At 52.0% G+C, this 114958-nt stretch carries 110 protein-coding genes, 1 tRNA gene, 1 pseudogene and 1 other annotated feature (1 of these 113 cut by a window edge); of the genes and pseudogenes, 68 read left to right on the plus strand and 44 right to left on the minus strand.

All coding sequences use genetic code 11. The annotated features are described in order from the left end of the window. The 5 genes from dnaA (at position 1) to yidA (ending at position 7048) form a co-directional block, all read left to right on the plus strand. A complete protein-coding gene (dnaA, locus tag IB222_RS00005) occupies positions 1 to 1404 on the plus strand; it encodes a chromosomal replication initiator protein DnaA (protein ID WP_003827078.1) in 1404 nt (467 codons plus the stop codon). Positions 1405 to 1408: 4 nt separating this feature from the next. Further along, on the plus strand, positions 1409 to 2509 hold the full coding sequence (gene dnaN / locus IB222_RS00010) for a DNA polymerase III subunit beta (RefSeq protein WP_003023863.1): 1101 nt from the start codon (positions 1409 to 1411) through the stop codon (positions 2507 to 2509). Then, on the plus strand, positions 2509 to 3582 hold the full coding sequence (gene recF / locus IB222_RS00015) for a DNA replication/repair protein RecF (RefSeq protein ID WP_126317187.1): 1074 nt from the start codon (positions 2509 to 2511) through the stop codon (positions 3580 to 3582). The genes dnaN and recF overlap by 1 nt, the downstream gene beginning before the upstream one ends. A gap of 28 nt (positions 3583 to 3610) precedes the next feature. Next, positions 3611 to 6025, plus strand: coding sequence for a DNA topoisomerase (ATP-hydrolyzing) subunit B (gyrB, locus tag IB222_RS00020; protein ID WP_148361298.1), 2415 nt, complete (start codon positions 3611 to 3613; stop codon positions 6023 to 6025). A 210-nt stretch (positions 6026 to 6235) separates the two neighbouring features. Further along, on the plus strand, positions 6236 to 7048 hold the full coding sequence (gene yidA / locus IB222_RS00025) for a sugar-phosphatase (RefSeq protein WP_149384352.1): 813 nt from the start codon (positions 6236 to 6238) through the stop codon (positions 7046 to 7048). Between the two features lie 4 nt (positions 7049 to 7052). Here yidA and cbrA read toward each other — a convergent pair. Further along, positions 7053 to 8160 (minus strand): annotated as a pseudogene (gene cbrA, locus IB222_RS00030) (colicin M resistance lipid reductase CbrA). Between the two features lie 99 nt (positions 8161 to 8259). Here cbrA and IB222_RS00035 point away from each other — a divergent pair. After that, positions 8260 to 9486, plus strand: a complete 1227-nt coding sequence (locus IB222_RS00035; protein WP_149384353.1) for a DUF3748 domain-containing protein — start codon at positions 8260 to 8262, stop codon at positions 9484 to 9486. A 1-nt stretch (position 9487) separates the two neighbouring features. Here the strand turns inward: IB222_RS00035 and IB222_RS00040 are convergent, their stop codons facing one another. Then, the gene (locus IB222_RS00040; RefSeq protein WP_164084788.1) at positions 9488 to 9820 is read right to left on the minus strand and encodes a YceK/YidQ family lipoprotein; all 333 of its coding nucleotides are present in this window, start codon (positions 9818 to 9820) and stop codon (positions 9488 to 9490) included. Positions 9821 to 10058: 238 nt separating this feature from the next. Next, positions 10059 to 10130: a sequence feature (ROSE (Repression Of Heat Shock gene Expression) occurs in the 5'-region of heat shock genes and acts as an RNA thermometer to modulate expression.), on the plus strand. Here IB222_RS00040 and ibpA point away from each other — a divergent pair. From ibpA to IB222_RS00070, 6 genes are all read left to right on the plus strand, one after another. Next, positions 10124 to 10537 carry a small heat shock chaperone IbpA gene (gene ibpA, locus IB222_RS00045; RefSeq protein ID WP_003023882.1) on the plus strand — a complete coding sequence of 138 codons (414 nt, stop codon included), beginning with the start codon at positions 10124 to 10126 and terminating at the stop codon, positions 10535 to 10537. Its footprint overlaps the feature before it by 7 nt. Positions 10538 to 10629: 92 nt before the next feature. Continuing rightward, positions 10630 to 11058 (plus strand): small heat shock chaperone IbpB, encoded by a 429-nt coding sequence (gene ibpB, locus IB222_RS00050; protein ID WP_003827096.1) that lies wholly within the window; start codon positions 10630 to 10632, stop codon positions 11056 to 11058. Positions 11059 to 11181: 123 nt separating this feature from the next. Beyond that, entirely contained in the window at positions 11182 to 12843 is a 1662-nt protein-coding gene (locus IB222_RS00055) for a putative transporter (protein ID WP_003827099.1), read from the plus strand. 185 nt (positions 12844 to 13028) lie between these two features. Further along, positions 13029 to 13376, plus strand: coding sequence for a YidH family protein (locus IB222_RS00060; RefSeq protein ID WP_003023888.1), 348 nt, complete (start codon positions 13029 to 13031; stop codon positions 13374 to 13376). Then, a complete protein-coding gene (locus IB222_RS00065; RefSeq protein ID WP_003827101.1) occupies positions 13366 to 13728 on the plus strand; it encodes a DUF202 domain-containing protein in 363 nt (120 codons plus the stop codon). The genes IB222_RS00060 and IB222_RS00065 overlap by 11 nt, the downstream gene beginning before the upstream one ends. Positions 13729 to 13742: 14 nt before the next feature. Further along, a complete protein-coding gene (locus IB222_RS00070) occupies positions 13743 to 14255 on the plus strand; it encodes a radical SAM protein (RefSeq protein WP_003827104.1) in 513 nt (170 codons plus the stop codon). Between the two features lie 12 nt (positions 14256 to 14267). Here the strand turns inward: IB222_RS00070 and dsdA are convergent, their stop codons facing one another. Together dsdA and dsdX are read right to left on the minus strand one after the other, a co-directional pair. Then, positions 14268 to 15590 (minus strand): D-serine ammonia-lyase, encoded by a 1323-nt coding sequence (dsdA, locus tag IB222_RS00075; RefSeq protein WP_149384354.1) that lies wholly within the window; start codon positions 15588 to 15590, stop codon positions 14268 to 14270. A gap of 16 nt (positions 15591 to 15606) precedes the next feature. Beyond that, positions 15607 to 16944: a D-serine transporter DsdX gene (gene dsdX, locus IB222_RS00080; protein WP_003827107.1), complete on the minus strand. Its 1338-nt coding sequence runs from the start codon at positions 16942 to 16944 to the stop codon at positions 15607 to 15609. A gap of 229 nt (positions 16945 to 17173) precedes the next feature. Between dsdX and dsdC the strand changes: the two genes are divergently transcribed. Both dsdC and IB222_RS00090 read left to right on the plus strand, forming a co-directional pair. Further along, positions 17174 to 18100, plus strand: a complete 927-nt coding sequence (gene dsdC, locus IB222_RS00085) for a DNA-binding transcriptional regulator DsdC (protein ID WP_003827110.1) — start codon at positions 17174 to 17176, stop codon at positions 18098 to 18100. A gap of 78 nt (positions 18101 to 18178) precedes the next feature. After that, entirely contained in the window at positions 18179 to 19261 is a 1083-nt protein-coding gene (locus IB222_RS00090) for a cellulase family glycosylhydrolase (protein ID WP_148361300.1), read from the plus strand. On the opposite strand, the gene emrD is transcribed toward IB222_RS00090, so the two are convergent. From emrD to tisB, 3 genes are all read right to left on the minus strand, one after another. Next, positions 19188 to 20372 (minus strand): multidrug efflux MFS transporter EmrD, encoded by a 1185-nt coding sequence (gene emrD / locus IB222_RS00095; protein WP_032934162.1) that lies wholly within the window; start codon positions 20370 to 20372, stop codon positions 19188 to 19190. The two genes, IB222_RS00090 and emrD, sit on opposite strands and share 74 nt — an antisense overlap. A 191-nt stretch (positions 20373 to 20563) precedes the next feature. Continuing rightward, positions 20564 to 21397, minus strand: coding sequence for a DMT family transporter (locus IB222_RS00100; RefSeq protein WP_020996046.1), 834 nt, complete (start codon positions 21395 to 21397; stop codon positions 20564 to 20566). A gap of 123 nt (positions 21398 to 21520) precedes the next feature. Then, entirely contained in the window at positions 21521 to 21610 is a 90-nt protein-coding gene (tisB, locus tag IB222_RS00105; RefSeq protein WP_003023909.1) for a type I toxin-antitoxin system toxin TisB, read from the minus strand. Positions 21611 to 22131: 521 nt separating this feature from the next. Here tisB and ivbL point away from each other — a divergent pair. From ivbL to ilvN, 3 genes are all read left to right on the plus strand, one after another. Next, positions 22132 to 22230 (plus strand): ilvB operon leader peptide IvbL, encoded by a 99-nt coding sequence (gene ivbL, locus IB222_RS00110; protein ID WP_003827118.1) that lies wholly within the window; start codon positions 22132 to 22134, stop codon positions 22228 to 22230. 107 nt (positions 22231 to 22337) lie between these two features. Then, positions 22338 to 24026 (plus strand): acetolactate synthase large subunit, encoded by a 1689-nt coding sequence (gene ilvB / locus IB222_RS00115; protein ID WP_149384355.1) that lies wholly within the window; start codon positions 22338 to 22340, stop codon positions 24024 to 24026. A 3-nt stretch (positions 24027 to 24029) separates the two neighbouring features. After that, on the plus strand, positions 24030 to 24320 hold the full coding sequence (ilvN, locus tag IB222_RS00120) for an acetolactate synthase small subunit (protein WP_003023914.1): 291 nt from the start codon (positions 24030 to 24032) through the stop codon (positions 24318 to 24320). A gap of 1 nt (position 24321) precedes the next feature. Here the strand turns inward: ilvN and IB222_RS00125 are convergent, their stop codons facing one another. Further along, entirely contained in the window at positions 24322 to 25107 is a 786-nt protein-coding gene (locus IB222_RS00125; RefSeq protein ID WP_060682991.1) for a DeoR family transcriptional regulator, read from the minus strand. A gap of 324 nt (positions 25108 to 25431) precedes the next feature. On the opposite strand from IB222_RS00125, the gene rbsK reads away from it, so the two are divergent. From rbsK to nepI, 9 genes are all read left to right on the plus strand, one after another. Further along, entirely contained in the window at positions 25432 to 26352 is a 921-nt protein-coding gene (gene rbsK, locus IB222_RS00130) for a ribokinase (RefSeq protein ID WP_003827124.1), read from the plus strand. 27 nt (positions 26353 to 26379) lie between these two features. After that, positions 26380 to 27696 (plus strand): L-fucose:H+ symporter permease, encoded by a 1317-nt coding sequence (gene fucP, locus IB222_RS00135; protein ID WP_003827126.1) that lies wholly within the window; start codon positions 26380 to 26382, stop codon positions 27694 to 27696. An 11-nt stretch (positions 27697 to 27707) separates the two neighbouring features. Next, complete coding sequence (locus tag IB222_RS00140; RefSeq protein WP_149384356.1) at positions 27708 to 28721, plus strand: aldose 1-epimerase family protein; 1014 nt, start codon at positions 27708 to 27710, stop codon at positions 28719 to 28721. 153 nt (positions 28722 to 28874) lie between these two features. Next, entirely contained in the window at positions 28875 to 29468 is a 594-nt protein-coding gene (gene uhpA / locus IB222_RS00145; RefSeq protein WP_126317196.1) for a transcriptional regulator UhpA, read from the plus strand. Beyond that, on the plus strand, positions 29465 to 30967 hold the full coding sequence (uhpB, locus tag IB222_RS00150) for a signal transduction histidine-protein kinase/phosphatase UhpB (protein ID WP_149384357.1): 1503 nt from the start codon (positions 29465 to 29467) through the stop codon (positions 30965 to 30967). The genes uhpA and uhpB overlap by 4 nt, the downstream gene beginning before the upstream one ends. A gap of 9 nt (positions 30968 to 30976) precedes the next feature. Next, entirely contained in the window at positions 30977 to 32305 is a 1329-nt protein-coding gene (locus IB222_RS00155; RefSeq protein WP_149384358.1) for an MFS transporter, read from the plus strand. Positions 32306 to 32447: 142 nt separating this feature from the next. Next, positions 32448 to 33839, plus strand: coding sequence for a hexose-6-phosphate:phosphate antiporter (gene uhpT, locus IB222_RS00160; RefSeq protein ID WP_149384359.1), 1392 nt, complete (start codon positions 32448 to 32450; stop codon positions 33837 to 33839). Between the two features lie 149 nt (positions 33840 to 33988). Continuing rightward, positions 33989 to 34441 (plus strand): DUF1198 family protein, encoded by a 453-nt coding sequence (locus tag IB222_RS00165; protein ID WP_003827141.1) that lies wholly within the window; start codon positions 33989 to 33991, stop codon positions 34439 to 34441. Positions 34442 to 34611: 170 nt separating this feature from the next. Continuing rightward, complete coding sequence (nepI, locus tag IB222_RS00170; protein ID WP_003827145.1) at positions 34612 to 35805, plus strand: purine ribonucleoside efflux pump NepI; 1194 nt, start codon at positions 34612 to 34614, stop codon at positions 35803 to 35805. Between the two features lie 46 nt (positions 35806 to 35851). Here the strand turns inward: nepI and IB222_RS00175 are convergent, their stop codons facing one another. Then, entirely contained in the window at positions 35852 to 37234 is a 1383-nt protein-coding gene (locus tag IB222_RS00175; protein WP_149384360.1) for a glycoside hydrolase family 1 protein, read from the minus strand. Between the two features lie 94 nt (positions 37235 to 37328). Continuing rightward, positions 37329 to 37622, minus strand: a complete 294-nt coding sequence (locus IB222_RS00180; protein WP_003827149.1) for a YicS family protein — start codon at positions 37620 to 37622, stop codon at positions 37329 to 37331. 130 nt (positions 37623 to 37752) lie between these two features. Here IB222_RS00180 and IB222_RS00185 point away from each other — a divergent pair, with 130 nt between their 5' ends. The 10 genes from IB222_RS00185 to nlpA all read left to right on the plus strand — a co-directional run bounded on the left by IB222_RS00185 (position 37753) and on the right by nlpA (position 47644). After that, the gene (locus IB222_RS00185; RefSeq protein ID WP_003827152.1) at positions 37753 to 38169 is read left to right on the plus strand and encodes a GNAT family N-acetyltransferase; all 417 of its coding nucleotides are present in this window, start codon (positions 37753 to 37755) and stop codon (positions 38167 to 38169) included. 90 nt (positions 38170 to 38259) lie between these two features. Next, the gene (gene dagR, locus IB222_RS00190) at positions 38260 to 41058 is read left to right on the plus strand and encodes a transcriptional regulator DagR (RefSeq protein ID WP_148361303.1); all 2799 of its coding nucleotides are present in this window, start codon (positions 38260 to 38262) and stop codon (positions 41056 to 41058) included. A 120-nt stretch (positions 41059 to 41178) separates the two neighbouring features. Next, positions 41179 to 41604 (plus strand): PTS sugar transporter subunit IIA, encoded by a 426-nt coding sequence (locus IB222_RS00195; RefSeq protein ID WP_003827155.1) that lies wholly within the window; start codon positions 41179 to 41181, stop codon positions 41602 to 41604. A 12-nt stretch (positions 41605 to 41616) separates the two neighbouring features. Continuing rightward, positions 41617 to 42102 (plus strand): PTS system mannose/fructose/N-acetylgalactosamine-transporter subunit IIB, encoded by a 486-nt coding sequence (locus IB222_RS00200; protein ID WP_148361304.1) that lies wholly within the window; start codon positions 41617 to 41619, stop codon positions 42100 to 42102. 25 nt (positions 42103 to 42127) lie between these two features. Then, positions 42128 to 42877 carry a PTS sugar transporter subunit IIC gene (locus IB222_RS00205; protein WP_003023960.1) on the plus strand — a complete coding sequence of 250 codons (750 nt, stop codon included), beginning with the start codon at positions 42128 to 42130 and terminating at the stop codon, positions 42875 to 42877. Further along, positions 42874 to 43734: a PTS system mannose/fructose/sorbose family transporter subunit IID gene (locus tag IB222_RS00210; RefSeq protein WP_005121522.1), complete on the plus strand. Its 861-nt coding sequence runs from the start codon at positions 42874 to 42876 to the stop codon at positions 43732 to 43734. The genes IB222_RS00205 and IB222_RS00210 overlap by 4 nt, the downstream gene beginning before the upstream one ends. A 3-nt stretch (positions 43735 to 43737) precedes the next feature. Continuing rightward, the gene (dgaE, locus tag IB222_RS00215; protein WP_148361305.1) at positions 43738 to 44847 is read left to right on the plus strand and encodes a D-glucosaminate-6-phosphate ammonia lyase; all 1110 of its coding nucleotides are present in this window, start codon (positions 43738 to 43740) and stop codon (positions 44845 to 44847) included. Then, positions 44834 to 45577 carry a 2-dehydro-3-deoxy-phosphogluconate aldolase gene (locus IB222_RS00220; RefSeq protein ID WP_148361306.1) on the plus strand — a complete coding sequence of 248 codons (744 nt, stop codon included), beginning with the start codon at positions 44834 to 44836 and terminating at the stop codon, positions 45575 to 45577. The genes dgaE and IB222_RS00220 overlap by 14 nt, the downstream gene beginning before the upstream one ends. Before the next feature lie 210 nt (positions 45578 to 45787). After that, positions 45788 to 46702, plus strand: coding sequence for an Rpn family recombination-promoting nuclease/putative transposase (locus tag IB222_RS00225; RefSeq protein WP_149384361.1), 915 nt, complete (start codon positions 45788 to 45790; stop codon positions 46700 to 46702). Between the two features lie 123 nt (positions 46703 to 46825). Continuing rightward, positions 46826 to 47644, plus strand: a complete 819-nt coding sequence (nlpA, locus tag IB222_RS00230; RefSeq protein WP_032945419.1) for a lipoprotein NlpA — start codon at positions 46826 to 46828, stop codon at positions 47642 to 47644. A gap of 28 nt (positions 47645 to 47672) precedes the next feature. Here nlpA and IB222_RS00235 read toward each other — a convergent pair whose 3' ends face one another. Beyond that, the gene (locus IB222_RS00235) at positions 47673 to 48575 is read right to left on the minus strand and encodes a carboxylate/amino acid/amine transporter (RefSeq protein WP_003827166.1); all 903 of its coding nucleotides are present in this window, start codon (positions 48573 to 48575) and stop codon (positions 47673 to 47675) included. 25 nt (positions 48576 to 48600) lie between these two features. Then, positions 48601 to 49545, minus strand: coding sequence for a LysR substrate-binding domain-containing protein (locus IB222_RS00240; protein ID WP_149384428.1), 945 nt, complete (start codon positions 49543 to 49545; stop codon positions 48601 to 48603). A 146-nt stretch (positions 49546 to 49691) separates the two neighbouring features. On the opposite strand from IB222_RS00240, the gene IB222_RS00245 reads away from it, so the two are divergent. Next, the gene (locus IB222_RS00245) at positions 49692 to 50468 is read left to right on the plus strand and encodes an SDR family oxidoreductase (protein ID WP_149384362.1); all 777 of its coding nucleotides are present in this window, start codon (positions 49692 to 49694) and stop codon (positions 50466 to 50468) included. Positions 50469 to 50538: 70 nt separating this feature from the next. Here the strand turns inward: IB222_RS00245 and IB222_RS00250 are convergent, their stop codons facing one another. From IB222_RS00250 to IB222_RS00260, 3 genes are all read right to left on the minus strand, one after another. Next, a complete protein-coding gene (locus tag IB222_RS00250) occupies positions 50539 to 51219 on the minus strand; it encodes a hydrolase (protein WP_003827172.1) in 681 nt (226 codons plus the stop codon). A gap of 500 nt (positions 51220 to 51719) precedes the next feature. Then, complete coding sequence (locus IB222_RS00255; RefSeq protein WP_231133702.1) at positions 51720 to 52010, minus strand: putative quinol monooxygenase; 291 nt, start codon at positions 52008 to 52010, stop codon at positions 51720 to 51722. A 16-nt stretch (positions 52011 to 52026) separates the two neighbouring features. Continuing rightward, positions 52027 to 53034: a zinc-binding alcohol dehydrogenase family protein gene (locus IB222_RS00260; RefSeq protein ID WP_149384363.1), complete on the minus strand. Its 1008-nt coding sequence runs from the start codon at positions 53032 to 53034 to the stop codon at positions 52027 to 52029. Positions 53035 to 53138: 104 nt separating this feature from the next. On the opposite strand from IB222_RS00260, the gene IB222_RS00265 reads away from it, so the two are divergent. After that, on the plus strand, positions 53139 to 54041 hold the full coding sequence (locus IB222_RS00265; protein WP_048215260.1) for a LysR family transcriptional regulator: 903 nt from the start codon (positions 53139 to 53141) through the stop codon (positions 54039 to 54041). A 36-nt stretch (positions 54042 to 54077) separates the two neighbouring features. On the opposite strand, the gene IB222_RS00270 is transcribed toward IB222_RS00265, so the two are convergent. From IB222_RS00270 to IB222_RS00280, 3 genes are all read right to left on the minus strand, one after another. Continuing rightward, entirely contained in the window at positions 54078 to 55574 is a 1497-nt protein-coding gene (locus IB222_RS00270; RefSeq protein ID WP_126317209.1) for a C69 family dipeptidase, read from the minus strand. Positions 55575 to 55916: 342 nt separating this feature from the next. Then, the gene (locus IB222_RS00275) at positions 55917 to 56381 is read right to left on the minus strand and encodes a hypothetical protein (RefSeq protein WP_149384364.1); all 465 of its coding nucleotides are present in this window, start codon (positions 56379 to 56381) and stop codon (positions 55917 to 55919) included. Beyond that, the gene (locus IB222_RS00280) at positions 56378 to 57151 is read right to left on the minus strand and encodes a transcriptional regulator (RefSeq protein WP_149384429.1); all 774 of its coding nucleotides are present in this window, start codon (positions 57149 to 57151) and stop codon (positions 56378 to 56380) included. The genes IB222_RS00275 and IB222_RS00280 overlap by 4 nt, the downstream gene beginning before the upstream one ends. Positions 57152 to 57728: 577 nt before the next feature. Here IB222_RS00280 and IB222_RS00285 point away from each other — a divergent pair. Continuing rightward, positions 57729 to 58346: a helix-turn-helix transcriptional regulator gene (locus IB222_RS00285; protein WP_003827187.1), complete on the plus strand. Its 618-nt coding sequence runs from the start codon at positions 57729 to 57731 to the stop codon at positions 58344 to 58346. A gap of 75 nt (positions 58347 to 58421) precedes the next feature. Then, positions 58422 to 61202, plus strand: a complete 2781-nt coding sequence (gene misL / locus IB222_RS00290) for an intestinal colonization autotransporter adhesin MisL (protein WP_149384365.1) — start codon at positions 58422 to 58424, stop codon at positions 61200 to 61202. 115 nt (positions 61203 to 61317) lie between these two features. Here the strand turns inward: misL and IB222_RS00295 are convergent, their stop codons facing one another. Both IB222_RS00295 and IB222_RS00300 read right to left on the minus strand, forming a co-directional pair. Further along, a complete protein-coding gene (locus tag IB222_RS00295; RefSeq protein ID WP_057066445.1) occupies positions 61318 to 61692 on the minus strand; it encodes a Rap1a/Tai family immunity protein in 375 nt (124 codons plus the stop codon). Next, positions 61682 to 61825, minus strand: a complete 144-nt coding sequence (locus IB222_RS00300) for a hypothetical protein (RefSeq protein ID WP_188055337.1) — start codon at positions 61823 to 61825, stop codon at positions 61682 to 61684. The genes IB222_RS00295 and IB222_RS00300 overlap by 11 nt, the downstream gene beginning before the upstream one ends. Before the next feature lie 201 nt (positions 61826 to 62026). Between IB222_RS00300 and IB222_RS00305 the strand changes: the two genes are divergently transcribed. After that, on the plus strand, positions 62027 to 62380 hold the full coding sequence (locus IB222_RS00305; protein ID WP_149384366.1) for a hypothetical protein: 354 nt from the start codon (positions 62027 to 62029) through the stop codon (positions 62378 to 62380). 87 nt (positions 62381 to 62467) lie between these two features. On the opposite strand, the gene IB222_RS00310 is transcribed toward IB222_RS00305, so the two are convergent. Further along, positions 62468 to 62758: a SymE family type I addiction module toxin gene (locus IB222_RS00310; protein ID WP_136391337.1), complete on the minus strand. Its 291-nt coding sequence runs from the start codon at positions 62756 to 62758 to the stop codon at positions 62468 to 62470. A gap of 126 nt (positions 62759 to 62884) precedes the next feature. On the opposite strand from IB222_RS00310, the gene IB222_RS00315 reads away from it, so the two are divergent. After that, positions 62885 to 63076 carry a toxin-antitoxin system HicB family antitoxin gene (locus IB222_RS00315; RefSeq protein WP_085049118.1) on the plus strand — a complete coding sequence of 64 codons (192 nt, stop codon included), beginning with the start codon at positions 62885 to 62887 and terminating at the stop codon, positions 63074 to 63076. Here IB222_RS00315 and IB222_RS00320 read toward each other — a convergent pair. Both IB222_RS00320 and IB222_RS00325 read right to left on the minus strand, forming a co-directional pair. Further along, positions 63073 to 63699, minus strand: coding sequence for a DUF6680 family protein (locus IB222_RS00320; protein ID WP_149384367.1), 627 nt, complete (start codon positions 63697 to 63699; stop codon positions 63073 to 63075). The genes IB222_RS00315 and IB222_RS00320 overlap by 4 nt on opposite strands. Before the next feature lie 83 nt (positions 63700 to 63782). Beyond that, positions 63783 to 63877, minus strand: a tRNA-Sec gene (locus IB222_RS00325). Between the two features lie 290 nt (positions 63878 to 64167). Here IB222_RS00325 and IB222_RS00330 point away from each other — a divergent pair. From IB222_RS00330 to IB222_RS00370, 9 genes are all read left to right on the plus strand, one after another. Continuing rightward, entirely contained in the window at positions 64168 to 65550 is a 1383-nt protein-coding gene (locus tag IB222_RS00330; protein WP_149384368.1) for a glycoside-pentoside-hexuronide family transporter, read from the plus strand. 10 nt (positions 65551 to 65560) lie between these two features. Beyond that, the gene (yicI, locus tag IB222_RS00335; protein WP_126956518.1) at positions 65561 to 67879 is read left to right on the plus strand and encodes an alpha-xylosidase; all 2319 of its coding nucleotides are present in this window, start codon (positions 65561 to 65563) and stop codon (positions 67877 to 67879) included. A 534-nt stretch (positions 67880 to 68413) separates the two neighbouring features. Continuing rightward, the gene (locus IB222_RS00340) at positions 68414 to 69967 is read left to right on the plus strand and encodes a PRD domain-containing protein (protein ID WP_149384369.1); all 1554 of its coding nucleotides are present in this window, start codon (positions 68414 to 68416) and stop codon (positions 69965 to 69967) included. 26 nt (positions 69968 to 69993) lie between these two features. Further along, positions 69994 to 70464, plus strand: coding sequence for a fructose PTS transporter subunit IIA (locus IB222_RS00345; RefSeq protein WP_063941167.1), 471 nt, complete (start codon positions 69994 to 69996; stop codon positions 70462 to 70464). 19 nt (positions 70465 to 70483) lie between these two features. Continuing rightward, positions 70484 to 70804, plus strand: coding sequence for a PTS fructose transporter subunit IIB (locus IB222_RS00350; RefSeq protein ID WP_003827230.1), 321 nt, complete (start codon positions 70484 to 70486; stop codon positions 70802 to 70804). 26 nt (positions 70805 to 70830) lie between these two features. Continuing rightward, a complete protein-coding gene (locus IB222_RS00355) occupies positions 70831 to 71922 on the plus strand; it encodes a PTS fructose transporter subunit IIC (RefSeq protein ID WP_003827232.1) in 1092 nt (363 codons plus the stop codon). 11 nt (positions 71923 to 71933) lie between these two features. Continuing rightward, entirely contained in the window at positions 71934 to 72785 is an 852-nt protein-coding gene (locus tag IB222_RS00360) for a class II fructose-bisphosphate aldolase (protein ID WP_003827234.1), read from the plus strand. 80 nt (positions 72786 to 72865) lie between these two features. Continuing rightward, on the plus strand, positions 72866 to 73726 hold the full coding sequence (locus IB222_RS00365; protein ID WP_003827236.1) for a ketose-bisphosphate aldolase: 861 nt from the start codon (positions 72866 to 72868) through the stop codon (positions 73724 to 73726). Between the two features lie 49 nt (positions 73727 to 73775). After that, complete coding sequence (locus IB222_RS00370) at positions 73776 to 74453, plus strand: D-lyxose/D-mannose family sugar isomerase (RefSeq protein ID WP_003827238.1); 678 nt, start codon at positions 73776 to 73778, stop codon at positions 74451 to 74453. A gap of 42 nt (positions 74454 to 74495) precedes the next feature. On the opposite strand, the gene IB222_RS00375 is transcribed toward IB222_RS00370, so the two are convergent. Further along, complete coding sequence (locus IB222_RS00375; protein WP_148361316.1) at positions 74496 to 76205, minus strand: AsmA family protein; 1710 nt, start codon at positions 76203 to 76205, stop codon at positions 74496 to 74498. Between the two features lie 121 nt (positions 76206 to 76326). Further along, the gene (gene xanP / locus IB222_RS00380; RefSeq protein ID WP_003024026.1) at positions 76327 to 77718 is read right to left on the minus strand and encodes a xanthine/proton symporter XanP; all 1392 of its coding nucleotides are present in this window, start codon (positions 77716 to 77718) and stop codon (positions 76327 to 76329) included. A 225-nt stretch (positions 77719 to 77943) separates the two neighbouring features. On the opposite strand from xanP, the gene gltS reads away from it, so the two are divergent. After that, complete coding sequence (gene gltS / locus IB222_RS00385; protein ID WP_003024029.1) at positions 77944 to 79149, plus strand: sodium/glutamate symporter; 1206 nt, start codon at positions 77944 to 77946, stop codon at positions 79147 to 79149. A 42-nt stretch (positions 79150 to 79191) separates the two neighbouring features. Here gltS and recG read toward each other — a convergent pair whose 3' ends face one another. Genes recG through gmk form a run of 5 tightly spaced genes read right to left on the minus strand, consistent with a single transcriptional unit; the run spans position 79192 to position 85059 of the window. Then, positions 79192 to 81273 (minus strand): ATP-dependent DNA helicase RecG, encoded by a 2082-nt coding sequence (recG, locus tag IB222_RS00390; protein ID WP_003827244.1) that lies wholly within the window; start codon positions 81271 to 81273, stop codon positions 79192 to 79194. 5 nt (positions 81274 to 81278) lie between these two features. After that, complete coding sequence (gene trmH, locus IB222_RS00395) at positions 81279 to 81968, minus strand: tRNA (guanosine(18)-2'-O)-methyltransferase TrmH (protein ID WP_063941164.1); 690 nt, start codon at positions 81966 to 81968, stop codon at positions 81279 to 81281. A gap of 4 nt (positions 81969 to 81972) precedes the next feature. Then, positions 81973 to 84087 (minus strand): bifunctional GTP diphosphokinase/guanosine-3',5'-bis pyrophosphate 3'-pyrophosphohydrolase, encoded by a 2115-nt coding sequence (spoT, locus tag IB222_RS00400; RefSeq protein WP_003024038.1) that lies wholly within the window; start codon positions 84085 to 84087, stop codon positions 81973 to 81975. An 18-nt stretch (positions 84088 to 84105) separates the two neighbouring features. Continuing rightward, positions 84106 to 84381 carry a DNA-directed RNA polymerase subunit omega gene (gene rpoZ / locus IB222_RS00405; protein WP_000135058.1) on the minus strand — a complete coding sequence of 92 codons (276 nt, stop codon included), beginning with the start codon at positions 84379 to 84381 and terminating at the stop codon, positions 84106 to 84108. A 54-nt stretch (positions 84382 to 84435) separates the two neighbouring features. Further along, the gene (gmk, locus tag IB222_RS00410) at positions 84436 to 85059 is read right to left on the minus strand and encodes a guanylate kinase (RefSeq protein ID WP_003024042.1); all 624 of its coding nucleotides are present in this window, start codon (positions 85057 to 85059) and stop codon (positions 84436 to 84438) included. Between the two features lie 261 nt (positions 85060 to 85320). On the opposite strand from gmk, the gene ligB reads away from it, so the two are divergent. After that, positions 85321 to 87000, plus strand: a complete 1680-nt coding sequence (gene ligB / locus IB222_RS00415) for an NAD-dependent DNA ligase LigB (protein ID WP_148361317.1) — start codon at positions 85321 to 85323, stop codon at positions 86998 to 87000. On the opposite strand, the gene IB222_RS00420 is transcribed toward ligB, so the two are convergent. Next, a complete protein-coding gene (locus IB222_RS00420) occupies positions 86997 to 87614 on the minus strand; it encodes a trimeric intracellular cation channel family protein (protein ID WP_003024049.1) in 618 nt (205 codons plus the stop codon). The genes ligB and IB222_RS00420 overlap by 4 nt on opposite strands. A gap of 259 nt (positions 87615 to 87873) precedes the next feature. Then, positions 87874 to 88737: a YicC/YloC family endoribonuclease gene (locus IB222_RS00425; protein ID WP_003024052.1), complete on the minus strand. Its 864-nt coding sequence runs from the start codon at positions 88735 to 88737 to the stop codon at positions 87874 to 87876. A 125-nt stretch (positions 88738 to 88862) separates the two neighbouring features. On the opposite strand from IB222_RS00425, the gene rph reads away from it, so the two are divergent. Together rph and pyrE are read left to right on the plus strand one after the other, a co-directional pair. Beyond that, on the plus strand, positions 88863 to 89579 hold the full coding sequence (rph, locus tag IB222_RS00430) for a ribonuclease PH (protein WP_003024054.1): 717 nt from the start codon (positions 88863 to 88865) through the stop codon (positions 89577 to 89579). 65 nt (positions 89580 to 89644) lie between these two features. Then, entirely contained in the window at positions 89645 to 90286 is a 642-nt protein-coding gene (pyrE, locus tag IB222_RS00435; RefSeq protein WP_003837602.1) for an orotate phosphoribosyltransferase, read from the plus strand. Between the two features lie 66 nt (positions 90287 to 90352). On the opposite strand, the gene slmA is transcribed toward pyrE, so the two are convergent. The 3 genes from slmA to coaBC all read right to left on the minus strand — a co-directional run bounded on the left by slmA (position 90353) and on the right by coaBC (position 92722). Continuing rightward, positions 90353 to 90949 (minus strand): nucleoid occlusion factor SlmA, encoded by a 597-nt coding sequence (gene slmA / locus IB222_RS00440; RefSeq protein WP_003827257.1) that lies wholly within the window; start codon positions 90947 to 90949, stop codon positions 90353 to 90355. A 116-nt stretch (positions 90950 to 91065) separates the two neighbouring features. Continuing rightward, positions 91066 to 91524 carry a dUTP diphosphatase gene (dut, locus tag IB222_RS00445; protein ID WP_003827259.1) on the minus strand — a complete coding sequence of 153 codons (459 nt, stop codon included), beginning with the start codon at positions 91522 to 91524 and terminating at the stop codon, positions 91066 to 91068. Continuing rightward, a complete protein-coding gene (coaBC, locus tag IB222_RS00450) occupies positions 91502 to 92722 on the minus strand; it encodes a bifunctional phosphopantothenoylcysteine decarboxylase/phosphopantothenate--cysteine ligase CoaBC (protein ID WP_148362649.1) in 1221 nt (406 codons plus the stop codon). Before coaBC ends, dut begins: the two co-directional genes overlap by 23 nt. A gap of 171 nt (positions 92723 to 92893) precedes the next feature. Here coaBC and radC point away from each other — a divergent pair, with 171 nt between their 5' ends. The 4 genes from radC to mutM all read left to right on the plus strand — a co-directional run bounded on the left by radC (position 92894) and on the right by mutM (position 95168). Continuing rightward, positions 92894 to 93559, plus strand: a complete 666-nt coding sequence (radC, locus tag IB222_RS00455) for a DNA repair protein RadC (RefSeq protein ID WP_063941160.1) — start codon at positions 92894 to 92896, stop codon at positions 93557 to 93559. Positions 93560 to 93835: 276 nt separating this feature from the next. Beyond that, positions 93836 to 94072, plus strand: a complete 237-nt coding sequence (gene rpmB / locus IB222_RS00460; RefSeq protein ID WP_003024071.1) for a 50S ribosomal protein L28 — start codon at positions 93836 to 93838, stop codon at positions 94070 to 94072. Positions 94073 to 94092: 20 nt separating this feature from the next. Next, entirely contained in the window at positions 94093 to 94260 is a 168-nt protein-coding gene (rpmG, locus tag IB222_RS00465) for a 50S ribosomal protein L33 (protein ID WP_003024094.1), read from the plus strand. A gap of 98 nt (positions 94261 to 94358) precedes the next feature. Further along, entirely contained in the window at positions 94359 to 95168 is an 810-nt protein-coding gene (mutM, locus tag IB222_RS00470; RefSeq protein ID WP_003827288.1) for a bifunctional DNA-formamidopyrimidine glycosylase/DNA-(apurinic or apyrimidinic site) lyase, read from the plus strand. Positions 95169 to 95206: 38 nt separating this feature from the next. Here the strand turns inward: mutM and coaD are convergent, their stop codons facing one another. Together coaD and waaA are read right to left on the minus strand one after the other, a co-directional pair. Beyond that, positions 95207 to 95686 carry a pantetheine-phosphate adenylyltransferase gene (coaD, locus tag IB222_RS00475; RefSeq protein WP_003024099.1) on the minus strand — a complete coding sequence of 160 codons (480 nt, stop codon included), beginning with the start codon at positions 95684 to 95686 and terminating at the stop codon, positions 95207 to 95209. 8 nt (positions 95687 to 95694) lie between these two features. Continuing rightward, on the minus strand, positions 95695 to 96972 hold the full coding sequence (waaA, locus tag IB222_RS00480) for a lipid IV(A) 3-deoxy-D-manno-octulosonic acid transferase (protein WP_003827291.1): 1278 nt from the start codon (positions 96970 to 96972) through the stop codon (positions 95695 to 95697). A 408-nt stretch (positions 96973 to 97380) separates the two neighbouring features. Here waaA and rfaQ point away from each other — a divergent pair, with 408 nt between their 5' ends. From rfaQ to IB222_RS00510, 6 genes are all read left to right on the plus strand, one after another. Continuing rightward, positions 97381 to 98448, plus strand: coding sequence for a lipopolysaccharide core heptosyltransferase RfaQ (gene rfaQ, locus IB222_RS00485; protein ID WP_149280794.1), 1068 nt, complete (start codon positions 97381 to 97383; stop codon positions 98446 to 98448). Further along, complete coding sequence (locus IB222_RS00490; RefSeq protein WP_126317225.1) at positions 98445 to 99569, plus strand: glycosyltransferase family 4 protein; 1125 nt, start codon at positions 98445 to 98447, stop codon at positions 99567 to 99569. Before rfaQ ends, IB222_RS00490 begins: the two co-directional genes overlap by 4 nt. Next, entirely contained in the window at positions 99562 to 100362 is an 801-nt protein-coding gene (rfaP, locus tag IB222_RS00495) for a lipopolysaccharide core heptose(I) kinase RfaP (protein WP_148361320.1), read from the plus strand. The genes IB222_RS00490 and rfaP overlap by 8 nt, the downstream gene beginning before the upstream one ends. A 121-nt stretch (positions 100363 to 100483) precedes the next feature. After that, positions 100484 to 101869, plus strand: coding sequence for an O-antigen ligase family protein (locus IB222_RS00500; protein WP_148361321.1), 1386 nt, complete (start codon positions 100484 to 100486; stop codon positions 101867 to 101869). Beyond that, positions 101866 to 102903 (plus strand): glycosyltransferase family 9 protein, encoded by a 1038-nt coding sequence (locus IB222_RS00505; RefSeq protein ID WP_003827303.1) that lies wholly within the window; start codon positions 101866 to 101868, stop codon positions 102901 to 102903. Before IB222_RS00500 ends, IB222_RS00505 begins: the two co-directional genes overlap by 4 nt. Before the next feature lie 71 nt (positions 102904 to 102974). Then, positions 102975 to 104078, plus strand: a complete 1104-nt coding sequence (locus IB222_RS00510; RefSeq protein ID WP_003827305.1) for a glycosyltransferase family 9 protein — start codon at positions 102975 to 102977, stop codon at positions 104076 to 104078. Positions 104079 to 104141: 63 nt separating this feature from the next. On the opposite strand, the gene rfaC is transcribed toward IB222_RS00510, so the two are convergent. Genes rfaC through rfaD form a run of 3 tightly spaced genes read right to left on the minus strand, consistent with a single transcriptional unit; the run spans position 104142 to position 107089 of the window. Then, entirely contained in the window at positions 104142 to 105104 is a 963-nt protein-coding gene (rfaC, locus tag IB222_RS00515) for a lipopolysaccharide heptosyltransferase RfaC (RefSeq protein WP_149384371.1), read from the minus strand. 3 nt (positions 105105 to 105107) lie between these two features. After that, positions 105108 to 106154, minus strand: a complete 1047-nt coding sequence (rfaF, locus tag IB222_RS00520; protein ID WP_148361323.1) for an ADP-heptose--LPS heptosyltransferase RfaF — start codon at positions 106152 to 106154, stop codon at positions 105108 to 105110. Between the two features lie 2 nt (positions 106155 to 106156). Then, the gene (gene rfaD, locus IB222_RS00525; protein WP_003827312.1) at positions 106157 to 107089 is read right to left on the minus strand and encodes an ADP-glyceromanno-heptose 6-epimerase; all 933 of its coding nucleotides are present in this window, start codon (positions 107087 to 107089) and stop codon (positions 106157 to 106159) included. 214 nt (positions 107090 to 107303) lie between these two features. Between rfaD and kbl the strand changes: the two genes are divergently transcribed. Further along, positions 107304 to 108500, plus strand: coding sequence for a glycine C-acetyltransferase (gene kbl / locus IB222_RS00530; protein ID WP_149384372.1), 1197 nt, complete (start codon positions 107304 to 107306; stop codon positions 108498 to 108500). A 9-nt stretch (positions 108501 to 108509) separates the two neighbouring features. Continuing rightward, entirely contained in the window at positions 108510 to 109535 is a 1026-nt protein-coding gene (tdh, locus tag IB222_RS00535; RefSeq protein WP_003024132.1) for an L-threonine 3-dehydrogenase, read from the plus strand. A gap of 52 nt (positions 109536 to 109587) precedes the next feature. Here tdh and IB222_RS00540 read toward each other — a convergent pair whose 3' ends face one another. Further along, the gene (locus IB222_RS00540; protein ID WP_003827317.1) at positions 109588 to 110274 is read right to left on the minus strand and encodes a lipopolysaccharide core heptose(II) kinase RfaY; all 687 of its coding nucleotides are present in this window, start codon (positions 110272 to 110274) and stop codon (positions 109588 to 109590) included. A gap of 484 nt (positions 110275 to 110758) precedes the next feature. On the opposite strand from IB222_RS00540, the gene IB222_RS00545 reads away from it, so the two are divergent. After that, entirely contained in the window at positions 110759 to 111793 is a 1035-nt protein-coding gene (locus tag IB222_RS00545; RefSeq protein WP_003827319.1) for a glycosyltransferase, read from the plus strand. On the opposite strand, the gene IB222_RS00550 is transcribed toward IB222_RS00545, so the two are convergent. The 3 genes in view from IB222_RS00550 to gpmM are tightly spaced (at most 33 nt apart) and all read right to left on the minus strand, a layout consistent with a single transcriptional unit that may run on beyond the window. Continuing rightward, on the minus strand, positions 111794 to 112729 hold the full coding sequence (locus IB222_RS00550) for a divergent polysaccharide deacetylase family protein (protein ID WP_003024138.1): 936 nt from the start codon (positions 112727 to 112729) through the stop codon (positions 111794 to 111796). 3 nt (positions 112730 to 112732) lie between these two features. Next, positions 112733 to 113992 carry a murein hydrolase activator EnvC gene (gene envC / locus IB222_RS00555; RefSeq protein WP_231504629.1) on the minus strand — a complete coding sequence of 420 codons (1260 nt, stop codon included), beginning with the start codon at positions 113990 to 113992 and terminating at the stop codon, positions 112733 to 112735. Positions 113993 to 114025: 33 nt separating this feature from the next. Further along, on the minus strand, positions 114026 to 114958 hold the 3' portion of the coding sequence (gene gpmM, locus IB222_RS00560) for a 2,3-bisphosphoglycerate-independent phosphoglycerate mutase (RefSeq protein WP_149384373.1). Its footprint extends 612 nt past the window's final position; only the last 933 of its 1545 coding nucleotides appear in the window; its start codon lies beyond the right edge, outside the window; the stop codon is at positions 114026 to 114028.

Below are 114958 nucleotides of genomic sequence, written 5' to 3' on the forward strand. Positions count from 1 at the left end.
GTGTCACTTTCGCTTTGGCAGCAGTGTCTTGCCCGATTGCAGGATGAGTTACCAGCCACAGAGTTCAGTATGTGGATACGCCCGTTGCAGGCGGAACTGAGCGATAACACGCTGGCTTTGTATGCGCCAAACCGTTTCGTGCTCGATTGGGTAAGGGATAAATACCTTAATAATATTAATGGATTACTCAATAATTTCTGTGGCGCGGATGCCCCACAGCTGCGCTTTGAAGTCGGCACTAAACCCGTCACGCAAACGCTGAAAACGCCGGTCAACAACGTTGTTGCGCCCGCCCACGTGGCTCAGCAAGTGCAACCGCAACGTGCTGCTCCGGCGGCGCGTCCAGGCTGGGATAACGTCCCGGCTCCGGCAGAACCTACCTATCGTTCTAACGTCAACGTCAAACACACGTTTGATAACTTCGTTGAAGGTAAATCTAACCAACTGGCGCGCGCGGCGGCACGTCAGGTGGCGGACAATCCTGGCGGCGCCTACAATCCGTTATTCCTTTATGGCGGTACGGGTCTGGGTAAAACCCACCTGCTGCACGCTGTCGGTAACGGCATTATGGCGCGTAAGCCAAACGCCAAAGTGGTGTATATGCACTCCGAGCGATTTGTGCAGGATATGGTCAAAGCCCTGCAAAACAACGCGATCGAAGAGTTTAAACGCTACTACCGTTCCGTTGACGCGCTGCTGATTGACGATATCCAGTTCTTCGCGAATAAAGAGCGATCGCAGGAAGAGTTTTTCCACACCTTTAACGCCCTGCTGGAAGGCAATCAGCAGATCATCCTGACCTCGGATCGCTATCCGAAGGAGATCAACGGCGTTGAAGATCGTCTGAAATCCCGCTTTGGCTGGGGACTGACTGTCGCGATCGAACCGCCTGAACTGGAAACGCGTGTTGCGATCCTGATGAAAAAAGCCGACGAAAACGACATTCGTCTGCCAGGTGAAGTAGCGTTCTTTATTGCCAAGCGTCTACGCTCTAACGTACGTGAGCTGGAAGGCGCACTGAACCGCGTGATCGCCAACGCCAATTTTACCGGCCGGGCGATTACTATCGATTTCGTGCGCGAAGCGCTGCGCGATCTGCTGGCTTTGCAGGAAAAGCTGGTCACCATCGACAATATTCAGAAGACGGTGGCGGAGTATTACAAAATCAAAATTGCGGATCTGCTTTCTAAGCGTCGATCTCGCTCGGTAGCTCGCCCGCGCCAGATGGCGATGGCGCTGGCAAAAGAGCTCACTAACCACAGTTTGCCGGAAATCGGCGACGCGTTTGGTGGGCGTGACCATACTACCGTGCTTCATGCCTGCCGCAAGATTGAGCAGTTGCGTGAAGAAAGCCATGATATTAAAGAAGATTTCTCCAATTTAATCAGAACATTATCTTCGTGACGCTATGAAATTTACCGTTGAACGTGAACATTTATTAAAACCGCTTCAGCAGGTCAGCGGCCCGCTGGGTGGACGTCCTACACTGCCTATTCTCGGAAACCTGCTGCTGCAGGTTGCTGACGGCACGCTTTCGCTGACCGGTACCGATCTCGAAATGGAGATGGTGGCGCGCGTGGCGCTGATCCAGCCTCATGAACCTGGTGCTACCACCGTTCCGGCGCGTAAATTCTTCGATATTTGCCGTGGATTGCCGGAAGGCGCGGAAATTGCCGTTCAACTGGAAGGCGACCGTATGCTGGTGCGTTCTGGCCGCAGCCGTTTCTCGCTGTCTACGCTGCCTGCCGCCGACTTCCCGAATCTGGACGACTGGCAGAGCGAAGTCGAATTCACCCTGCCGCAGGCGACGATGAAGCGCCTGATTGAAGCCACGCAGTTTTCGATGGCGCATCAGGACGTACGTTACTACTTAAACGGCATGCTGTTTGAAACCGAAGGGGAAGAGCTGCGTACCGTGGCGACCGACGGCCACCGCCTGGCGGTCTGTTCAATGCCTGTTGGTCAACCGTTGCCAAGCCATTCGGTGATCGTACCGCGTAAAGGCGTGATTGAACTGATGCGTATGCTCGACGGCGGCGATAACCCGCTGCGCGTGCAGATTGGCAGCAACAACATTCGTGCGCACGTGGGTGACTTCATCTTTACTTCCAAGCTGGTTGACGGTCGTTTCCCGGATTATCGCCGCGTATTGCCGAAGAACCCGGACAAACATCTGGAAGCCGGTTGCGATATCCTCAAACAGGCGTTTGCGCGTGCGGCGATCCTCTCGAACGAGAAATTCCGCGGCGTGCGTCTGTATGTCAGCGAAAACCAGCTCAAAATCACCGCCAACAACCCGGAACAGGAAGAAGCAGAAGAAATTCTGGATGTCTCCTATCCTGGTACAGAACTGGAAATCGGCTTTAACGTGAGCTACGTACTGGACGTTCTGAACGCGCTGAAGTGCGAGAACGTGCGTATTCTGCTGACAGATTCCGTATCGAGCGTACAGATTGAAGATGCAGCATCACAGTCGGCTGCCTATGTTGTTATGCCAATGAGACTGTAATGTCGCTCTCCCGCCTGTTGATCCGCGATTTTCGCAATATCGAAAACGCGGATCTCGCTTTATCCCCCGGCTTTAACTTCCTGGTTGGCGCGAATGGCAGCGGCAAAACCAGCGTGCTGGAAGCCATCTATACGCTCGGCCACGGTCGGGCGTTTCGCAGTTTGCAGATTGGCCGCGTGATTCGCCACGAGCAGGAGTCGTTTGTTTTACACGGGCGTTTGCAGGGTGAAGAGCGTGAGACGTCGATTGGCCTGACGAAAGATAAACTGGGCGACAGCAAAGTGCGCATTGACGGCACTGACGGGCACAAGGTCGCAGAACTGGCGCACCTGATGCCGATGCAGCTGATCACGCCTGAGGGGTTTACTTTACTCAATGGCGGCCCCAAATACAGAAGAGCATTCCTTGACTGGGGATGTTTTCACAATGAAGTCGGATTTTTCACCGCCTGGAGCAACCTGAAGCGACTGCTCAAGCAGCGCAATGCAGCGCTGCGCCAAGTGAGTCGTTATGAGCAACTGCGTCCGTGGGATAAAGAACTGATCCCACTGGCAGAACAAATCAGCACCTGGCGCGCGGAGTACAGCGCCGGTATCGCGCAGGATATGGCGGATACCTGCCAGCAGTTTCTTCCCGAGTTTTCGCTCTCCTTCTCATTCCAGCGCGGCTGGGAGAAAGAGACTGATTATGCCGAAGTGCTGGAACGCAGTTTTGAACGCGATCGCATGTTGACCTACACTGCGCACGGCCCGCATAAGGCGGATTTCCGCATTCGCGCCGACGGTGCGCCGGTGGAAGATACGTTGTCGCGTGGGCAGCTAAAGCTGCTGATGTGCGCCTTACGTCTGGCGCAAGGGGAGTTCCTGACCCGTGAAAGCGGGCGGCGCTGCCTGTACCTGATAGATGATTTTGCCTCTGAACTGGATGACGCGCGTCGCGGACTGCTGGCCAGCCGCTTAAAAGCCACGCAATCTCAGGTCTTTGTCAGCGCAATAAGCGCTGAACACGTTATAGACATGTCCGATGAAAATTCGAAGATGTTTACCGTGGAAAAGGGTAAAATAACGGATTAACCCAAGATAAAATGAGCGAGAAACGTTGATGTCGAATTCTTATGACTCCTCCAGTATCAAAGTCCTGAAAGGACTGGATGCGGTGCGTAAGCGCCCGGGTATGTATATCGGCGACACGGATGACGGCACCGGTCTGCACCACATGGTATTCGAGGTGGTAGATAACGCTATCGACGAAGCGCTCGCGGGTCACTGTAAAGATATCGTGGTAACGATTCACGCTGACAACTCCGTGTCCGTTACCGATGATGGCCGTGGTATCCCAACCGGTATTCACCCGGAAGAGGGCGTTTCGGCAGCGGAAGTTATCATGACCGTTTTGCACGCAGGCGGTAAATTCGATGATAACTCCTATAAAGTTTCCGGCGGTCTGCACGGCGTGGGTGTTTCCGTCGTTAACGCCCTGTCACAGAAGCTGGAACTGGTGATTCGTCGTGAAGGCAAAGTGCATCAGCAAACTTACGTGCACGGTGTGCCGCAGGCGCCGCTGGCAGTAACTGGCGAAACAGAACTGACGGGGACTCAGGTCCGTTTCTGGCCAAGCCACGAAACCTTTACCAATGTTGTTGAATTTGAATACGACATTCTGGCGAAACGTCTGCGCGAGCTGTCATTCCTGAACTCCGGCGTCTCTATTCGTCTGCGCGACAAGCGTGACGGCAAAGAAGACCATTTCCACTACGAAGGTGGCATCAAGGCGTTTGTTGAATACCTCAACAAAAACAAAACGCCGATCCACCCGAATATCTTCTACTTCTCCACCGAAAAAGACGGTATCGGCGTTGAAGTTGCGCTGCAGTGGAACGATGGTTTCCAGGAAAACATCTACTGCTTCACCAACAACATTCCACAGCGTGACGGCGGTACTCACCTTGCAGGCTTCCGTGCGGCGATGACCCGTACCCTGAACGCCTACATGGACAAAGAAGGCTACAGTAAAAAAGCGAAAGTCAGCGCTACCGGTGACGATGCCCGTGAAGGCCTGATTGCCGTTGTTTCCGTGAAAGTACCGGATCCGAAGTTCTCCTCACAGACCAAAGACAAGCTGGTCTCCTCTGAGGTGAAATCGGCGGTAGAACAGCAGATGAACGAACTGCTGAGCGAATATCTGCTGGAAAACCCGTCTGACGCGAAAATCGTTGTCGGCAAAATTATTGATGCTGCGCGTGCTCGTGAAGCTGCACGTCGTGCGCGTGAAATGACCCGTCGTAAAGGCGCGCTGGACTTAGCCGGTCTGCCGGGCAAGCTGGCGGACTGTCAGGAACGCGACCCAGCTCACTCTGAACTGTATCTGGTGGAAGGGGACTCCGCGGGTGGCTCTGCGAAGCAGGGACGTAACCGTAAGAACCAGGCGATTCTGCCGCTGAAGGGTAAAATCCTCAACGTCGAGAAAGCGCGCTTTGACAAGATGCTCTCCTCTCAGGAAGTTGCGACGCTGATCACCGCGCTCGGCTGTGGCATCGGTCGTGACGAGTACAACCCGGACAAACTGCGTTATCACAGCATCATCATCATGACCGATGCGGACGTCGACGGCTCGCACATCCGTACGCTGCTGTTGACCTTCTTCTATCGTCAGATGCCGGAAATCGTTGAACGCGGCCACGTCTACATTGCACAGCCACCGCTGTACAAAGTGAAAAAAGGCAAGCAGGAACAGTACATTAAAGATGACGAAGCGATGGATCAGTACCAAATTTCTATCGCTCTGGATGGCGCAACGCTGCACACCAATGCCAGCGCGCCAGCCCTTTCAGGTGAATCGTTAGAGAAACTGGTTTCTGAATACAACGCGACGCAGAAAATGATTGGTCGTATGGAACGTCGTTTCCCGAAAGCGCTGCTGAAAGAACTGGTTTATCAACCGACGCTAGATGAAGCCGATCTCGCTGATGAAGCGAAAGTCACTGCCTGGGTTTCTCAGTTGGTTAACGTGCTGAATGAAAAAGAAATGCACGGCAGCACCTGGAACAGCTTTGTGCGTAAAGACGCTGAACTGAACCTGTTCGAGCCGGTGATCCGCGTCCGTACCCACGGTGTGGATACCGATTATCCGCTGGAGCATGAATTTGTTACCGGTGGCGAATACCGTCGTATTTGTACGCTTGGCGAGAAGCTGCGCGGACTGATCGAAGACGATGCGTTTATCGAACGTGGCGAGCGCCGCCAGCCGGTTGCCAGCTTCGAGCAGGCGCTGGAATGGCTGCAGAAAGAGTCTCGTCGTGGCCTTGCTATCCAGCGTTATAAAGGTCTGGGCGAGATGAACCCGGAACAGCTGTGGGAAACCACCATGGATCCGGAAAGCCGTCGTATGCTGCGCGTTACCGTGAAGGATGCGATTGCTGCCGACCAGCTGTTCACCACGCTGATGGGCGATGCCGTTGAACCGCGTCGCGCGTTTATCGAAGAAAACGCCCTGAAAGCGGCGAACATCGATATTTAAGCCAATCTGTAGGCCGGATAAGGCGGTTTACGCCGCCATCCGGCAAGACGTTGTATTGTGCCTGATGGCGCGTTGCTTATCAGGCCTACAAACGACAACCAATCTACAAAAAGGGGAATCTCGATTCCCCTTTCTATCCCCCTTTTCGTAGCTGTTTTTTGAGCGGAATCGCGTTAGCATGAGGACGGACTCATTTAATCCGGGGAACTCATGGCTATCAAACTTATTGCTATCGACATGGATGGCACACTTCTGCTGCCCGATCACACCATTTCACCAGCGGTCAAAACGGCAATTGCCGCGGCACGCGCGCGTGGCGTGAATGTGGTGCTGACCACGGGACGCCCGTATGCCGGCGTTCACAGCTATCTGAAAGAACTACATATGGAACAACCCGGTGACTACTGCATTACCTACAACGGTGCGCTGGTGCAGAAAGCAGGGGATGGCAGTACCGTGGCGCAAACCGCGCTGAGCTATGATGATTATCGTTACCTGGAGCAGCTCTCCCGGGAAGTCGGCTCGCATTTCCACGCCCTCGATCGCAATACGCTGTATACCGCGAACCGTGATATCAGCTACTACACGGTGCACGAATCGTTTGTCGCGACCATCCCGCTAGTGTTCTGTGAAGCCGAGAAAATGGATCCCGCAACCCAGTTCCTGAAAGTGATGATGATTGACGAGCCGGAGATCCTCGATAAAGCTATCTTGCGTATACCTACGGAAGTAAAAGAGAAGTACACCGTGCTGAAAAGTGCGCCGTATTTCCTCGAAATCCTCGATAAACGCGTCAATAAAGGGACGGGCGTAAAATCGCTGGCCGATGCGTTAGGCATTAAAGCCGAAGAGGTGATGGCGATTGGCGATCAGGAAAACGACATCGCGATGATTGAATACGCAGGCGTGGGCGTTGCCATGGACAACGCTATTCCATCAGTAAAAGAAATCGCCAACTTCGTGACCAAATCCAATCTTGAAGATGGCGTCGCGTACGCCATAGAGAAGTTTGCACTGAATTAAGATGTTATGGGCAAATGCTTCGTCGTATTTGCCCCGTTTCAGCCATGATTTGTGGTGCTGAATGGTCTCCCTGGGGAATATGCGCCACGCCGCTGCGCATAATCCATTTACGGGAAAATGCCGACGTCAGGGCCCGGCTTTTCAGGATTTTGCCATACAGTTTGAGTCGTAACTTGCGGGTGGCTTTACGGTAAGCGTGATTCATATCTGGCATATCCCGCAGCAGTACCGATTTGAGGATCTCCGCGCTGTCCAGCGCATAGCTAATCCCTTCCAGCGAGCTGGCGCTGATAAAACCGGCCGCTTCACCAATCAAAAATGCGTTGTCCTCGCCGCAGACGAAGTCTTTCCAGCGTGAGGGGAATAGCACCGTACATTTTTCACTTTTCACCGGTTTGCCGAACTGGAAATGGAACGCTTCCAGCTTCTCTTTCAGCGCGTCAAAGCGTGCCTGTCCGTCCTTCATGGGGTAGGCGCCACCAAAGATAAAATAGCCATCTTTGCTGATACTCCAGGAATAACAGTCAGTTGTATCGTTATCAAAAATACAGGAATAGAACGGAACGGGATGCTTTTCCGCAAACCATTGTTGAATCGCGACATATTTACGGATTTGGTGCTGTGGATAGAGATGACGGCGCACCAGTGAGTTCGCACCGTCTGCCCCCACCAGATAACGTGCAGTGATCTGCTGCTCCCAACCGTCGGCGCGGAAGATAACATGCCATTTATCGCCCTCGCGCCAGATTTTCCGGCACAGGCTGTCGTGATACACCTGCACATCATCAGGGATGAGAGATTTAAGCCATAAATCAAAAGCATGGCGGTTGATATTAATGTAGCTGCGCTGGTAGTTACGCGTCAAAGAAGCGGCAACATCAACCGTTTTAACGCTAAAAATCTGCGGGTTGGCGATAACATCAACGGGTAAGGTTATCCCGTCGCGGATAAACGAACGCTGGGCGTCCGGGGCCAGCAGACCGCCGCAGGGTTTAGTGAAACCTTCGTTGCCGCACTGGCGTTTTTTATCCAACGCAATCACGCGCATTTTTCCGCTCAACTGCCGCGCCTGCCGGGCCTAATCCGATAATCGCTACGTCAAAATGTTCCATCTTTCTGTCCGCAAAAATGAAGATGGCGATACGCTAAAGCCTGAAAGTGAAGTGCTTGTGAAGTATGATTGCTGAAATCGTCTTGTATCAGGGCATCCCATGAAGCAAATCACCTTTACGCCGCGTAATCATCAGCTTACCAATATCAACACCTGGACACCGGACAGCCAGTGGCTGGTCTTTGATGTGCGTCCTTCCGGCGCCTCTTTTACTGGTGAAACAATTGAGCGCGTCAATATCCATACTGGCGAGCTGGAGGTGATTTACCGGGCTACTCAGGGATCGCACGTTGGCGTGGTGACCGTTCATCCAAAGTCGGAAAAATATGTATTCATTCACGGGCCTGAAAATCCTGATGAAACATGGTATTACGACTTCCATCATCGCCGTGGGGTGATTGTTACGCAGGCTGGGGTGGAGAATCTGGATGCAATGGATATTACTGCGCCCTATACGCCAGGTGCGCTGCGCGGCGGGAGTCATGTGCATGTCTTTAGCCCGAACGGTGAGTTTGTCAGTTTCACCTATAACGACCATGTTCTGCATGAGCGCTCTCCGGCGCTCGATTTACGCAACGTCGGCGTGGCTGCACCGTATGGTCCGGTTAATGTTTCCGCGCAGCATCCCCGTGAATACAGCGGTAGCTACTGGTGTGTGCTGGTGAGCCAGACGACACCAACGCCAAAACCGGGTAGCGATGAGATTAACCGCGCCTATGAAGAGGGCTGGGTTGGAGAAAACAGGCTGGCGTTTATCGGTGATACGCTATCAGCCACTGGCGAGAAAGTACCGGAGCTGTTTATTGTTGATTTGCCACAGGATGAAAGCGGCTGGAAACAGCCGGGGGACGCGCCTCTGGAGGGGACTGACATGACCATGCCTGCGCCGCCATCCGGTATTCGCCAACGCCGTCTGACGTTTACCCATGAGCGCGCCTTTCCGGGGCTGGTGAATCAGCCTCGCCACTGGGTACGCAGTAATCCAAAGGCATCTGAGATTGCGTTTTTAATGCGTGATGACAACGGTATTGTGCAGCTATGGCTGATTTCCCCACAGGGTGGATCGCTGCGTCAGCTTACCCAGTGCGCTACGAATATTCAGTCAGCCTTTAACTGGCACCCATCGGGGAAATGGCTGGGATTTGTACTGGAGAACAGAATTGCCTGTTGTGATGTTCAAACGGGCGAAATTGATTTTTTAACGGAACGTCATGATAACCCGCCGTCGGCCGATGCGATCGTCTTCTCCCCTGATGGTCGACAGGTTGCGTGGATGGAAGACGTCGAGGGTTTCCGCCAGCTGTGGATGACTGAAACCGGGCGTTAATTTATGGAGCAGACATTTCTGCCGGGGGAATAACGGCGTTCGTGGCCTGGGTTCTCTCCTCGCTCTTTTCTACGCGGGATCTCACCGAGTTATCTTTGCGAAAGAGATCCCAAGGTAGCAATACCGTATCGAGCACCGCGGTAAAAGGCATATCCAGAATCGCCAGCGACTTGGTTCCCCAGTTCGTATCACTTTCGCTAATCATTGTGGCACTGGCTCGCGTGCCAGGATACGTCCCTTCTTTGCCACCTGTATGTGACATGATGCTGGAACAGCCGCTTACAAACACCATCCCACTACACATCGTCAGTGTTACCAACATTTTTTTAATCATCATTTATTCATCTGTATTTATCGTGTTTGCATGGTGAGTTAAAGCGATCCGTTGCGAAAATAACATCACCATTTCGTCGCACTGTGGCGGCCATCGCGATTTAACGATAACAACTGCTCCCCCCAGTGTATGCAATAGACAACAAACTGCAAAAAAAGTCAGATGAATACGCTTGAAAAGTTTGTATTAAGACCCATTTTTAGAGTGTAGACAAATGAAGGGCATGCCTGATGGGTGTCCTGGCTACCTGACCTGTCCATGATGGAAGGTCAATATTCTCGCTGATTTCAGGAGCTATTGATTATGCGTAACTTTGATTTATCCCCGCTGTACCGTTCTGCTATTGGTTTTGACCGTCTGTTTAACCTGCTGGAAAACAATCAGGGCCAGAGCAATGGCGGCTACCCTCCGTACAACGTTGAGCTGGTAGACGAAAACCATTACCGCATTGCAATTGCCGTTGCCGGTTTTGCTGAAAGCGAACTGGAAATTACTGCCCAGGACAATCTGCTGGTGGTAAAAGGCGCCCATGCGGACGATCAAAAAGAACGTACTTACCTGTATCAGGGTATTGCCGAGCGCAACTTTGAACGCAAGTTCCAGTTAGCGGAGAACATTCATGTTCGCGGCGCAAACCTGGTAAATGGTCTGCTGTATATCGATCTTGAGCGCGTGATTCCTGAAGCGAACAAACCGCGCCGCATCGAAATCAACTAATTCTGTAGGCCGCTTCAGGCGGCCTTGCTAAGTCATCGGCTTGCCGTCAGGGAGCCGAAAGGTACCTACTCGCTTCTTAGAAGGAGATTATTATGCGTAACTACGATTTATCCCCGCTGCTGCGTCAATGGATCGGTTTTGACAAACTGGCCAATGCCTTGCAAAACACCGGTGAAAGCCAGAGCTTCCCGCCTTATAACATCGAAAAGAGCGATGATAACCACTACCGCATTACCCTTGCGTTAGCCGGTTTCCGCCAGGAAGATCTGGATATTCAACTGGAAGGCACGCGCCTGACAGTGAAAGGTACGCCGCAGCAGCCGGAAAAAGAGACCAAATGGTTGCATCAGGGACTGGTCACTCAGCCGTTCAGCCTGAGCTTTACGCTGGCTGAAAATATGGAGGTCTCCGGCGCAAGCTTCACTAACGGCTTGCTGCATATTGATTTGACCCGGAATGAACCTGAAACCATTGCTCCACAACGTATCGCCATCAGCGAACGTCCCGCATTAGACAGTTAAATAGCTCCATGCCTTTGCCCCGCCAGAAATGACGGGGCTTTTTTGTGCTTTACCACCCATACATTGCGACTGTACTCTGCGAGAATCCATTTACTTAATGATGTTATTCACAGGGAACAGGATATGAGTGATATAGCATTGACGGTCAGCGTTCTGGCATTGGTGGCAGTTGTTGGGTTATGGATCGGCAACATAAAAATACGTGGTGTGGGTTTTGGCATTGGAGGTGTGCTGTTCGGCGGCATTATTGTCGGGCATTTTGTCGATCAGGCAGGGATGACCCTGAGCGGCGACATGCTGCATTTTATTCAGGAATTTGGCCTGATTCTTTTCGTCTACACCATCGGTATTCAGGTGGGGCCGGGCTTTTTTGCGTCACTGCGCGTTTCCGGGCTGCGGCTGAATCTGTTTGCCGTACTGATTGTTATTATGGGTGGCCTGGTCACCGCGATCCTGCATAAGATTTTTGCCATTCCTCTCCCTGTGGTGCTGGGAATATTCTCTGGTGCGGTCACCAACACCCCGGCGTTGGGCGCGGGGCAGCAAATTCTGCGCGATTTGGGTACGCCTGGCGATGTGGTTGACCAGATGGGGATGAGCTATGCCATGGCTTATCCTTTCGGCATTTGCGGAATTTTACTGACCATGTGGCTGATGCGCCTTATTTTCCGCGTTAACGTCGATGCTGAAGCCCAGCAGCATGAATCCACGCTGACCAACGGGCACGCGCTGATTCAGACGATGAACATCCGCGTGGAAAACCCAAACATCAACAATATGGCGATTCAGGATGTCCCGATTCTGAACAGCGACAAAATTATCTGCTCGCGTCTGAAACGTGACGAGACATTGATGGTGCCGTCGCCAGGGACAGTTATCCAGTTGGGCGACCTGCTCCACCTGGTCGGGCAGCCTGCTGACCTGCATAACGCGCAGGTGGTGATTGGGCAGGAGGTGGATACATCGCTGTCTACGCGAGGTACCGATTTACGCGTCGAACGCGTGGTGGTGACTAACGAGCAGGTGCTGGGTAAACGTATCCGTGACCTGCACTTTAAAGAACGTTACGACGTGGTGATTTCCCGCCTGAACCGTGCGGGTGTTGAGCTGGTAGCCAGCAGCGACGCCAGCCTGCAATTCGGGGATATCCTCAATCTGGTGGGGCGCCCTTCGTCTATTGATGCCGTTGCCAATGTTGTGGGTAACGCGCAGCAAAAACTGCAGCAAGTGCAGATGCTGCCGGTATTTATCGGTATCGGGCTGGGTGTTCTACTGGGTTCAATTCCGCTGTTCATCCCAGGGTTTCCGGTGGCGTTAAAACTGGGTCTGGCCGGTGGGCCGCTGATTATGGCCTTGATCCTGGGGCGTATTGGCAGCATTGGTAAGCTGTACTGGTTTATGCCTCCCAGCGCTAACCTGGCGCTGCGAGAGTTGGGTATCGTGCTGTTTCTCGCGGTAGTTGGTCTGAAGTCAGGCGGTGATTTTGTCGATACTCTGACGCAGGGCGATGGCCTGAGCTGGGTGGGGTACGGTATTTTCATTACTGCGATTCCGCTGATTACCGTGGGTTTGTTAGCTCGTCTATTTGTCAAAATGAACTATCTGACGCTGTGCGGCATGCTGGCTGGCTCAATGACCGATCCCCCGGCTCTGGCGTTTGCTAATAACCTGCATGCTACCAGCGGGGCGGCAGCGCTCTCCTACGCCACCGTTTATCCGCTGGTTATGTTCCTGAGGATTATCACGCCACAGCTGCTGGCGGTGATCTTCTGGGGATTAGGTTAAAACTGACTTATCCGGCCTGCATCTCCTGTAGGCCGGATAAAACGCAACTCACCATCCGGCATTACAAACACCCTCTCTCTTTCCCATTGTCTCATCACCCGACTCGCCCTCTCGTTTGAGAATCAGGTTCATACTCCTTAACTGTTCCGGTATAACGACCAGACAACAATATTTAAGGAGCTGTCATGAAGATTTCTCGCCTTGGAGAAGCACCGGATTATCGCTTCTCACTGGCAAATGAGCGTACTTTTCTGGCGTGGATCCGCACCGCGCTCGGATTTCTGGCGGCGGGGGTTGGCCTTGATCAACTGGCCCCGGATTTTGCCACGCCGGTCATCCGTGAGGCGCTTGCCTTGTTGCTGTGTCTGTTTGCCGGCGGTCTGGCGATCTACGGCTACCTGCGCTGGCTACGTAACGAAAAGGCGATGCGACTGAAAGAGGACTTGCCCTACACCCACAGCCTGCTGATTATCAGCGTCATGCTGACTATTGTGGCGGTGATTGTCATGACGCTGGTGCTGTATGCCGGATAGCCGCAAATCGCGACGCATCGCTGACCCGGGGTTACAACCGGAGCGGACTTCACTTGCCTGGTTTCGCACGTTGTTGGGCTATGGCGCGTTAATGGCGCTGGCGATTAAGCACAACTGGCACCAGGCGGGAGTGCTGTTCTGGATATCGGTAGTTGTGCTGGTGATAGTGGCGATTATCCTCTGGCGCTACACCCGCAGCCGTAATCTGATGGATGTGAGTCATAGCGATTTTTCTGAATCTCGCGCGGTGCGTGACAAATTTATGATCTCCCTCGCGGTGTTATCCCTCGCAATGCTGTTTGCTGTAACGCATGTTCGCCAACTTATCGTATTTATCGGGAATTTTGCATGACAGGATGTGAGAACATGGATGTTAGTGATGATGTTTTAAACGTGGTGATTGACCATCAGAAGTGTTTACAACCGGTTGAAGTGTACCGTGGTTTGCAACAAGGAAATGTTCGCCTGGTACAATTTATTCCGCTGGTTAAGCACGATGGTTCAGGTCATCTGACAGACGAATCGGTTACGTCTGAGGCGTGGGGCCGATTTTTAATTACGATATTTGATATCTGGGTACGTGAAGATATTAATCAGATATCTATCCAGCTTTTCGATAAAACGCTTCGCCAGTGGTGTGGTCTGACGGCACAGATTGAACGACAGACCATGTCATCAATGAATACGCGTTGCCAGACATGCTCATTGTTTCAGTATTACCACGGTGATTGTCCTGCGTACTGCGAGGAAAATGGAAAGGGCGTGCTGTGTGCAGGCTATCAGGCTTTCTTCAGCCACACCGCGCCGCATATGCGCGTGATGCGTGACCTGCTTAAGCAGCATCGCTCACCGATGGAGCTGATGGCGATGCTGCGTTAAGCTCAGCGGTATTTAACGTCCTTTGGCCAGATACTGCGCCATTTCATCTTCCGGGACCATCCCGCCGCCGGTCGCCCACACCAGGTGGGTGGCGTTATTGAGCTGCTCTGCGCTGAAGCCGTGCATCTGCTGATAGTCAGCAGAGGCGCAAACGTGTTGCGGACCTGCCATCCCGGCCAGCGCCGACGGCTCAAGGCGAATACCTTCTTCCTGCGCCAGCCAACCCAGCATGTCGTACATCGTCTGATCGTCCAGGGTGTACAGACCGTCGAGCAGACGTTCCATCGCCCGGCCAACAAAGCCAGACGCCCGGCCGACCGCCAGCCCATCCGCCGCCGTCAGGTTGTCGATGCCAATATCCTGCACGGAAATCGTATCGTGCAGTCCGGTATAAATCCCCAGTAGCATGCACGGTGAATGGGTGGGTTCTGCGAAGAAGCAGTGAACGTTGTCGCCGAAAGCCAGCTTCAGGCCAAACGCCACGCCGCCAGGGCCACCGCCGACGCCGCACGGCAGGTACACAAACAGCGGATGGTCGGCATCCACCACGCGCCCCTGCTGGGCAAACTGCGCCTTCAGACGCTGGCCAGCGACCGCATAGCCTAAAAACAGCGTGCGCGAGTTTTCATCATCGATAAAGAAGCAGTTCGGATCGGACTCTGCCGCCTTACGGCCCTGTTCAACCGCCACGCCGTAATCTTCTTCATACTCCACGACCGTCACACCGTGGCTGCGCAGTTTGGCTTTTTTCCATGCGCGAGCGTCGGCAGACATATGCACCGTCACCTTAAAGCCGATGCGGGCGCTCATGATGCCAATCGACATGCCGAGATTACCGGTGGAGCCTACCGCGATGCTGTACTGGCTGAAGAACTGTTTGAACTCGGGCGAAAGGAGAACGCTGTAATCGTCTTGTGTGGTCAGCAGACCGGCTTCCAGCGCCAGTTTTTCCGCATGGGTCAGTACTTCATAAATGCCACCACGGGCTTTAATCGAACCAGAAATTGGCAGGTGACTGTCTTTCTTCAGCAGGATTTCGCCATTGATGTGCTGCCCGTACTCTTTCTCCAGCCGCTTTTGCATGGCCGGAATCGCGGCCAGCTCAGATTCGATAATGCCGCCGGTGGCCGCTGTTTCCGGAAATGCCTGTGCCAGATATGGTGCGAAACGCGTCAGACGGGCGTGGGCATCCTGAACATCGTGTTCAGTCAGGCCAACATACGGTAAACCTTCCGCAAGAGAGGTGGTGCCAGGGTTAAACCAGGTTGTCTCCTTGAGAGCAACCAGATCTTCCACTAAAGGATACTGGGCGATAAGTGTTTGAATGTTTTCCATAGTCAGTCTCTTTGCGCTAGATAATAAAGGAAAGCAGGAATGTGCAAGCCAGTGCAATCACGGACGCGATAAATGTCGCGGTCGTATAGTATTTAAACGTTTCATTCAGGGTGGCACCGCAGTATTGCTTCACCAGCCAGAAGAGGGAATCGGTGACGATCGTGCAGCCAATAGCGCCAGAACCGATAGCAATGGCGATGATCTCCGGGCTGACGTTGGGATAGAGCGGCAGCATCGGTGCCACGATTGCCGTCGCGCCCATCATCGCCACCGTGGCAGAGCCCACTGCAGCGTGCAGGATTAACGCCACCAGCCACGCCAGCAGAATCGGGTGCATATGCATGTTCGAGAGGATCAGCGCGAGGGTATCCGCCAGCCCACTGCTCTTGAGGATAGCGTTGAATGCGCCGCCTGCACCGATAATCAGCAAAATGTTAGCAATCGAGCCAAAACCGTTTTCAGTGTGAGTCAGCAACGTACCCATACCGATGTGCTGACGCAGGCCGAGGATGTAATAGGCCACGAAAACGGCAATAAACATCGCGGTGATCGGGTTACCAATAAACTCCAGCAGCGTATACACCGTGCTGCCTTTCGCCATGTTCAGCTCAGCGACGGTTTTTACCAGCATCAGGCCAATCGGCAGCAGAACGGTAAACAGCGTAGCACCCAGCGACGGTAGCGTACTTTCGTCACGCACTTTAAGGTCAGAAAACTCAGCCGGAACCGGTTTAAACGGCAGACGGTTACCCAGGAATTTCAGGTACAGAGGACCACCGATCAGCGAGGCCATCAAGCCGACCAGTAAGCCGTAGACAATCACCGTGCCAATGTCCGCGCCCAGCTTGTTCGCCACGAACAGGGCAGCCGGATGCGGCGGGACGACGCAGTGCACCGCCATCAGCGCCGTACACAGCGGAATCGCCAGCTTCAGTAATGAAGTATTGGTTTTCTTGGCAATTGAAAAGGCCAGTGGAATCAACAGCACCACGCCGACTTCAACAAACAGCGTGATCCCGCAAATCAGCCCAACCAGAACCATAATGACGTCGGCGGATAGCCAGCGGCAGCGCTGAAGCGTCAGGCCAATGCGTTCGGCCGCGCCGGACACTTCCATCATTTTGCCCAGAATGGTCCCCAGGCCGATAACCGCGGCGAGGAAGCCCAGCGTACCGCCGATGCCGCTCTCAATGGCATTGACCATATCCAACGGCCCCATGCCCATCATCGTACCCACGAAGAAGCTGGCTAACAGCAGCGCCAGAAACGGGTGGAATTTGAACTTCACGATGGTCAAAACGATTAGCACGATGCTTATCAGCAGCGTGCTCACAACCCAGATTTGAGAGTGCATAGCTCACCTTGCCCTGTGATTAATATAGGGGTATTGGACAAAAATAAGGCAGGGTCTGACAAACGATATAAATCCCCTTTCACATGAACCAGATTGCATCAAATGAGTGATTTACGTCTAATTGTGCTTGGTTTATGCGATATGGTTCACTCTGAATCACCTTTATGCTGATTTTTGCAGCGAACTTTTTTACACTCCAGCGCATGAATCAGGAGGACAGGAGGTGAGAATGGATCCCCTACGCGAAGTCAGAAACCGGCTGCTTAATGGCTGGCAGTTGTCAAAGCTGTATACGTTTGAAGTGGCGGCCCGGCATCAGTCGTTTGCGCTGGCAGCAGACGAGCTGTCATTGAGTCCCAGCGCCGTCAGCCATCGCATAAATCAGCTTGAAGATGAGCTTGGCATCCAATTATTTGTTCGTTCTCATCGCAAAGTGGAACTCACCCACGAGGGCAAGCGGGTATTTTGGGCGCTGAAGTCGTCGCTGGACACGCTCAACCAGGAGATTCTTGATATTAAGAATCAGGAGCTCTCGGGGACGCTCACCGTTTACTCACGGCCTTCTATCGCCCAGTGCTGGCTGGTTCCGGCGCTCGGCGACTTTACCCGTCGCTACCCGTCAATTTCGCTGACCATGCTGACCGGGAACGACAACGTCAATCTGCAGCGTGCGGGTATCGATCTCGCCATCTATTTTGACGATGCACCCTCCGCGCAACTCACGCATCACTTCCTGATGGATGAAGAGATCCTGCCGGTGTGCAGCCCGGACTACGCCCGCCGCCATGACCTTACCGGTTCGCTGGTGAATTTGCCGCACTGTACCTTGCTGCACGACAGACAGGCGTGGAGTAACGATTCCGGGACCGATGAGTGGCACAGCTGGGCGCAGCATTTTGCGGCGAATTTGCCGACATCGTCGGGGATTGGTTTTGATCGTTCTGATTTAGCAGTGATTGCGGCAATGAACCATATCGGCGTGGCGATGGGCCGAAAACGGCTGGTGCAAAAACGCCTCGACAGCGGAGAATTGATTGCGCCTTTTGGCGATATGGCGCTGAAATGCCATCAACATTACTACATCACTACGCTGCCCGGCAGGCAGTGGCCGAAAATCGAGGCGTTTATTGGCTGGCTACAGGAGCAGGTTAAATAAGCGGGTCGCGAATATTTTTTACGCTTTCGCTCTACACGGAAAGTGAAAAAGCGTGCTAAATACGTGATATCACTCCTGATGATTTGCGTAAGGACGACCGTGTTAAAGCCGATTGTTTCCCTTTTACTGTTGGCCAGCGCCACCGTGTGTGCCGCGCAACCTGCGTTGACGGCGGCGCAGTATGTGCAGCAGCTTGGGGTTGGGATGGACGTAGATTGGGCGCGTACCGATCGGGGCATCCGTGAATTCGATCCGCTGGTGGTGAGGGATTATAAGGCGAAAGGGTTGACCCACGTGCGCATTCGCGTGGCGGGTGAGCCTACGGAGGCGCGGCTCATTCATCTGCGCAAGCTGGTGGAAGCCTGCGAGCAGTATGGCGTGATCCCGATAATCGCCTATCAGGCTGACGAGTATAAAAAAGACCCCAGTGCCAGTAACGAAAAAGAGGTGGTTAACTGGTGGGTGGCGGTGGCGCATTACTTTGGTCAAAGTTCGCCGTTGCTGGGTTTCGACCTGATATACGAACCCTCTGATAAGCTCACCCATAATCAGGCGTCGCTCAATAGGGTGTATGACAAAACCATCCGTACCATCCATGCCATCGATCCACAGCGAATGATATTTATCGCGCCGAAACTGCATGCCGCTCCGGAAGATTTGCCCAACCTAAAGTTGCCGCCGCAAAGTCAGAATACCGTGTTGGCTCAATGGCATATCTTCCCGTGGGGGCCGCTGAAAAATAACGGTAAATACCCGTGGACCTCAGGGACAGCGGCAGAAAAGGCCGCCATTCGCGCCCGTATCAATACCGCCATTCACTGGCAGCAGAAAACCGGTCATGTTAGTTGGGTAGGAGGCTGGTCGCCGGGAGAAACCATCAGGAACGCGCCTTCTGCCTCGCAAATGGCGTTTGCCCGCTTTATGGCTTGCGAGCTGAAGAAAGCGAAAATTCCCTATGCTATCAATGCGGATACGCAGTTCTATGATGGTGAGGAAGGGGCATGGCGTCCGGCGCTGGAGCCGTTGTTGAATACCATGATTGCCCCTGAGTGTGAAAAGCCCGGCGAGAAGCCGGGCCATCATACGCTTAAACCGCCTGCCCCTGATGCGACACGCGTGACGCCAGCGGAAGCCAGCAAACAAAAATCAACAGCCCCATAAGGGTCATCAGCAGGCCCAGACTGGCTTGCCCGGTCTGCGGCAGCATGGCGGAGAACCACGCCAGCACGCCGGAACCAATGTTTTGTAATCCACCAACCAGCGCACCAGCAGTACCGGCCAGGAACGGGAAAGGCTCCATTGCGCCGCTGGTTGCCAGCGGAAACAGCATCCCGGCGCCGAAGAAAAACAGTGCGGCGGGAACCAGCAGCGTCCAGACGTTCATCACGTCGAACAGACCAGGGATCCACATCATCAAACCGGCGACCAGACAGCAGATAACCGACTGCCACATTAGCGTCGAGAAACGCTTATTCGGGCGACCGGCGAACCAGGCACCAAAAAACGCCGCTGGAATGGGTAGAATAAACAGGATACTGACCACCATGCTGCTTAAGCCGAGACGCGCGCCTAACAACACACCGGAACAGGCTTCGAAGACCGCAACGCCCGCCAGGCCGCCGATCAGCATCAGCACGTAACAGGTGAAAGAGCTGTTGCCAAACAGCGTTTTGTAGCTGGCGATAAGCCGTGGACGCGGAGCACCTGCGGGGCGCGTTTCCGGCATCCAGCGCGCCATGCTAAACGTGACGCCTGCGCACAGCACCAGCAGGAAGATGTAACAGGCACGCCAGTTCCACAGGGTATCCAGCATACCGCCAATCAATGGTGCCAGCAGTGGGCTGACAAGAATCCCCATGTTTAACAGGCTATTAGCGTGGCGTAACTGCGTGCCTTCGTACAGGTCGCGCGGTAACGTTCGCGCCATCACACCGCCGACGCCCGTTCCCATCCCCTGTATTGCGCTGGCGATAATCAATACCGTCAGGCTGTGGGTGGTTATGGCGACCAGCGTAGCCAGCATAAAAATGGACATCCCGGCGAGGATCACCGGGCGGCGGCCAACGCGATCGGAAAGTGGGCCGTAAATCAGTTGTGACAGACCGTAGGTCAACAGATAGGCGGCCATCACGCTTTGCACCGCCCCTTCGCGAACGTTCAGTTCACGTGCCATATCAGCAATCGCGGGGATATAAATGGTTTGCGCCATCTGACCTACCGCCACCAGTAATACCAACATCAACAACAAATTGACGCTTCTATGCCTTTTCATTTCGCTGATTACTTTTCAAAAAGTGAAAAAATAAGAATAAGGTGCTGCACTTTCCCGTAAATGCGCGTGGAATCTACCACAACAGAAAAAGAAGGCCAGATAGTGGGCTGGAATGTTTAAACGATGAACGGCAGGAAATGTAAACAAAAAGCGGCAACAAATGTTGCCGGATTGCATCGGGTTTACAGAGGTCATGATAAGCGTAGCAAAACTGCGCCTATGGCAATGCCTCCAGCCGCAACAAGACGTATTCCGGCAACCTTCTCTTTCAGTAGCAGCCACGCGAGCAGCGCGCCAAACAGGATGGAAGTTTCACGCAGCGCAGCGACTACCGCCAACGGAGCCTGAGTCATGGCCCACAGCGCCAGACCGTAAGAACCCATTGTGCCAATTCCGCCAAGAATACCTTTCTTCCACTGCTGTACCAGATAGCGTGACGCTTCCCGGCGTCGGGCAATCATCGCCCAGCCCAGCAGGCAGGAGCCGTTCAGAAAGAAGGTCCACAGCGTATAACCCAGCGCGGTTTCTGATAAACGTACGCCGGTGCCATCAACCAGCGTATATCCGGCGATAAAGCAGGCGTTAATGAGCGCCAGCACAATCCCGCGTTGCGAGCTGCTGCGTCCGTTAAACGCCATGCCGAGGATCGCCAGACAGATCGTGGCAATCCCCACCCAGGCTAGAACAGAGAGGCTATCGCCAAGAAACAGGACGCTGATAATTGCGACCAGCAGCGGCGCTGTGCCGCGCATTAACGGATAGGTCTGGCTCATATCCGAAACCTGATAGGTTTTGGCGACCAGGACGGTATATACAATTTGCAACGCAGTTGAGACGGCTAAAAACGGCAGGCTGGCGGCGGAAGGTTGCGGCGCAAAGGGTAAGCAAATCAATGCCATAATTGCAGCAGAACCGCTGACACCGATCGCTGAGTACAGTTTATCGTTTCCAGCTTTAACAATGGCATTCCAGCTGGCATGCAGCAGCGCGGCGAACAGCAAAATGCAGAAAACAGAAAGCGTCATGGTGGAATTCTTCCCTGAGAATGTCATAAAAACGTAACATATTGGCGCGACACAAGCACCAGGGAGAAGGTGAAAGGGGAGCGGAGTGTTACCCGCCCCCCTTAGGTGCGACTTGAATCTGAATTACTTAACGTATTTCAGAACGGCATCAAGTAGTTGCAGTGCTGCAACAATGAGTTTGAGGATAAGAATAGCGATATCCACGAGGCTCATACGCTCTCCTTTTGGTACAAGGAGCACGGTGCTGACGTACCTCGCCGCTGCCTGTTGCAGCACCTTTGTTGACATAACACAGTGTGCTCACACGGGGGTTAAGGCGCTGACGGCACCACCCGTTTCAGCCAGGACTTTGATGCGCCGGTTTACGATGCGGCCCCCGCATAACACCTTGCGTACCGAGACATTATAGATAAATACTGTATAAATTAACAGTATTTTATGGATGTTACGCTATTCATGTTCCATACTCAAAACCATCAAAATTCGTGCCGAAATTGCGTGTTCTTCGCAGAACGCGTATACTTTTTTCGTTGACATAACACAGTGTGTTCGGCGGCTACCAACCGCACAGCACTGAAAAAAACCTCGCTCCGGCGGGGTTTTTTGTTTTTCAGCAATGCACAACGAAATGTGATCATTGACGCATTTTTATGCAGATGAAAATTTTTCCATTGTCACGCTGAAAAACCTGTGTTTGTATAAATCCAGTTAATCAACAAACAGACAGGTCCCTAATGAACCCTTCCATGCTGACTGCGACCCTACTAAAAACTGCGCCATCTCGCGCAGCGGTCGTCGTGCGTGTGGTGGTGGTCGTCGGCAATGCGCCGTAGGGTCCGAATCAACACACGATTCCAAAACCCCGCCGGCGCAAACCGGGCGGGGTTTTTCGTTTCAGAGACCTGCCCGGAGCAAAGGCCCAGAATAAAAGGACTGGAGCATGGCAAGTTCGGGCATAACATCCAAGCGTACGCGTTTTACGGGCGCAGAATTCATCGTTCATTTCCTGGAACGCCAGGGTATTCAGGTTGTTACCGGTATTCCCGGCGGATCGATTCTTCCCGTCTATGACGCCTTAAGTCAAAGCACGCAAATCCGTCATATCCTGGCGCGCCACGAGCAAGGAGCAGGGTTTATCGCGCAGGGAATGGCGAGAACTGATGGCAAACCCGCCGTCTGTATGGCCTGCAGCGGACCGGGCGCAACCAATCTGGTGACCGCCATTGCCGATGCGCGTCTGGATTCCATCCCGCTGGTGTGTATCACCGGGCAGGTTCCGGCTTCAATGATCGGCACCGACGCCTTCCAGGAAGTCGACACCTACGGCATCTCTATCCCCATCACTAAGCACAACTATCTGGTCCGCCATATCAGTGAATTACCGCAGGTCATGAGCGATGCATTCCGCATTGCGCAGTCAGGACGTCCAGGCCCGGTGTGGATAGACATTCCTAAGGATATTCAAACCGCTGTTTTTGACATTGAAGAGATGCCGGAGCCCGCGCAGAAAATGGCGGCACCAGAGTTCAGCCAGGACAGCATTCGCGATGCCGCAGCCATGATTAACGCCGCACAGCGTCCGGTGCTGTACCTCGGCGGCGGCGTGATTAACTCACCTGAGCGCGTGCGCGAACTGGCAGAAAAAGCGACGCTGCCCACCACCATGACCTTAATGGCGCTCGGTATGCTGCCGAAAGCGCATCCGCTGTCGTTAGGCATGCTGGGCATGCACGGTGCGCGTAGTACTAACTTTATTCTGCAAGAAGCGGATTTATTGATTGTTCTGGGCGCACGTTTTGATGACCGGGCGATTGGTAAAACGGAGCAGTTCTGCCCGAACGCCAAAATCATTCACGTAGATATCGACCGCGCGGAACTGGGTAAAATCAAACAACCGCACGTGGCGATTCAGGCGGATGTCGATGAGGTTCTGGCGCAATTGATCCCATTAATTGACGCGCAGCCGCGAGAGTCGTGGCATCAGACGGTGGCCGATTTACAACGTGAATTCCCTTGCACTATTCCGCAGGAAAGCGACCCGCTCAGCCATTATGGATTGATCAACGCCGTGGCTGCCTGCGTAGACGACAGCGCCATTATCACCACCGACGTAGGCCAGCATCAGATGTGGGCGGCACAGGCTTATCCGCTGAACCGTCCGCGTCAGTGGCTGACCTCCGGCGGTCTGGGGACCATGGGCTTTGGCCTGCCAGCGGCAATTGGTGCAGCGCTGGCCAATCCAGACAAAAAAGTGCTGTGCTTCTCCGGCGACGGCAGCCTGATGATGAATATTCAGGAAATGGCGACAGCCAGCGAAAATCAGCTGGATATTAAAATCATCCTGATGAATAACGAAGCGTTGGGTCTTGTATATCAGCAGCAGAGTCTGTTCTATAAGCAGGGTGTTTTTGCCGCGACCTATCCGGGGATGATTAACTTTATGCAGATAGCCGCCGGGTTTGGTCTCGAAACCTGCGATCTGAATAACGAAGCGGACCCACAGGCAGCGTTGCAGGAGATTATTAATCGCCCTGGACCTGCGCTGATTCACGTGCGCATCGATGCCGAACAGAAAGTGTACCCGATGGTGCCGCCGGGTGCGGCAAACACAGAAATGGTGGGGGAATAAGCCATGCAACAGCAGACTCATGACAACGTAATCCTGGAACTCACCGTACGCAACCATCCGGGCGTAATGACTCACGTTTGCGGGCTGTTCGCCCGCCGCGCGTTCAACGTAGAAGGCATTCTCTGTCTACCGATTCAGGACAGCGATAAGAGCCGCATCTGGCTACTGGTCAACGACGATCAACGTCTTGAGCAGATGATAAGCCAGATCGACAAGCTGGAAGATGTGGTGAAAGTGGCCCGCAACCAGTCCGATCCGTCGATGTTTAACAAAATCACCGTGTTCTTTGAGTAAGTTAGTCGCCGTCTGAATCCGGGGTGATCACTTTGACAGAGCCGTTCCGGCAGTGGGTTGCGTAATCTGCCGGTAACGGACGGTCGCTTATCAGTACGTCAAAGGTGGAGAGTGGACCAATGCTGGCGGGGGCGACCTCATCGAACAGGGCGTGGCGCGTCAGCAGAATTTTGCGTAATCCGCGTTCCATCGCTTTGCGTTTTGTGGCCAGATCGTCCGGATTGAACCAGCTAACGCCGAAATGCTCATGGACTCCGCTGGCGGAGATAAAGACTTTCCGTGGGTTGAGTGCATCCAGCGGGGAGGGATTGCTGGTGTCGTAAAAGGCGTCACTTTTCGCCCGGTAGGTCCCCCCGCAAAGAATCGCTGTGGCGTTGGGCTTTTCATTTAGCGCTACGAACACCCGGTGCGAGTAGCAAATCCCGGTAAAGGAAATATCGTCCGGGATCATGCTGACCACCAACGGCATTTCCGCACCATTATCAAAAAAGACCAGATCATTTTCACTCACCAGTCCCGCAGCCAGAATGGCAACCGGTAAATCGTCGCGGTGATACTGTTTTTGCGCGGGGAGTGGCGCGTTAACGATGGTGGCAGGTTTGTTCACCATCACAATGTAACCACCGAGCAGAGTGAGTGGTAACGGTTCGTCATCCTGACTGAGATCCCGACGAATAGTCATCACGGAAACTTCCAGCATTCGTGCCGCCTCTTTCAGATGGATTCGGTCGGTCTTCTTCAACAATTCCATCAGACGTCGAATACGTTCTTTTTGCTTAGTTTCCATGTGCTTCTCCACGAATCATGTTCCCATGTTCCTTCAGTAACATTTTTGTGTTTCTGAGAACATGGCATTGCCGCATTACTATACGTCTGACTATTCGGAAATAAAAGCGTGTTTTTTCACGTTTTATTGATTATATCCAGTTAACTTTCAGTCAATTGTAAGCAACTTCATCATTTGTAGTGTGATGTGGATGCAACATTTAGCGCAATAAATAAACAATAAAATGATCTTCCAATCGCGATCCTAGTCACAAATGATACGAAAGTAACATGATAATGTTATTTTAATATCATTGTTGTGTGATTGTTTCTGAGAGGTAGTAAAATGGATATCGCGGTTATTGGCTCCAACATGGTGGATCTCATCACCTACATCAACCAGATGCCCAAAGAAGGGGAAACGCTGGAAGCACCGGCGTTCAAAATTGGCTGCGGGGGCAAAGGCGCAAATCAGGCCGTTGCGGCCGCTAAGCTCAATTCTAAAGTGCTGATGCTGACAAAAGTCGGTGATGATATTTTTGCGGATAACACTATTCGCAATCTTGAATCCTGGGGAATTAATACCACCTATGTCGAAAAGGTACCCTGCACCAGCAGCGGTGTCGCACCGATCTTTGTTAATGCGAACTCCAGCAACAGTATTCTGATTATTAAAGGAGCGAACAAATTTCTCTCCCCGGAAGATATCGATCGTGCGGCGGAAGATCTGAAAAAATGTCAGCTTATTGTCCTGCAACTGGAAGTGCAGCTGGAAACCGTTTATCACGCGATTGAATTTGGCAAAAAACACGGTATTGAAGTGTTACTAAATCCCGCCCCTGCATTACGGGAATTAGATATGTCTTATGCCTGTAAATGTGATTTTTTTGTGCCGAATGAAACCGAGTTGGAAATATTAACCGGTATGCCAGTGGATACTTATGACCATATTCGCGCAGCGGCACGTTCTCTGGTTGATAAAGGTCTGAACAATATTATCGTCACCATGGGTGAGAAAGGTGCGCTGTGGATGACACGTGACCAGGAAGTCCATGTTCCAGCGTTTAAAGTGAACGCTGTCGATACCAGTGGCGCAGGCGACGCTTTCATCGGTTGTTTTGCTCACTATTACGTTCAAAGCGGTGATGTGGAAGCCGCCATGAAAAAAGCTGCTCTCTTCGCTGCTTTCAGCGTTACCGGGAAAGGCACTCAATCATCTTATCCAAGCATCGAACAATTTAATGAGTTTCTTACCTTAAACGAATAATACTCCTGCACTGTAAAAGGTAGCACTATGAACGATAAAAACATCATTCAGATGCCTGACGGCTATTTGAATAAGACCCCTCTGTTCCAGTTTATTTTGTTATCCTGTTTATTCCCGTTATGGGGATGCGCAGCCGCATTAAATGATATTCTGATTACGCAATTCAAAAGCGTATTTTCACTCAGCAACTTTGCCTCGGCATTAGTTCAGAGTGCCTTTTATGGCGGTTATTTTTTAATTGCGATTCCAGCATCTCTGGTGATTAAAAAGACCAGTTATAAAGTCGCCATCTTAATGGGGCTGACCCTTTATATCGTTGGGTGTACGCTCTTCTTCCCGGCATCGCACATGGCCACCTACACCATGTTCCTTGCGGCGATTTTCGCGATTGCGATTGGTCTGAGCTTCCTGGAAACAGCAGCCAACACCTACAGCTCAATGATCGGCCCAAAAGCGTATGCCACTTTACGCCTGAACATCAGTCAGACTTTTTATCCTATTGGTGCGGCTGCTGGCATTCTGCTAGGTAAATATCTGGTCTTCTCTGAGGGCGAAAGCCTGGAAAAACAGATGGCCGGGATGAACGCTGAGCAGATCCATAACTTTAAAGTGTTGATGCTGGAAAATACCCTTGAGCCATACAAGTACATGATTATGGTACTGGTTGTGGTGATGGTGTTATTCCTCCTGACTCGCTTCCCTACATGTAAAGTCGCGCAAACCACGAGTCATAAACGCCCGTCAGCGATGGATACACTGCGTTATCTGGCCAGCAATGCCCGTTTCCGTCGTGGAATTGTGGCGCAATTTCTTTATGTGGGGATGCAGGTCGCGGTGTGGTCATTCACCATCCGTCTGGCACTGGAATTAGGTGATATCAACGAGCGCGACGCCTCAACCTTCATGGTCTATAGCTTCGCCTGCTTCTTTATCGGCAAGTTTATCGCCAACATTTTGATGACGCGCTTCAATCCGGAAAAAGTGCTGATTCTCTATTCCATTATTGGTGCGCTGTTCCTCGTCTATGTTGCACTGGCGCCAAGCTTCAGCGCTGTGTATGTCGCAGTGCTGGTGAGTGTCCTGTTTGGACCCTGCTGGGCGACAATCTATGCGGGTACGCTTGATACCGTGGATAACGAGCATACCGAAATGGCAGGTGCCGTCATTGTCATGGCGATTGTCGGTGCGGCGGTGGTTCCGGCGATTCAGGGCTATGTGGCCGATATGTTCCATTCATTGCAACTTTCGTTCCTGGTCTCCATGCTGTGCTTCGTGTACGTCGGTATCTACTTCTGGCGTGAAAGCAAAGTGCGCAACAACCTGGCTGAAGCGACAGTTTCCTGAGGAGAGTGAGCATGACAACACGTATAACGCTGTGGCGGGAACTCTTTGCAGAGCATCCGCGAATCTTACTGAAGAATAGCGACTTCACGGTTACCGCATTTCGTTACGCCAGTGGAGTGGAAGGGCTGAAGGTAGAAAACAGTCGTGGACATCTGGTTATTCTGCCCTGGATGGGGCAGATGATCTGGGATGCTCAGTTTGATGGCCATGACCTGACCATGCGTAACATGTTCAGTCAGCCGAAACCGGCGGCGGAAGTGGTGGCGACCTACGGCTGTTTTGCCTTCCACTCAGGTCTGTTGGCAAATGGCTGCCCATCACCAGAGGATTCACATCCTTTGCACGGTGAAATGGCTTGTGCCGCGATGGATGAAGCCTGGCTGGAGCTGGAGGGTGAGAATTTGCGCGTGGGCGGACGCTATGAGTATGTGATGGGGTTCGGTCATCATTATCAGGCACATCCTGCGGTGGTAATGCACAAAGCGAGCGCGCTGTTTGATATTCAGATGGCGGTTACCAACCTTGCCTCAGTGGCAATGCCGTTGCAGTACATGTGCCATATGAACTATGCCTACGTACCGGAAGCCACCTTCAGCCAGAATATTCCGGATGAGGCCATGAAGCTGCGTGAGTCGATACCCGCGCATGTTAAACCGACTGAGCAGTGGCTGGCGTTTAATCAGCGGATTGTACAGGGCGAGGCTTCTCTGGCGCGGCTCAATGAACCCCATTTTTACGATCCGGAAATTGTCTTCTTTGCTGACCAATTGGACAGGTACACCGATAAGCCAGAATTTAGCATGATCGCGCCTGATGGCACCACATTCGTTACGCGTTTCTCCAGCACGGAGCTGAATTATGTGACGCGTTGGATCCTCTACAACGGCGATCAGCAGGTTGCGGCATTCGCCTTGCCTGCAACCTGTCGACCTGAAGGATTCCTGGCAGCACAACGCAATGGCACCTTGATTGAAATAGAACCGCAGCACACCCGGACATTTACAGTCACAACTGGCATAGCCTGATCGCTCAAGGCTTGAACACCAAAGCACTTATCGTTAAGGTAAGCGCTTTTGCTGGGTGGCGGCATTAATGCCTTATCCGGCCTACAACGGCACCCGCCCGTAGGCCTGATAAGCGTAGCGCCATCAGGCATGCCTTAGCGCCAGGATGAACCCATGATTACCGTTGCCCTTATTGACGACCACCTCATCGTCCGCTCCGGCTTTGCCCAACTGCTGGGGCTGGAACCTGATTTGCAGGTGGTCGCTGAGTTTGGCTCAGGCAGTGAGGCGCTGGCGGGATTACCGGGACGCGGCGTGCAGGTGTGTATCTGCGACATCTCTATGCCTGATATCTCCGGTCTTGAACTGTTAGGCCAGTTGCCAAAAGGAATGGCGATTATCATGCTCTCTGTCCACGACAGCCCGGCACTGGTGGAGCAGGCGCTCAACGCGGGCGCGCGTGGTTTCCTTTCTAAACGTTGTAGCCCGGATGAGCTGATCGCGGCGGTGCATACCGTAGCGACCGGCGGCTGTTACCTGACGCCGGACATCGCCGTCAAACTGGCGGCCGGTCGTCAGGATCCGCTCACCAAACGCGAACGTCAGGTGGCGGAAAAACTGGCGCAAGGTATGGCGGTCAAAGAGATTGCCGCTGAACTGGGTCTGTCGCCGAAAACGGTGCACGTGCATCGCGCCAACCTGATGGAAAAGCTGGGGGTCAGCAACGACGTCGAACTGGCCCGCCGGATGTTTGACGGCTGGCAATGAACACGCTCTGTTCCCGGTTAATCACCGTTGTTGCCTGCTTCTTTATCTTCTCTGCCGCGTGGTTTTGCCTGTGGAGCATCAGCCTGCATCTGGTTGAGCGCCCGGAGCTGGCGGTACTGCTGTTTCCGTTTGGCCTGCGTCTGGGGCTGATGCTGCAATGTCCACGTGGCTACTGGCCGGTGCTGCTGGGCGCGGAATGGCTGCTTCTTTTCTGGCTGGCGCAGGAAGTGGCGCTGGCCCATTTACCACTTTTGATGATCGGCAGCTTCCTCACGTTACTCCCGGTGATGTTGATTTCGCGATACCGCCATCAGCGCGACTGGCGCACGCTGCTGTTGCAGGGCGCGGCGCTTACGGCGGCGGCGTTGCTGCAATCGCTGCCCTGGCTTGGGCAAGGCGAAGAGGCGTGGAACGCGCTGCTGCTGACGCTCACCGGCGGATTAACGCTGGCGCCGATCTGCCTGGTGTTCTGGCACTATCTGACCAGCACGACCTGGCTGCCGCTGGGCCCGGCGGTGGTGTCGCAGCCGGTGAACTGGCGCGGGCGGCATCTGGTCTGGTACCTGCTGCTGTTTAGCGTCAGCCTGTGGCTACAGCTCGGTTTACCCGCCGAGCTTTCGCGCTTCACGCCGTTTTGCCTCGCGTTGCCTATCATTGCGCTGGCCTGGCACTACGGCTGGCAGGGGGCACTGATTGCGACGCTGATGAACGCCATCGCGCTGATTGCCAGCCAGACCTGGCACGATCATCCCGTCGATCTGTTGCTCTCGCTGCTGGTGCAAAGCCTGACCGGGCTGCTGCTCGGCGCGGGTATTCAGCGTCTGCGCGAACTTAACCAGTCGCTGCAAAATGAATTAGCACGCAACCATCGTCTGGCGGAACGCCTGCTGGAGACCGAGGAGAGCGTGCGCCGTGATGTGGCGCGCGAGCTGCACGATGATATCGGCCAGACCATCACCGCCATTCGCACTCAGGCGGGCATTGTCCAGCGGCTGGCGCCGGAAAACGCAGGGGTGAAGCGCAGCGGGGCGCACATCGAACAACTTTCTCTCGGCGTGTACGATTCGGTGCGTCGCTTGTTAGGCCGACTGCGACCACGTCAACTGGACGATCTCACGCTGGAGCAGGCCATCCGCTCACTGATGCGCGAAATGGAGCTGGAAAGCCGTGGCATCGTCAGCCATCTCGACTGGCGAATTGATGAATCTGCACTTAGCGAAAGCCAGCGGGTGACGCTGTTTCGCGTCTGTCAGGAAGGGCTGAACAACATCGTTAAGCACGCCAACGCCAGCGCGGTGACGCTTCAGGGCTGGCAACATGATGAACGGCTAATGCTGGTGATTGAGGACGACGGCAGCGGCCTGCCGCCGGGGTCGAATCAACAGGGATTTGGCCTTACGGGGATGCGTGAACGCATAACTGCCCTCGGCGGATCGCTCTCGATTTCCTGTACGCACGGCACGCGGGTCAGCGTGTCGTTACCCCAGCGATATGTGTAAGGCGCGGACATGTTTTCGTTTTTAAAAGCCCCGGCCAGTGCGCCGATCATTACTGATAAGCGTGAAGTGGATGCCCGTTACCGCTACTGGCGGCGGCATATCCTGACCACCATCTGGCTCGGCTACGCGCTGTTCTATTTCACACGCAAGAGCTTCAATGCCGCCGTACCGGATATCCTCACCAGCGGCGTGCTGACTCGCAGCGATATTGGGCTGCTGGCGACGCTGTTTTACATCACCTACGGCCTGTCGAAGTTTGTTTCCGGTATCGTCAGCGACAGATCCAACGCTCGCTATTTTATGGGCATCGGGTTGATTGCCACCGGCGTGGTAAACATTCTGTTTGGATTTTCCACCTCGCTATGGGCCTTTGCGGTGCTGTGGGCGCTGAACGCCTTTTTCCAGGGCTGGGGATCGCCGGTCTGCGCGCGTTTATTGACCGCGTGGTATTCGCGTACCGAGCGCGGCGGCTGGTGGGCGCTATGGAACACCGCGCACAACGTCGGCGGGGCGCTGATCCCTATCGTGATGGCGGCAACAGCGCTGCACTACGGCTGGCGCGCCGGGATGATGATCGCTGGGCTGCTGGCGATTGTGGTGGGGATTTTTCTCTGCTGGCGGCTGCGAGACAGGCCGCAGGCGATTGGTCTGCCGCCGATTGGCGACTGGCGGCATGACGAACTGGAAATTGCCCAACAGCAGGAAGGTGCTGGGCTGAGCCGCAAAGAAATTCTCACCCGCTATGTGCTGCTGAATCCTTATATCTGGCTGCTGTCACTGTGTTATGTGCTGGTGTACGTGGTCCGTGCCGCGATTAATGACTGGGGCAATCTGTACATGTCGGAGACGCTCGGCGTGGATCTGGTGACCGCCAATACCGCCGTGACGATGTTTGAACTGGGTGGATTTATCGGTGCGCTGGTGGCGGGTTGGGGTTCGGACAAGCTGTTTAACGGTAACCGCGGTCCAATGAACCTGATTTTTGCCGCCGGAATTTTGCTCTCAGTTGGCTCGCTGTGGCTGATGCCGTTCGCCAGCTACGTGATGCAGGCAGCGTGCTTTTTCACCACTGGATTCTTCGTCTTCGGCCCACAGATGCTGATCGGCATGGCGGCGGCGGAATGTTCGCATAAAGATGCGGCGGGCGCGGCAACCGGTTTTGTTGGGCTGTTTGCCTATCTGGGTGCATCGCTCTCCGGCTGGCCGCTGGCGAAGGTGATGGAGGTCTGGCACTGGACCGGATTCTTTGTGGTGATCGCTATTGCGGCGGGGATTTCCGCGTTGTTGCTGCTGCCATTTTTAAACGCCCAGGCCCCGCGCGATCTCAACGAAGCGTGATGTACCTCACCTTTTTGCCCTGAGTGGGGCAAAACTAAGAAATTTTCCCGGTTTCACCTGGACGCTGTCTCAGGCGCGTCTTCCGGCTGATTTTTACAATGCCTGCCATTCGCAGGTATAAAAATTAGCTCGGGAGTGTCAAATGCTGGCCTTTCTAAACCAGGTGCGCAAGCCGACCCTGGATCTGCCGCTCGAAGCGCGGCGCAAAATGTGGTTCAAACCGTTCATGCAGTCGTACCTGGTGGTTTTCATCGGCTACCTGACCATGTACCTGATCCGCAAGAACTTTAACATCGCGCAGAACGACATGATCTCCACCTACGGGTTGAGCATGACGCAGTTGGGGATGATTGGCCTCGGCTTCTCCATCACCTACGGCGTGGGTAAAACGCTGGTCTCCTACTATGCTGACGGCAAGAACACCAAGCAGTTCCTGCCGTTTATGCTGATCCTCTCCGCCATCTGTATGCTCGGCTTCAGCGCCAGCATGGGCGCGGGGTCGACCAGCCTGTTCCTGATGATTGCTTTCTACGCCCTGAGCGGCTTCTTCCAGAGTACCGGCGGTTCGTGCAGCTATTCGACCATTACCAAGTGGACGCCCCGGCGTAAGCGCGGCACCTTCCTCGGCTTTTGGAATATTTCCCACAACCTCGGCGGCGCGGGCGCGGCGGGCGTGGCGCTGTTTGGTGCCAACTACCTGTTCGACGGTCACGTCATCGGTATGTTTATCTTCCCGTCGATTATTGCTCTGATTGTTGGCTTTATCGGCCTGCGCTACGGCAGCGACTCCCCGGAATCTTATGGCCTCGGTAAAGCCGAAGAGCTATTCGGTGAGGAGATCAGTGAAGAAGACAAAGAAACCGAAGAAAACGAGATGACCAAATGGCAGATCTTTGTTGAGTACGTGCTGAAAAACAAAGTGATCTGGCTGTTATGTTTCTCGAACATCTTCCTATACGTAGTGCGTATCGGTATCGACCAGTGGTCCACCGTCTACGCTTTCCAGGAGCTGAAGCTCTCCAAAGAAGTGGCGATTCAGGGCTTTACCCTGTTTGAAGTGGGCGCCCTGGTTGGCACGTTGATGTGGGGTTGGCTCTCCGACCTGGCAAACGGTCGTCGTGCGCTGGTGGCCTGTGTAGCGCTGGCGTTGATTATAGCCACCCTGGGCGTTTATCAGCACGCCAGCAACCAGTACGTTTATCTGACTTCGCTGTTTGCGCTGGGCTTCCTGGTGTTTGGTCCACAGCTGTTAATCGGTGTAGCAGCCGTCGGATTTGTGCCGAAAAAAGCGATCGGCGCAGCCGATGGGATTAAAGGCACTTTCGCTTATCTGATTGGTGACAGCTTCGCCAAGCTCGGTCTGGGGATGATTGCCGACGGCACGCCGATTTTCGGGCTGACCGGCTGGGCGGGCACTTTCGCCGCGCTGGATGCTGCCGCCATCGGTTGTATCTGTCTGATGGCCATCGTGGCCGTGTTTGAAGAACGTAAAATTCGCCGCGAGAAAAAGATTCAACAATTGAAAGTAGCTTAAGTTAAGTGTGCATTGGTAACTTTTGCCCGCCTTAATGGCGGGCTTTTTTATTCCTCGTAACCCGTCCTGAACAGCGTTAACACGTTCAGTCGTCGACAGAGGTGAATTTGCCGCTATGATGGGCGTCCTGTCTGGTAATGGATGTTCGCATGATTTGGATAATGCTGGCCACGCTGGTGGTTGTTTTTGTGGTGGGATTTCGGGTGCTAACATCCGGGTCGCGGCGGGCAATTCGCCGTCTGAGCGAGCGACTGAACATTGATGTCGTGCCGGTAGAATCGATGATCGATCAGATGGGAAAAGTACAGGGTGAGGCTTTTTTACAGTACCTCCACCGTCCTGATGAATCGCATCTACAAAATGCTGCCCAGGTGCTGTTGATCTGGCAAATCGTTATTGTCGACGGCAGTGAGCAGAACCTGTTGCAATGGCACCGCTGGCTGCAAAAGGCCCGGCTGGCTGCACCGATTACCGACGCGCAGGTGCGTCTGGCGCTCGGTTTTCTACGCGAGATGGAGCCGGATATGCAGGAGCTTAATGCGTTCCAGATGCGCTATAACGCCTTTTTCCAGCCTGAAGATGGTGTGCACTGGCTGCACTGATAGTCCTCTTGATGGCGCAACGCTTATCAGGCCTAACGCAGTGTCCCATCGTAGGCCGGATAAGACGACGTCGCCATCCGGCTATAAACAGTTGCTGAAACGTTAAATACGTCACAAATTTAATGTTACACTGCGTAACTTTTCTACAATAACCCCACGCAGGTAACAAAATGAGTGAAGCTGTTGAACAAAAATCCCGCGCTGAGGCAAATTCCCGCCCGAACTGGTCGGCGGTATTTGCCGTGGCGTTCTGCGTTGCCTGCCTGATAACCGTTGAATTTCTCCCCGTTAGCCTGTTAACGCCGATGGCGCAGGATTTGGGGATTTCTGAAGGCGTGGCCGGACAATCGGTGACCGTGACGGCATTTGTCGCCATGTTCGCCAGCCTGTTTGTGACGCAAATTATTCAGGCGACCGATCGTCGCTATGTGGTGATCCTGTTTTCGGTGCTACTGACGCTTTCCTGTCTGCTGGTTTCCTTTGCCAATTCTTTTTCGCTGCTGCTCGTTGGCCGCGCCTGCCTCGGTCTGGCGCTTGGCGGCTTCTGGGCGATGTCGGCGTCGCTGACCATGCGTCTGGTTCCTGCACGTACGGTGCCGAAAGCGCTGTCGGTTATTTTTGGCGCGGTCTCTATTGCGCTGGTAATTGCCGCGCCGCTGGGGAGCTTTTTGGGCGGTATTATCGGCTGGCGTAACGTGTTTAATGCGGCGGCGGTAATGGGCGTGCTGTGCACGATTTGGGTGGTGAGAGCGTTGCCTTCGCTGCCTGGTGAACCTTCGCATCAGAAACAAAACATGTTCAGCCTGTTGCAGCGTCCAGGGGTGATGGCCGGGATGATTGCCATCTTCATGTCCTTTGCCGGGCAGTTCGCCTTCTTTACCTATATTCGCCCGATCTATATGAATCTGGCGGGCTTTGACGTTGATGGCTTGACGCTGGTGCTGCTGAGCTTCGGCATTGCCAGTTTTGTTGGTACGTCGTTCTCGTCGATGATTCTGAAGCGTTCGGTCAAACTGGCGTTAGCCGGTGCGCCACTGGTGCTGGCGCTCAGTGCGCTGGTCCTGATCCTGTGGGGCAGCGACAAAGTGGTGGCGGCGGGTATTGCGATTATCTGGGGACTGTTGTTTGCGCTGGTACCGGTGGGCTGGTCGACGTGGATCACCCGTTCGCTTGCCGATCAGGCAGAAAAAGCCGGATCCGTCCAGGTCGCCGTGATCCAACTTGCCAATACCTGCGGTGCTGCGGTGGGAGGCTATGCGCTCGATACCCTAGGACTGCTGTCGCCCCTGATGATTTCCGGCAGCCTGATGCTGCTGACGGCGCTTCTGGTGGCCGCAAAAGTACGCATAAAAGATATGCAATAAACTAAAGTACGGTATGCCGGATCGCTATCCGGCATCCTGGTTGGTTTTAATTAAAACCATTGTTTTCGGCGGTACGGGCAAACCATTCGCCGCTCTTTTTCACCGTGCGTTTTTGCGTTGCTAAATCTAACTGAACAAAACCGTAGCGGTTTTTATATCCGTTGAGCCATGACCAGTTATCAATAAAGGTCCACATATGGTAGCCAAGACAATTACAGCCTTCGCTAATGCCTTTATGTAGCCATTTAAGATGCTCAGAAACAAATTCAATACGGTAGCTGTCGTTGATTTGCTCTTGCTGAATAAAACGCTGCTCATTCTCGACACCCATACCGTTTTCAGAAATAAAACAGCGCGGGTTGCCATAATTATCACGCAGATTGGTAATAATATCGTAAATACCCGGCTCATAAATTTCCCAGCCACGGTAGGGGTTCATTTTCCGCCCCGGCATTTCGTAATAATCAAACAGCCACTCCGGCATAAACGGTGCATCCGGGTTGACGGCGCTATCGCGGCATTTCACGCGACGCGGCTGATAGTAGTTGATGCCGAGCAGGTCGATTTTTCCCTCGGCGATTAACTGGCTGTCGCCTGGCTGGCATGCCGGTAATTGATCGTACTCTTTCAGCAGTTCAACCAGATCCGCCGGATATTCACCCTTCAGCACCGGGTCAAGGAAACTGCGGTTAAACAGCAGATCCGCATAGTGTGCGGCTTTCACATCCGCCGGATTTTGTGAGCGCGGGTAGGAAGGCGTTAAATTCAGTACCACGCCGATTTCACCGTCATGGTTTGCGGCACGATATGCCCGAACCGCCGTCGAATGCGCCAGTATGGTGTGATACGCCACGGTAGCTGCACGTTTGAAATCCACCACATTAGGGTAATGGAAGTCATACAGATAGCCGCCTTCAACCGGGACAATTGGCTCGTTAAAGGTAAACCAGTGCTTAACCCGGTTGCCGAACAATGTAAAACACGTTTGTGCATAGCGGCCAAACGCCTCGACCACTTCACGGTTTTCCCAGCCGCCTTTCTCCTGCATCACCATCGGCATGTCGAAGTGGAACAGGGTGATAAATGGCGTAATGCCTTGTGCCAGCAGCTCGTCGATAACGTTGTTATAGAACTCGACGGCTTCAGGATTAACCTCGCCGGTACCGTCCGGGATCAGGCGCGACCAGCTCAGAGACGTACGGAAGCTGTTGTGCTTCAGTTGTTTGAGCAGTGCAATGTCCTGTTTCCAGTGCTGATAAAAGGTTGAGGTGTTTGCCGGGCCAACCCCTTGATGGAAACGACCTGGCTGACGGTCGAACCACACGTCCCACGTGGTCTGGCTTTTGCCGCCGTTCAGGCTATCCCCTTCGGTTTGCAGTGCCGAGCAGGCACTGCCCCACCAGAAGTTTTCTGGAAAACGGTATCGCATTTTTGTTGCTCCATTGCTATTTATACGTTCTGGCAACAATACGTGTTTTTGCGATACAGAAACCGGTTACAGTACTCATTTCTCAACCAAATGCCTATAAATCCGGGCATTCAACTTTGCCAAGCGCTTCCCAGTAGTTGTTCTGATTGTTTCTTTGAATTGCCAGAATGGCTTCGCGGATGTGCTGCTGATTACGCGTATCAGCCATAATCGTTTTTTCCCACACCTCATCAGATGGCGACCCTTGCGGGGTGCAAATCTTACGTAAATCCTTCATAACGGTATTCTTTTCGTGTACAGCCTGCAGACTGCCATAAGCCGAGTCGGCTTGCGCCAGACCGGGTAGCGTGAAAAGGACGGCAATAATCGGAAAAATGACTCGTTTCATGATAATAATCCTTGTTGTCTATGCGCATCATCTCAAGAGTAAGTGTAGACGGCATACGACTCACTCATCACCCTGTGTTAATGTCTAAAAATAAATCAGCCAGAAGTTGTAGTTATTTCAGGAGGATAGGATGCAAATACAGATTACAGATACGATTACCGAAGACGATCAAAATGCCCTACTTGCCGGATTGCGCGCTTACAACCGGCAGTTTCTTAGAACCACCAATTTTGGCGACCTGGCGGTGTACTGGCGCGATGAGCGCAATGACATTCTGGGTGGGCTGATCGGCAAAATCAAAGGCGAATGGCTGTGCATTGATTTTCTGTGGATGCATGACTCGCTGCGCAAAGGCGGTTACGGCACAAAATTGATGCAGGCCGCAGAACAGACGGCGCGTGAGAGAGGATGCCTGCATGCGCTGGTGGATACCATGAGTTTCCAGGCGCTGCCGTTTTATCAGAAAAACGGCTATCAGCTGCAAATGACCCTCGATAACTTCCCGGAAACCGGTTCCGCGCGCCATTATTTGTCGAAAACGTTTTGATGACCGGAAGGTCTGGATGCCGCCTCACTTTCTTGCGCAGCAGAATAGTGTATGTTCTGAACAATCATTTATTTCTTAAGCGGTAAAGAGATGAGACGGATTGAGATAATACTGGGAGAGCTGGAACGGCTGACGCGAGGCCTGAATCTTGCCCATCTGGCGCAGGAAACGGCGTTCACAGCGGAGTCCATCGGCTTTAACCTCGGGCTGGCGCGCAACTCAGTCAGTAAAGATCTCAATCAGCTCTGGAACGACGGCCTGGCGATTAAAAGCCGCGGGCGCCCGGTATTCTTTCTGCATCGTCAGGCGATTGAAACGCTGCTGGGGCGCAAACTGGATGAGTCCGAGCGTGAAGTGCAAACCGTTGCCGACCTGTTGCCTGTTCAGGAAAACCAGGCGACAGACGATCCCTTTTCCAGCCTGATTGGTTACGATCGCAGCCTGCGCGATGCGGTGGAAAAAGGCCGCGCGGCGGTGTTGTATCCCCACGGGCTACATGTTCTGCTGACCGGTCCCTCCGGCGTGGGTAAAACCTTTTTTGCCGAACTGATGCACCGTTTCGCCTGCGAACGTGCAGCGGGAACGCCTCCACCGCTGGTCTATTTCAACTGCGCGGAATACGCGCATAACCCGGAACTGCTCTCATCGCACCTGTTTGGTCATCGACAGGGAGCGTTTACCGGTGCAAACGAGAATAAACCCGGTCTGGTCGAACAGGCTGATGGCGGCTATCTCCTGCTCGATGAAGTGCATCGTCTGCCGTATGAAGGTCAGGAAAAGCTGTTCTCTATTCTCGACAAAGGTGAATACCGGCCGCTGGGTTCAAGCGCCGTGGCGCGTTCAATCTCGGTTCGCCTGATATGTGCGACCACCGAACCGGTAAGTTCGGCGTTGCTGCGCACTTTCCAGCGACGTATTCAGGTATGTATCGATCTCCCCGGCATTCGCCAGCGTTCGGTGGAAGAGCAGGTTGAGCTGATCGTTGGTTTCTTACAGCGTGAGAGCCGCAAAATCGAGCGTACGATAAGCATCGACCGTACCCTGCTGCTCTGGCTGCTGAACAAGCCGCTGGAAGGCAATATTGGTCAGCTCAAGAGCGACATTCAGTTTCTCTGCGCCCAGGCCTGGGCCTCGGGGATGACGGAGCACAGCGATACGCTACAGTTGGATAAACGTCTGACCGAGATCCCCTTTAACGCCACGCCGGAACAACGTCTGTTGGTTGGGGCGCTGTTCGAAGGCAAAGAACACCTGAGCATCGATGCCCGCACGTTGCCGGCACTGAAAAATTCGCTGGCCACCGGAGCCGAAATTGAAGAGAGCGATCTCTTTTACAGCTTCCTGACCCGGGAATACATCAACCTGCGTAACAGCAACGTACCGCCGGCCGAAACGCTGGCAATCCTCAAAAACAAGCTCAGCTCGATTTTTGAATATGGTCTCTACAGCCGCGACAGCGTGGCGCATCCCCCGCGCTATGGCGATCAGATTGAAGAGCGGGTCACGCTGCTGATCGGTTGCGTTGAGCAGGTGCTTGGCTTCACGCTGCCGGAAAATCTGGTTAACCCGCTGCGCAAACACTTTCTGGCGCTGATTGGCTACGTGCAGCGCGGCCTTATTCCGCAACTTTATTCTTCCAGCCTGATCCTCGATCGCTGCAAAGATGAATATGAAAACGCCACGCTGTTATGCCGAAAAATCAATGAACTGCTGCATATTCAGTGTCCGGCGACGGAGGTGGTCTGGCTGTGCCTGTTCCTCAAAGAGTGCCGCCATTACCGCCAACGGATTGACGCCAGTCCTGACTGCGGGGTGATTTTGATTGCCCACGGCGCGACGACCGCCACAAGCCAGGCGCAGTACGTGAATCGCGTGCTGGAGCGCGAGGTGTTCAGCGCTATCGATATGCCTTTCGAGCAGTCGGTGCATGACACGCTGGAGGCCCTGACGCAGATGATCCAGACCCGGCAATATCGCCGATTGATCCTGATGGTGGATATTGGCTCGCTGGTCCATTTTGGCAGTACGATCAGCAAATTATTTCAGATAGACGTTCTGCTGATGCCCAATATCACGCTCACCAGCCTGCTGGAGATTGGGCTGGATTTAAGCTACGAAACCAGTGATTTGCCGCAGCTGGCGGCATTGATGCAGAGCAAAAATATACCCTGTCAGCTCTGTACGCCGCAGCAGGAAAACAGCGGTAAAGTGCTGGTTATCTCTTGCATCACTGGGATGGGAACGGCAGAAAAAATCAAAAAGGTGCTGGAAGAGAGCTTCGGCGAACTGATGTCGCAGGACACGCGGATGGTGATCCTCGATTACAACGAAGTTCGCAGCCTGGAGCGCGTTCAGCAGGCGATTAACGCCAGTGAGCGTCTGGCTGGCATAGTGGGTACTTTCCAGCCGGGACTGCCGGATATTCCGTTTATCTCGCTCGAGGAGTTGTTCTCTGAGCAAGGCCCTGAGCTGGTGCTTAGCCTGCTGACGCCAGATCTCTCCAGCAGCGAACGCCGACTGGAGATGGAGCGCAGCGCGATGCGCTTTATCAGCGCGTTGACCATGGAGAGCATCATTAACCATATTTCGGTGCTCAACCCGCAGCGTATTTTGAAAGAAATGGAAGGCGTGTTGAATCATCTGACCACCGCGCTTTCGCTCAAACCGAGCCGTCAGGTGACACTGCGCTTCCTGATCCACTGCTGCTGTATGGTCGAGCGTATCGTGATTAACCGCAAACCGTTACAGATGGCGCTGGAGAATAAGCCGGATCTGGATATTCGCGCCTTTAGTGTCATTAAATCTGCTTTCCTGCCGATTGAAGAGGCCTATGCCATTCGGTTATCGGACGCGGAATATTTTTATATCTACGAATTGCTGTATAGCTAATCCCAAGACTTGCGGGGCTTTGCGCCCCGCCAGCACCCACAACTCCCCCGCGTGACACAAATTCTGGCACAGCCTTTGCTCTGTTTACCTATGTCTATGTAATCGAGCCAGGAGGCCATTTTGACTACCACTGAATCCTTGCCCCAGATCCTGCTGCTGACCCATGGCGGCTGGGGGCAACAGCTTTGCAACAGCCTGCGCATGGTGATGGGTGAAATCAAAGGCGTGACGGAAATTCCGCTAATGCCCGTTGATACGCTCGGCGAATTTTATCAGCGCGTCGAAGCCGTAGTGAAAGCTATGCCGGAAGGCTCACTGATCCTGACTGATTTTATTGGCGGCACCACGTCTAACGTGGCGGCACGGCTGAGCGCCGATTACCCGGTGGCAGTGATTTCCGGGCTCAACGCCTCTTTGTTACTGGAGGCGCTCGACAAACGCGAGCATGGCCAACTGACCACCTGCGTGGCCGATCTGGTCGAGGCCGGGCGTAGTAGCTGCCTGGACGTTGTTGCCCACGTACGTCAATTACAACAATCACAATAAGGAATAAACATCATGGCAAACATCGTTTTATGTCGTATTGATAGCCGTCTGATTCATGGACAAGTGGTGACCAAATGGGTTGGGCAATCTCAGGCAAACCGGATTGCGGTGGTCAGCGATGAACTGGATGCCGATCCGTTTATGAAAAACATCTACCTGATGGCAGCTCCGCCGAACATCAAAGTGGATTGTTTTGGTAACCAAAGCTTTGCGGCTGCCTGGAAAGAAAACCAGCTTGGTGACGGCAAAGTGCTGGTGCTTTTCCCCTCTCTGGCGGCGATTCAGGAAGCGGTCCAGTTGGGTTTTGATGTCACCACCATTCAGGTCGGTGGGCTGGGCGGAGGGCCAAACCGCAAAGCGGTATTCCAGAACATTACGCTGGATGAAAGAGACGTCGGCATTCTGAGCGACCTGAAAAATCGTGGGATTCAGGTGTTCTTCCAGACTATCCCGGAAGATAAGCCGCAGTCGCTGGACGATATCCTGAAAAAATTCTAATTCTTTGATAACAGGGTACTTAATTATGGATACTTTAGTCTTCGCAAGCCTGATGGGGTTGTATTACTGGTTTGCCCGATTACGCCTTGGCTACACTTTCTCCGCCATGCTGCTACAGCCAGTGGTGATTGCCGTATTCGTTGGTCTGCTGTTAGGCAACATGGAAACGGCGATGATCATCGGTGCAGGTATGCAGCTGGTTTATCTCGGCGTGACCTCCACGCCAGGCGGCAACGTCCCGTCGGATCCGGCGCTGGCTGCCTGCATTTCAATTCCGATCGCCGTGAAGGCCGGAATGGACCCGAACCTGGCTATCGCACTGGCGATCCCTTTTGGCGTTATCGGCGTGTTCCTCGACCAGTTGCGCCGCACGCTAAACGCAGCGTGGGTACATATGGCCGACAAGCATGCGGAAACGGCAAACATGGCGGGCATTATGCGCTGTGCGTTCCTCTACCCGGCGTTGCTCGGACTGGTACTGCGTTTCCCGGTGGTCTTCGCCGCCAACTATTTTGGTCAGGACGTTGTGGAAAGCTTCCTTAAGCTGATGCCGCACTGGCTGACGCACTCCTTTGAAATTATGGGCGGCATTCTGCCGGCGCTGGGCTTCGCCATCACCATTATGGTGATCGGTAAAAAGAGCCTGCTGCCATGGTTTATCGGCGGTTTCTTTGCGGTGCTGTACCTGAAGGTAGACATCATGGCGATGGCAATCTTTGGTACCTGCGTGGCCTTCCTCATTAAAGGTCTGGCGAAAAATGAAGGAGCAGCATGATGAGCAGCGACGTAATGCAGCATGAACTGGTGGAGCGCGCGCGTGAAAGCGGCACGTTGACCAAAGCAGACATCACCAAAGCATGGTTTATCTACTGGCTAGGCGCGGAAGTTTCCAGCTCCTATGAGCGTTTGCAAAGCCTTATTTTCTGCGCCTCAATGACGCCGATCATCAAAAAACTCTACCCGCAAAAAGAGGAGCAGGTTGAAGCGCTGAAACGCCATTTGAACTTCTTCAACTCGGAGCAGACGTTCGGGGCGGTGATTCAGGGGATCTCCATTGCGATGGAGGAACAGAAAACCCGCGGCGAGCCGATCAGCGACGCCTCAATTACCGGGATTAAAACCGGGTTGATGGGACCACTGGCCGGGATGGGGGACTCCATCATCTGGGCCGCCGTGATGCCGCTGTTAATTGCGATTTTCATCCCGTTCGCGGCCAATGGCAGCGCGATGGGCGGAATTGTACCGTTAATTCTTTATCCAGCCATTACGCTGGCAATCAGCTACGGTATGGTTCACAAAGGCTATACGCTGGGGCGTGACTCGATAATTGGTCTGCTGCAGGGAGGGCGAATAAAGGAACTTATCTACGGCGCGAACGTGCTGGGCCTGATCATGATGGGCGCGCTTTCTGCAAGCTACGTCAAGATCACCACGCCATTAAAACTCAGTGCCCTGAAAGGTTCTGAAGTGGTGGTTCAGCAAATTCTCGACTCTATTGCCCCCGGTCTGTTACCGCTGGCGGCGGTGTTCGCCATTTACTTCTACCTGGTGAAGAAAGGGCCGCGTTACACCACGATTTTGCTGTCGATTGTCGCGCTCAGCGTGGTCTGTTCGCTGCTGGGAGTACTGTAAGCCATGACGCAGAATATCTATCAACAGCTGGGGCTAAAACAGGTCATTAACGCCTGCGGCAAGATGACGATTCTGGGCGTTTCCAGCGTGGCGCCGGAAGTGATGCAAGCCACCGCGCGAGCTGCTTCAGCCTTTGTTGAAATTGATCGGCTGGTGGACCGCACCGGAGAACTGGTTTCCGGCTACACCGGCGCTGAAGACAGCTATGTCACCTCCTGCGCGTCGGCGGGTATTGCCATCGCTGTTGCCGCCGCCATTACCCGTGGTGACCAGGCGCGAGTCACGCTGATGCCGGATAGCTCAGGTATGGCTAATGAAGTGGTCATGCTGCGCGGGCATAACGTTGACTACGGTGCGCCCATCACCAGCGCCATCCGTTTGGGTGGCGGGCGGGTGGTGGAGGTTGGCTCAAGTAATCTGGCGGCCCGCTGGCAGCTGGAGAGCGCGATTACCGACAACACCGCTGCGCTGCTGTACGTGAAATCGCACCACTGCGTGCAGAAAGGCATGTTGAGCATTGCGGATTTTGTGCAGGTCGCGCAGGTTCACAACCTGCCGCTGATTGTCGATGCCGCCGCCGAGGAAGATTTGCACGCCTGGGTAGCAAGCGGAGCGGATATGGTGGTCTACAGCGGGGCAAAAGCTTTTAACGCGCCGACCTCCGGATTTATCACCGGGAAGAAACAGTGGATTGCCGCGTGTAAAGCGCAGCACCACGGCATTGCCCGGGCGATGAAAATCGGCAAAGAGAATATGGTTGGGTTGGTTTATGCCCTGGAAAACTACCATCAGGGACAAACCGTAGTCACTGCCGAAGCGCTCCGCCCCGTGGCGCAGGCGATTTCAGAGATTCGCGGACTGGATGCGGATATCGAGCAGGACGAAGCCGGACGCGCCATCTGGCGGATTCGAATTCGGGTGAATGCGCAGGTGCTGGGAATGGATGCCTACGCCGTAGAAGCGCAACTGCGAGAGGGTGATATCGCGATCTATGCTCGCCGTTACAACCTTCATCAGGGTGTCTTTAGCCTTGACCCGCGCACGGTAGCAGAAGGGGAAATGGCGCTGATCGTGGCCCGATTAAAGGAGATTGCAGAACATGCAGCAGATTAATTTTTATCGTAATAAAGTGGCCATTAACGTGCTGGCGAAGGATATCGCCAATGCGCGGGAAATCTATGATGCTGCCGAAGGCCACGCGGTGATCGGCATTCTTTCGGCGCAGTTTTCCTCGGTTGAGGAAGGGGTTCTGGAAGTAAAACGTTGGATGACCGATGTGCCATCAATTTCCGTGGGGTTGGGGGCCGGTGACCCGGCGCAGTATTACAAAGCGGCGATGATTGCCTCACAGGTACATCCAGCACACGTCAACCAGACCTTTACCGGTTGCGGGTTTGCGGCAGGCGCCTTGGCGGCAACGGGCGGTGAACAGACCCATATCAACGCGTTAGTCAGTCCCACGGGCACGCCGGGGGAAGTGTTGATCTCGACCGGGGTCAGCAGCAGCCAGGGCACGCCAGCCCGCGTTTCCTGCGATGCAGCAGTCCGTATGATGTTGGATTCAGGAGCCCATGCGGCGAAGTTCTTCCCAATGGGCGGTGAGCAGTCACTGCCTGAGCTGTACGCACTGGCGACGACAGCGGCGCGAAACGGCATGACGCTGATTGAGCCGACCGGCGGTATCGATCTCGATAACTTCGGCGTTATCCTGCAATCCTGTCTGGAGGCGGGAGTCCCGCGCGTCATGCCGCATGTTTACAGCTCGATTATCGACTCACAGACCGGCAAAACCCGGCCTGCAGATGTTGTCAGGTTGATGGAGATAGTCAAAGCCCTGGTGTGATGCCGCCATCGCTGGATGGCTCATAAAAAATGCCCGGAGGTGAGTGCGCCTGCCGGGCATTTTTGCGAACGCTATTCCCTGAAAATGAATACATTGCAAAAGCATGTATTTATCCGCCAAGCCGCCTCGCAGATAGAAAAGTTCCCAGATGTTGTGTGTGCGACTGGCGAGTAAGGTTCCGTCATCTTGTTCTTCTGGTGACGGACCGCCATGAAAAAACCAACAACTTCTACGCCGCATGATGCGGTATTTAAAAAATTCTTAAGCCATCCAGAAACGGCACGGGATTTTCTTGATAGCTATCTCCCCGCACCATTACGTGAACTTTGCGATCTGAACACACTGAAGCTGGAGCCGGGGAGTTTTATTGAAGAAGACCTGCGTGCCAGTTATTCCGATGTTCTGTGGTCGCTAAAAACGAGAACTGGTAAAGGCTATATCTACGCGTTGATTGAACACCAGAGTTCACCGGATGCCCATATGGCATTTCGGATGATGCGTTACGCCATTGCCGCGATGCAGAATCACCTTGATGCCGGCCACAAAACGCTGCCGCTGGTGGTTCCGATACTTTTTTATCATGGCATCGCCAGCCCGTACCCTTTTTCACTGTGCTGGCTGGATGAATTTGACGATCCAGAAACTGCGCGGCAGCTTTATGGCGCGGCCTTCCCGCTGGTCGATATCACGGTGGTCTCTGATGATGAGATTATGCAGCACCGGCGAGTGGCGCTCCTGGAACTTGTCCAGAAGCATATACGCGAGCGTGATTTGATGGTGCTGGTCGATAAACTGGTTGCCCTGTTGATTAAGGGACACGCTAATGACAGTCAGGTAGAAACGCTATTTAATTACCTGGTGCAGTCTGGCAGCGCACCGCGTTTTGAGGCGTTTATTCGAGAGGTTGCCCTGCGCGTTCCCCAACATAAGGAGAGATTAATGACGATTGCAGAATGCTTACGTGAGTCGGGGCGAAGAACAGGGTTGCTAGAGGGCAAACGCGAAGGCAAAAAGGACGAAGCGTTGCGGATAGCCCATGCCATGCTTGAGAAGGGGATAGATCGTGAACTGGTGCTAATTATTACCGGGCTTTCAATTGATGAGCTAACGGCACATTCCGACTAATTATCTTTTTTTCCATTATGCTTTTTTCTTCTTGCTGATGCTTTTTCGTTTTTTAAACCGCAGCGGCCTTCCCGCTATAGTCATTTCATTACTCATCAGGCGGTTATTGCAAAAGGATAAAACGTGAAGCTGAAGATACCTTATTTCGGGGCCGGGGCGGCGGTATTACTGGCGGGATTATTGCTGGCAGGATGCGATCAACAGAGCAGTGATGCAAAGCACATCAAAGTGGGTGTAATTAACGGTGCTGAGCAGGATGTAGCGGAGGTCGCGAAGAAAGTTGCTAAAGAAAAATATGGCCTTGAGGTGGAGCTGGTGGGGTTTAGCGGTTCTCTGCTGCCCAACGATGCCACCAATCATGGTGAGCTGGATGCCAACGTCTTCCAGCATCGTCCGTTCCTCGAACAAGATAATAAAGCACATGGCTATAAGCTGGTTGCGGTGGGCAATACCTTTGTGTTCCCGATGGCAGGGTATTCGAAGAAAATCAAAACTGTTGCTGAACTAAAAGACGGTGCAACGATTGCGATACCTAACGACCCGACCAACCTGGGTCGGGCGCTGTTGCTGCTGCAAAAAGAGAAGTTAATTACGTTGAAAGCGGATACCGGCCTGCTGCCAACAGCGTTGGATATCACTGATAATCCGCGGCATCTGAAAATTATGGAACTGGAAGGCGCACAGTTGCCGCGCGTATTGGACGATCAGAAAGTGGATGTGGCGATTATCAGTACCACCTACATCCAGCAAACCGGGCTTTCTCCGGTACATGACAGCGTATTTATTGAAGACAAAAACTCACCGTACGTGAACATTCTGGTGGCGCGAGAAGACAACAAAGATGCCGAGAATGTGAAAGAGTTCCTGCAATCTTATCAGTCACCAGAAGTGGCGAAGGCGGCAGAAACTATCTTTAACGGTGGCGCGGTTCCGGGCTGGTAATCATGACCCTTTGCCGCGCCGGTTGGCGTTAAACCGCTCTGGCGCGGCGACGTGAGTCCATTGAGATAAGTATTACCGAAGAGAGGATCAAAAGCGTGCCCAGCCAGTCTGGCAGGGTAAAGGTAATACCTAACAGCAGAAGGGACAGCAACGCGCTGCTCAACGGTTCCGCGCAGCTTAAAATGCTCGCTTTCGGTCCGCCAATCATCTGCGCGCCTTTCAGGTACAGGCTAAACGTCAGCGATGTGCCGATAACCACCAGATAGAAAAACGCCAGAATCAAACTGCCATTCACCACGAAATTGGTGCCCTGTCCGGCATAAAACGGCAGCAGGATCATGCCGCCGATCAACATACTCCAGCCGACGACCGGCAGCGTGCCGTAGCGCGCGATAAGCGTTGAGGGGTAGGTGGTGTAGAACGCGGCGGCAAACGCCGAGGCAATTCCCCAGAACAGCGCGGCAGGTGAGATAGACAGCGACGTCGGGTTACCGTGGGTGACCAGCAAGAAGGTGCCGATAAGCGAGGTGAAGATCGCGGTCAGCACTAAAATCCCCGGTCGTGCTTTGCGCACCACGGAAAACCACGCCACGATAATGGTCGGTGACAAAAATTGCAGCACCGTCGCGGTGGCGGCGTTGGATTTTTCAATGGTCAGCAGGAAGGTTAGCTGTACGGTGAGTGCGCCAACCACGGAAAAAATCAGCAGGCTGATGGCGTCTTTGCGATTTTTGATAATGGAGAACACTTTGTCGCCGTGAACGAAAGAGAGCATCAGCAGAATGAGCCCGGCGAAAATCAGGCGCGTCATGGTCAGAAACTGCGACGACATCTGGCTTTGCTCCATGATGTACTGCGCGCAAACGCCTGAACTTCCCCACAATACGGCGGCAATCAGGACGTTCATCATCCCTCTTCTGGTGGAACTCATCTTTCCCTCGGCATGTTGTTTTGTTTTATTTGTGTGCTGGCATCATAGCAGAGATGGTTGTGATTTCTGCCAGCACATCCGCAATCAACCAGTCATTAAAGACTTTTACCTCCGGGCGCATTACCGCGTGCTGTGGCGTTACAATGTAGTAAGACCATGCCAAAGGCCAGCGGGTGTTGGGATGAAGCTGAACCAGTTGCCCGTCTGTCAGTAGCTGCTGCACCAATGCCCTACGCACAATGGCGACACCTTGACCACTGAGCGCCGCCAGAATCACCGCAGAGGTAGAGTTGATGTGCAATCCACTGTCGCTAACGGCAGGTGCCTGGGCGGCGGTCAGGACATCATTCCAGTCCGGGAAATTGGCGCCGGGGTGGGGAGTGTCATCATGGATAAGCTTCTGTGCGGCCAACCATTCTCTACAGGATATTTTATCTACTGGCACAATACGTGGGCTACAAACCAGAACCGCTTCTTCATCCATCAGCCAGGTTTTATTTACCCCAGGCCAGTCGCCTTTGCCGCAACGCACGCCCAAATCCGCTTCGCCATGAGCAACATCCATCAGCTTTTCCGTCACGTTCAGGCGTAATTCTATGTTTTCATGCGCTTGTGAGAAACGATTGAGGCGGCTCATCAGCCAGTTCATCACCAGTACCTGAGAGGCCGTGATAATCACCACCGAGCGTGCTCGCCGACCGCGTAACTTGTTCAGCCCAGATTCCAGACTATCCAGTCCCTGGGTTATCTCGCGCAACGCGTCCTGTGCTTCGCTGACCAGTGTGAGACGCTCTTTGCCTGAACGAGTACGATGCAGCAGCGGGTGGCCAACCCAGTCTTCCAGCGCACGAACCAATTGCCCAACGGCAGCCGGAGTGACCCCCAGTTCTTGCGCCGCACCAGTAAAACTGCCGTGGCGGGCTGTGGCCTCAAAAGCGTGTAACCATTTAAGCCGATTAAGCGAGCGCATCAGGTCATTTCCCGTTTTGTGAATATCTTCAGTATATGCCATCGAGATAGATTTTCTTTCTCGGTTCGCTATTTCTTCTCATTCGTCAGCGCCTCAGGGGAGTGGCATTGTTAGCGCATTAACGAATACGTGAAACGAGGCTAACGATGAACACATTATTTGTCGGCAAAAAACTGTTAGTGGTGGGCGGTACCAGTGGTATCGGATTTGAAACCGCAAAACTGATCCTCCAGGGTGGTGGTCGAGTGGTGCTGGTTGGCAATCGTGCCGAGAAAGCAGAACGGGCCCGTCAGGCATTGGCGGAGCTGGGTGACGTCTCTGTCATTGTGGCGGATCTGATGTCAGAAGCGGGCGTTAAGCAGGTGATGGCAACGGTGAATGCTGAGCACAAAGACATCAACCTGTTAGTAAATGCAGCTGGGGTTTTCTTCCCAAAACCTTTCACTGATCATGAAGTTGAAGATTATGAACTGTACATGAGCCTCAACCGCGCGACGTTTTTTATCACCCGCGATGTCGTGCGTAATATGGTGGCGGCTAACATCCAGGGTGCCATTGTGAATATTGGTTCGATGTGGGCACAACAAGCAATTGGCGCAACACCTTCTTCAGCGTACTCAATGGCAAAAGCGGGCCTGCATGCATTAACTAAAAATCTGGCCATTGAGCTGGGGACGAGTGGGATTCGCGTCAACGCCGTTTCGCCAGCAGTCGTGCATACACCTATCTACGAAGGATTTATCCCGAAAGAAGACGTACAAGGTGTGATGAGCAGCTTTGACAGCTTCCATCCGATTGGTCGGGTCGGTACGCCGTGTGATGTGGCTGAATCCGTCGCGTTCCTGTTGTCAGATAAAGCGCAATGGGTAACTGGCGCCATCTGGGATGTGGATGGCGGTGTAATGGCCGGACGTAATGGCTGACAGAGGCTGATGCTGCGTATTACAAAACGCCTGCTTATACTAAACAGGCGTTTGTGAAAGATTGGAAAAGTTAAGCGCGCTGAGAGTCCAACTGCTCGTTATTTTTCACAACATCCTGGGCTTTGGTATAGCTTTCAATCAGTAACTGATAAGTCGGGAAGATTTTGGTATAGACTTCAGCCCATTCCGCTGCGTCTTCCCGATTCCAGGTTTTCTGCAGTTCAGACGCAACCGCGGCAGTATCCATCGGCACGACACCAGCCTGTACGACGCGGGCCATGGTGATCTCCTGTGCCATTTTGCTGTAAGTACCGGAAGCATCGATGACGGCAAAGACTTTAAATCCTTCTGCTACCGCGCTGATGGCCGGGAATGCCATGCATACACTGGTGATGGTACCAGCAATAATCAGCGTCTTACGGCCTGTCGCTTTTACCGCAGCAACAAACTCTTTGTTATCCCAGGCGTTAATTTCACCTTTGCGCGCGACATAATGTGCATGAGGGGCATTTTCATGAATTTCCGGGATAAGCGGACCGTTTGGCCCCTGCGGCACAGAGGCGGTGGTAATCACCGGCATTTTGCATAAGGTGGCGATTTTTGCCAGCGCTGTTGCTCTTGCACGCAGTTCAGTCATTGGCATATCGCCAACGGTCTGGAACAGGCCGCTTTGATGATCGATAAGCAACATAACTGCGTCATTGACATCAATCACTGGGCGTTGGCCATTAAAATTAGCGGGTGTAGACATGATCCATTCCTTGTTGTTGCTTTTTGCGGGTTAGATAACCCGCAGTAAAGTCTATAATCGCCTGGGCGATATCCATTTTTGAGCTACAGCTAATTAACCATTATTGACATCATCATGGTTAATTTCAGGGGGAGACTAAAGTTATTCTTATAAGAATTTCCTTAGTGAGCTTAGTTTCTTCCCACCGCATTAAAATAACAATGCCTGTTATTATGAAATTATATTTCTGCATTCATATTATTTTATGGTGTGTACTGGAAGTAAGGGGTAAAAATTCAGTTGATGTTTCTGACTGACTTATTTTTATATTGTTATTATTATTTTGAAATATAATGAATATTAACGATATATCTTCAATGTTAATTTTGTGACTAATACTACGGTTTTCTAGAGGATAATGATCATATCTATTTTATTTTCCAAGTTATTATTGAGTTAGGTAAATTCTCATGTTGATATTTGTTGTGCTCCCCGAACATCAGAGGAGCACGGTATTAATATTACGCCTCAATCGGCGTCAGATAATCCAGCCGTAGCGGTTCGGCTAACAGATCGTTCATTTGTAGAATGAACGCCTGGAAATGTGGCAGAGCGATATGCTCATCCAGACCGGCCTGACCGCGCCAGGATTCGCGCACGTAGAACACATCCGGCGTGTCGCGTAACTGGAACAGGGCATATTCAATATTGCCCGGCTCCCGGCGCGTGGGCAGCAGCAGAGCTTGTAGCGCCTGTTTCAGTGCGTCGTTTTTCCCCGGTTTGGCTTTCAGTACCGCAATAATTGAAATCACGTCAGAATCAGACATGTTAAAACCCCTCCAGCACAATCTTGCCGACCGAGCGACCGGTTTCAATTTGTGTGTGGGCTTTTTGCAGATTCGTCGCCGTGATAGCACCAAAATGCTCGCCCAGCGTGGTGCGAAGAGTGTTGTTATCGATCAGCTGCGCCACGCGGGTCAATAGATGATGCTGCGCAATGATGTCGTGGGTGGTAAACATCGAACGGGTAAACATAAACTCCCAGTGCAGCGAAATGCTTTTGGCCTTCAGCGGGCGTGCATCGAGAGTTTGCGGATCGTCAATCAGCGCCAGTTTGCCCTGCGGCGCCAGTGCGGCAATAATTTGCGAATAGTGCTGCTCGGTATTGTTCAGGCTGGCAACGTGCGTCACCTCTTTAATGCCTATCCGTGCCAGCTCTTCCGTCAACGGCTTGCTGTGGTCAATCACATGATGAGCGCCCGCTTCACGTACCCATTTCTGGCTCTGCGGACGTGATGCGGTACCGATGACGATCATTTTGGTCAGCTTACTGGCCAGTTGCGTCAGAATAGAACCGACGCCGCCAGCCGCGCCAACAATCAATAACACATCATCTTCATTGCCATTTTCCTCAACGCCCAGACGGTCGAACAGCATTTCCCAGGCGGTGATAGCGGTTAGTGGCAGCGCCGCAGCAGAAGCATTATCCAGTGTTTTTGGCTTCAGCGCGGTAATACGTTCATCAACCAGCTGAAATTCACTGTTACTGCCAGCGCGGCCGAGCGCTCCGGCGTACCAAACTTCATCGCCGGGTGAAAATAGGGTGACGGCTTCACCCACGGACTTCACCACGCCAACTGCGTCCCAGCCCAGTACGCGCGGCACATCAGCGTTAAAACCTTCGCGGACCTTGGTATCGACGGGGTTGACGGAAATGGCTTTCACTTCAACCAGCAGATCGTGCCCGGTAGCGACTGGCATGGGCAGGTCAATCTCTTGTAAAAATTCAATGTTATTGCCGTCGGTCGCGGCGCGGGTAATGGCGATGGCTTTCATGGTCTCTCCGGTTACAGGAATCAGTTGAATAATTCGATGGTAAACCGGTAACAGAACGGGAAAAATAGCCCTATGGCGACAGGACTTATACTCGGGGAGTGAAAATGTTCCGGCTTGAAGATCTCACGTTGTTTGTCCGCGCCGCGGCGCTGAATAGTTTTAGCGATGCCGCGCGCGAAGTCGGCGTTCAGCCTGCTCAGGTCAGTTCAGCTATCAAGCGCCTGGAGTCTACGTTGGCTATCCGCTTGTTCGCCCGCTCCACGCGCAGCCTGCGCCTGACGCCAGAAGGTGAAGTCTGGTTACCCTATGCCCGCCAGATGCTGGATGTAATGCATGCCGGGTTGCAAAAAATTCAGACCCCGGAAGATGAAGTATCAGGCACGCTGCAAATCGCCGTGCCTTCCGATCTCGGTCGTAACCTGCTGCTACCGGTCTTTCAGTCGTTTCGACGCCGCTATCCCGCGCTGCGCCTGCGGATTTTTTTCTCCGACCAGGTAACGGATGTCTTTAAAGACCCCGTCGATGTTGCGTTTCGCTATGGCAACACCGAAGACGCGTCTTACATTGCGCTGCCGGTTGCACCGGGTAACCGACGCGTGCTGGTGGCATCACCGGAATGGGTTGAGCAAAACGGCGCGCCGCAAAAACTGGATGATTTAACACAGCTCAACGCCATGACTTTCGTATTACGCGGCCGCCTGCACGATCGCTGGACATTTACGCGCAACGGCGAGGTCAGTAGTGTGCAGGTTAACGGCACCATTATGAGCGACGATGCGGAAGTGATCCGGCGCCTGGCGATTGCCGGAGAAGGTGTGGCGTACAAGTCGTGGCTGGATGTCAGCGAGGATGTGCGTGACGGTCGATTACAACTGCTGATGCCGGATTATCAGGGAGAGAAAGTCCCGCTGAATATGATTTGCCCGCATCGGAAGCAGCTTTCAACCGCGGTACGCCTTCTGCACGAGGCGGTGAAGGCGCGGTGTGAAATGCTGGCGCAAAGCTAATAAGCGCTTTACGCCAGAATACTATCGCGTCGTTACTCAGTCTTTTTTCGTTGCATTCGCAAAGAAAATATCAGACTGAATGTCTTTAGTGCGGATGGTAAATAGCTGATTGGTTAGATCTTCCGTCAGCTTCTCGGCGTCGGCCATGATGCGCAGGTTGAAGTCATTCAGCATCTTATCGGCGGCAGGTTTATCGGTTTTCGCCATCTTCAGATACTCTGCTTCGACCTCTTTTTGCTCCTTCGCCACTTTGTCTTCCCACGCTTTGTAGGCTTTTTTGACGATTGGCGCGAGCTTCGGATAATCGGTCATCGTCAGCGTTTGTAATTTACGATATTTCCAGTAGATAGACTGATCGTCCGCTTTATCGGTACCCATCGTGTAGTTAGCCGGATACGCTTTCAGGCCGCTGTAGTACGGAACAAAGGCGGTGAGGTCAGCCATGCCCAGGCCAATGTAGGTCGTTTCACCAATCTCTTTTGGCAACCACGGACGGACCTGCATGACGTGCGCTTCATAGGTACGGAAAACGCTTACCGGACGCCATGGCTCTTTGCCGTTCAGACCGTTGGTGTACGGGTCATGGCTGGTCCCTTCATAGTGACTACGCAACACGGCCTTCACATCGTCCAGCGTCATTTTCTTCTCTGGCGTCATGAAGACCGGGAATTCGCGCCCTTTGGCCATATCCTGATTTACGGAAGGATTGAACTCTTTCTGGATGGTCCATACACGAGGGTCGTTATACGTGCGGTCACGCTCGTCATCACGGGTATAGGCTTTGGAGAAGTTGAATTTACCGTCTTTCGCCGGATCGTACAGTCCTTTTTCAGTCGCAAATTGAATCAGGTTTTTTGACGCCATCATGTCCGGATTTTTAGGATCGTAATCCTGTAAGCGGCCCTGATTACCGGTGGCAAAATACTGGTTATTCGGCAGACGCTGCGCCATCCACTGGTGGCCGCTACCGGTTTCCAGGTACCAGATCTCGTTATCGTCGACGACGGCAACGCCAAAACCTTCGCCTGCGCCGACGGTCTCAACGATATGGCCCAACAGCGCCACAGCTTCACGTGCGGTTTTACTTTGTGACAGCAGAATATCCGGGATATCGTCTTCGGTGATCCCTTTATCCTCAACGTACGGGTCGGCAGCCAGCGCTTTTGGTGAGGCAAAAATGGATTCTGTACCGCTCACGCCAACGCCCAGCTCGTTAAATCCGGTCGCGCCGTGCAGTTGGGTTTTCCAGTTTGGGACAGTGGTATAACGCAGAGAGTTTTTCGGCAGTGGCCAGGTAAAATCATTCGCACCATTATGTGCTTTGGTGCTGTATATCCCGGTTTGATTTTGCTTTGCCGGATGAATGACAAAATGCTGTGCTTTCAGGGCATCGCTGTCTGCGCTACGGGCGACCAGCATGGAGCCGTCCGCTGATGCTTCGTTGCCGACCAGCAGGGTCGTACACGCAAAACCTGATGAAACAACGGCCAAATTTATAGAAAGTGCAATCAGGCACTTTTTAAAAGTAAACATTACGTATCCCTCATATGTACGCCAAAAATACACCGGAAACACATCGTTTCCTGAAATGCGATAACGCCTGAATGCTCAGACATTGCTCGCGAGAGAGATAAACGCCCCTGCCCACGTCTTCTCCAAATACCCATCCGTAGGTTGAAGTCTTCTGGGCAAAATATAACGCCCATTTCGCTTAATTATTACGCAACGGATATTATGATATTCAGGATGTTTCCTGATTCGCGATGAAGAATAGCAATGGGTTATGTGTGGATTCAGTGACCCATGTCGCGTAAGTTAATGATGACAAATGTGAATTTCATTGAGGGGCCGTACTTTTTGTTTCCGGATATGACGTTACCTTTTGCGGCAATACAGCGAGGGCACATTGGAGCTGGCAAAAATCCATGCACCTTTATACTCCTCCATGACCAGGCTCAGGCTTCGTCCGCTTTGGCGGTAAAATCCAGGTAATGTGTTGTTAATATCCGCTTCATCAGCGGTGTCAGCGAAGGTTTTGACGACCTGCATCGCCTGTAGCACTCGGGCATCGCGCTTTTGGGTGTAGTTAAAATAGATGTTCCTGCTAATGTCTGAGGTATTACGCCCGTACAGTTTGCCGGTAATAGTGGCCAGGCCTTCACTGTTGTACATCCGAAACGATAACGTACCGGTAAAGCGGTTGCTGCCAATATTCCATTCCATGTTACCGATGCAATTCAGCGGTTTGTCGGCATAGCGTGAATGCCATAGCCACCCACCTGAACCGAGCAATATCGCAAGACCGATTACGAGCAAAATAAGGTGGTGTGTTTTTTTCATTGCCCGCGCATCCAGTAATAATGAGTAGTGCAAAACGCGTTAGCATCCACCCGTGCATCTTTATCACAGACAAATGCTACGATTCTCTCTGCTTTGCTGTAGCCGGAAAGAAAAACATGTTTGTTGTTTTCACAGAGATAGGGATGTAACTGCATCAGATTGAAATAGCCTTGCTGGTCGTGTTCATTTGGTGAGTAATAGATTTTGCAATTTTGCCGCGAAGGGGTCTGCATAGAGACCGGGACAAATTTACTAAACGGCATAACAGGGCGCGTTTGATACCACACCAGCCAGATGATCAGCGTGGCAATCACGACACTGGCGCTAAATAAAACCTCAAACCAGGGTATCTGCGTAGTTTGTTGTGGTGTCGAAGGAATTATCTTTGCGGGGGTGATTTCTTCAATAACCGGCGGCGGGGAAACTTCACTCTGTTGAAGCGTTATTGTCTCTACTTGCGTATTCTCATTTAATCTGAGCCCGCGTCGGGAAATAGTTTTCACAGTATCACGAGGCAACCCCACGTCCGCCAGCGCGTTACGTAGTGTCAGAATAGCCTGGTAAAATGTGTTGGTGGTGGTCACATTATTTCTTTCACCCCAACCAATTGTCATCAACGTGTTCTGGGAAACAATGTCACTTGCGTGAGTAATTAAATAGAGAAAACAGAGCGAGGCAGGGAGCTGGAGCTGAATTGCTCGCCCGGTCTGACGATTGACCAGACTTTTGCTATCAGGATTAAATTCGACCAACTGATTGATAAGGTACAATTGCCCAGCCCTCAGTAACCAAAACGAATCACAGCGTGTGCTAACGCATCCTTTAAATTTTACATCCAAATCAATAATGCGCCTCACTCTTTGTTCATGATTGAAGATAAGAATTTTGCTTAATTATTAAAAATTCTTTAAATACAACATGTTAGCAATCTTATTTCTTAGGTTAAAATTACCTAAGGTTAAATAATGAGAATTCATTACAGTTTTATCTGAATTATCTTTATATTTGTCCACAACATGACAAGGGTGATTCAGTTATCAGAATCACATAATTAGTAAGCAACCTTTATGCAGGTTATTTTTTAGCAAATAGTGCTTTTTTACTGTTTATCTTAGAATCTGAATTTATGCATAAAATTCCTAAAGCATAGGTTGTTATTCTGAGATAAAGCGTAAATAAGCTTAGCGCAATCGTATTACTCACAGCCCATACATATTAGTGCATCAGGAGTTTATTACATTTTATTAGCGCCACTGTTATTAACTGACAAGGAACGTACTACGTGTTGGATTGACACATTTATTTACCAATGAAATATTTATGGAAAAATAACAGGAGTCATTTTTGATGAAGAGATCACCGTCACAGACTGTTCGTTGCATAAGCTGTGAATTATCCTGTCAATTATTTCCAGATACTGCGGTTCGCGCCAGTTACTGTCACCGTGCCGCTTTTGCTATCTGGCCTGAGGGGAATGGCTTTCTGCAAAAAGGAATTATTGAAAAGCTTCTGCTTAATAATCAGAACCATTTGTCGCGTGGGTTTATTTTTGTGGATTTTTCTTTCCCTAATCTACGCCTGTTTTCCGACCCGCAATGGGTTGACCGGCTGGCCTACAGCGGTATGCATATTGTGTTGATAGCTGACAGGAATCTGGCGCCATTAGCCAACTACTGGCTGTCCAAAAGCAATAAAATACAAGGGATTATATATTCCGATGATGATGACGAAGTTCAACATCAGAAAATCAGGCGACTCTTTACTGGCCATCTCGCCAACAGCAAACGTGGACGCTCACTTAACTATACAGAAATGATATTACTGAAGCGTTTTGTGTCAGGGAAAAGTATTCAGCAAATTACCAAAATAGATAATATCGATATTAAGAAAATATATGTCTACAAGCTCAGGCTTGAAGATAAGTTAGGCCATAGTATTCATCAAATATTGTCGAACATTTTATAACTTATTTTTGAGTTTTATTATTTTCACATCCTTGCGATGTGGTGGACGCTCTACGCCTGAAAGCAGGAGGCTAATATGCCAAATCCCAAATCTTATTCTCGTATTGCCATAGCGGTTTCAGCCGCATTAACCTCTATGGTATTTTCAGCTCATGCGGCATGGGTAGACGTTGATAGTCTACCTTCCAGCGGACTGGTTAGCAGTCTGCCCCCGGAATTGCAGGCAATAATTCCAGCGCAGGCAAATGCCAGTTTCGCTAAAACCAGCGCCATGCCGAATTATGTTTATCAATGGAGTGCGGGCACGATTCCTGTTTATGGCAATGGATTAACGATTAATGGACCCGGTGCTGAAGCTTTTGAGCACTCTGTTACCGTTATTCAGAACAGTACAACGGGTAGTCCGGGCGTTATTTTTGGGGACGACCTGACGATTCGCACGCAGTCGAAGAATGCCGCCAATAATGGTAAAGATGTTGACGGTATCCGCACGCACGGGGCCAATACGCCGGATAACCCGGTCTTTATCATCACCGGGGATCGCACCAGTATTTATGTGGACGGTCAGGATGGTGACGGTATTAACGCCGGTTACAACTCCTATAGTCAGGGCTGGAAAGGCTCGGCCAGCATTTACGTCGGCGACGATCTGTATATTCAAACCACCGGTTCCCAGGGACGTGGTATCACAGCCAACGCGATGAAAGGCGTAGCGGAGGCCAAAAATACAATTGTGGTTGGCGACCGGGCACACATTGTGACGATCGGTGACAGTTCAGAAGGTCTTCGCACCGGGCAGAGCGGTTCCTCTATCCTGCTTGGTAATGACGCCACCATCGAGACTTCGGGTGCTTCTTCCACGGGGATTTATGCCGCCTCATCGTCCAAAACGGAACTGGGCAACAACGCGACGATTACGGTCAACGGCGTCAGCGCACATGCGGTTTACTCCACTAACGCGACCGTGAATCTCGGTGAAAACGCAACAATCAACGTAAACAGTTCGGCGAAAGCGGCGTCATACAGCAAAGCGCCACGCGGCCTGTATGCGGCTTCTCGCGGGGCGATAAACCTGGCAGGTGGTGCAGCTATTACCATGGCGGGCGATCACAGCAACGAAAGTTATGCCATCAGCACTGAAACGGGCGGCACCGTAGACGGCTCCGCTGGCGGGCGCTTCCTCATCGATGGCGATCTTCATGCCGCTGGCGCGACTGCTGCAACCAGCAGCCTGCCGCAGCAAAACAGTACCATTAAGCTCAACATGACCGATAACTCGCTGTGGAGCGGGGCGTCATACATCACCAGCGCCACTGCCGGGACGGGCGTTATTTCGCTGCAAATGAGCGACGCGACCTGGAACATGACCAACAGCTCAACGCTCACCGACCTGACGCTGAACGGCGGGTCAGTGGTGAACTTTGGGCATGCTGACGGCGAACCGTGGCAGACGCTTACCATCAATGAAGATTTCACCGGGAATGGCGGCAAACTGGTTTTCAATACCGTCCTGAATGACGATACCTCCGAAACCGACAAGCTGAAAGTGCTCGGCAACACCGCGGGTAATGCGTTTGTGGCGGTAAATAACATTGGCGGCACCGGGGCGCAGACCATTGAAGGTATTGAGATTATCGAAGTGGCTGGTAATTCAGACGGTACTTTTGAGAAAGCGGGTCGTATTGTTGCCGGAGCGTACGACTATAACGTTGTGCAAAAAGGCAGTAACTGGTATCTGACCAGCTTTATTCCTGCTCCGCCGGAGCCGGAAGACCCGGACCCTGTTGATCCGGACCCGGTTGACCCTATTGATCCAGACCCGGTCGATCCTGTAGACCCGATTATCCCTGAGCCGGAAGAACCTGTTGCGCCTCCTGTCACTGAGCAGCAGTACCGTCCGGAAGCGGGTAGTTATCTGGCGAACAACTATGCGGCTAACACGCTGTTTATGACCCGACTGCACGATCGTCTGGGTGAAACGCAGTACGTCGATATGCTGACAGGCGAGAAGAAAGTAACCAGCCTGTGGATGCGTAACGTTGGGGCGCATACCCGCTTCAAAGACGGTAGCGGGCAGTTGAAAACCCAAAGCAACAGCTATGTGATGCAGCTAGGCGGCGACCTGGCGCAGTGGAGTAGCGACGGCCTTGACCGCTGGCACCTCGGCGCGATGGCCGGTTATGCCAACAGCCATAACCGCACGCAGTCCAGCCTGACTGGCTACCATTCACGTGGCCAGGTCACCGGTTACAGCGTGGGGCTGTATGGCACATGGTATGCCAATGACGCCGACAAGACCGGCACCTACGTAGATACCTGGGCGCTGTACAACTGGTTTGATAACAAAGTGATGGGCCAGGAGCAGGCAGCAGAGAAATACAAATCCAGCGGGATAACTGCTTCGGTTGAAGCCGGTTACAGCTTCAAGCTGGGTGAAAGCGAGCGCAACAGCTACTGGCTACAACCGAAAGCGCAGGTGGTGTGGATGGACGTGCAGGCCGACAGCCACCGCGAAGCGAACGGTACCCGCGTGAAGGACAACACCGATGGCAACCTGATGACCCGTCTGGGTGTGAAAGCCTTTATTAACGGCCATAATGCCATCGACGACGGTAAATCTCGCGAGTTCCAGCCGTTTGTCGAAGCCAACTGGATCCACAACACGCAGACGACCAGCGTGAAAATGGACGATGTGAGCAACGACATGCGCGGCACCAAAAATATTGGCGAGCTGAAAGTCGGCGTTGAAGGTCAAATCACTCCGCGCCTCAACGTATGGAGCAACGTGGCCCAACAGGTTGGCGACAAAGGCTACAGCGATACCCGCGGTATGCTCGGCGTGAAATATAACTTCTGACGTAACTGCAGGTAACAGAAAGCCGCTGATTAACCGATCAGCGGCTTTATTTTTTGGGGGAATCGTAGGCCGGATAAGCGTTAGCGCCATCCGGCAACACAAGCAAAGTGCAGCGCTAGCTATTACTATTTTTGCTACAAGCAAGTTCTTTGCCTAAAGCGATCATGGCCAACTCAGAAGGACTGTATTTTGTTCGTTCTTTTGGATGGGTCTGGAGGTAATTACCAACAATATCAGCTTCCTGCCCAATGGTTATGCTCTCATTACAGATGATTTTTTCTTTTGACAGTGTCCCCGCTACACCGGCAACAAAAGACATATACATCACTGCTGTCTGTTCATCCCGAACGTTCAAATAATCAAAACCTTTCTCATACAACTGATAGCCGTGATATAGCGAGTTGCCGTCGATATTCAATGTCGATTTTGCCAGCACAGGTGTTGAAAAACAGAGTAATAACAAGACAGGAATGGCAATTTTACTGATCATATGAGCGCCAGCCGCCCTTATGGTGTGAGCCAGTACCGCCGTGCGGGTGTTCTCCTTTCGGGCATGCGAAAACAGTGGATGATGCGGTGATAGTGACGAGAGCGATAATCATCGCCATAAATACGTTTTTCATTAGTCGTCCATTGTTGCAATTATTTATAAATAAAAATACACATATCATTTAAGCTGAGATGGTATTGTGCCTGTCCATTTAATTGACATTATAATGCGTGCTTCACTGTGATGTCATTTATACCTTGTGGCATAGGCTATCAGGAGAGTATTTTGAATATGACGTTCAGTGTATGGTATGAGACAATTAAAATGAGTGTATATGAATAGTCTAACAACAGGAAAACATGCACGTGTACACGCGCTACGCCTGGGATATGAAGAATTTCCAGATGAGAATGCTTATGGCGGTGCATATTATATTAAAGATGGTCTAAAATGGATATTTACTATTGTAGGGCTAAAGAAACATTTAGGTATCTATAATGATGATGATTTACGCAATGAGAAATATGATGTAGATACCTATTATCGTCTAGAGTCAGAGTCAGAGCCAGAGCCAGAGCCAGAAGATAATGAAATGCAATCGCTATACGATGATTTGAAGATAAGTGACGGTGAGCCTGTTTATCTGGAAGGGGGGATGTACCTTTATCCCGATGGCTCTATTCGGTGATTCATTTGATAGCGTAGGCCGGATAAGCGCAAGCGCCATCCGGCACCAGGTTAACATGTAAGCGCCACTTACATGTTGACTCGTAATTCACTGAAGAGTCGCCAGCGTGCTCTCAATTCTATTTAACTTCTGATTGGCCTCTTTCAGCTCATCCTGCAACCGTTGTTCCTGCTCGCCATAGACCATCAGGACGATACAGCCATTCATCACTTTTACGGTAATTTGTTGCCCGGTTTCAAACCCCGCTTCGCGTAGCCACTTGCCGGAAAGAATAATTTTGGGTGTGGATTTGTCGAAAACATTCGGGCGGTATCCCACAATTACCGAACGCTCGGTTCCGGATTGGTCGGTGTCTGGGGTAGAATGCGAATCAGCCATAATCAACTCCTTGATAGTTGGTGAGGTTAGACGCTCCGGCTGTGTTCCCGCACATCGGGGCGTTGCTAGTGTAGAAGGCTTTTAGGTGGCCTCCTATATGGTTAAGATAATTGGATAGGTGGCCTCATGTCAATCATATCGCGCGAAAAAAAACCAAAAGGCGGCGGTCAATCACCGCAGTTCAAAATGCGTATTGATCCGGCATTGAAAGAGCAGTTGGATGCTGTGGCGGCAGAAGAAGGGGTAAGTCTCGCCAGTTGGTTGAAGGAACTGGCGAGGGAGGAGTTGCGTCATAAAGGAATTGAGCCAAAAGGTTAGGGCTTATTACTATCAAGGTCTTGGCTGCCCATCTGAGCTTCCTGATCCCTTGTATTTGCCCCGTTGAAGGGGATATTCGTTATAGTCATTGGTAAAGAATTTTTACCAGAAAATATATCTTCAAGACCTTTTAATATGTTAGCTTGAGTGGTTTCTAAATCTCCATGAGCTATCGGTCTATAACAATCTCTTTGTAATTGTACTTTATCAAAGTCATAATTCATGGCTTGTGCGATCGTATATAAAAGCTCGGTGAATAAATCATCGGATTTTGATATCCATATATTTATATCAGGGTATTCTTTTGCTTTGTTTAAGTGATTGTTATAGCTTTTCCAGGCATGGGTTACTGCCTGCTCTCTGCTTGTTTGATACCGTGTCTTAATTAATGGGATTTTCCGTCCGTAGAATTCAATATCAATCATGTTTAGTGCTTGTACGTGATCTCTATGCAGTCTTTGTGATCTGGTTGACATCAAAGTTCTAAATATATATAAGCGATTTTGTTTTTTTTCACGAAATTGCTCTAATATTTTTTGTATTTCTACAGCAAGTATGGGACCAATTATTACTGCTGCTGTCATTACAATATCTTTGTATTCCATGCCGAATAAACCACTCATTATTTCACCTGTGAAAGTTATAGATATAAATGGTATTGAATTAATGGATATACTCTAAATTAGGAGTTGAATATTATTATAATTGGCGGAAGATCACAGGAGTCGAACCTGCCCGGGACCGCTGGCGGCCCCAACTGGATTTGAAGTCCAGCCACCTCACCGGAGATGACGATCTTCCGCGCCTCGATTGCTACATGGAGGCGGGGCGCATTATAGCTACTTCCAAACGTTTCCACACCCCCTCACTCACTTTTTTAACTTCCGTTTCTCTATACCATGACCAGTTTCAAATAAATCGCCGCAAAATCCATTACTTACACTTAGACACATTTTCAGACGCTACCCTGATCACAGAAAACAAGAATCGTAATTTGATAACGAGATATCGGAATACCCGCGCTCACAGGGATGGTTTACAAGAACTGTAACCGGTATCAGTGCGTGTGAAAGTGCTAACAAGGATGCGTAATGAAAAGTGAGATTTTGTCCGTTAAAGAGAAGATTGGCTACGGCATGGGCGATGCCGCCAGCCACATCATCTTTGATAACGTTATGTTATATATGATGTTCTTCTATACCGATATTTTTGGTATCCCGGCCGGTTTTGTCGGCACGATGTTCTTACTGGCTCGCGCGCTGGATGCTATCTCAGACCCTTGCATGGGACTGCTCGCCGACCGCACCCGTTCGCGCTGGGGGAAATTCCGCCCGTGGGTGCTGTTTGGCGCTCTGCCGTTTGGCCTGGTCTGTGTGCTCGCCTACAGCACGCCGGATCTCAGCCTGCACGGCAAAATGATTTATGCCGCAATCACCTACACGCTGCTGACCCTGCTTTATACCGTGGTGAATATTCCCTACTGCGCGCTGGGCGGTGTGATAACTAATGACCCAACGCAGCGTATCTCCCTGCAGTCATGGCGCTTTGTGCTGGCGACGGCGGGCGGCATGCTCTCCACCGTGCTGATGATGCCGCTGGTGAATCTGATTGGCGGTGAAGATAAAGCGCTGGGCTTCCAGGGCGGGATTGCCGTGCTCTCGGTTGTGGCGTTCCTGATGCTGGCGTTTTGCTTCTTCACCACCAAAGAACGTGTTGAAGCGCCGCCAACCAACAATTCAATGCGTGAAGATCTGCGCGACATCTGGCAAAACGACCAATGGCGCATCGTCGGCCTGCTGACCATCCTCAACATCCTGGCCGTCTGCGTTCGCGGCGGGGCGATGATGTATTACGTCACCTGGATTATGGGTACCCCGGAAGTGTTTGTCGCCTTCCTCACCACCTATTGCGTCGGCAATCTTATCGGCTCTGCGCTGGCAAAACCGCTGACTGACTGGAAATGCAAAGTCAGCGTCTTCTGGTGGACGAACGCCCTGCTGGCGGTCGTCAGTCTGGCAATGTTCTTCGTGCCGATGCACGCCAACCTCACAATGTTTGCCTTCATCTTCGTGATTGGCGTACTGCATCAGCTCGTGACGCCAATCCAGTGGGTGATGATGTCCGATACCGTTGATTACGGCGAGTGGTGTAACGGAAAACGTCTGACGGGGATCAGCTTCGCGGGCACGCTGTTCGTGCTGAAGCTGGGTCTGGCGTTCGGCGGGGCGATGATCGGCTGGATGCTGGCGGGCGGCGGTTACGATGCCGCAGCGAAAACCCAGAACAGCGCCACCATTAGCATCATTATCGCATTGTTCACGATTGTCCCAGCTATTTGTTACCTGTTGAGTGCCGTGATTGCCAAACGCTTCTATACCCTGAAAACGCCGTATCTGACGGAAATCATGAGTCAGCTGGCTCACGGTGCGCACCGCAATCAGCAGGATTTTTCGACGAAAGAATTACAGAACTAAGGAACCAACGATGAAAATTAGCGACGGAAACTGGCTGACGCAGCCTGGCCTGAATTTAACTCACCCGATTCAGGTGTTCGAGGTCGAACAGCAGGGTAACGAGATGATTGTCTACGTTGCGCCGCGCGATGTGCGTGAACGTACCTGGCAACTGGATACTCCACTCTTCACCCTGCGCTTTTTCTCGCCGCAGGAAGGCGTGGTTGGGGTGCGTATGGAACACTTCCAGGGCGCGTTGGATAACGGTCCACATTATCCGCTGAACGTGCTGCAGGACGTCAACGTAGAGATACAAAACACCGCTGAATTTGCCGAACTGAAAAGCGGTAATTTGAGCGTGCGGGTCACTAAAGGCGAGTTCTGGTCGCTGGATTTCTTGCGTAACGGCGAACGTATTACCGGCAGCCAGCTGAAAAATAACGGCTACGTGCAGGACACCAACAGCGGGAAAAACTATATGTTTGAACGCCTGGATCTGGGCGTTGGCGAAACGGTGTACGGTCTGGGTGAGCGCTTTACTGCGCTGGTACGTAACGGCCAGACGGTGGAAACATGGAATCGCGATGGCGGCACCAGTACCGAGCAGTCTTACAAGAACATCCCGTTTTATCTCACCAACCGTGGTTACGGCGTGCTGGTAAACCATCCGCAGTGCGTGTCGTTTGAAATTGGCTCTGAGAAAGTGTCAAAAGTGCAGTTCAGCGTTGAAAGCGAGTATCTGGAATATTTCGTCATCGACGGCCCTACGCCGAAAGCGGTGCTGGATCGTTATACCCGCTTTACTGGTCGTCCGGCGCTGCCGCCAGCCTGGTCATTCGGTTTGTGGCTGACTACATCGTTCACCACTAATTACGATGAAGCGACGGTGAACAGTTTTATCGACGGGATGGCCGAGCGCAATCTGCCGCTGCACGTCTTCCATTTCGACTGCTTCTGGATGAAAGCCTTCCAGTGGTGCGACTTTGAGTGGGATCCGGTGACCTTCCCTGACCCGGAAGGCATGATCCGCCGCCTGAAAGAGAAAGGGCTGAAGGTCTGCGTATGGATAAACCCCTATATCGGCCAGAAATCCCCGCTGTTCAATGAACTGAAAGAGAAAGGTTATCTGCTCAAGCGCCCGGACGGCTCCCTGTGGCAATGGGATAAATGGCAGCCGGGCCTGGCGATTTATGACTTCACCAATCCTGAAGCCTGCGAGTGGTATGCCAACAAGCTGAAAGGTCTGGTGGATATCGGCGTTGACTGCTTCAAAACTGACTTTGGTGAACGCATTCCTACTGACGTGCAGTGGTTTGACGGTTCCGATCCGCAGAAAATGCACAACCATTATGCGTACATCTACAACGAACTGGTATGGAACGTGCTGAAAGAGACCGTCGGTGAAGAAGAGGCAGTGCTGTTCGCCCGTTCGGCCTCGGTCGGCGCGCAACAGTTCCCGGTGCACTGGGGCGGTGACTGCTATGCCAACTATGAATCAATGGCCGAAAGCCTGCGTGGCGGGTTGTCCATCGGCCTGTCCGGCTTTGGCTTCTGGAGTCACGATATTGGCGGCTTTGAGAATACCGCCCCGGCGCACGTCTACAAGCGCTGGTGTGCGTTTGGGCTGCTCTCCAGCCACAGCCGCCTGCACGGTAGTAAATCCTACCGTGTGCCATGGGCGTACGATGATGAATCCTGCGACGTGGTGCGCTACTTCACTGAGCAGAAATGCCGCATGATGCCGTACCTGTATCGCGAAGCGGCGCGCGCCAATGAACTCGGAACGCCGATGATGCGCGCAATGATGCTGGAGTTCCCGGACGATCCGGCATGTGATTATCTCGACCGCCAGTACATGCTGGGCGATAGCGTGATGGTTGCGCCGGTGTTTAGCGAGGCGGGTGATGTGCAGTTCTATCTGCCGGAAGGACGCTGGACGCATCTGTGGCGTAACGACGAGGTGGCGGGCAGCCGCTGGCATAAGCAGCAGCATGACTTCCTGAGTCTGCCTGTTTATGTGCGCGACAATACACTGCTGGCGCTGGGCTGCAATAACCAGAAGCCGGACTACGCCTGGCACGAAGGGACGGCGTTCCAGCTGTTCCATCTGCAGGAGGGTCGGGAGGCGATTTGTGAAGTCCCGGCGGCTGACGGTTCGGTTATCTTCACGCTGAAAGCGACGCGCACGGGTAATACCATCACCGTGCAAGGAAGTGGCGAAGCGCGTAACTGGACGCTGTGTCTGCGTAATATTACGCAGGTTAGCGGCGTGAAGGGCGGCTCGTCTGTGGGCAGTGAGTGGGGAACGGTTGTCACGCCGGATGCGGATGCGCTGACGATTACCCTGTAAGTAAATCTCAACGTGGGCTGGATGGCGACGCAATGCGTTTTATCCGGCCCACGCTGCGAGCAGCATTCCAGATCTGAAAATCCAAAACATCCTGAATTAAATTTTTATCTCCCCATATTTGCGAGCGATATCACTCTGAATCCCACGAAAAATGTGATCTGCGCCGTAAATATCTCACTATTTCCTCTTTTTGTCTTATTTCTGTCCGGATTACTGGACACGATTTAGTATTGTTGGCGCATCGTAGTCCTCTTATATTTATCATCACGGATTACACGTGGAGCATAAATGCTTCTTTATAACCTAAATAATTCGAGTTGCAGGAAGGTGGCGACGCAGCGAATCCCCTGAACGTACATAAGTACGTGACTGGGGTGAGTGACAAATCTGTCGGGAACAGATTTGAACGTCGCGGAGCGACGGCCCTTAAGGGCGAGTCTCATGGATGAGACGAGTAACTCAAAAGCCAACGCACATGCAGCTTGAAGTATGACGGGTATAGATATTTAATCTGGTATGTAATAAGGGTAAATAATGCAAATGATTACCTCGCGACAAAACAGATTATTAAAATTTCTTCTGTCTAAGAAGGAATATGTCACGCTGCTGAAAGTTGCCGAGTATTTATCTGTTTCAGAGAAAACTGTGCAGCGCGATCTGCGCTTACTGGAACCATGGTTATCAGAATGGAAAATAGCCATCGATAAACGTGCTGGTGCTGGGGTGATATTAAGTGCCGATAATATTACCGACCTTTTATATATGGACCAGTTATTAGGAACGGAGGGTGATGATGCTGACGGCATGATGAATAATTCACGGCGAGTAAAGATAGCTTCACAATTATTAAGCGAAACGCCGCATGAAACGTCGATCAGTAAATTATCCGAACGTTATTTTATTAGTAGCGCATCGATTGTGAACGATTTGAAAGTAATTGAATCCTGGATTACCCCACTGGGCCTGTCGTTGATTCGCAGTCAGAGCGGCACGCACATCGAAGGTAGCGAGAGCGGTGTGCGCCAGGCGATGGCGTCGCTGATTAACGGTGTGATTAACCATAATGAACCTGGTAACGTGGTTTATTCACGCCTTGACCCAGGCAGTTATAAAGCCTTAGTGCATTACTTTGGCGAAGAAGATGTTTTATTTGTCCAGACGTTATTACAGGAAATGGAGAACGACCTGTGCTGGTCGCTCGGCGAGCCTTATTACGTCAATACCTTTACCCATATTCTGATCATGATGTACCGCATCACGCGGGGCAATGCGCTTCCGAGAAAAGAAGAGAGCATCACTACCTGTGATGAGAACATATTTTCCATTGCCAGTCGCATGATTCAGCATATCGAAAAACGCATTGCCCACCCGCTGCCGGAAGACGAAGTCTGGTTTATATATCAATACATTATCTCCTCGGGTGTGGTGATTGAAGAGCATAATGACGTGAGTGTGATTGGTCATATGCACTCCAGCGACGAAGCGCGTTTGATTACCCATCGGTTGATTGCCACCTTCGCCGAGATGGTCGACAGCGATCTTAGCCAGGACACGGCGCTGTATGACGGATTGCTGATCCACATTAAGCCGCTGATTAACCGACTGAACTACCAGATCCGCATTCGTAATCCGTTGCTGGAGGATATCAAAGGCGAGTTGCAGGACGTGTGGCGTCTGACCCAGTGTGCGGTAAATCGGGTGTTTAGCAGTTGGGGCGAGCGGGCCGTGTCGGAAGATGAAGTGGGATATTTAACCGTGCATTTTCAGGCCGCAATGGAGCGTCAGATAGCGCGTAAACGCGTACTACTGGTCTGTTCAACGGGTATCGGCACTTCTCACTTACTCAAAAGCCGTATTCTACGCGCCTTTCCGGACTGGACTATCGTCGGCGTGGTGTCGGCAGGCAGCCTGCCCTCTGTACTGACAGACGATATTGAACTGGTGGTATCGACGATTAATTTACCCGCGGTTGCCATGCCGGTCGTGTATGTCACTGCCTTCTTCAATGATGCGGATATTAAGCGGGTAACAGAAACGGTTATTACGGAAAAATTACATCGGGCGACGTCGCTGGTCGTTGAAAATTAATGTCTGAACTCCATGAGGTATGATTGATGGACATCACGAAAATACTCAATACAAATCGCGTTATTTTGGACATGAAGGCTACAAGCAAAACGGAGGCTATTGAGGAACTGACGGATATTCTGCAAAAAGATGGAGCAATTAGCTGTCGCGAAACGTTTATTCAGGATGTCTGGCAACGTGAGTCAGAAGGCTCGACCGGCTTCGAAAACCATATTGCGATCCCGCACGGGAAATCCTCGGCGGTGGTCAATACCACGCTGGCGATTGGGCGTACCCGCCAGGAGATTCCCTGGGAAACCCTGGACGGCAGCAATGTACGGTGCATTATTCTGTTTGCCGTACGTCTTGAAGATCAAAACACCACCCATATTCGTCTGCTTTCGCAGGTTGCTGGTGCGTTGGCAGATGACGACATTATTGAACAACTATTAGTTGAAAGTAGTCCACAAAAAATTATTGAGCTTTTTAGCCAATATGCTGAATCCAATGTCTGCTAAATAAAATGTGGAGCATGTTATGAATATTGTTTGTGTTGCCGCCTGTACGGCGGGTATTGCGCACACCTATATTGCCCGTGAGAAGTTAATTAAAGGTGCCAAAGCGCTTGGTCATAATATAAAAGTTGAAACCCAGGGCACCATTGGCACAGAAAACGAACTGCTGACAGAAGATATTTCTGCGGCTGATGTCGTGATTCTTGCTGTCGATGTAAAAATAAAAGGGGAGGAGCGATTTTCAAACAAACGCATTGTGCGAGTAAAAACTGAAATCGTCATAAAGTCGCCCATTCAGTTTCTTGAAAAGGTCGAAAAATCATTAGTTAATAATAACCAGTAGCGATCCTCATTCTGGAGGGATTTCACATGAGTGAAAATAAAATTCCGCTATCTCAGGAAATAAAAAAACATTTATTAACGGGAATTTCGTGGATGATCCCGTTAATTGTCGCCGCCGGGATCTGTATTGCTCTCGGGCAAATACTTGGCGGCACTAACGTCGGTGAAAAAACAGGAACCATTCCCTGGATGCTCAACCAGATTGGCGGCTGGGGGATGGGGTTAATCGTACCGCTGATTAGCGCGGCGATTGCGTACTCCATTGCTGACCGTCCGGGATTCGCGCCGGGTCTGATTGTCGGCTTCGTCTGCGGAGAAATTCATACCGGTTTTATCGGCGGGATGCTGGGCGGATTTCTGGTCGGTTATACCGTCCTACTGCTCAAGCGCTATATCCGTTTGCCGCAGTCGATGCAGGGGTTGATGCCCATCATGGTGCTGCCGGTACTGAGTACCGTTATCGGCGGCCTGTTGATGATGACGCTGATTGGCAAGCCGATTGCCTGGCTGCAGGACGCGTTGATTCATCTGCTGGAGTCTATGCAGGGCGGATCCCGCTTTCTGATGGGCGCTATCCTCGGTGCGATGGCGACATTCGACTTCGGTGGGCCGGTGAATAAAACCATGTCGCTGTTTGCTGACGGCATGCTGGTCAGCGGCGTGTACGGTCCGGAAGCGGTGAAGTTTGTCGGTTCGATGATCCCTCCATTTGGCATTACGCTCTCTTTCCTGCTGACGCGTCACAAGTACACCCGTGCGGAACGTGAGGCGCTGAAGGCCGCATTCCCGATGGGGATCTGCATGATTACCGAAGGGGTCATTCCGATTGCGGCACGCGACCTGCTGCGCGTGGTGGGCTCCTGCGTGGTGGCATCGGCGATTGCGGGTGGCCTGATTATGGTGTGGGGTGTCGAAAGCCCGGTACCGCACGGTGGCATGTTTGTGGTTCCGCTCTTTACGCATCCGCTGCTGTTTTGCCTGGCGCTGGGGATCGGTACGGTGATTTGCGGTGTCATGCTGTCGCTGTGGAAGAAACCGGTAACCGAGCGTGATGAAGAGTTTGACGAACTCAGCGATCAAAAGCTGAAAGACGAAGAAATCACCTTCACCCTGGAATAACCGGAGGCCTTATGTTTGCCGATATGAAAAGCATGGTGACCAAAGCCTGGCGCGAGCAGTACGCGCTGCTGGCCATCAACTGTATGAACCTGGAAAGCGCCCGCGCAGCGGTGCGAGTGGCGGAGAAACACCGTGCGCCCATCATTCTGAATTTGTATCAGGGGCATCTGGAGCATTTTCCGGCCCCGATAGCGGCAGCGGTGGTCAAAACGCTGGCAGAGGAAGCCTCGGTACCGGTCGCGCTGGCGCTGGATCATGGAAAGGATCCTGTACGCATTCGCCAGGCTTTTCGCGCCGGATTCAGCGGCTTAATGATCGACGCCTCCGCCTTTGCGCTGGAGGAGAACATTCGCCAGACCCGGGCGGTGGTTGAGCTTGCAGCCAGCGTTTCTCTGTGCGTGGAAGGCGAGCTGGGTCATTTGGCCGATGCTCCGTGCTATGACCACGCCGCTAACGCTGATTTGATGACCCAGGCCGCCGACGTGGAACCCTTCATCCAACAGACCGGGATCGATTTGCTGGCGGTGTCGGTGGGTACAGCACACGGCATGTACGCGCCGGGTATCACACCTGCTATTGATTTCCTGCGGCTGGAGGAAATAGCCCGGTTATCAACGGTGCCGCTGGCGCTGCATGGCGGCAGCGGAACGCCGTTTGACCAGCTACAGCGCTGCCCGACGTTTGGCGTCGCCAAGATAAACGTTGGTGCGGCGGTTTTCGAAGCCGGAAAGGCTGCGCTACTGCATACCCTGTGTCGCGACACATCCGGTGAACTCGTTGATGCCCTGGCCCTGATGGAACAGGCCTGCGAGGAAGCCATTATTCCGTACCTGCAGGCCAGCGGCGCTATCGGCAAAGCCTGATTCATTTTCTGTAACGCCTTCTATGCCTCTGCGATGACGCACTGGCAGGGCTTTCTACACCCTGAAACTGGAGAATTAACATGTTAGTTTCGATGAAAGAATTACTGCAACCTACCCGTCAGCACGGTTTTGCCATCGGCGCATTCAACGTGGCGGACAGCTGCTTTGTACGCGCAGTAGTGGAAGAAGCGGAAGCGACCAACACCCCGGCGATTATCTCCATTCACCCCAGCGAACATGATTTTGTCGGCGATGCGTTTTTTAGCTACGTCCGTGATATCACCATGCGTAGCCCGGTTCCCTTTACTCTGCATCTGGACCACGGCGCTTCGGTTGAGCATGTCTTGCGGGCGATTCAGTGTGGGTTTACCTCGGTGATGATTGATGGCTCGCTGCTGCCATATGAAGAGAACGTGGCGCTGACCCGCGAAGTGGTCAAACTGGCGCATGCGGTAGGTGTTTCGGTGGAAGGGGAGTTGGGAACGATTGGCCAGACCGGGACGTCAGTGGAAGGCGGCGTGTCGAAGGTTACTTATACCGATCCTGCTCAGGCAGAGGATTTTATCGCCCGAACCGGTGCAGACACGCTGGCGGTGGCGATTGGAACCGCGCACGGGATCTACCCGAAAGGGATGCAGCCAGAGCTGCAAATGAACATCCTGCGCGATATCGCCGGACGTGTGGATATTCCGCTGGTGCTGCACGGCGGTTCCGCGAACCCGGATGCGGAAATTGCCGAATCCGTGACGCTGGGCGTTGGCAAAATCAACATTTCCAGCGATATGAAATACGCTTACTTCCAGAAAGTCCGCGAAATCCTGGCGAAAGAAACCTGGTGGGACCCGAACGTAATCTATCCGGAAGCCATTAGCGCCGCGCGGGACGTTATCCGCCACAAAATGAAACTGTTCGGTTCAACCGGCAAAGCATCACTTTACTAACGGCATGCAGGCGGGGCGACCCGCCTCTTTCGCAACAAGGAAAAGTGGAATGAAACGTTCACACATTAATTATGCCGTCGATAAAGCGCATGCCATCGCTGAGACTTTTCGGGTCTGTCTGCCTGATTTTGCGTATTTTACGGTCGATGCCTGGCGGCAACAGGATCAAACTCTGTGGCGTGAAGTGCGCGATCTCCAGTTGGGCTGGGATATTACCGACTTCGGGCACGGAGATTTTGCGCAAACGGGGCTGACGTTACTAACGTTGCGCAATGGTTTGATGGGGTCAGCGGACTACCCCAAACCGTACGCCGAAAAGATGTTGCAAATTCAGCAGGATCAGCAAACGCCATGGCATTTTCATCGCCATAAAATGGAAGATATCGTTAATCGCGGCGGCGGTGATTTGTGTATGCAACTGGCGTGGGCCACGCCTGATGATGAGTATGACGCCCGACGCGTTGTTGAGGTTAGCGTGGATGGTCAGCGGCGTACAGTTAACGCTGGCGAGACGCTGGTATTGAAACCGGGACAAGGAGTGTGCCTGCCACCGCGCTTGTATCATCGCTTTTGGGCGGAGAAGGCGTTTGTGCTGGGCTGGGAAATCTCGATGGTCAATGACGACCAGCATGACAACCACTTTTTGGAACCTGGCGGTCGCTTCCCGTTGATTGAAGAAGACGAGCCGGTGAAATGGCTGTTGTGCAGTGAATATATTCGCTTATGAGCATGAGTAGGCCCGGTAAGCGAAGCGCCACCGGGCAATAAATCATTGTGCAGGTGGTGGTGCAGTGACTTCACTCCCCGAAACCACGCCCGCCTGCATGGTTTGCGTTACCTGCTGTTTCTCCACGTTCACCGCATGCAGCTGACCGTTGACCGTTGGCTTGAGCGGCACATCGGCCTGAATATTGCCGCTGGCGGTAAGCTGGATGTTGCCATCGCCGGAAAGCGGCAGTGCGGGCCAGCCCCACTGCTGCAGGATCGTCATTGGCACGCCGCGCCCGTTTAGGCTGACCTGCGTCTGGCGCTGAGGTAGCTGCGAAATGCTGGCAGTGGCCTCCAGCAGTCCTTTTTCCGTATAGGCGCTCAGTTCGCTGATATTGATGGTGCTGCTGTTTGCCGTCAGCGCCAGCGAAGGGCGACGCACGTCGGTACGGTTAAAGGTAGCGGCAGCGGCGTTGAGGGTGGCGCTACCGCTCCAGATCCCCCACTGATTGTTCTGTACCAGCCCGAGGTTAGCACCGTAGCCGTCCAGCGCGGTGAGCTGCCACGGGAAATTGGGGTCGATATCTATCACCAGATTACGGCTGGCACTAAATTTCTTCAGCGTCAGGCTGTTTAACCACGCTGGCAGGGGTTTCATCCACAGCTGCTTCCAGTTTTCCGGCAGCGTGTATTCCAGACCAGCAATAGCGGCATCGTCAAGGACCAGTGCTTTGTTGCTGCGCATCCAGTTTCCGGATGTTCTGACCATACCGCCTTCCCAGCGGGTGGTGAACTGGCGCAGCGCAATGCCCTGAGGTGAGAACTCGGCGTTCAGAATCGGATCGAAGAAGTGCAGAGAGCCGTAAATAAACTCGCTGGCGTTCATCGACAATTTTCCTTCCTGAGTTTGCCAGTCGTCCTTGCTGAAGGTCATGTTGCGCAAGCTCAGATCGAGATCCGTCACCGCCCAGTCGGGGCCTTGCAGACGGGCATCCGTCACTTCCAGACGACCAATTTGCAGGGAAGGAATAGTGCTTAACGGGGCAAAAAAGTCGGCCAGCGATTTGTCGCTTTGCAGCCGGATATCGTTCAGGCGCAGATTCTCCACAACCCAGCTCCCGTCTGCATTGCGTTGCGCTACGCCGGTTAATGCCCCACGCGCCACGTCAGCGCCAATATTGCTTAGCGTCACCCGGTCATGGTCGATGCTGCCTTCAATCAAGACGTTGGTAGTTGGAACATCGTTGAGCGTCAACGAACTGGCGCTGAGCTGAATTTGCGCTTTGCTCCCGAGAATTTTACCTGCCTCAGGGCTCCAGGGAATGACGCCGCCGTTAACGCGCTGGGCGCTGAGGTTCCACTCGCTGCCGGGGCTGTTAAGCGCCATATCCTGCAATTGCAGGCGATCGGCCTGGAACGGCAACGGCGCTGTTTGCTGGGAAAGATTCAGCGTGCCGTTTTGCAACAAAATGATGTCTACGTGCAGCGGGTCGGTGATTTGGCGGCTACTCAGCCCAATATCGACCGTTTTAGCGACCAGCGTTGCGGGCTGACCATCCCGGCCAAAGGTGACGTTTTCCAGCAGAATATGGGAAGGGGAAGAAAACCGGTGATCGATGGCATCAAACGCCAGATGGTAGCTGCTGTTCTCCGAAACCCAGGCGCTGACGTGCTCTGCCCCCCAGCGGGTTTGCAGTAGAAAATAAAGGCCGAGAATCGCCACTGCAAGGGCGATCAGCACGTAAAGAAGCAGCTTTCCAATAAATTTCATGGTCTTCCATCCCGCGAAGTGCACATAGTCAAGTTATGCACGATTTAGGCGCAATGCTCAAGGCGGGAATGGTGAAAGAGCGTTACAGCGGCGTTGATTCAGAACCAACGCCGCATTTTGCTTATTGCTTTTCTGGCGGGAATACCAGATTCAGAACGATTGCGGTAATACCGCCAGCGGCGATACCGGAAGAGAGCAGGTTTTTCACCCAATCCGGGGCGAACTGGAGAATCAGCGGCTGCTGGGAAACACCCAGACCAACTGCCAGCGACAGCGCGATAATCAGAATCGCGCGGCGGTTCAGCGGCTCGCGGGACACGATACGCACACCGGATGCTGCGATAGTACCGAACATTACCAGCGTTGCGCCGCCCAGTACCGGCTCAGGAATATGCTGTACAAAACCGCTGACTGCCGGGAACAGGCCCAGCGCGATCAGCATCAGCGCCACCACAAAACCAACGTAGCGGCTGGCGACGCCCGTTAACTGAATAACCCCGTTGTTCTGGCCAAAACAGGAGTTCGGGAAGGTGTTGAACACGGCGGAAACAAACGAGTTCAGACCGTTCGCCAGCACGCCGCCTTTCAGGCGCTTCATATACAGCGGACCAGAAACCGGCTGCTCGGAGACATCAGAGGTGGCCGTAATATCGCCGATGGTTTCCAGTGAAGTGATCATAAAGACCAGCATCAGCGGCAGCAGTAAACTCCAGTCGATGCCCAGGCCATAATACAGCGGCGTTGGCACCATCAGCAGGTCCTGACTTACCGGTGCGGTATTTTGCGGCAGCATGTCCATAAACCAGGCCAGCAGATAGCCTGCCGCCATCGCAATCACCAATGACGCAACGCGCAGGTAAGGGTTACGTTGACGGTTAAGCAGGATGATTAGCGCCAGCACCACGCCTGCCAACAGTAAATTCTTCGGCGCACCAAAGGTGTTGTCGCTCATTGCGGCATAGCCACCGCCAATCGATGTCAGACCCACCTGAATCAACGACAGGCCGATAATCATCACGACCACCCCTGAGACCAGCGGAGTAATAATACGACGCGCCAGGTGCAGGACACGCGAGATAACCATCTCGGTGCAGCTTGCCAGCATCAGTGTACCGAACAGCGCCGCCATCATGGTTGGGACATCTGCGCCACCGGTTTTTAGCGCCGTACCGCCCATAATCAGTGGCGCAACAAAGTTAAAGCTGGTGCCCTGAATGGATAGCAGCCCTGAGCCTACTGGTCCCCAGGCTTTGATCTGAATGATAGAAGCTACGCCGGAGGCGAACAGCGACATACTGATAATGTGTTGAGTATCCTGAGCCGGTAAACCAAGCGCCTGGCAAATTAACAGAGCAGGGGTGATCACCGCGACGAACATGGCCAGCAGATGCTGACAGGCGGCAAACAGGGTCTGGGCTAACGGGGGGCGATCTTCAAGACGGTAAATCAGTTCACTGTTGTGAGTCTGCGCAACCGGTTGCGCATTTGTTGACTCTACGGCGTTAACGGACATCAGAGGCAATCCCATGGTGGAAAAGCGGTGATTTTATCTGACCAGGGCAGAAAAGCAAACGTTTGCTAGCAGGTATTCTTAATATTTAAAACGGATAAACAAACATTTTTATATAACTTTTCATCATTTTCTGCTTAAAATCCACTCCGAAAACTCAATAAGAGCTAAAAACCGGTCTGGAATGCATCGTGCGTGATTGTGCTAAACGCACTAATGGAGCTGTAAATGTTTTATCTCGATACGTTATCAACGCTGGTTGCGGCAACCCTTGTGTTGCTGCTGGGACGTAAGCTCGTCCAGTCTGTTTCCTTCCTGAAAAAATACACCATTCCCGAACCCGTTGCAGGTGGATTGCTGGTGGCGATTGCGCTGCTGGTGCTGAAAAAAAGCATGGGTTGGGAAGTGAACTTCGATATGACCCTGCGCGATCCGCTGATGCTGGCCTTTTTCGCCACTATCGGCCTGAACGCCAATATCGCCAGTCTGCGTGCTGGTGGCCGCGTGGTGGGTATCTTTCTGATTGTGGTTGTTGGCTTGTTGCTGATGCAAAACGCCATCGGTATTGGTATGGCGACCCTACTGGGTCTGGACCCGCTGATGGGTCTGATCGCTGGCTCGATCACCCTCTCTGGTGGACACGGAACCGGGGCCGCGTGGAGCAAGCTGTTTATTGAACGTTATGGCTTCACCAATGCGACTGAAGTGGCGATGGCTTGCGCAACGTTTGGTCTGGTGTTGGGCGGACTGATTGGCGGCCCGGTGGCACGCTATCTGGTCAAACACTCTACCACGCCAGACGGTATGCCGGACGATCAGGCCGTGCCGACCGCATTTGAAAAGCCGGACGTTGGGCGCATGATCACCTCGCTGGTGCTGATTGAAACCATTGCTCTGATCGCTATCTGTCTGACGGTGGGTAAAATCGTTGCGCAAATGCTGGTTGGAACAGTGCTGGAATTGCCGACCTTCGTCTGCGTGCTGTTTGTTGGGGTGATCCTCAGTAACGGTCTGGCGCTACTGGGTTTTTATCGGGTGTTCGAACGTGCAGTTTCGGTGCTGGGTAACGTAAGTCTGTCGCTGTTCCTGGCGATGGCGTTGATGAGCCTGAAGTTGTGGGAACTGGCTTCACTGGCCTTGCCGATGCTGGCAATCCTGGTTGTGCAGACTATTTTCATGGCGCTGTACGCGATATTCGTCACCTGGCGCATGATGGGTAAGAACTACGATGCCGCCGTGCTGGCAGCCGGACACTGTGGTTTTGGCCTCGGCGCGACGCCGACGGCGATTGCCAACATGCAGGCGATTACCGAACGTTTTGGACCATCCCATATGGCGTTTCTGGTGGTGCCGATGGTGGGGGCGTTCTTTATCGATATCGTCAACGCGCTGGTGATTAAGCTGTATCTGCTGTTACCGATTTTCGCGCAATAACGGCTGTGCGGCGGGGTAACATCCGCCGCCGCTATGAATTAACTACGCGTTGGAGTAGCGTTCGGTTTCCGGCATCCAGCGCTCTATCAGTGCCAAGGCCTGTTGCGGATAACGTTCGTGAATATGGCGGGCAATGCGCTGAACTTCCGGGATAATCGCCTGATCGCGCAGTAAATCTGCGACCTTGAATTCTGCCGTTCCGGTCTGGCGAGTACCTAACAGCTCGCCGGGGCCGCGAATCTCTAAATCTTTTTGCGCAATCACGAATCCATCGTTGCTGTCTCGCAGAACCTGCAGGCGTTTCTGCGCGGTTTTAGACAGCGGTGATTTGTAGAGCAGGACACAGTGGGAGGCCACCGCGCCACGGCCTACGCGACCACGCAACTGGTGCAACTGGGCCAGACCTAAGCGTTCCGGGTTTTCAATAATCATCAGGCTGGCATTGGGTACGTCCACGCCCACTTCAATCACCGTGGTGGCAACCAGCAGATGCAGTTCACCCTGCTTAAAGGCCGCCATTACTGACTGCTTCTCAGCGGGCTTCATGCGCCCGTGTACCAGGCCAATATTGAGTTCTGGCAGCGCCAGTTTAAGCTCTTCCCACGTCGCTTCTGCCGCCTGAGCTTCCAACAAGTCAGACTCTTCAATCAGCGTACAGACCCAGTATGCTTGACGTCCTTCGTGGGTACAGGCGTTGCGCACGCGATCAATAATATCGCTGCGGCGGGTATCCGGAATGGCGACTGTGGTGACCGGCGTACGCCCTGGAGGGAGTTCATCGATAACCGATGTGTCGAGGTCAGCATAGGCTGTCATCGCCAGGGTGCGCGGAATCGGCGTGGCGGTCATGATTAGCTGGTGTGGATGGAAACCCTGCTGCTGACCTTTCTCCCACAGTGCCAGACGCTGATGTACGCCGAAGCGGTGCTGTTCGTCGATGATAACCAGCGCCAGCCCGTTGAACTGCACCTGTTCCTGGAAAATCGCGTGCGTGCCGACAATCATCTGCACCTGACCGCTGGCGATAGCTTCCTGTTGCGCCAGACGTGCTTTACCTTTCTGCTTGCCCGCCAGCCAGCCCACTTCAACGCCCAGTGGCGCGAACCAGTTGCGGAAGTTATTTGCATGCTGTTCAGCCAATAATTCGGTAGGAGCCATTAGCGCAACCTGTTTACCATGTGCGATAGCCCGCAGCGCAGCCAGCGCGGCAACCAGCGTTTTACCGGAGCCGACATCACCCTGCACCAGGCGCATCATCGGCACATCCAGCGCCATATCGCGTTCAATCTCAGCGGTAACGCGGGCCTGCGCGCCAGTAGGTTTGAACGGCAATGCTGCCAGCAGCTTATCTTTTAGCGCGTTGTTAGCACTTAACGGCTGGGCGTGAAAACGCTGTGCCCCGGCGCGTAGCGCCAGCATGCTGAGGTTATGCGCCAGCAGTTCTTCGAGAATCAGACGTCGCTGCGCCGGATGTTGTCCGGTTTCCAGATCGCTGAGTTGCAGCGACGGTGGGGGGCGGTGCAATGTGCGCAGTGCTTCGGGTAGGCTCATCATGCCCTGTAACAGCTCTGGCGGCAGCAGTTCGGCAATGGCGCAGGTATCGAGCAGATCCAGTGCCTGATCGGTCAGCTTGCGCAGCGTGGCCTGCTTCACACCTTCGGTGGTTGGATACACTGGTGTGAGTGTTTCCTGCAATTCTGGCGTGCTGAGATCGCCTTGTACGCGGTATTCCGGGTGAATCATCTCTGCGCCGTATTTCCCGCGTTTGGCTTCGCCGTAGGCCAGAACCCTACGCCCGGTAGCAAGGCTGTTTTTCATCGCTGCACTGAAGTTGAAAAAGCGCATGGTGAGAATCCCCGAGCCATCGCTGATTTGACAGGTCATCATCCGGCGGCCGCCGAAGGTGATATTGCAGTTCAGCACTTCGCCTTCAACGGTGGCATAGACACCCGGCAGCAGTTCGCCAATTGGGTACAGATGGGTACGGTCTTCGTAACGCAGAGGAAGGTGGAGCAGGAGGTCCTGCACGGTGTGCAGGCCAATTTTCGCCAGTTTACTGCTTTGCGCTGCGCCAACGCCGGTCAGAGAGTTGAGTGGGATGGCATCCAGTAAACGGCCTTTCATCGCGTTTATCTCGCAGATTGCATAGTGGCCCACCACGTTGCATCGGCTTCAATTTCGCCCTGCGTGTTTACGTGAGGGTAGGGAAGACCTTTGCGCTTAGCGACATTCGCCAGCACCGGATAACCGCCTTCAAACAGTAAGCGCTGTTGCTCATCTTGTGGCAGCATGCTGTTTTCTCGGCGGTACATCCCTGCGTTTTGCCGCTGGCGCTGTGCTTCGTACAGAATCAGCGCAGAGGCGACAGAAACGTTCAGCGACTGCACCATGCCAGTCATGGGAATGATGATGTCCTGATCAGCCAGATCCAACGCTTCCTGAGTGATGCCGGTTTTCTCCTGGCCCATCAGGATGCAGGTAGGGTGCGTGTAATCAATCTCGCGAAAATCCACGGCTTTATCTGACAGATGGGTTGCCAGGACCTGCATGCCCCGGCTTTTTAAATGTGTGACCGCATCGCCAATAGTCGGGTGGGTCTTGACTTGCACCCAACTGTTACTGCCTGCGGCAGAAGAGAGCATAGTGCGCATGCGGCTACCCGGCCAGACGGCGTGGACTTCATGCACGCCGACCGCATCTGCAGTACGAATAATCGCAGAAACGTTATGAGGTTTGTGAACCTGCTCCATGCAGACGGTCAGATCGGGCTGACGACGTGCGAGCATCTCGCGGATACGTGCATAGCGCTGTTCATTCATAAGACTAGTTTCGGTTACGGGTGACTTTTATCACGTCCGGCATGACGCGGATTTTGCGCATGATATTCGCCAGGTGCACACGATCGCGAGCGGTCAGGCGAATAAAGGCGCTATAAACGCGGCCATCTTTCTCTTCCGTATTCAGACTTTGAATATTGGAGGTGGTCGTGTTGATTGCCGCCGTCAGGTTCGCCAGAGCACCTTGGTGGTTAAACATATCCACCTTAATCTCGGTGATGAATTCCTGCTCCGTCTCTTTATCCCATTCCACCGCCATAAACTTCTCTGGCTCTTTCTGGTAGCCACGAATATTACGGCAGGACTCATGGTGGATCACCAGACCTTTACCCGGACTGACGTGGGCAATGATTGGATCGCCTGGAATTGGACGACAGCATTTCGCGAAGGTGATCAGTACGCCGTCAGCGCCTTTGATCGGCAGATGACCATGGCCGGATTGTGCTGGTACGTTCGCTGTTGCTTCGCCCTGCTGGAGGTTTTTCGCTACCACCACGCTCATGGCGTTACCCAGACCGATTTCTGCGAGCAGATCGTCAAGCGTGGCGAGCTTCATGCGCTCAAGCTCACGCTGAATGCTCTCTGGCGGGATCTCAGCCAGTTTACGGCTACCGCCCAGGGCATGGTTGAGCAGTCGACGCCCCAGACTGACGGAATCATCGCGCTTGAGGTTTTTCAACAGTTGGCGAATCTTGGCGCGCGCTTTCGAACTGACGACGAAGTTTAGCCACGCGGCATTCGGACGTGCGCCCGGCGCGGTAATAATCTCAACTGTCTGACCGCTAAAGAGCGGTTGTGAAAGCGGGTAAGGCTGTCTGTCTACGCGTGCGCCGACGCAGGCGTGACCGATATCGGTATGCACAGCGTAGGCGAAGTCGACAGGTGTTGCACCGGCAGGCAGTTCGACAATGCGCCCTTCCGGTGTGAAAACATAAATCTCATCCGGGAAGAGATCAGATTTAACGCTTTCAATAAATTCAAACGAGCTACCGGCGCTCTGCTGCAGTTCCAGCAAGCTTTGCATCCAGCGCTGAGCGCGGATTTGCGCAGTGGTGCTGCTTTCGCCGCCGTGCTCTTTGTAAGCCCAGTGCGCTGCGACACCCATCTCTGCCATCTGGTCCATGTCTTCAGTACGAATCTGTACTTCAACCGGGACGCCATGAGGGCCGATCATTGAGGTGTGCAAAGACTGATATCCGTTCGCTTTCGGAATGGCGATATAGTCTTTCACGCGACCAGGGCGTGGTTTGTACAGGCTGTGCATCTGGCCGAGTACGCGATAGCAGGTATCGGAATCATGAACGATGACGCGAAATGCGTAGATATCCATGATGGAGTGAAAACGCTGCTCTTTGAGCACCATTTTGCAGTAAATAGAGTACAGGTGCTTCTCACGCCCGCTTACGCGACACGGAATACCAGCCTCCTGCAAACGCCCTTCGATTTCCGAGAGGATTTTTTGGATCATCTCTTTGCGGTTGCCGCGAGCGGCTTTAACCACTTCTTTAATCACGCGATAGCGGTTTGGGTACAGCGCTTCAAAACCCAGCTCTTCCAGCTCGGTTTTAATGTGATGAATACCTAAACGGTGTGCCAGCGGACTATAGATTTCGAGGGTTTCACGGGCGATGCGGCGACGCTTGTCCGGACGTAATGAGCCTAACGTGCGCATGTTGTGGGTGCGGTCGGCAAGTTTGATGAGAATGACGCGGATATCCTGCACCATCGCCATAATCATCTTGCGAAAGTTTTCAGCTTGCGCCTCTTTCTTATCGCGAAACTTAAGCTTATCAAGCTTCGATACCCCTTCTACCAGCTCTGCAACGCTTTTACCAAAAAGCTGTTCCATGTCCTGATAGGTGGCTGGGGTATCTTCAATCACGTCATGCAGCAGCGCAGCCATCAGCGTTTCGTAGTCGAGTTTCATCTCGGCCAGAATGCAGGCTACCGCTACCGGGTGCGTGATATAGGGTTCACCGCTTGAACGTGTCTGGCCCTCGTGAGCGTCACGTGCAACGAGATACGCCTGCCGAAGACGCTTAATCTGGTCTTCCGGCAGGTAGTTTTGAATCAGTTGATTCAGGCTTTCAAACAGATACAAGGGCGACCCGCTTTGTGATTAACGACGACCTTCAGCAATAGCGGTAACGGCTTGTAATTCAGCGGCTTCCTGCTCTTGCTGTTCCTGGCGCTCACGCACGTCGAGGATCTGGTTGTTGATCAGACCTTCTTCGATTTCGCGCAGCGCGATAACGGTAGTTTTATCGTTTTCTTCCGGTACGAGCGGATCCTTTCCGCCTACCTGCATCTGACGAGCGCGACGCGCGGCGACCAGTACCAGGTCAAAACGGTTACCAATTTTCTCTACAGCGTCCTGAACAGTTACGCGTGCCATACTTAAAATGCTCCACAGGTGAAGAAATGACTGGGCATGATACTGAATGTGGGTTCAGTCTGCCAACAGTTTGCTGATTAAAGCGTCATGACGCTGCTTTTGGCGGCTCATGCGCAGACGTTCGGCGCGAATGATGGTTTTCAAATCGCCCAGGGCGGTGTCGAAATCATCATTCACAATAAGATAATCATATTCGGCGTAATGGCTCATTTCTGCAACAGCTTGCGCCATACGTTTCGCGATCACGTCTTCGCTATCCTGACCGCGGCCACGCAGGCGGCGGTCCAGCTCAATCTTAGACGGTGGCAAAATAAAAATACTGCGCGCATGCGGCATTTTTTCACGAATTTGCTGTGCACCTTGCCAGTCGATATCTAAAAAGACGTCTACGCCGGATGCTAATACTTGCTCAATGGTTTCACGCGAGGTGCCGTAGTAATTACCGAAAACCTCCGCGTGTTCCAGGAACGCGTCTCTGCCAATCATTGTTCTGAATTCATCATGGTTCACAAAGAAATAGTGTTCACCGTGCACTTCCCCCGGGCGCGGTGCGCGCGTGGTGTGCGAAACAGAAACCTGGGTGTCATACAACGGTTGGGTCTTTAATAAAGCCTGAATCAGGCTGGATTTACCCGCGCCACTGGGGGCAGAAACAATATAAAGCGTGCCTTGAGCCATGAGTATCTTAATGTATGTGATTGTCGAAAGAGAGCCTACATACGGGCTTATTATACACGTAGCCGCTATGTGACGTAGCCCTTGTCACACTTTTTGCGCATGTTTATTGCGTTTTGCGTACCAGTTTCCTGTTTTATCGATGATTTGCAGCAATACATGCAAATGTCCGGAAAGCTGTTCGCAGGATGAATTTTTGCCGCTCTGTTTCTATTTCACTTCGCGCTATACCTGCCGGGAAACGTATCGTTCAGCGGAGATAGCATGGGATTATGGAAATGCATAGGGCTGGTTTTGCTAATGGGGTATCTACCCGCATGGGCGGTATGCCCCGTCTGGTCGCCTGCCAGGGCAAACGAGGAAATTTCACGACTACAGCAGCAGATTACACAGTGGAATGACAGTTACTGGAAACAAGGGGAAAGTGCCGTAGACGACGGCGTTTATGACCAGCTCAATGCGCAACTAATTCAATGGCAGCGCTGTTTTGGCGATGAAGCCCCATCAGATCTTTCTGCGCCCCCAATAAGTGGCACCGTCTCGCATCCTGTTCCCCATACGGGCGTTCGAAAACTTGCTGATAAGAAAGCGCTACAGCAATGGATGCACGCTCGCAGCAATCTCTGGGTGCAACCGAAGGTGGATGGCGTGGCGGTGACGTTAGTCTATCGCAATGGCAATCTGGTACGGGCGATTAGCCGTGGTAATGGCCTGCAAGGCGAAGACTGGACGCAAAAGGTTCTGCAGATCCCTTCCGTACCACATTCCACCAGGGGGAAACTCGCTAACAGTACGTTGCAGGGTGAGATATTTTTGCAGCAAGAGGGGCATATTCAGAAGCAGAGCGGGGGAATGAATGCCCGCTCGAAGGTTGCTGGATTGATGATGCGCCAGGGCAATCCGGAAATGTTACGCTCGCTGGCAATTTTTATCTGGGCCTGGCCTGATGGTCCGGCGGTCATGTCTGAAAGACTGGAGCAGCTCACGGCTGCCGGGTTCAGTTACACGCAACGCTATACTCAGGCCGTGAAGAATGCGGATGACGTCGAAAAGTCGCGCATCAGGTGGTGGAGTTCAGCATTACCTTTTGTGACGGATGGTGTCGTGGTGCGAACGGCAAAAGAACCACGGGCACAGTATTGGCTACCCGGACAGGGTGACTGGCTGGCGGCGTGGAAACATCCTCCCGTGACGAGGGTATCTGAGGTAACGGGTATTCAGTTCTCCGTTGGTAAAAGCGGGAAAATTGCGGTGGTTGCATTGCTGACTCCCGTCATGCTGGATGATAAACGCGTACAGCGCGTCAATATTGGCTCCGTCCGACGCTGGAATGAATGGGATATCGCGCCTGGCGATCAGATTCTGGTGAGCCTGGCCGGACAAGGGATACCCCGTATAGACGAGGTGGTCTGGCGCAGCACTCAGCGTACTAAGCCAATACCCCCCGAGGGGCGCTTCAATTCATTAACCTGTTTTTATGCTACAGCGGAGTGCCAGGAACAGTTTGTTGCCAGACTGGTCTGGCTGGGTGGCAAAGAGGTGCTGGGGCTGGAGGGGATCGGCGAGGCGGGATGGCGAAAGCTCCATCAGGCGTATCGCTTTGAACATATCTTTTCCTGGCTAGGATTAACCCAGGCGCAGCTACAGTCCACCTTCGGCGTGAACAAAGGGAAGAAGCTGTGGCATCAGTTCAACCTGTCGCGCGATCTCCCGTTCACGCGCTGGGTGATTGCTATGGGAATACCGTTAACACAGGCAACGCTAAATGCCAGCCGGGATAGTTCGTGGCAGCAGTTACAGGCGCGCAGTGAACAAAGCTGGCGGCAGCTCCCTTTCATGGGAGAACGGCGGGCACGGCAGGTTATTCAGTGGCTGGAGGATCGGGAGGTCACAGCGCTGAGCAACTGGTTGGCTGCTCAGCGGATAGCGGGCTTTATATCTTAATGGCCTTCATGGCGATAGTAAAATACCGGCAGACCTAACTTCAGGCGCAGTGCCAGTAATCGGGCGGTAAAGCCGAAGAGTAGGGTAGAGATAACCACCACATCATGACTGGAGACATAGTGCTGTAGCACGATGTACAGCACTGCAGCGGCGAATGAAACTCCGGCATACAGCTCTTTCTGGAACACTAACGGGATGCGTTTGCAGAACATGTCGCGTAATACGCCACCGAAGACGCCGGTGGTGACCGCAGCGACCACGGCGATAATCGGTCCATGGCCCATATCCAGTGCCACCTGAGCACCGATAATAGAAAAGACCACCAGGCCCAGCGCATCCAGTACGAGGAATATTTTGCGCAGATAGGGCATGACGGGAGCAATAATGGTGGTGAGTACCGCAGCGGTCGCCACGATAATGACGTATTCAGGGTGCTTTACCCAGCCAAGCGGATAGTGGCCGAGAAGAATGTCGCGTACCGATCCGCCGCCAATGGCCGTCGCGGTGGCAATGATAATGACGCCAAATGTATCCATACGACGACGCCCAGCTGCAAGCGCACCGGTCATGGCTTCGGCAGTAATACCAATTAAATATAAAACGTGTAACAGCATGTATTCCCCCTGATTTGCTGGGGGCTAAGGTTAGCGATTTGTGCGCATTGTCACGATTGAGATTTTCTAAGGTGAAGTGATTTTAATAACTACAGCTAATGCGACTGTGCTGAAAATACGTGGTGATATGCGCTTTGTGTTATGGGTAGTGATAATGAATGATGAGAAAATATAATTCGGGATGAATGGGGAGAGTACTAAAGCGGCGGGAAAAACACGTAGCCTCGCCATTTATTGGCGGGCTACGTTGAATGACTACTTATTCGATGTTCTGAATCTGCTCGCGCATTTGCTCGATCAGTACCTTCAGTTCAATCGCGGAATTCGTCACCTCGGCATTGATAGACTTGGATGCCAGAGTGTTCGACTCACGGTTGAATTCCTGCATCATGAAGTCCAGACGACGGCCAACGGCCTCTTTTTTCTTCAGAATGTTGTAGGTTTCTTTGACGTGGGCTTCCAGACGATCTAATTCTTCTGCCACATCGATACGCTGCGCCATCAGCACCAGTTCTTGCTCAAGGCGGTTATTCTCCAACTGCACTTGGGCATCTTCCAGTTTGGCTACCAGACGCTCGCGCTGCCATTGCAGGATTTCCGGCATATGAGCACGCACTTTTGTGACTTCAGCACTGACGCCTTCCAGACGCTGCTCGATCAGCGCTTTCAGCGCCTGACCTTCGGTTTCACGCGCAACGATGAAGTCATCCAGCGTACCATCAAGCGCGGCGAGGATTTCGGCGGCAATGGCGTCCAGATCCTGCTCCTGGGCAGCCATTACGCCTGGCCAGCGCAGGATATCAACCGGGTTGATTTCACCTTCATCGCTCTGCATTTTGACCCAGTTAGCAGCGCTAACGAGCTGTTTAGCGAGTTTTTCATTCAGAATCAGCTCGCCTTGCGCGCTGGCATCAGGCTCAAAACGCAGCGTACATTCGACTTTACCGCGCGTCAGACGTGTGCGAATTCGTTCGCGAACAACGGGTTCGAGACTACGGAACTGCTCCGGCAGGCGAAAATAAGTTTCCAGATAACGCTGGTTTACCGAGCGCATTTCCCAGGTGGCGCTACCCCATTCACCCTTGATTTCACGCCGGGCGTAGGCTGTCATGCTGCGGATCATAGACGTTCCTGTTTTTAAAGATGAGATGGGAGGATTATAGCCATCCGCGTCTTGTCAGGATAGGAATAACAGTCGGAAGTCCGTATAATGCGCAGCCACATTCGTTTCAAGCCGGAGATTTTATCATGCGTCCAGCAGGTCGTAGTGCCAATCAGGTGCGTCCCGTCACCCTGACCCGTAATTATACAAAACACGCTGAAGGCTCCGTGCTGGTCGAATTTGGTGATACCAAAGTGCTGTGTACCGCCTCTATTGATGAAGGCGTACCGCGTTTTCTGAAAGGTCAGGGCCAGGGCTGGATCACCGCAGAATATGGCATGCTGCCACGCGCCACCCACACCCGTAATGCCCGTGAAGCGGCGAAAGGTAAGCAGGGCGGTCGTACCATGGAAATCCAGCGTCTGATCGCCCGCGCGCTGCGCGCAGCCGTTGACCTGAAAACGCTCGGTGAATTCACAATTACGCTGGACTGCGATGTTATTCAGGCCGATGGCGGAACGCGCACCGCATCAATTACCGGCGCATGCGTTGCGTTGGCTGATGCGCTGAACAAGCTGGTGGCGAGCGGTAAGCTGAAAACTAACCCGATGAAAGGGATGGTCGCCGCGGTTTCCGTGGGCATTGTGAACGGTGAAGCACTCTGTGACCTTGAGTACGTTGAAGACTCTGCTGCTGAAACCGACATGAACGTAGTGATGACTGAGGACGGTCGCATTATAGAGGTTCAGGGCACGGCGGAAGGCGAACCGTTCAGCCATGAAGAACTTCTCACCCTACTGGCATTGGCTCGAGGGGGAATCGAATCCATTGTAGCGACGCAGAAGGCGGCGTTAGAAAATTGATTTTAAAGGCGACTGATGAGTCGCCTTTTTTTTGTCTGTAATAAAGTGAGATGAGGAGCGAATCCATGAAACCGTATCAGCGCCAGTTTATTGAGTTTGCGCTTAGCAAGCAGGTACTAAAGTTTGGCGAATTTACGCTGAAATCCGGGCGCAAAAGCCCCTATTTCTTCAACGCCGGGCTGTTTAATACCGGGCGCGACCTGGCACTGTTAGGCCGTTTTTATGCCGAAGCGCTGGTGGATTCCGGTATCGAGTTCGATTTGCTGTTTGGTCCTGCCTACAAAGGTATTCCGATTGCGACCACAACGGCCGTTGCGCTGGCGGAACACCACGATAAAGATTTGCCGTACTGCTTTAACCGTAAAGAGGCGAAGACCCACGGTGAAGGCGGGAATCTGGTCGGTAGCGCACTAGAGGGACGCGTGATGCTGGTGGATGATGTTATCACCGCAGGTACGGCGATTCGTGAGTCGATGGAAATTATCCAGGCGAATGGCGCCACTCTGGCGGGGGTACTGATTTCTCTCGATCGTCAGGAACGCGGTCGCGGCGAGATTTCCGCGATTCAGGAAGTGGAACGTGATTATGGCTGCAAGGTGATTTCTATCATTACCCTGAAAGATCTGATTGCGTATCTGGAAGAGAAACCAGAGATGGCGGAACATCTGGTGGCAGTACGGGCCTATCGCGAAGCGTACGGCGTTTAATAACTGCCGGATGGCGCTGCGCTTATCCGGCCTACGTAACCCCGTAGGCCGGACAAGACGAAATCGCTACTGCAATTGAGCGGCAACCAACGGCCAGCGGGTGTCAAAATCATCCGTTGGGCGGTATTTAAATTCGCTACGTACAAACCGGGACAGCATACCTTCGCAGAAAGCCAGTAACTGGCTGGCCAGCAGCGTTTCATCCACGGTGTAGCCTTCACCTTCACGCATTCTTTTTTCTCGCAGAACCTGGCGCAACTGCGCTTCAATGCGCTCAAAAAGTTGGTTAATGCGACCTTGCAGACGGTCTTGCTCGAACATCAACGCGTGTCCGGTCAGAATTCGTGTCAGGCCAGGATTACGCTCACCAAACCCTAAAATCAGCAGAACGATCAGGCGCAGACGCGCGTTGGTGTCCTTTTCATCTTTCAAAATCAGATTGATACGCGTAATCAAACTATCTTCGATAAACTCAATCAGGCTATCGAACATACGGGTCTTGCTGGGGAAATGGCGATACAATGCCGCTTCGGATACGCCAACTGAGGCTGCCAGCTTTGCTGTGGTGATGCGTTGGCTACCATCGCTGGACTCAAGCATCAGTGCCAGAGACTGAAGTATTTCTTCGCGACGATTCCTTTTCGCAGTTTGCTTTTCTACCATGTTACAAAATACCCCTGAAAATAAGCTCTTGCCAGGCAGGCATCCACACAGCGACCGCAAACTGATGTTTGCGGTGTGTTATTGCGTTATTACGCTATGGGATACTTTTCTGCGGGTTACTTGCGCCCGGAATGGCCGAAGCCACCTTCGCCACGATCGGTGGCTTCAAACTCTTCCACCAGATTAAATTCAGCCTGCACGACCGGTACAAATACCATCTGCGCGATACGTTCGCCCGGCTCAATAGTGAAGCTGTCCTGACCACGGTTCCAGACGGACACCATCAGTTGGCCCTGGTAGTCGGAATCAATCAAACCAACCAGATTGCCCAGCACGATACCGTGCTTATGGCCCAGCCCGGAGCGCGGGAGCATTACCGCTGCCAGAGAAGGATCGGCAATGTGGATAGCTAACCCGGTTGGCACCAGCGTTGTTGCGCCCGGCGCCAGCTCTACGGCGTCATCAAGACAAGCACGCAGGTCAAGTCCGGCAGAACCAGAAGTGGCGTACGTCGGGAGCGGAAATTGTTGCCCTACGCGCGGGTCCAGAATCTTAACGTCGATTTTTTTCATCATAACGGGTCACGATCTCGTCGAGTAATAATTGGCCCAGGAGTTCTTTACGCTCAAGCGGTAAGACTTTGTCTCCATCCTGCCAAAAAAGGTGTAATGCGTTGTTATCGCTGTTAAATCCTTGAGTTGACAGCGAAACGTCGTTCGCACAGATCACATCAAGGTTTTTGCGGATGCGTTTTTGCCGGGCATATTCTTCCACATTATTTGTTTCGGCGGCAAACCCAACGACAAAAGGACGGTTAACATCCAGTGCGGCAACACCGGCGATAATGTCCGGATTTTTGACCATTTTTACTGTTAATTCATCACCCTGCGTCGCTTGTTTTTTTATTTTTTCGTGGGCGACAGTTTCAGCGCGATAATCAGCGACTGCAGCGCAACCGATAAAAATATGCTGTTGTTGCACCGCAGATTGCACAGCGGCTTCCATTTCCAGCGCGGTCATCACATCAACCCGCTGAACAAATGGTGGTGTGGATAACGAAACCGGACCCGATACCAGTGTGACGTTTGCCCCGCGCTTTGCGGCAGCGGCCGCGATCGCAAACCCCATCTTCCCGGAACTGTGGTTGGAAATATAACGCACGGGATCAAGCGGTTCACGCGTCGGACCTGCCGTAATCATGATGTTGAGATGTTGCAGATCGTTGACAGGTGAAAAATGTTCTGCCGCCATATCCACAATCGTTAACGGATCCAGCATGCGCCCAGGGCCGATATCACCACATGCCTGACTACCGCTGTCAGGACCCCAAATGAGTAAACCGCGTGAGGCAAGAATACCCAGATTGTGCTGGGTCGCGGCAGCGCGGTACATCTGCTGGTTCATGGCTGGCAGTACAGCAACAGGAGCAGGCGTTGCCAGACAAATCGTTGACACCAGGTCGTTGGCCATACCTGCGGCGACACGAGCAATCAGGTCTGCTGTAGCGGGTGCCAGGATGACCAAATCGGCCCATTTCCCCAGCTCAATGTGGCCCATCGCGGCTTCGGCTGCGGGGTCAAGCAGGCTGTCGGAAACGGGATAACCTGAAACCGCCTGTAAACTCAGGGGAGTAATAAATGCTTTTGCCGCTTCGGTCATCGCCACGCGGACATCAGCGCCGCGTTCCCGTAAACGACGCACCAGCTCAGGGGTCTTGTACGCAGCAATACCGCCACTGACGCCAAGTACGATTTTTTTACCGGCCAGGCTCATCATGATCTTTCCTGTTGGGTTTCACCAGAAGGCGGATATTTTATCACAATCCGCAATTTGTCGTGCTTTTGACCGTACTCCACTTTGCGAGGCGCTACGAAGAAGTGAAAACAGCACGTCGATTCACCGTCGGTGTTATGCCACTATGCGGACGCGAGAGGAGGGAGAAGCATGGAAAATACAGGAAGTATGATGCCCCGGGAAAAGCTGTTGGCGCAGGGGGCCAGTTCTCTGACCGATGTTGAGCTTTTGGCTCTTTTTTTACGTACCGGCATGCAGGGTAAAGATGTGCTTACGCTGGCGAAAGAGATGCTTCAACATTTTGAGTCGCTGTATGGCCTGTTGTCTGCTGATTACATGGATTTTAGCTATGTTCAGGGAATCGGTATCGCGAAGTACGCACAGTTGAAGGGGATTGCGGAGCTGGCAAGACGCTACTACAAAGTGCGAGTGATAGAGGAGCGTGCTCTACTGAGTCCGGAAATGGCGCGAGAATTTCTGCAAAGCCAGCTTTCGCAAGAGGAACGCGAGATCTTTCTGGTGATCTTTATGGATTCTCAACATCGCGTGATTAAACACAGCAAACTTTTTTCCGGTACGCTTAGCCATGTCGAGGTACATCCGAGAGAAATTGTCCGGGAAGCGATAAAAATGAATGCTTCTGCGGTGATCCTTGCGCATAATCACCCTTCGGGGTGTGCAGAGCCGAGTAAAGCAGATAAACTCATCACCGAGCGTGTTGTGAAATGCTGTCAGTTCATGGATATCCGGGTGCTTGATCATCTGGTCATTGGGCGCGGAGAGTACGTTTCTTTTGCGGAACGCGGTTGGATTTAACGCACTTTACGCGATCCATCGGGATCTTTGTCTGTTCGGGACTTGAGCACATCGCTGACTCAGCGTATACTACGCCACCTTTGAGAATCTCGGGTTTGGCATTTGGGCCTGGCAATCGAGAGTTCGCAAATACGCAAAATCATTCTTGTTGCGTCCAATGACGAGGCAACATTGAAAGATTAAGTGTATTGAACTGCGATAACCGGGCTGAGAAGCCTGACGAGGCGCCAATACCCCATACGAAGCTCGAGCTAATTTGATTTTTGGAGAATAGACATGTCCCGAGTCTGCCAAGTTACTGGCAAGCGTCCGGTGACCGGTAACAACCGTTCCCACGCACTGAACGCGACTAAACGCCGTTTCCTGCCTAACCTGCACTCTCACCGTTTTTGGGTTGAGAGCGAGAAGCGTTTTGTCACCCTGCGTGTATCTGCTAAAGGTATGCGTGTTATTGATAAGAAAGGCATCGAAACAGTTCTGTCTGAACTGCGTGCCCGTGGCGAAAAGTACTAAGTACTAAGAGGAAATAAATCATGGCTAAAGGTATTCGTGAGAAAATCAAGCTGGTTTCTTCTGCTGGTACTGGTCACTTCTATACCACTACGAAGAACAAACGTACTAAGCCGGAAAAACTGGAACTGAAAAAGTTCGATCCAGTTGTTCGTCAGCACGTTTTATACAAAGAAGCGAAAATCAAATAATTTTCGTTTTGATGTAAAGAAAAACCCTGCCTCGGCGGGGTTTTTTGTTTTCTGGCCGTCCCCATATTAATGAGACCTGACATACCGCCGGAGATACTATGCCTGAATTACCTGAAGTCGAAACCAGCCGCCGTGGTATTGAGCCGCATCTGGTGGGAGCAACGATTATGCACGCGACGGTGCGTAACGGTCGTTTGCGTTGGCCAGTATCTGAGGAAATCTATCGGCTGAGTGATCAACCTGTCCTCAGCGTACAGCGGCGCGCGAAATACCTGCTGCTAGAACTGGCGGATGGCTGGATAATCATTCATCTGGGGATGTCGGGTAGCTTGCGTATCCTTCCTGAAGAGCTTCCGGCAGACAAGCACGACCACGTTGACTTAGTGATGAGCAACGGCAAAGTTCTGCGTTATACCGATCCCCGTCGCTTTGGCGCCTGGCTGTGGACTAAAGAACTGGATGGACATAATGTCCTCGCCCATCTTGGCCCTGAGCCGCTGAGCGACGATTTCAACGCCAATTATCTACAGCAGAAATGTGCAAAGAAGAAAACGGCGATTAAACCCTGGTTGATGGATAACAAGCTGGTGGTGGGTGTGGGTAATATCTACGCCAGCGAGTCGCTATTTGCGGCTGGGATTCATCCTGACCGTCTTGCGTCATCGCTGTCGAAAGATGAGTGTGAATTGCTGGTACGCGTTATCAAGGCGGTGTTGCTGCGTTCTATCGAGCAGGGCGGGACGACGCTGAAGGACTTTCTGCAAAGTGACGGTAAGCCTGGCTATTTTGCCCAGGAGCTGCAGGTCTATGGGAGAGAAGGTGAACCGTGTCGTGCATGCGGCGCACCGATTGTTGCGACAAAACACGCCCAGCGTACAACGTTCTATTGCCGTCGCTGTCAGAAATAGTGTCATTGCTGGCCGGATGCTGCATCCGGCCAGGTGCATTACTTCAGTTTACTCATTAACGCCTGATGGACGTTTTCCGGCAAAAAGTGTGTCACGTCACCCTGGTGGCGGGCAACTTCTTTCACCAGTGACGATGAGATAAAAGACCACTCTTTAGATGGCATCAGAAAAACGCTTTCCAGTTGCGGCATAAGGTGGCGGTTCATATGGGCTAGCTGCATTTCATATTCAAAATCGGCTACCGCGCGCAGGCCACGGATCAGAATGTTCGCCTGATTATCACGGGCAAAGTTTGCCATCAGATCGCTGAATCCCAGCACTTCCACATTGCCAAGATGCGCCGTTGCCTGTTGTGCCAGCTCAACGCGCTCTTCCAGAGTAAACATCGGCTTTTTACTGGGGCTTGCGGCAATCGCCAGAATTACGTGATCAAACATGCTTGTAGCACGCGTCACGATATCAAGGTGGCCGTTAGTAATAGGATCAAAGGTTCCTGGATAAATCGCCCGTTTTTGCATGACTTGCCTCAATGCGTTTTGGGTGGCAGGTAAGGTTCCAGCAGTTGCAGCAGACGCTGTAGCGCGCCCTGATTTTGATACAGAACTTCAACTGCGTGACGGCCATAAAAATTACGATAATCTGCATCGGTCAGTAAAGAAGATACCTCTTTCACCAGCGTAGTTGCGTCGGTGACGGTGATCAACCCACTTGCCTGTTCGAGGCGGGCGCAAATATCTTTAAAATTAAACGTATGCGGTCCCATCAGCACCGGAATAGCATGTGCCGCGGCCTCCAGTGGATTGTGTCCACCACGTTCAACCAGCGAACCACCGACAAAAGCAAGGTCGGCAATGCCATACAGCAACATCAGCTCACCCATGGTATCGCCGATCACAACCTGAGTGCCTGAGGACGGAACTTCACCCGAAGAACGCGTGGTATAGCTTAGCCCAGCCTGGCGTACGAGGTTAATGGCATCCGGGAACCGTTCTGGATGTCTGGGAACCAGAATTAGTAAAAGATTCGGGAACTGATTTAATAACGCCTGATGGGCGGCAATGATGATGCTTTCTTCGCCGTCGTGGGTGCTGGTTGCAATCCATACCGGGCGGTGAGGCGCCCATTGACGACGTAATGTCACCGCTTTTGCGGCCAGTTGCGGTGTGACGGATATATCAAACTTCAGGCTGCCAGTAACGGTGACTTGATTGCTTCTGGCGCCAAGCGTAATAAAACGTGCGCCATCTTCTTCGTTTTGTGCGGCAATCAACGTAATTCGACGCAGTAGTCTGCCAACAAATTTACCTAATTTCGCATAACCAGCGGCTGAACGAGCAGAAAGCCGTGCGTTGGCAATGACCAGAGGAATGTGGCGCTTATGGAGTGCCGCGATCAGATTTGGCCACAGCTCGGTTTCCATAATTAACACCAGTTTGGGGTCAACTTTATTCAGAAAACGGTTCAGGGCATCCGGTAAATCGTAAGGCAGATAAATATGCTGAACGTCAGTGCCAAAAGCAGATTGTACCCGCTCGGAACCGGTTGGCGTCATGGTGGTGACCGTGATCGGCAAGTCGGGATAACGGTGGCGCAGAGCGCGGACTAATGGGATTGCAGCCAGCGTTTCGCCCACAGAAACCGAATGAAGCATGATGCCGCCGGGTTTTAGCGGGCGGCGATAAAAGCCGTAGCGTTCGCCCCAGCGTTTACGGTAGGCCGGAGCCTTACGTCCGCGCACCCAAAGCCGTATCCAGATCAAAGGCTGAATAAGGTAGAGCAATGTGGTGTAAAGCAACTCAAGCATGGGCGTTAGCTGGCTAATGGATGTGCTGTGGATTCTATGTATTTACCCGGTGCTTTGCTATTACTTTTGCCATTCAGGGACCAATTAGACGCTAAAGTGGTCAATCTGATGTGTGATAGACCATTAAGTTACATTCTGGCGTAACTCTTTGAAATTAAAGTCAGGGGCTAGAGAGGATAACAAAATTGGTTTTAAAGTTGACATTAATCTGCGCTAATGAATTGATTGGAAAGACGAAAAGAAAAATGTGCTTAACTTTTATTCGTATCGGATTGCCACTAAAGAAGTGGTACACTAGCGCGCAAAATTTTAGTGCGATATCAGTAATCAGGCAACTGTTGAGCTTGGGGCGGTAGCGTGCTTTTTTTTGCTTAACGGTATCGGACACTCTCAACAAAAGAGCCGCTTGTGGAAAAGTTATTCAGAAATATCCTGGTCATTAAAATGCGTTTTCATGGCGATATGCTGCTGACAACCCCCGTCATCAGTACATTAAAACGTAACTATCCTGATGCCAAAATCGATGTGCTCCTTTACGAAGACACAAAGCCGATTTTATCTGAAAATCCGGAAATTAATGCGCTATATGGAATCAGTAAGAAAAACGCCACGACAAAAAAGAAAATCGCTAATTTCATTTCATTAATAAAAAAATTACGCCAAAACCAATATGATTTAGTAATCAACTTGACCGATCAGTGGCTGGTTGCACTATTGGTCCGCTTTTTGTCCGCTGATACAAAACTTTCTCCTGATTTCCCGCACCGTCAGAAGCCTTTCTGGCAGAAGAGCTTTACGCATCTTGTGCCGATTACTGGCGACCATATCGTCGAGCGTAACCTGTCGATTCTGAATCCACTTGGGCTTAAAACACTCAAGCATGAACTGTCCATGCACTACGCTCCTTCCCATTGGAAAAATATCCATGAACAGCTAAAACAGCTCAACGTGGGTGAGCGCTATGTGGTTATTCAGCCAACCGCACGTCAGATCTTTAAATGTTGGGATAACGAGAAATTTTGTGAGGTTATTGATGCCTTACAGGAACAAGGTTATCCGGTTGTGCTGACCTCTGGACCTGGGAAGGAAGACCAGGAATGTATCCATGATATTGCTGAGGGATGTAAATTATCTCCCGTCACCGCGCTTGCGGGTAAAACGACGTTTCCTGAATTGGCTGCTCTCATTGATCATGCGGCGTTGTTTATCGGTGTTGACTCCGCGCCTATGCATATTTCCGCAGCGGTGAAGACCCCTATCATTTGTTTGTTTGGCGCGACGGATCATATCGCATGGCGGCCATGGGCGGAAAATGTCACGCTGCTATGGGCTGGAAACTATCAGCCAGTACCGCCAAGAGAGCAGCTGGACCGCAGTTATAAATATCCGTCAGTTATCCCTGCGGAGGATGTTATTAACGCCGCCTGGCAAGTGCTCAATGGCGACGCGCCAGAAATTGAGGTGAATGCACAATGATTGTTGCCCTCTGTCTGTACAAATATTTTCCCTATGGTGGGCTACAGCGTGACTTTATGCGTATCGCTAAAACGATCGCGGCGCGCGGGCATCATGTCCGAGTCTATACACGAGCCTGGCAAGGGGAGCGCCCGGCGGAATTTGAGTGCGTTGATGTCCCGGTTACCGCACATTCCAACCATGGAAGAGATAAACAGTATCAGACGTGGGTTCAGCAGCATTTAACTCAGTACCCGGCAGACCGTGTCCTGGGTTTTAATAAAATGCCGGGGCTGGATTATTACTACGCAGCGGATGTGTGTTATGCGGCGAAGGTAGCGAAAGAAAAGGGGTTCTTGTATCGCTTAACGGCGCGATACCGTCACTACGCAGCCTTTGAGCAAGCTGTGTTTAAACCAGGGATGAAGACAAAGTTGCTGATGCTGACTACAAAACAAATCCTTGATTTTAAAATGTATTACCATACGGAAGACGAGCGCTTTCAGCTTCTTCCGCCCGGCATCTATCCCGATAGAAAATACAGTAGCCAGGCCCCCGGTAGCCGTGAACGCTACCGTGAAGCCATCGGCATCACTCCGGATCACTTCTTATTGTTGCAGGTTGGTTCTGATTTTTCACGAAAAGGAGTCGGCCGCTCAATTGCCGCTGTCGCCGCACTGCCTGAGGGTATCCGTCGTCAAACCCAGCTCTTTGTTGTTGGTCAGGATAAACCTCGCGCATTCGCTGCGCAGGCAGAAAGAATGGGTGTGAAAGAGAACGTCCATTTCTTTGCTGGGCGTGATGATGTTGCACATCTGATGGCGGCTGCGGACGTGTTATTACATCCGGCGAAGCAGGAAGCTGCGGGAATTGTACTGGTTGAAGCTATCGCAGCGGGTTTGCCTGTGCTCGTGACGGAGGTCTGCGGGTACGCACCTCACGTAGCGGCGGCAGGATGCGGTGTTGTATTGAGTGAACCTTTTGAGCAACATGCGCTTGATGACGATTTGCATAAGGTCCTGGCGGATAGTTCTCTTCGTGAAAAGTGGGCGAAAAATGCGCGGCATTATGCGGATACGCAGGATCTTTATAGTTTGCCAGAACATGTAGCGGATATTATTACAGGTGAATTGCATGGTTGAGTTAAATGAACCCTTTGCCACATTGTGGAAGGGAAAAGACCCATTCATCGAGGTTAGAAAGCTTCAGGGTGAGGTCTTTCGGGAACTAGAAACCCGTCGCACACTTCGTTTTAGCGTTGCTGATAAGAGCTATTTTTTGAAGTGGCACCGAGGTACCACTTATAAAGAAGTCATTAAAAATCTACTGTCACTTCGTATGCCGGTACTGGGTGCCGACCGTGAGTGGAATGCCATACACCGTTTAGCCTCCTTAGGCGTTGATACGATGCATGGCGTTGCATTTGGCGAAACGGGTTGGAATCCGGTAAAGAAAACCTCTTTTATCATTACCGAAGATTTAACGCCAACTATTAGCCTGGAAGATTATTGTGCGAATTGGAGTGTTGAACCCCCGCATCCGCACGTAAAAAGAATGCTGATTCAACGTGTAGCCGATATGGTTCGCGCGATGCATCTTGGCGGTGTTAACCATCGTGATTGTTATATTTGCCATTTCTTACTTCATCTTCCATTTGATGATAAAAATGAAGATAGTCTAAAAATTTCGGTGATCGACCTGCATCGGGCACAAATTAGAAATAAAGTGCCATTACGTTGGCGTAATAAGGATCTTACTGGACTTTATTTTTCATCCGATAATATTGGATTGACGACTCGAGATTATTATAGATTTTTAAAAGTATATTTCAACCGTAACCTGAAAGATATTATTAAGAATGAGGGTGTGTTCATTGAACAGGTTGAAGGAAAAGCCAGAGCCATTCGCGAAAGAACAATTCGCAAATCATTGTGATTTTAACTGTAAAAATATGTTGTAAATGGAATTTGTATTTCATGGAATGAATTCATACTATGTCTCTTCTTGCATTTTTTATTTATAAATATGTGTCAGGTTTTGTTTTAATAGGGTTTATATGAATTCAAATACACAAACGCAAGCCTCATGTAAAGGTATTGCAGTTTATTTGTTGTTAATTTCATTTTGTGTTCTATGTTTTATCTGGCCTATCCAGAACTCAATTTTACCAACTAATAGAAATCTCTTTATATACTTAAGTACGGCATTAGTGCTATACTTTTACGTCCGTAAAAAATATGTATCTATTGAGCTTAGTCGACTGGCGAAATATGCTGTCGCTTTAATTCTTATTTTTCTCGTATTTACACTGGTCAATGGGTTATTTGTTGCAATTGATGTGGGGAAAATGTTGCGCGGTTGGCAGGGACAGTACCTGCGTGCGGGGCTATTATTCTTTGTTGGACTCTTTTTGTATCCAATCTGTAAGTATCATTTTAAATATATAACGGCCAATAAGGTATTGTCTTTAGTTGTTCTGTGTTCGCTAGGGGTGATATTTATTCACCTGCTGCAGAATATCTATTTTTATATCAAGACGGGAACGATACTCTGGGGTGAGACGTGGATTGTACCAACTCGCACCGAGATGAGCTTTCAGATAAACATGGTTACGGGAATTTTACTGGCAGAACTTGCCTGTCGACTGTTCCTGGGCCGTAAGTATCTTATTTTCAGCAACAAATTGATGGCTGCCTTTATTTTGCTGTGCTTCATCTGTTCAGCATTAGCGAAGACCCGCTGGGGCACTATTGGTCTGATTGGCAGTACGATTTCTATCTGCGTATTTATTGCCTTAAAAGCGATTAGCCGAAAGAACTTGCCGAAGCTCTGTCTGGCTGCACTGGTCGTTACGATAGTAGTAGGCATTATAGGCTATACTTCCTGGCATCAGGACTCCCGCTGGAAAAGCCTAAGCATGGATATGGTTGCTGGCTGGGATCTGGGTATGCACAGTCGTTGCTATAACGGTTTTGATGGCCCGTTGATGCAGGACAGCACTGGCCGCATAATGGATGACTCGAATAGTTGCCGGGCATCGTTTTTCCGTCAGGGGAACGAACTGATCGCTGAATATCCGTTTGGTGCGGGTCCGCGAAAAGATGCATTCTTAGTGCTTCTGCAGGAAAAATATCACGACCCTATTATTCAGCAATCTAACAGCCATTACGGGTTGATTGATGTCGCGCTTCAGAACGGTGTCCTTGGGCTTATCAACTGGCTGGCATTCGTCATGTTGATGATCCTTATTGGCTGGCGTGCATTCTCTCGTGATTTAATAATTCCGGGTCTGTACTTGTCTCTTTTCACGGTGAGCTTCTTGTTCCGTAGTGGTGTAGATAACATGATGCGCGATCACTACCTTGAGCAAAACCTTGCGTTATCAGGTTTAATGCTGGGTCTGATCTTTACGAGTAATAAAATATCACGGGCTAAAAAATGAAAGTTTTAATTATTCGTAGAGATAACATTGGCGACTTGATACTGACAACGCCGCTGATCTCGACTATTGCAAAAGACATGAATTGCAAAGTTGATTTGTTGGTTAACACCTACAATCAATCGATTATCGAAAATAATCCTCATGTAGGTAAAGTTTTCTTATACAGCAAGCTGCACCACCGTTCTAAAGGCACATCTAGCCTTAAGGTATTGTTTCAGCGCCTGAAGACGATTATCGATCTGCGTCGTGCTAAATATGATGTCGCGATTATTGCCAAAGAGCATTGGGATAAACGACCTTTACAGTGGGCAAAATTAGCGGGTGCTAAAAGAATTATCGCTATTGGTAATGACTGCCCGGATATTGTCACCGATGCTATTCCTGAAACTCAGGAGCAGCTTCATCTGGTCAATTTATTGAATAGATTAACGGGACCGCTAGGCTGTACTTCTAAACCAGGTCCGCTGGAGCTGTATGTCACACCACAAGAACTGGCTGATATAAAAGCAAAGATAGAATTTCCACAGGATAATTTACCTGTTTATGGGTTGCAGATAAGTTCCCGAAGAGAAGAACAACAATGGCAAAAAGAAAAGTTTGTTGAGCTTGCTCATAAACTTGCAGCCATACAGGCGTGCCATATTATGTTATTCTGGTCTCCAGGAAAATCAGATAATAAATTACATCCCGGTGATGATGATAAGGCTGATTTTATCAGCGCGCAATGTGCCGATCTGCCGATTATTCCAGTAAGAACGAATAGCGTTCGTGAGCTGATGGCCGGTATGTCACTATGCGATCAGATTGTGACCAGCGACGGCGGTGCCTTGCATATTGCTGCTGGGGTGCGTAAACCAGTGGTGGCGCTGTTCGGCAACAAGGCTGCATGGCTATGGACGCCATGGGGTGTGCCGTACGAAATGCTGCAAGGAAAAGATTATGATGCTCGCAATATTAGCGTCGATGATGTATTTACGCGGTTTGTAAGTCTGCAGGAGCAAGTGCGTAAAAATACGGCAATGGATGAAGCATAAGTTTACTTATTGCTATAGATAAGTTGATATATTGATCTCTATCTGGCGATAGATTAAATAGGTTTTATTTAATGATTAGAGCATTGAGAAAAAAAATTCAGCTATTACTGGTTAATCTTTTTTTAATGATATACACCCGTAAGAAAGATTTTTCTTTTAGTCAGCAAGAATTTGAAAATCAGGATAAAAATCAGCTGAAGAATATCCTGATTTATTCTTCAACGGCGCTGGGTGATTTCATGATGAACTCTCCAGCAATTCATGCGCTCCGCCAGACATATCCTTCTGCGACAATCACCCTGATTTGCCACAAAAAGATGTATGACTTCCTCAAAGGGGGGAGTGACTGGGACGATCTTATCTCATGGGATAATAAACTCACTACCCTCCCGGCATTGGTTAAAGAGATCAAGAAACGTGGAACGCCAGACCTGACGGTAATTCTTCACTCACATACACCTTACGATTTCCTTAGCGCCATTATTGCTGGCACAAAGTATGTCTTTGTGGATAACGATAAGCAGGACATCCCACTCGTAAGTAAATGGGCAACCAACAGAATTAGTAAATTCGTTGGGCATACTATTCAGCGAAAGCTGGAGCTTATCATGCCGTTGCTGAATGAAAAGCCAGACAACAGTATGCACCTGCCGTTTCCTGTCGAACGTACGGTGAGCGAGGAAGATTCAAAGCTGCGCTGGATTGGTTTTCAAATGGGAGCATCATCCTTTAAGAAATGCTGGCCTGTTGAGCGATTTGTCACTTTCGCAAACCAACTTTTTGCCCATGATGATGTGCGTGTCGTCCTGATTGGCGCGCCGAATGAAGTGCCTCTGCAGGACGAATTTTTGCAAAAGCTGGATAGCCGCTTTCATGACCGCGTGAAGCCACTTATCGGTAAAACGACGCTTAAAGGGCTTATTCAGGAAGTGAAGAATATGGACCTGCTGGTAACATCTGATACAGGACCTATGCACCTTGCCGTGGCAATGCGGGTACCGACGGTGAGTATGTATGTGATCACCTCACCTTATCTTTATGGCCCCTATCAGGACCCTCAATTGCACAAGGTGGTTTACAAAGCCTATACGACGCTGGATGAAATTAAGTATCGTTCAGCGCTAGAGAAGGTGAGTTGCGAAGAGATCATGGCGCATGTAAAACCATTCCTGTAGTAAGCTTACCGATGCTCTGCATGTTCTGATAAGCGTGCAGAGCCCCCGTCCCGAGTCGGGGGGTTATACGTCGGACGGTAGGTGTGTTAGTACTTGCTGAGCGGTGAGTAACGACAGTTTTCCTTCCGGAGCAATGCACGTTAACTGATTCTTACCGTAGCCACCAATGAGCCCTGGGTCGGTGGGACCATACAGCGTAACGTTTGGGCGATTGAGCGCGGCGGTCAGATGACTAAGGCCTGTATCAACCGAAACTACAAATTCAGCACCGGCGAGGATACGCGCAATTTCCTCAAGACTCATCCTTGGCAATACATCGACATTATCAAATCCTTTCGCAATTCTTCTTGCTCTTTCCTCTTCATGCGCTGCTCCCCAGGGAAGTTTAATGCGAATCCCTGTCTTCGGTATCAGCGTAATAAGGTCCCGCCAGTGTGCTTCTGTCCAATGTTTATCATCTCGCGTGGTCGCATGTAAAAATACAGCGTAGGGCTGCGAATTGGACGTTTGCTGTTTTACAAAATGCTGCGCAATCGCGTAATCACCCTGCGACTGCGGTTTAACATATCCCAAGCTTTTGGCGAACAATTCACGCGTACGTTCTACCGCGTGCTGCTGTTTGGCTATGTGATGTTTGCGATTATAAAACAGACTTGCCAGCGGTTCGCGGGCTGTGCTCCAGTCCATACCATGCTTGACGCCACGTGCCAGACGTGTCACCAACGCCGCGCTTTTAACCAAACCCTGAGCATCGATTATCGCGTCATACTGCTGTAAACGCACCGCATCACGAAACGCTTTACGTTCGGCTTTAATCGGCGCTGAAAACCAGGCTTTACGCCAGCGACGGATCGCCACTGGAATAACCCGGTCAACGGCTGAATGCCAGGAGGGGATTTGAGCGAACCCTTCTTCCACCACCCAATCAAATTGAATACCCGGAATAGCCTGCTGAGCATCGGTTAATGCGGGCAACGTATGCAGTACATCGCCCATAGACGACGTTTTAACGATCAGAACCCGCATCCGTCAGGCTTCCTCTTGTAACAACAGATCGTTGAGTTCTTCCAGTACGCGCTGGGGTGTAATGTCAATCAGGCTCTGATGATAGCCTTCTGCCGCATCACCCTTACGCACTTTGTGATAACCCGTAATCAGGCGAATGACACGCGCCTTGTGGGAAAGCGGAGGCGTAAAATCCGGGCTGCTTGGACCATACAATGCGACCAGTGGACGGTTCAGCGCCGCGGCCACGTGCATTAATCCAGAGTCGTTGGTGACCACCGCTTTGCAGGCTGCGAGAAGGATGACAGCCTGCTCCAGCTGTGTTTCGCCCGCCAGATTACGGCACCATGCCTGCTGTTCAACGCTCAGCGTCGCCAGGATCTCATTGCCGGCTTCATGGTCTTTTGCTGAGCCAAACAGCACAATCTGATGGCCTTCATCGATCAGCTGCTTTGCCAGTTCTGCATAGTGGTAATGTGGCCAGCGTTTCGCTGGACCAAATTCCGCACCTGGGCAAAAACCGATGATGGGGCGTTCGGCTGAAAGGGAGAACTGGCTACAGGTTAGCGATTTTTCACCCTCGCTGACCTGCAACTGTGGCCATAGCAGAGGCTGCGGCAAATCTTTGGCCGTCAGCATCACGCCTTTATCATAAGCCAGAGCCACATAGCGCTCGACCATCAGTGGCCATGCGTCTTTATCCAGTACGCGCGCATCGTTTAGCAGACCGTAGCGCATCTCGCCACGCCAACCTGTACGATGGGGAATACCCGCAAAGAACGGCACCAGAGCGGATTTAAACGAGTTAGGCAGCACAAAAGCGCGGTCATAGCGCTTCTCACGCAGACTGTGGCCGAGTTTACGGCGCTCGCCGATCTCCAGCGCGCCGTGCCCCAACGGCATGGCGATAGCTTCGTTGACTTCTGGCATGCGCGACAATAACGGACGGCACCATGCAGGTGCCATCACGTCGATTATCGCCTGGGGATAGCGCGCCTTGAGCGTGCGATAGAGACTTTGCGACATCATCATGTCGCCCACCCAAGACGGGCCAACCACCAAAATTTTCATACTTACGCGTCGCGGTTCAGCCAGGCCATATATTCCGTGACGCCTTCGGCGACGGTTTTAAACGGCTTGTCATAGCCCGCTGCGCGCAGGTTCGTCAGGTCTGCCTGGGTAAATGCCTGGTAGCGGCCTTTCAGTTTTTCCGGGAATGGAATGTACTCAATGCTGCCTTTTTTGTGGTACGCCAGCGTAGCATCGGCAACGGCCTGGAAAGATTCCGCACGACCTGTACCGAGGTTAAAGATGCCGGAAACCCCGTTTTCCAGGAACCACAGGTTTACCGCAGCTACGTCGCCTACGTAAACGAAATCACGTTTGAAGTTTTCACTGCCTTCGAACAGTTTTGGTGTTTCGCCATTGTTAAGCTGGGTGTTGAGGTGGAAAGCAACGCTTGCCATGCTGCCTTTGTGGCCTTCACGCGGTCCGTAGACGTTGAAATAGCGGAAGCCAACAATTTGAGAATTGGCTTCTGGCAGGATCTGACGCACGTACTCGTCGAACAGGAATTTTGAGTAGCCGTAGACGTTCAGCGGTTTCTCATATTCACGAGACTCGATGAAATCAGAAGTGCGACCGCCGTAGGTGGCGGCAGAGGATGCGTACAGGAACGGGATTTCACGTTCCAGGCAGTAGTGCAGTAGCTCTTTGGAGTATTGATAGTTGTTATCCATCATATACTTGCCGTCCCACTCGGTGGTTGAAGAGCATGCGCCTTCGTGGAAAATCGCTTCGATATCGCCGAAATCTTCCCCGGCCATAATCTGGATCAGGAAGTCTTCCTTGTCCATGTAGTCAGCAATATTCAGATCCACCAGGTTAACAAACTTGGTGCCGTCTTTCAGGTTGTCCACCACTAGAATGTCGGTGATACCTTTATCATTCAGAGACTTAACGATGTTGCTGCCGATAAAGCCCGCGCCGCCGGTAACGATGATCATAAATGTAACCTTTGAATTATGGAGTCAGAGACAATCTCAGACACGAATACTTCTATCATATCACTACATGGCTTAGGCTTCAGCCATTCACCGATAAGCCGTGCGGGTACACGTGATTTATGCTTCATTTTGAAGAAGTGATGATGCGTCATCTCGTATCAACGTATAGCTTTGGGTAATATGTGCTGAAATTTGCCCAGTCTGGAGAATTGAAATGCGTGGGGATTTTTACAAACAGTTAACGAACGATCTCGAAACCGCACGTGCGGAAGGATTGTTTAAAGAAGAACGCATTATTACATCTGCCCAGCAGGCGGATATTACCATGGCGGATGGAAGCCACGTTATTAACTTTTGTGCGAACAACTATCTGGGGTTGGCTAACCATCCGGAACTGATTGCAGCGGCAAAAGCGGGTATGGATTCTCACGGATTTGGTATGGCTTCGGTTCGCTTTATTTGCGGTACCCAGGACAGCCATAAGCAACTGGAGCAAAAACTGGCGGCATTCCTCGGAATGGAAGATGCCATCCTTTACTCTTCCTGCTTCGACGCCAACGGCGGCCTGTTTGAAACGCTGCTGGGCGCAGAAGACGCAATTATTTCCGATGCCCTGAACCACGCTTCTATCATTGATGGCGTGCGTCTGTGTAAAGCAAAACGTTTCCGTTACGCCAACAACGGTATGGTGGAACTGGAAGCTCGCCTGAAAGAAGCGCGTGAAGCAGGCGCTCGCCATATCCTGATCGCCACTGATGGCGTGTTCTCTATGGATGGTGTGATCGCGAATCTGAAAGGCGTTTGCGATCTGGCGGATAAATACGACGCGCTGGTCATGGTTGATGATTCCCATGCCGTCGGTTTTGTCGGCGAAAATGGTCGTGGCTCCCATGAATACTGTGACGTGATGGGTCGCGTGGACATCATCACCGGTACGCTGGGTAAAGCACTCGGCGGCGCATCCGGTGGTTACACCGCAGCGCGCAAAGAAGTTGTTGAGTGGCTGCGTCAGCGTTCCCGTCCTTATTTGTTCTCCAACTCACTGGCACCGGCGATTGTTGCGGCTTCCATTAAAGTGCTGGAAATGGTTGAAGCTGGCAGCGACCTGCGCGATCGCCTGTGGGCGAATGCACGTCAGTTCCGTGAGCAAATGTCTGCCGCAGGCTTTACGTTAGCCGGTGCGGATCACGCGATCATCCCGGTCATGCTGGGTGATGCAGTAGTGGCGCAGGCGTTCGCCCGCGAGCTGCAAAAAGAGGGGATTTACGTTACCGGATTCTTCTATCCGGTGGTTCCAAAAGGCCAGGCGCGTATCCGTACCCAGATGTCTGCGGCGCATACCCCTGAGCAGATTACGCGTGCTGTTGAGGCGTTCACACGCATTGGTAAACAACTGGGCGTTATTGCCTGAGGATGTGAAATGAAAGCGTTATCCAAACTGAAAGCGGAAGAGGGCATTTGGATGACCGACGTTCCTGAACCGGAAGTCGGTCATAACGATTTGCTGATTAAAATCCGTAAAACAGCCATCTGCGGGACTGACGTTCACATTTATAACTGGGATGAATGGTCGCAAAAAACCATCCCGGTACCGATGGTCGTTGGGCATGAATATGTCGGCGAAGTTGTTGGCATCGGTCAGGAAGTTAAAGGCTTTAAAATCGGCGATCGCGTTTCAGGCGAAGGTCATATCACCTGCGGGCATTGCCGTAACTGCCGCGGTGGGCGTACTCACCTGTGCCGCAATACGACCGGTGTCGGTGTAAACCGCCCTGGCTGCTTTGCGGAGTACCTGGTGATCCCGGCATTTAACGCATTTAAAATCCCGGACAATATCTCCGACGACCTGGCGTCTATCTTCGATCCGTTCGGTAATGCAGTGCACACGGCGCTGTCGTTCGATCTGGTTGGGGAAGATGTGCTGGTTTCCGGTGCGGGTCCAATCGGTATTATGGCGGCGGCGGTCGCGAAGCATGTTGGCGCACGCCACGTGGTGATCACCGACGTTAATGAGTATCGCCTTGAGCTGGCACGCAAAATGGGTATCACACGCGCGGTCAACGTGTCGAAAGAGAATCTGACCGACGTGATGGCTGAACTGGGTATGACCGAAGGGTTTGATGTGGGCCTGGAGATGTCCGGGGCGCCGCCAGCGTTTCGCGCCATGCTGGACACCATGAACCACGGTGGCCGTATTGCTATGCTGGGTATTCCGCCATCTGATATGTCCATCGACTGGACCAAAGTTATCTTTAAGGGGCTGTTTATTAAAGGTATCTACGGTCGTGAGATGTTTGAAACCTGGTACAAAATGGCTGCACTGATCCAGTCTGGACTGGATTTGTCGCCGATCATCACCCATCGATTCTCCATCGATGAATTCCAGCAGGGCTTTGACGCGATGCGTTCAGGCCAGTCAGGGAAAGTGATCCTGAGCTGGGATTAGTATTAAGCCGGTAAGAATGAATAGCCAGATATGATTAATATCTGGCTATTTTTTACTTGCCGCGAATTTTTCGTGAAAGTCGGCGAAGCTTTTCTTTCAATAAAATCAGGTTATAAACGAAGCCATGACCCTGAATATCGATATTGTATTTATTCCGGAGCGTGAGGATATCGTTCGCCTGGCATATTTTCATAATGCCTTTGCATGAAAGATCGATAACTTTAAGTTCACCAGATGGCGTTCTAATAAAATTTCCAGGGTGAATATCATTCGATGCAAGACCTGCATTGTGAAGTTTAATAATACAGTTTTTCACCTCTTCGGCATTACTTTCATTGATTTCGGCAAGGGGTTTTCCATCAATGTATTCATGCACGGTTGACACTTCAACACATTGACGAAAGTGACATTTTTCGGCAACGTAGTACAGATCTGCAGTACAGGCGCGTTGCTCTGGAGTTAAGCGTGCCAGTCGTTTAATCATATGTGAATAAAAGGGCCCGGAAATAAAGTTTAGCGCTTTTTTTTCAAAGCGATTGTCTATTTCACGATCGTTCTTGACAATAAACTTTTTATTTTCATATTCGACAAGATGGACGCTGCGAAAACCATTTTCAGCATTCAGTTGTTTCCCTTTTATTTCATTATTTGATATTTTTTTCATCAACAAAGGGAAATTAATTTTTTCTTTCTTGAAATAAACATTAAAGTCATTTAATTCAACCTTACTAATGTTCATTAAATTCGCCTTCGTATATTAATCTGTTGTGGATAGTCATGCTCTGTATTATACAAAATTGTATCGACGGTGGTTAGTTAATACATGCTTTTATGTAAAAGACACATAAACAACAGTGTTATGCTCTATCTAATTGAAAGTAATTGATTAATTGCTTTACGTTATGAAAATTTCATGACTTAAAGCATCAATGTAGCAAGAGTGCTTTGGTCATCATTACATTTGCACTGTTCATTTTGTGATAGAGATCAAGTTAGTATAACAAAATCCTTTGTCATACACAGGTAACAACTAAGTTGGCTATTCGTGCTGTTTTTTGTTTCTCGGACGTGTAAGTAAATAGGTTATCAATCTAGCTAATATAAATTTATAGGAATGCTGGCCTATTTCTCTGGAAATTGTACCTCTTGTTAAGCCTTAATAATATCTTAATAATTGGGTGATAGAGTAACGACAATCCCATAGATTAGATGATTACCCTACGATGCAAAGTAAATATAAATTAAGCGTTATTATCCCGTTATATAATGCCGGTAGTTACTTTCGTGACTGTATGGAGTCGTTAATTGCTCAGACCTGGAAAGATCTTGAAATCATTATTGTAAATGATGGTTCTACGGACTGCTCAGTCGATATTGCGCAATACTATGCAGAAAAATATCCCCATGTTCGGCTGCTGCATCAGGCCAACCAGGGTGTCTCTGTCGCGCGAAACCTTGGCCTGGATGTCGCTGTGGGGGATTACATCGCATTCGTTGATGCCGATGATGAAGTCTATCCGGAGATGTATGAGACATTGATGGGAATGGCCTTGCAGGACAACCTTGACGTTGTACAAAGCAACGCAGACTGGAGTTCGCGGGAAACATCCCGAGTCTGGGTATCCATTCCAACAGATCGTCTGCGTTCTACCGGTATTCTCTCCGGCCCAGACTGGTTGCGTATGGGGCTTGCTTCGCGCCGCTGGACGCATGTTCTCTGGATGGGGGTATATAGAAATGACCTCATTAAAGAACACAATATAAGATTTATCCCTGGGTTACATCATCAGGATGTCATGTGGAGTACGGTGTTTATGTTTAATGCCACTCGTGCGAAATATACGGAAAAACCATTATATAAATACTACCAACACGATGGCTCAATTAGCCACATGAAGCGGCAGGGTGAAGCGAATTTAAACTATCAACGGCACTATATAAAGATCACTCGCCTGCTGGACGAACTTAATCATAGCTACGCTAACCGCATCACTATCTATCCTGAGTTTAAGCAACAAGTGATTTATGAGGGACTGCGAGTATGTCATTGTATTCGCAAAGAACCCGATCCACAGATCCGCCAGCGCATGATTGCTGAAGTATTTGTATCGGGTATGTTCAAGCGTATGGTGAGTAATATCTGCAGCGTAAAGCTGGGTTATCAGGTGCTGTTGTGGGCTATCCGTTTTAGCCAGTGGCGCGATAAATCATTGACGCCGCGCCGCCTGGCCCATTTAACGCTGGATAGTAAAGACTGATTATTGCCAGCCCTGCCACTGCAAGCGCATATACTGCACCAGCGTGCTTTGGGTGATGCTTTCGCCGAGCACGCTGAAGAAGCGGCTGGCGTACACCGGCTCTAACGGCTGTTTCGGTTTGCATAATTTCACCCCCCGGAAAGGATTACGCGGTGCATCAGGCGTACCGTTCTTCGGTGGCGTGAGGTTTGGTCTGGAGGTATCCACCTGTGGTTCATTGAGCAAGCTGCTTGGACGAACCAGCGTGATGTCGGCTGGCAGGCTATACAGCATCTGCTGCAGAACGCGAACCGTAGACGGGTGAGGGTGGCCAATGGCGATTGCGGAACCGTTGCGGCGCGCAAGCTCGACGGCACGATTAAACTGACGGCGAATATCGGCTTCGTTTTGCGTGTCATCCAGGAAGACTTTGCGTTTGATGACCTTCACACCGGTACCTGACGCTGCGCGCATTGCCTGGCTGTTACCGATGGTCATGCTGTCCAGGAAGTAGAGGTCGTAACGTTCCAGCGCCTGCATCACCTTCTGCATGCCGAAAAGACTGGAGGTCATCGCGCTGCCCATATGGTTGTTCAGACCGACCGCATTCGGTACTTTGCTTACCGCGTCGCGAATGATCCTCTCAATCTCTTCGCTGCTCATTTCAGGGCGTAACGTGTCTTTCTCTAACGGCTGCTTGCTCAGCGGCGCCATTGGCAGATGGATTAAGACTTCATGCCCGCTGTTATGCGCTTTGATTGCCATTTCACGCGCATGTGGGGCGTTAGGCAGAACGGCAACGGAGATGGTAGAAGGCATCGCCAGTACCTGGTTTTCAGTGTGTGGGCGATAGCCGAAATCATCAATGACGATGGCGAGTTTGCCAGCAAATACAGGTGTTGCGAAGGCCAGCAGACTGGCGAGAGAGAGTAGTAGACGACGAAATTGTTGTGGCAAAACTTATCTTCCCAACCACGGCTGTGGATTGACCGCCTGACCCTGGCGACGAATTTCGAAATAGAGTGCCGGCCTGCCCTGACCGCCGCTGCTACCCACAAGTGCTATAGGCTGCCCGGCGCGAACCTGCGTACCGACGCTGACCAGTGCGCTCTGGTTATAACCGTACAGGCTCATATCGCCTTTACCGTGTTCAACGACGACCACCAGGCCATAGCCCTGCAGCCAGTCCGCCAGAATGACGCGACCATCGGCAATGGCTTTAACTTCGGTGCCTTCGGATGCGCCAATAACCATCCCCTTCCAACGTAGCTCACCCTGCAGCTGTTCGCCATAACGATGTAGAGTTGGACCACGAACGGGCCAAAATGCCTGACCGCGTGGCGAACCCAAACCGCCGGTACGCGACATCAGTGATTTTTCACTTTCGGTCGGTTTATAGGTTGAGCCTTTTCGTGACGCATCCTGTTGCTTATCGCGTACTGCCTGCGCCTCGCGTGCTTCACGTTCCGCACGCGCTTTGGCTGCGGCTTCGGCGCGGGCAATGCTGTTGCGCAGACGGGATTCGTTGGCGCGCATTTCGCCCAGTTGCTGTTGACCCTGTTGAATCGATGATTCCAGACTCGAAAGCGTTTTCTGGCGTTCGTTACGTGCCTGTTCCAGCTTAGCCTGCTGAGCGCGCTGTTCGTACAGTAGCGTCTGCTGTTCGCTCTGCTTATCTTCCAGCTCGGCTTTTTGCGAGTCGACCTCTTCGCGGGTTTGTTTCAATTGCGCGATAGTTTCCTGTCGCGCCTGGTTCAGATAGCCGAAATAGGCCTGCAGGCGTTGCCCGCGCTGGCTTTCTTCACCGCTAAGAATGAGCTGAATGCCGGTGTGTTCGCCCTGGCGAAAAGCTGCGTCGAGTTGGGCTGCCAGGCTGCGTTCTTGTGCGGCCCGCTGTTTTTCCAGCTTCGCGAGTGCTGCGTTCATCTCTGCGATTTGTGCATTCAGCTGCGCCAGTGAGTTTTGCGTTTCGCGCAACTGCCTTGCGGCAACGGCGATGGCTTGTTCCTGAGCTTTAAGCTGAGCGAGGAGGGTGGCGCGTTGTTGTTGTTGTTGACGTACCGCGCGTTCTTTTGCCGCGATATCGGCCTGAATAGATTTGAGCTGGTCGCGTTCGTCCGCGTGGGCGGAAAAGGCGCACAGCAATACGCCAGCGCTAAGCGCGCTGGCGTAGAACAAGGGCCTGACTGAAAACTTACGCGGTTTCACGGCCCGAGTGATGGTATTAATCGCCTTTCCCCTCATGGGGAGGGATTATTCCACGATGAACAGCGGCTTACCAGTCATCTCTTGCGGGATTTCCATACCCATCAGCGTCAGCATCGTCGGGGCGATATCAGAAAGTTTGCCGCCTTCGACTGCTTTAACGTTCTTGCCACCGACATAAATCAGCGGAACGGGCAGGTTGGTGTGCGCAGTATGCGCCTGACCGGTGGACGGATCGCGCATTTGCTCTGCGTTACCGTGGTCTGCGGTGATCAGCAACTGACCCCCAACGGATTCAACCGCTTTCGCGACCTGTTCAACGCAGTGATCCAGCGCTTCAACCGCTTTAACCGCTGCTTCCATCACCCCGGTATGACCAACCATGTCGCCGTTCGGGTAGTTACAAATGATGGTGTCGTATTTTCCGCTCTCAATCGCCGCAACCAGTTTTTCGGTCAGCTCAGCAGAGCTCATCTCTGGCTGCAGATCGTAGGTCGCAACTTTCGGCGAGTTGATCAGGATGCGATCTTCGCCTTTGAACGGCTCTTCTACGCCGCCGTTGAAGAAGAAGGTCACGTGCGCATATTTTTCGGTTTCGGAAATACGCAGCTGCGTTTTGTCGTGCTTCGCCATCCACTCGCCAAGGGTGTTAGCCAGAGATGCTGGTGGGTAAGCAACCGCAGTTTTGATGTCGGCCGCGTATTCGGTCAGCATCACAAAGTTGAGGTTAACGACTTTCTTACGGGCGAAGCCGTCGAAATCAGCGTTAACAAACGCACGAGTGATTTCACGCGCACGGTCAGCACGGAAGTTCATGAAAATCAGCGTATCGCCGTCTTCCATGGCGGCTTCAGCCTGGCCTTCAGCAAGGATCACGGTCGCTTTCACGAATTCATCGTTTTCGTCGCGGGCATAAGCAGCCTGCAGGCCTTCAACCGCCGTAGCGAACTGGAACTCGCCTTTGGCCAACGTCATCAGGTC

Source organism: Citrobacter sp. C13, from assembly GCF_014596815.2.
GTDB classification, from domain to species: domain Bacteria; phylum Pseudomonadota; class Gammaproteobacteria; order Enterobacterales; family Enterobacteriaceae; genus Citrobacter; species Citrobacter portucalensis.

What these genes read in the sequence shown, in the direction of transcription:
- dnaN (WP_003023863.1), top strand. Translation starts at nt 1,409, where the DNA reads ATGAAATTTACCGTTGAACGTGAACATTTATTAAAACCGCTTCAGCAG.
- recF (WP_126317187.1), top strand. Translation starts at nt 2,509, where the DNA reads ATGTCGCTCTCCCGCCTGTTGATCCGCGATTTTCGCAATATCGAAAAC.
- gyrB (WP_148361298.1), top strand. Translation starts at nt 3,611, where the DNA reads ATGTCGAATTCTTATGACTCCTCCAGTATCAAAGTCCTGAAAGGACTG.
- yidA (WP_149384352.1), top strand. Translation starts at nt 6,236, where the DNA reads ATGGCTATCAAACTTATTGCTATCGACATGGATGGCACACTTCTGCTG.
- IB222_RS00035 (WP_149384353.1), top strand. Translation starts at nt 8,260, where the DNA reads ATGAAGCAAATCACCTTTACGCCGCGTAATCATCAGCTTACCAATATC.
- IB222_RS00040 (WP_164084788.1), bottom strand. Translation starts at nt 9,820, where the DNA reads ATGATTAAAAAAATGTTGGTAACACTGACGATGTGTAGTGGGATGGTG.
- ibpA (WP_003023882.1), top strand. Translation starts at nt 10,124, where the DNA reads ATGCGTAACTTTGATTTATCCCCGCTGTACCGTTCTGCTATTGGTTTT.
- ibpB (WP_003827096.1), top strand. Translation starts at nt 10,630, where the DNA reads ATGCGTAACTACGATTTATCCCCGCTGCTGCGTCAATGGATCGGTTTT.
- IB222_RS00055 (WP_003827099.1), top strand. Translation starts at nt 11,182, where the DNA reads ATGAGTGATATAGCATTGACGGTCAGCGTTCTGGCATTGGTGGCAGTT.
- IB222_RS00060 (WP_003023888.1), top strand. Translation starts at nt 13,029, where the DNA reads ATGAAGATTTCTCGCCTTGGAGAAGCACCGGATTATCGCTTCTCACTG.
- IB222_RS00065 (WP_003827101.1), top strand. Translation starts at nt 13,366, where the DNA reads ATGCCGGATAGCCGCAAATCGCGACGCATCGCTGACCCGGGGTTACAA.
- IB222_RS00070 (WP_003827104.1), top strand. Translation starts at nt 13,743, where the DNA reads ATGGATGTTAGTGATGATGTTTTAAACGTGGTGATTGACCATCAGAAG.
- dsdA (WP_149384354.1), bottom strand. Translation starts at nt 15,590, where the DNA reads ATGGAAAACATTCAAACACTTATCGCCCAGTATCCTTTAGTGGAAGAT.
- dsdX (WP_003827107.1), bottom strand. Translation starts at nt 16,944, where the DNA reads ATGCACTCTCAAATCTGGGTTGTGAGCACGCTGCTGATAAGCATCGTG.
- dsdC (WP_003827110.1), top strand. Translation starts at nt 17,174, where the DNA reads ATGGATCCCCTACGCGAAGTCAGAAACCGGCTGCTTAATGGCTGGCAG.
- IB222_RS00090 (WP_148361300.1), top strand. Translation starts at nt 18,179, where the DNA reads ATGATTTGCGTAAGGACGACCGTGTTAAAGCCGATTGTTTCCCTTTTA.
- emrD (WP_032934162.1), bottom strand. Translation starts at nt 20,372, where the DNA reads ATGAAAAGGCATAGAAGCGTCAATTTGTTGTTGATGTTGGTATTACTG.
- IB222_RS00100 (WP_020996046.1), bottom strand. Translation starts at nt 21,397, where the DNA reads ATGACGCTTTCTGTTTTCTGCATTTTGCTGTTCGCCGCGCTGCTGCAT.
- tisB (WP_003023909.1), bottom strand. Translation starts at nt 21,610, where the DNA reads ATGAGCCTCGTGGATATCGCTATTCTTATCCTCAAACTCATTGTTGCA.
- ivbL (WP_003827118.1), top strand. Translation starts at nt 22,132, where the DNA reads ATGAACCCTTCCATGCTGACTGCGACCCTACTAAAAACTGCGCCATCT.
- ilvB (WP_149384355.1), top strand. Translation starts at nt 22,338, where the DNA reads ATGGCAAGTTCGGGCATAACATCCAAGCGTACGCGTTTTACGGGCGCA.
- ilvN (WP_003023914.1), top strand. Translation starts at nt 24,030, where the DNA reads ATGCAACAGCAGACTCATGACAACGTAATCCTGGAACTCACCGTACGC.
- IB222_RS00125 (WP_060682991.1), bottom strand. Translation starts at nt 25,107, where the DNA reads ATGGAAACTAAGCAAAAAGAACGTATTCGACGTCTGATGGAATTGTTG.
- rbsK (WP_003827124.1), top strand. Translation starts at nt 25,432, where the DNA reads ATGGATATCGCGGTTATTGGCTCCAACATGGTGGATCTCATCACCTAC.
- fucP (WP_003827126.1), top strand. Translation starts at nt 26,380, where the DNA reads ATGAACGATAAAAACATCATTCAGATGCCTGACGGCTATTTGAATAAG.
- IB222_RS00140 (WP_149384356.1), top strand. Translation starts at nt 27,708, where the DNA reads ATGACAACACGTATAACGCTGTGGCGGGAACTCTTTGCAGAGCATCCG.
- uhpA (WP_126317196.1), top strand. Translation starts at nt 28,875, where the DNA reads ATGATTACCGTTGCCCTTATTGACGACCACCTCATCGTCCGCTCCGGC.
- uhpB (WP_149384357.1), top strand. Translation starts at nt 29,465, where the DNA reads ATGAACACGCTCTGTTCCCGGTTAATCACCGTTGTTGCCTGCTTCTTT.
- IB222_RS00155 (WP_149384358.1), top strand. Translation starts at nt 30,977, where the DNA reads ATGTTTTCGTTTTTAAAAGCCCCGGCCAGTGCGCCGATCATTACTGAT.
- uhpT (WP_149384359.1), top strand. Translation starts at nt 32,448, where the DNA reads ATGCTGGCCTTTCTAAACCAGGTGCGCAAGCCGACCCTGGATCTGCCG.
- IB222_RS00165 (WP_003827141.1), top strand. Translation starts at nt 33,989, where the DNA reads ATGATTTGGATAATGCTGGCCACGCTGGTGGTTGTTTTTGTGGTGGGA.
- nepI (WP_003827145.1), top strand. Translation starts at nt 34,612, where the DNA reads ATGAGTGAAGCTGTTGAACAAAAATCCCGCGCTGAGGCAAATTCCCGC.
- IB222_RS00175 (WP_149384360.1), bottom strand. Translation starts at nt 37,234, where the DNA reads ATGCGATACCGTTTTCCAGAAAACTTCTGGTGGGGCAGTGCCTGCTCG.
- IB222_RS00180 (WP_003827149.1), bottom strand. Translation starts at nt 37,622, where the DNA reads ATGAAACGAGTCATTTTTCCGATTATTGCCGTCCTTTTCACGCTACCC.
- IB222_RS00185 (WP_003827152.1), top strand. Translation starts at nt 37,753, where the DNA reads ATGCAAATACAGATTACAGATACGATTACCGAAGACGATCAAAATGCC.
- dagR (WP_148361303.1), top strand. Translation starts at nt 38,260, where the DNA reads ATGAGACGGATTGAGATAATACTGGGAGAGCTGGAACGGCTGACGCGA.
- IB222_RS00200 (WP_148361304.1), top strand. Translation starts at nt 41,617, where the DNA reads ATGGCAAACATCGTTTTATGTCGTATTGATAGCCGTCTGATTCATGGA.
- IB222_RS00205 (WP_003023960.1), top strand. Translation starts at nt 42,128, where the DNA reads ATGGATACTTTAGTCTTCGCAAGCCTGATGGGGTTGTATTACTGGTTT.
- IB222_RS00210 (WP_005121522.1), top strand. Translation starts at nt 42,874, where the DNA reads ATGATGAGCAGCGACGTAATGCAGCATGAACTGGTGGAGCGCGCGCGT.
- dgaE (WP_148361305.1), top strand. Translation starts at nt 43,738, where the DNA reads ATGACGCAGAATATCTATCAACAGCTGGGGCTAAAACAGGTCATTAAC.
- IB222_RS00220 (WP_148361306.1), top strand. Translation starts at nt 44,834, where the DNA reads ATGCAGCAGATTAATTTTTATCGTAATAAAGTGGCCATTAACGTGCTG.
- IB222_RS00225 (WP_149384361.1), top strand. Translation starts at nt 45,788, where the DNA reads ATGAAAAAACCAACAACTTCTACGCCGCATGATGCGGTATTTAAAAAA.
- IB222_RS00235 (WP_003827166.1), bottom strand. Translation starts at nt 48,575, where the DNA reads ATGAGTTCCACCAGAAGAGGGATGATGAACGTCCTGATTGCCGCCGTA.
- IB222_RS00240 (WP_149384428.1), bottom strand. Translation starts at nt 49,545, where the DNA reads ATGCGCTCGCTTAATCGGCTTAAATGGTTACACGCTTTTGAGGCCACA.
- IB222_RS00245 (WP_149384362.1), top strand. Translation starts at nt 49,692, where the DNA reads ATGAACACATTATTTGTCGGCAAAAAACTGTTAGTGGTGGGCGGTACC.
- IB222_RS00250 (WP_003827172.1), bottom strand. Translation starts at nt 51,219, where the DNA reads ATGTCTACACCCGCTAATTTTAATGGCCAACGCCCAGTGATTGATGTC.
- IB222_RS00260 (WP_149384363.1), bottom strand. Translation starts at nt 53,034, where the DNA reads ATGAAAGCCATCGCCATTACCCGCGCCGCGACCGACGGCAATAACATT.
- IB222_RS00265 (WP_048215260.1), top strand. Translation starts at nt 53,139, where the DNA reads ATGTTCCGGCTTGAAGATCTCACGTTGTTTGTCCGCGCCGCGGCGCTG.
- IB222_RS00270 (WP_126317209.1), bottom strand. Translation starts at nt 55,574, where the DNA reads ATGTTTACTTTTAAAAAGTGCCTGATTGCACTTTCTATAAATTTGGCC.
- IB222_RS00275 (WP_149384364.1), bottom strand. Translation starts at nt 56,381, where the DNA reads ATGAAAAAAACACACCACCTTATTTTGCTCGTAATCGGTCTTGCGATA.
- IB222_RS00285 (WP_003827187.1), top strand. Translation starts at nt 57,729, where the DNA reads ATGAAGAGATCACCGTCACAGACTGTTCGTTGCATAAGCTGTGAATTA.
- misL (WP_149384365.1), top strand. Translation starts at nt 58,422, where the DNA reads ATGCCAAATCCCAAATCTTATTCTCGTATTGCCATAGCGGTTTCAGCC.
- IB222_RS00295 (WP_057066445.1), bottom strand. Translation starts at nt 61,692, where the DNA reads ATGATCAGTAAAATTGCCATTCCTGTCTTGTTATTACTCTGTTTTTCA.
- IB222_RS00300 (WP_188055337.1), bottom strand. Translation starts at nt 61,825, where the DNA reads ATGAAAAACGTATTTATGGCGATGATTATCGCTCTCGTCACTATCACC.
- IB222_RS00305 (WP_149384366.1), top strand. Translation starts at nt 62,027, where the DNA reads ATGAATAGTCTAACAACAGGAAAACATGCACGTGTACACGCGCTACGC.
- IB222_RS00310 (WP_136391337.1), bottom strand. Translation starts at nt 62,758, where the DNA reads ATGGCTGATTCGCATTCTACCCCAGACACCGACCAATCCGGAACCGAG.
- IB222_RS00315 (WP_085049118.1), top strand. Translation starts at nt 62,885, where the DNA reads ATGTCAATCATATCGCGCGAAAAAAAACCAAAAGGCGGCGGTCAATCA.
- IB222_RS00320 (WP_149384367.1), bottom strand. Translation starts at nt 63,699, where the DNA reads ATGAGTGGTTTATTCGGCATGGAATACAAAGATATTGTAATGACAGCA.
- IB222_RS00330 (WP_149384368.1), top strand. Translation starts at nt 64,168, where the DNA reads ATGAAAAGTGAGATTTTGTCCGTTAAAGAGAAGATTGGCTACGGCATG.
- yicI (WP_126956518.1), top strand. Translation starts at nt 65,561, where the DNA reads ATGAAAATTAGCGACGGAAACTGGCTGACGCAGCCTGGCCTGAATTTA.
- IB222_RS00340 (WP_149384369.1), top strand. Translation starts at nt 68,414, where the DNA reads ATGCAAATGATTACCTCGCGACAAAACAGATTATTAAAATTTCTTCTG.
- IB222_RS00345 (WP_063941167.1), top strand. Translation starts at nt 69,994, where the DNA reads ATGGACATCACGAAAATACTCAATACAAATCGCGTTATTTTGGACATG.
- IB222_RS00350 (WP_003827230.1), top strand. Translation starts at nt 70,484, where the DNA reads ATGAATATTGTTTGTGTTGCCGCCTGTACGGCGGGTATTGCGCACACC.
- IB222_RS00355 (WP_003827232.1), top strand. Translation starts at nt 70,831, where the DNA reads ATGAGTGAAAATAAAATTCCGCTATCTCAGGAAATAAAAAAACATTTA.
- IB222_RS00360 (WP_003827234.1), top strand. Translation starts at nt 71,934, where the DNA reads ATGTTTGCCGATATGAAAAGCATGGTGACCAAAGCCTGGCGCGAGCAG.
- IB222_RS00365 (WP_003827236.1), top strand. Translation starts at nt 72,866, where the DNA reads ATGTTAGTTTCGATGAAAGAATTACTGCAACCTACCCGTCAGCACGGT.
- IB222_RS00370 (WP_003827238.1), top strand. Translation starts at nt 73,776, where the DNA reads ATGAAACGTTCACACATTAATTATGCCGTCGATAAAGCGCATGCCATC.
- IB222_RS00375 (WP_148361316.1), bottom strand. Translation starts at nt 76,205, where the DNA reads ATGAAATTTATTGGAAAGCTGCTTCTTTACGTGCTGATCGCCCTTGCA.
- xanP (WP_003024026.1), bottom strand. Translation starts at nt 77,718, where the DNA reads ATGTCCGTTAACGCCGTAGAGTCAACAAATGCGCAACCGGTTGCGCAG.
- gltS (WP_003024029.1), top strand. Translation starts at nt 77,944, where the DNA reads ATGTTTTATCTCGATACGTTATCAACGCTGGTTGCGGCAACCCTTGTG.
- recG (WP_003827244.1), bottom strand. Translation starts at nt 81,273, where the DNA reads ATGAAAGGCCGTTTACTGGATGCCATCCCACTCAACTCTCTGACCGGC.
- trmH (WP_063941164.1), bottom strand. Translation starts at nt 81,968, where the DNA reads ATGAATGAACAGCGCTATGCACGTATCCGCGAGATGCTCGCACGTCGT.
- rpoZ (WP_000135058.1), bottom strand. Translation starts at nt 84,381, where the DNA reads ATGGCACGCGTAACTGTTCAGGACGCTGTAGAGAAAATTGGTAACCGT.
- gmk (WP_003024042.1), bottom strand. Translation starts at nt 85,059, where the DNA reads ATGGCTCAAGGCACGCTTTATATTGTTTCTGCCCCCAGTGGCGCGGGT.
- ligB (WP_148361317.1), top strand. Translation starts at nt 85,321, where the DNA reads ATGGGATTATGGAAATGCATAGGGCTGGTTTTGCTAATGGGGTATCTA.
- IB222_RS00420 (WP_003024049.1), bottom strand. Translation starts at nt 87,614, where the DNA reads ATGCTGTTACACGTTTTATATTTAATTGGTATTACTGCCGAAGCCATG.
- IB222_RS00425 (WP_003024052.1), bottom strand. Translation starts at nt 88,737, where the DNA reads ATGATCCGCAGCATGACAGCCTACGCCCGGCGTGAAATCAAGGGTGAA.
- rph (WP_003024054.1), top strand. Translation starts at nt 88,863, where the DNA reads ATGCGTCCAGCAGGTCGTAGTGCCAATCAGGTGCGTCCCGTCACCCTG.
- pyrE (WP_003837602.1), top strand. Translation starts at nt 89,645, where the DNA reads ATGAAACCGTATCAGCGCCAGTTTATTGAGTTTGCGCTTAGCAAGCAG.
- slmA (WP_003827257.1), bottom strand. Translation starts at nt 90,949, where the DNA reads ATGGTAGAAAAGCAAACTGCGAAAAGGAATCGTCGCGAAGAAATACTT.
- dut (WP_003827259.1), bottom strand. Translation starts at nt 91,524, where the DNA reads ATGATGAAAAAAATCGACGTTAAGATTCTGGACCCGCGCGTAGGGCAA.
- coaBC (WP_148362649.1), bottom strand. Translation starts at nt 92,722, where the DNA reads ATGAGCCTGGCCGGTAAAAAAATCGTACTTGGCGTCAGTGGCGGTATT.
- radC (WP_063941160.1), top strand. Translation starts at nt 92,894, where the DNA reads ATGGAAAATACAGGAAGTATGATGCCCCGGGAAAAGCTGTTGGCGCAG.
- rpmB (WP_003024071.1), top strand. Translation starts at nt 93,836, where the DNA reads ATGTCCCGAGTCTGCCAAGTTACTGGCAAGCGTCCGGTGACCGGTAAC.
- rpmG (WP_003024094.1), top strand. Translation starts at nt 94,093, where the DNA reads ATGGCTAAAGGTATTCGTGAGAAAATCAAGCTGGTTTCTTCTGCTGGT.
- mutM (WP_003827288.1), top strand. Translation starts at nt 94,359, where the DNA reads ATGCCTGAATTACCTGAAGTCGAAACCAGCCGCCGTGGTATTGAGCCG.
- coaD (WP_003024099.1), bottom strand. Translation starts at nt 95,686, where the DNA reads ATGCAAAAACGGGCGATTTATCCAGGAACCTTTGATCCTATTACTAAC.
- waaA (WP_003827291.1), bottom strand. Translation starts at nt 96,972, where the DNA reads ATGCTTGAGTTGCTTTACACCACATTGCTCTACCTTATTCAGCCTTTG.
- IB222_RS00490 (WP_126317225.1), top strand. Translation starts at nt 98,445, where the DNA reads ATGATTGTTGCCCTCTGTCTGTACAAATATTTTCCCTATGGTGGGCTA.
- rfaP (WP_148361320.1), top strand. Translation starts at nt 99,562, where the DNA reads ATGGTTGAGTTAAATGAACCCTTTGCCACATTGTGGAAGGGAAAAGAC.
- IB222_RS00500 (WP_148361321.1), top strand. Translation starts at nt 100,484, where the DNA reads ATGAATTCAAATACACAAACGCAAGCCTCATGTAAAGGTATTGCAGTT.
- IB222_RS00505 (WP_003827303.1), top strand. Translation starts at nt 101,866, where the DNA reads ATGAAAGTTTTAATTATTCGTAGAGATAACATTGGCGACTTGATACTG.
- IB222_RS00510 (WP_003827305.1), top strand. Translation starts at nt 102,975, where the DNA reads ATGATTAGAGCATTGAGAAAAAAAATTCAGCTATTACTGGTTAATCTT.
- rfaC (WP_149384371.1), bottom strand. Translation starts at nt 105,104, where the DNA reads ATGCGGGTTCTGATCGTTAAAACGTCGTCTATGGGCGATGTACTGCAT.
- rfaF (WP_148361323.1), bottom strand. Translation starts at nt 106,154, where the DNA reads ATGAAAATTTTGGTGGTTGGCCCGTCTTGGGTGGGCGACATGATGATG.
- rfaD (WP_003827312.1), bottom strand. Translation starts at nt 107,089, where the DNA reads ATGATCATCGTTACCGGCGGCGCGGGCTTTATCGGCAGCAACATCGTT.
- kbl (WP_149384372.1), top strand. Translation starts at nt 107,304, where the DNA reads ATGCGTGGGGATTTTTACAAACAGTTAACGAACGATCTCGAAACCGCA.
- tdh (WP_003024132.1), top strand. Translation starts at nt 108,510, where the DNA reads ATGAAAGCGTTATCCAAACTGAAAGCGGAAGAGGGCATTTGGATGACC.
- IB222_RS00540 (WP_003827317.1), bottom strand. Translation starts at nt 110,274, where the DNA reads ATGAACATTAGTAAGGTTGAATTAAATGACTTTAATGTTTATTTCAAG.
- IB222_RS00545 (WP_003827319.1), top strand. Translation starts at nt 110,759, where the DNA reads ATGCAAAGTAAATATAAATTAAGCGTTATTATCCCGTTATATAATGCC.